The following is a 115343-nucleotide window of genomic DNA, read 5'->3' as shown; positions in this document are numbered from 1 at the left end:
GAAATTCTGAACGGTCCGCCCGGACCGGCCGTGACAACGACGGACGTCACCAGCGTATGCGTGCTTTCGAAGACGAAGATTGTTTCTCCTACCCAAAGGGCCTGTGCGGGCACAGTGTTTCCTCTTGACAGTCGACACCGAAACCCCAGCCAAGGAACTCGCCGCGAAAGTCCGGCAGGCCGTTACTCCGAACTAACCAGCCTTGGCTATCGGGCAGGCGGCGGCGAGGGTCGCAAATCATCAGAAGCGGCGATCCCGGCGGATCTCCGAAAATACCCTCGCGCTCTCGTTGATGCGACGAAGCCGTAAAGGTCTTCGGTCGAAAAATCTTTGGCGGTTCGGATCACGAACATGGTGTGGTACCGGGGCGACATTGCTTCGCTCCTGGAACAAGTGCTCGCATAGTGCGTAGAACTCTTTCCATGCCCCGTGAAGCGCAGCATGCGGCCCGCGTCGGATTGGCTGTCTACACTGTAGTGGCGACCGTTCTACGCTGTAGTAGCTACCGTTCGGCAACTACACCATCACCATGGACACGACCGAGATCATGACAAAAGTAAATTACTACGAATGGACAATGTCGGCATCGTGGTGGAATCCCTCGATGACGCGGTCTCTTTCTTCACCGAACTTGGCCTGACGCTTGAGGGGCGAGGCATGGTTGAAGGAGAATGGGCCGGACGCATTACTGGCCTGGGTAATCAGCGCGTCGAGATCGCCATGATGGCCACTCCCGACGGCCATAGCCGCCTTGAGCTCTCGCGTTTTCTCGCCCCGTCTGTAGCCGCTGATCACCGGAACGCCCCGGTGAACGCCTTCGGCTATCTCCGCGCCATGTTTACAGTGAGCGACATCGACGAAACACTCACCAGACTTCGCAAGCAAGGTGCGCAGCTCGTCGGCGAAGTCGTTCAGTACGAGGACTCGTATCGGCTCTGCTACATCCGTGGCCCCGAAGGACTTCTCATCGGACTGGCAGAACCACTCGGTGGTATTCGGTAACGGCTAGCCATGCCATATCCGGACCAGTTCACCGAATGGCATCTGGGGTCATTTTGAAGGGAGAACAAGACTGATTTCTCCGTCGGAAATGTATGCGCTGCCCCTATTTAAATGACCTCGATCTGTAACAGACCGCTAACGGCCAGCATTACCCAACGCCCTGGCCTGCCTGCTGCAGCGTTATGGCAGGACGGACATCAACCTGCCGAAATCCGTCAAAAATGACCGAAAGCGGTCGCCGAGCCGCTGTCCCTGTTCAGACCGCTCGAACTTCGGCAAGTCGCTTGATTGAGTACTCGTCGTCCCAGCAGACGGCGGCTTCCCATGCGGCGGACGCTTGCGCGGCGATGTCATACGCACCTTCGTCGAGGCCGGCAGCGTTATGCGGTAGCGCCAGATCGAGGTCAGGCACGTCGACGTGCGCCTCGTCCCAGTCGATCATCGCAACTCGATCTGCGGTCATGCGGATGTTGCGCGGGTTCGGGTCGCCGTGGACGACGCAGGTCTGACCTCCGACGAGCCGCGCCCACGCGGCGCGGCATCGAGTAACTCCCTCCGGCGGCATCGCACTGAGATCGATCTTTGTCCCGATCTCGGCGCGCAGGAGGTCGGTCGACGATCGCCAACCTGGGCGCTGCGGCCAGCCTTCGGTCAACCGATGCAGGCGGCGGAGCATCTCGGCCACGCGACGCCAGTCGGCCTCCGTCTCGGGCGGTCCGCCTTCCACGTAAGTCATCACCACAAGACCGTGCGCAAACAACCGTCCGTCCGTCGTCGGGATCGGTACCGGCACTGTCAGACCGTCGCGATCAAGGTGTTGCAAGAGCCTAGTTTCCCACGCGAGATCAGCGTCGCTCCTAGCGCCAAGACGCGCCACCGCGAGGCGCCCTCGGACCCGTACGCTCCATACGTCGTTGGCCACACCGCCAGCGAGTGGTTCGACGCGACTGACCTCTTCACCCCATAGCCCGAGTGTCTCCCATCCCACTGATAACTCCGCGCAAAATCCCGGCGTCGCTCGTGCAAATCGCGAGCGATCGGCCGAAGCATATACGTCAACACGTTGGCCGCCAACTTATGACGTGGTCGCCGAGCACAGTGGTAGAGACGGATACCGGCAGCGGCAAATCGGTTGGCCGAGAGCCGGGAAGGAAATGCGAAACTCATGGCGGGATACAAGGGCAACGTCAGCGCGCTTGAGCGCACGGCTCCGGCCAAACCACGCGTGCAGCGACCGGCGAATTGCCTCAAACGGAACGGAGGCTGTCGCCGGCCTACGAAATTAGGGGCGCTAGTTATTGAGCGACGGCACAAGTAGCTCAGCTGGATTGAAGCGCGGTCCTCCGAAGGGTTGAGTCCGCACGTTTGATCATGCCACGTGCACCACCGCTCGAGCTACCGCGCCGCCCGCAGACCGGTCTGGAGGCCGGAACCCTTCTTGCGATCCACGTCTGGATAATATTGCGGCGCCTCCCGCCGTTCAAACATCCCATAGTCTCGAATGACGCGGACCCGTCGGTGCCGCAGGCTCCGAACAGCATGGGGTTGGTCCGGCTGCCAGGTTTTGGCCGCGTCTGCAGTCTTCCAGGACGCCAGCAAGACGAGCTTGCCAGGGTTGTAGATGCTCTCGAATACATCGTGAGACAACAATCCAGGCGCAGTCGGATCGAGTTCAAGATGAGAGACAAGCAGGTCGGACCGGCTCGCTAGCGTCGCTCCTTCCGATGGCAAGATCTCGGTAAGAGTCACTGCCTTGGCAGCGCCAACTTCGGTCTCATCGAGCCGAGTCTGCGCGAGAGGATGTCCCGCCGGCGGCTGAGTATCGGTTATCACCTCGCCAACGCGCAAGTGATAGTCCTGAAACACTTCAAACCGGCCCTTCTCTTGGACACCGTGATGTCCTTCATGGGTTCGCCAGCGCACCACCGCCTTCTCGTCCCGCCAAGTCGAGAGAGACAAGACACGCCCCTCGTCCTGCTTGCTTTTAAATCTCTCGTTGTCAATAAATCCATCGGTCGCTTCGAGCTTCGGCTTTAGCTGCTTGGCCAGGTCCAGGTAATCGTCCCAGCGCCCTGCTTTCGGCTGCACTTCAAAAATTACGACAAACATGCCTTCTCCTTTCTCATGCTGGGGTTGGCGCTTCCTGATCATCCGCGCAGAGAAACGAAATGCTTTCGCGATAAAGCGCGAACCGCATTGCCTCCAGGTGCATCAAATGGGTGGCACGGCTGATCTTCACATCGCGCTTCTCCGGCGACGCGCTGAAAGCGTCGAAGAGCCAGCGCGCATCACTGTCGGGAATCAACCCGTCCCATTCTCCACGAATAATTGCTATAGGGGCCTTCACCAGTGACGGTTCGTACGCGAGACGCCCATGCCAAGTGTGGAGAATATCCGTAAACGGACCTGTTGGAATCTTCACGCCGACCGGATTGTGACCGCGGCTCTCCGGGTCCGAGTCCAGATAGCGCTCGCCCCATTCATCGAAGTGCTCTCGCGAGAGAACCGGTGGCACGTTGGCAGGCACATCCTCGACAAATCGATCCCATTGATCCTGGAGCGTGACGATGCGCCACGCCGGTGGCGCGGGCGGGGTTTCATAGCGCCGTGGTGGACGCCGCGCGATCGGGCCAAAAAGCACAAGCCGGGCGACCAAAGCCTGGTGCGAACCGGCGAAGTGGGATGCTGGCATCGATCCCCAGGAATGCGCGATGATCGAAAGCCGGGAGACCGCATGATGCTCAAGGATGAACTTGGCGGCACATGATACCTGTTTCGCGGCATCCGGCGCACGACAGAGTGATGGATGTTGATCCGACGGTTCATGCATCTCAGGGTATCGGTCGGAAAATCCGAACCCACAAAAATCGAAACCCCAGACATCAAATCCTGCCGCGCATAAGGCATCACGCCAGGAGTACCCGTCGAACCGATGCGCGATCGACAGTCCTGACGGAAAGGTCCCGCCATGTACGTAAAGGACAGGACGTGGTTGTTCCACGCGGACGCGGGGCGGCAGGTGTCGCAAAAAGAGCTTCAGTCCCGGACGCGGTCCGGGGATCCAGAAGTGCTGTTCACGGGCATCCAGTTTCGGAACGTTCTGCTGCAACATGCGAGGCTCATCCGGTTTAACCGGGAACGTGTTTCACAGCAGCGCGGTTCCTGCTGACACTTCGAGCATGATCGAAGTGTCGGTCGTTCACACATGGCTTGTCGGCGTCTATCTATCTGGCATGACAACTGCAAATGAACTCGCCGAAATCGGCGCGCTGATCGGCAATCCGGCTAGGGCCAAGATGCTTCTTGTCCTGATGGATGGCGGAACTCGGTCAGCGGGAGGCCTTGCCAACGATGCCGGGCTGACAGCGCAGACGGTGAGCTGGCATCTCGCCCAGCTGACGGATGCGGAGATCGTGGCTCGGGTGAAAGAGGGACGGCATGTATACTACCGTCTCGCATCGTCGCGTGTCGCATCCATATTGGAGTCAGCCCTGGTACTCACGGCCGCAAACTCACGGCGGCGACGACCTGCATCCGTGCGCGATGAAACTCTTCGCAAAGCCCGCACCTGCTACGACCATCTGGCCGGACACCTTGGGGTCGCATTGACAAGCGCTCTTGTGCGATCCGACTCCCTGCTTTTATCGGAGGATGGTGGCGAGATCACTCCCCGCGGGGTCCGGGTGCTCCAAGAATTCGGCATCAACGTTCCTGCCCTCGCCCGCCTCAGGCGGGTCTTCTGCCGTCCGTGCCTTGATTGGACGGAACAAAGGCCACATCTTGCCGGCGCGATCGGCGCTGCGTTCGCCGATCGCTGCTTTGAGCTCGAATGGATCGCCCGGATCCCTGGCACGCGCGCCGTCTCGATCACGCCTCACGGTCATAACGGCTTCAAGGACATTTTTGGAATTGCGATTTAGAGGATGCGTGCTCGCCTCGCCGTACGCTTGGGAGTCGGTGATTGACTGACCTCAGATTAGTTGGACGATGACGTGCATTGATCGGGTAACTCTACACGGCGACCAACACAATGCAGCCTTTCACGCGAAGCCGTCGCTACGGAGCAAAGTTCAATGGGCAACGTCGGCCTCGGAATCATCAACACGGCCGCGGACACGCGCGGGCGCCGGGATTGCGTCGTTCAACAATTTTCTGGTGCCGCTGTTCGGCGTCGCGCGTGGGGCATGCTGCTGCTGAGCGAGCAACCCTCCCCGATGCCCTGCTGAGCCTGGTTCTGATTTTTGCCGGCCTCGCGGCGATCAGGCGATTGCCGAGCCGGAGCGCGCCAAGACTCTCCGACGCTTCCAGGTGTTTGAGTGATTGCCGACGAGGCGCTTAGAGCGGAATGACTTTACTTCCACGAGAGTCGTCGAGTGACGAGGTTCATCAGGATCGGATGGACGCGCCGCCGCCACTCGCAAAACCACCGCCGAGCTAGGTCTGGATCAGGCGTGAGGCGCCATTTGACCGGCAGATGGCAGTTAACTTTCGTGCTTAGCTGGCCAAACACTTCTCATCAGCCGGCCCTGTTCCAGCCGCGTCCCCCGTCGCCAAGCGCTTCATAGCCGTCGTCCGTCACCAGCACCGTGTCTTCCAGCTTGATGAAGCCGCGTTTGGGATGGGACATGGTCGTCTCGATCGAGATCACCATGCCACTTTCGAGCGGTCGGTCCATGTCATAGCCCGTGTAGGACATGCGTGGATTGTTCATGAGCCGCGGCGCTTCATGGGTGACCAGACCCATGCCATGCGCCATGTAATGTGTGTACTTGCGATGCGGCGACCCATCCAGCATCGCCTCGGCAACGTCGATGACGTCACCTCCCCGACCGCCGCGTCTAACCGGCTTGCGCGCAGCCTGTTGCACCTCTTCGATGAAGCCGAGCAGATCGACAAGCTCAGCATCGGGAGCCGTCCCGAGGATGCCCATCCGACAAAGGTCGCCGATATAGCCCTTATAGTTGCCGCCGGAGTCGAGCGACATGATATCGCCAGGAGCGAGGCGCTGCTCGGATGGCGCGCGATTAAGACTGGTCCCAGCGGTCAGCAAACAGTAGTCGAACACGAGACCACGATTGACCTCTTCGCGGCGCAGCGTCTCGTTGACCTCCTGCTTCGTCATGCCCGGCTTGCATTGTGCGAAGGTCGCCAGCATCGAGGCGACGACGCGCTCCGACGCCTCACGCAGATAGCCGATTTCCTCGGGTGTCTTGCACGCGCGAAGCCGTTCCAGCGGAAATACCGCATCGACAATGTCGCAGTTCGACAATCCCTGTCGCAGCACCGCTTCACCGTCAGCCGGCATAAAGCCCGATTCCACCCCCACCCGTCGCACGCCGGTGAGTTTCTTGATGTGATCCAAGGCCTGCTGCATCGTTTCCTTGCTGCCCAGCACCGACAAATCAAGATTGGCGGGCCAGAATTTGCCAAGTTCCTGCTCGTAGGACTCCATGCCGCAACCGATATAGGCAGCCTGCTCGGGCTTGCCCTTGCGATAGACCAGCGCCGGCAAATACCGGGTCACACCAACCGCATCCATGCTGTCGAAAAAGAAGAAGCGATAGCCGCCAAGCAGATACTGAATGTTGTGCTTCGATGTAGCGACGAGCACGTCAATTCCGGCCTCATCCAACAGCCGGTCGAGGTGCTCGACATTGAACGGAATGGGTTTGCGGGTCTCCGTCTCTGCAAGAGCCATCTGCGGTTCCCTCCGATTTGGCACGACGCTGCGGCGCGTCTTGCGGAGATACTATCATTGGGTCAGAAGGCGCGCTCCTCAAATCTCGTGGAACGCGCACGTGCGAATACGCACTTTCGTTGTTGAAGCGCGATCCCAGCAACAGGCCTTTAATCCTATCTCGCCCCCGCCCGTTGGTCGCTAGCCCAATGCTTGACCGCCGTCGACCGTCAGCGTCTGACCGGTAATCCAGGATGCGTGCTTGCTGCAAAGGAACAGCGCCGCGTTGGCTATCTCCTCCGGCTTACCGAGGCGCCCCCATGGAATGGAATCGAAAATTGCCTTGTAGAGCTGCGGGTTCGATTTCTTGTTCTCTTCCCACAAGCCGCCAGGGAATTCGATCGAGCCAGGCGCGATCGCATTGACGCGAATTTTCTTGCGCGCAAGCGTCAATCCTTGTGACATCGTATAGTTGATGACGGCTGCTTTAACTGCCGCGTATGATGTCGACCTCGCACTCGCGCCAAGCCCGGAGATCGACGAGATATTGAGGATCGCGCCACCGCCACTGCGTTCGAGATACGGGATCGCTGCGTTCGACGCCCGCACTGTCGCCATCACGTCGATGTCGAATCCCTTCTTCCAGCCCTCTTCACTGTCGCCGCCACCAAAGCCGGATGCGTTGTTGACGAGAACGTCGATCCCACCGAGCGCGTCTGCAGCAGCAGCGATGTAAGCCTCGATCGCCTCTTTGTCGGCGAGATCACAAGCGAGCGCATGAACCTTTACACCCAGTGCACTTATTTCTTGCGCGGTCGCATCCAGCCCGGATTGGCCGCGCGCACAAATCGACACGGACGCTCCGGCGCCTGCAAACCCGAGTGCGATGGATCGACCGATTCCCCGGCTGCCGCCGGCGACGACCACCCGTTGTCCGCTGAAGTTGATCTGCATTTGTCGGCCCTCCCTCGCTTGTATGCCTGAGCCATGTCATAGCATGCGATTGGTCGGACCGGACCTCCACGAGCATGCGCTGCGAAGCGTGTGTAACAGGTCTCGCTGCGCGCGACTCTTCGGCGCGTCATGATGACTGCGTGCGCTGCCCCATTTAAGCCGCGGCCATTGGCCAAAGTCGGTTTGGAGCAATTGCGGAGCAAATTTTTGAGTACGCCCGGCGCACGGGCCGGGAAAGGCTCATCGTGGCATCTGTACTTCAGTTGATCTCGTCGCTGACGGTTGGCGGCTCGGAACGACTCCTGATCAACTTCGCGGCAAGTTGTGCCACTGGCGATAGCGTACGACAAGTTGTTTTCGTTGTTATCAACGATAAAGTCAACGAGCAGTTCGCCTCCGAACTGATGGCGAGCGGCCATCCGACGTATTTCCTGAAGCGCACGCCCGGCGAACGCAATCCGCGGATCATCCTGACCTTGCTGCGTATCATGCGCCGGCATGACGTTCGCCTGATCCATGCGCACGACAGCGGCGCCAAGCACTTCGCCATGCTCGGCAAACTCTATCGGTCGATGAGCGTCGGTTACACGATCCATAACACCGGCATCGTCGCCTCATGGGATCGGGTCAGGCTGCGGCTACACCAGCGCTTCGTCGACTGGAACATTGCAATCTCCAGCGCGGTCGAACGCGAGTGCCGCCATGTGAACCTGCAACGCATCTTCAAGGTGCATAACGGTATTCCGCTTGCATCGTTCTGTGCGCCAGATCGTCCACGCCGGCTTGGTACACCGCTTCGTCTGATCAACGTCGCCCGTCTTTACCCGCGCCAGAAAGGTCAGGACATCCTGATCAAGGCGCTGGGAATCTGCCTGAGCCGCAATCTCGACGTTCGTTGCGATTTTGTCGGCAGTCCGCCCGATGGCGACCGGACGACAGTTGAATTTCTTCAGAAGCTCGCTTCCGCCGAGCGCGTGTCGAACCGTATCCGCTTTCTCTACGATCGAACCGACGTTCCGGCCCTGCTTGGTGACGCCGATGTCTTTGTGTTGCCTTCACGCTACGAAGGCTTCGGGCTCGCGTTGCTCGAGGCGATGGCAATGGGCGTACCGGTCATCGCCGCGGACATCGACGGGCCGGCTGAACTTTTGATCGACGGTTCAAACGGAGTGAAGTTCAAGGTGGGCTCGGCAGAAGATCTGGCCGAAAAGATCATCGCTCTCGCGTCACAGCCCGAGATTGCGACGCGCATCGCTGCAACAGCCAAGCGCTTCGTCACCAAACTCGACATCGCTCACATGCGCGACCAGTACCTCAACATCTACACGCAGATGATGAAGGCGATCTAGTCTGCGCCGCTCGAATGCGCTGCTACTACCAATAGCCGCGATCACCGTCACGACACTTCATCGCGCTTGAATCAGCTTGCCACAGCGGGCTCGCGCATGTTCGGACCATCATCGCGGGCGGCTGATCCACCGGCATCGGAAAGTCGTGACCGCAATTCATCTCGCAGGTACTCGAATTGCGAAATGTTGTAAGTTAGGTGGTCTAGCCTAGACTGGGCATTTTTGACTTCGGTATCCAACTCGCTCAGGCGGTCGCTCACCGCCTTCTCGCGCGTCAGGTAGTCGTCGGCGCCGTTCCCGGCAACAATCGCCGCCCGTGACGTGACGTCTGTCAACCGCTGAGCGAGACCATCCCGCTCCACGGTCAGATCGGCAATCGCCTGATCGATTGCTTTCGCGACCCGATCGACTTTCATCAAGTCCGACTCCCGATCCCGCTCCGGGGAGCGGGTACGAAATGTGGTCGCACGCGACCTAAAGAACCCCGTGATCATTGGACCGCAACTCCGTGGCGCCGAATCGCAATTCGGCGATTTTCGCGTTCAATCGTCAGTAGGACAGCGAGAGCGGCCGGCCTACTCCGTTATAGAGAAAGCCGTTTCGAATAACTTCGTCAGGTGCGTAGATGTTCCGCAGATCCACAATCACCGGACACGCCATGACTGCAGCGAGCCTCTTGAGATCCAGGGCGCGGAACTGGTCCCATTCAGTTACAATGACGACCGCATCGGCATCGGCAGCGCACTCATAGGCGTTTGCGCAGAATTCGACGTTTTGCAGAACCTGCTTTGCCCGTTCCATACCGGCCGGATCGTATGCGCGCACGCGTCCGCCAAAATCCTGCAACGCCGTGATCAGCGGGATCGAAGGTGCCTCGCGGATATCGTCCGTGTTCGGCTTGAACGTCAGTCCGAGGACGGCAATGGTCTTGTCGCGAAGGTTGCCGCCAAGCGCAGCCGCGACTTTCTTGGCCATCGCGCGCTTGCGATGGTCATTCACATCGACGACCGTCTCAACGATCCGCAAGGGAGACTCGTGGTCGCGTGCAGTCTTGGCAAGCGCAAGCGCATCTTTCGGAAAGCACGAGCCGCCGAAGCCGGGACCAGGGTGCAGGAACTTCGGACCAATGCGCTTGTCGAGGCCCATTCCCCGGGCGACATCCTGCACATTTGCGCCGATCTTCTCACTAAGGTCCGCGATTTCATTGACGAAGGTGATCTTGGTTGCAAGAAACGCGTTGGAGGCGTACTTGATCAGCTCCGCACTGCGGCGATCAGTGTACATGATCGGCGACGCATTCAGGTGCAGCGGTCGGTAAATTTCGTTCATCACCTCGCGCGCTCGATCATCGTTCGTGCCGATCACGATACGGTCCGGATGCTTGAAATCGTAGACAGCCGCGCCTTCCCGTAGAAATTCAGGATTCGAAACGACCGGCGCCTCGATGTTCTTGCGCTCGGAGCGGATGATGCGCTCGACTTCATCTCCGGTGCCGACAGGAACCGTTGATTTCGTGACGACGACAGTAAAATCAGTCAGCACGCTCGCAACCTCGCGTGCCGCCGCGTAAACGTAGGATAGATCCGCGTGGCCGTCACCGCGCCGTGACGGCGTGCCGACTGCGATGAATACCGCGTCGGCTTTTGAGGCCGATGTCTTCAGGTCAGTCGTGAACCGGAGGCGCTCTTCCGTAACATTATCGGCAATGATCTGTCCCAGCTGCGGCTCATAGATCGGCGTTTCACCGCGATTCAACAGCGCGACCTTCTCCTCGTCGTTGTCGACGCAGGTGACCTCGTGCCCGAAGTCAGCAAGGCAAGCACCGGACACAAGGCCGACATAGCCGGCGCCTATCATTGAGATGCGCATGAACGCTCCTTGGTTGTTCGGTTTCCGCTAAGAGCTGCCGGAAGCGAAGATTAAGGCTGAGGCCGGCGTCAACCAAGCAAGGCGGTCATGCCGTCCATATGATCGGGAAAGAAGAAGAAATTGTTGATGTAGGGCTGCCCCTCCTTTCGCCCGCCATTAGGCAGAAGCGAATCGGTGTCCTGCATCGTACGCGGATCGAATTCGGAGATCGGCTTGACCTCTCCGTCGAGGATAAAGAAACCTCGGTAGCTTTGTGCTTTGAAGAACTCAAACACGGACGCCGTCGCCGAAGAGCTGTGGCGCTCTTCTGCCTCGACCAGGAAAACCGGACGGCTTCGCTCGATCACGCCGGTCGCTCCCTTCAACACATGAAGCTCGTGGCCCTCGACATCAACCTTGACGAAGGCCACGTCGTCCTTGACGGCGCTGTCGAGGCGAGCCGTCCGCACTGTTTCCATGGCGCATGTTTCCGCGTCGGTCCGCTGCTCAATCGATGCGAGGCTGTGCACCGCCTGGTCGCCATCGAGCGGGACGGAAAGCGTCGCTACGCCATCGCGATCCGAAATGGCTATCTCGTGGATTTGAACATTGGAAGCCGATGTGCGGCGCAACAGGTCGGCCATCTGTTTCGTGGGCTCGAAAGCGTGCACATGTTTCGAGCAGCGCGCGAGCTCACGCGTGTAGAGGCCGCGGTTGGCCCCGACATCAACCGTTATCGCGTTGCTCGGAATGACGTTCTTAAGGTAACCCAATTCCACTTCAGCGGACTTGGGGCGGCGCATGAAATGCCACTCCAGCCAAAGGGACGGGAACGCCTCTTTGAGCGCTTTTTTTGCTGATCTCACTGCTCGCATGCGCGGCCCCCTGTCACTGCGTCGGCCGCATAACGCCTTTGTGGCATCAGCGACTCAAACACGGTTGTAGACGTCCTCGATGCGGACGATGTCATCTTCCCCAAGATAGGGACCCGATTGCACCTCAATGAGATTGAGCGGCATCTTGCCGGGATTTTCGAGGCGGTGCGTGCATCCCAGCGGGACAAAGATTGATTCGTTCTCGCGCAGCAGCACCGTTTCATCGTCGCGGGTGACGAGCGCAGTACCGTTGACCACGATCCAATGCTCCGCCCGATGATAGTGCATCTGCAACGACAGCTTCGCGCCAGGATTGACGGTGATCCGCTTGACCTGAAATCGCTCACCGGAATGGACCGACTGATAGTATCCCCATGGCCTGTGAACCGCGGGCGTCTCGGTCGCGGCGCGATGACCATTCGCGCGCAGTCGCGCGACCAGCTTGTTGACGTCCTGGTCGCGATCGCGCCTTGTGACCAGCACGACGTCCGAGGCGGCAATGACGACAAGATCGTCAACCCCGAGCGCGGTCACCAGCGGCCCGTCACTGCGCAGATAACACCCGCGCGCGTCCTCCAGCACGACGTCACCGGACTTGACGTTTCCCTCGTCGTCCTTGTCGCCGAGTTTCCAAAGTGCGGACCAACTGCCGACGTCGCTCCAGCCGATGTCCACCGGCACCACCACAGCCTTGTCCGTCTTCTCAATGACCGCATAGTCGATCGAGATCGACGGCGACGCCGCAAATGCGTCGGCGGCGATGCGGACAAAATCGAAGTCCTCGACCGCTCCGGACAAGGCCGCGCGGCATGCGGTCAGAACGTCCGGCGCAAGCCGCTCGAGCTCCTCAAGATAGGCCTTCGCCGACATCAGGAAGATGCCGCTGTTCCAAAGATGAGACCCTGCCGCAAGAAAGCCCTTGGCCGTCGCGAGATTGGGCTTCTCCACGAAGCCACCCACATGGTGGACGGCAGGCACCGCGGAGGAAGGCTCGCCGATATTGATGTAGCCCATTCCGGTCGCAGGAGAGTCAGGACGGATGCCAAACAGAACGAACTGGCCCGCACGGGCGGCCGGCAGGCCTGCCGCAACGGCCCTGCGGAAGCCCAGAGGATCCCGGATCATATGATCGACCGGCATCGCCAGAATGATCGCCTCGGGATCGTCACGCAATGCGGTCAACGCCGCGATGGCGACGGCCGGTGCCGTGCTTCGGCCGACGGGCTCGAGCATGACCGTCGCCTCCCGGCCGATGGCACGCAGCTGCTCGGCAATCAGGAAGCGATGCTCGGCATTGGCGATGATGATCGGCGCCCCGAACAGGGCTGCATCATCGACCCGCGCGACCGTCTGCTGCAGCAGCGTTCTTTCGTCCGTCAATGACAGCAATTGCTTTGGCCGCGCCTCGCGCGACAGAGGCCAGAGGCGCGACCCCGTCCCCCCCGACAACAAAACGGGAACGATGGAAGCGTCCAACCCGGTCCGTTCCGCCCTCTTAATATTCCGCTGTGCCTGGTTCATCCTTGCCCCCTTCGCCCCTGTCCCCTTCGTCGCACCTACATTCCGCTCCCTGCGAGGAATTCCTTGCGAACGGTGCGAACGATGATCGCCAAATCCAGCTTCAGCGACCGGTGCGCGATGTAATCCAGATCAAAATCGACGCGCGCTATCGCGCTGTCGGCGTCTTCCGTACTGCCACGGTAGCCGCTCACCTGTGCCAGGCCCGTGATCCCAGGCTTCACCGCATGTCGTTGAAAATAATAGGGAACCAAGTCTTCATAGAGCATGCCGGCCGCCAGCATGCCCGGAACGTGCGGACGCGGTCCGACCAGCGACATCTCCCCTCTGATCACGTTGATCAGCTGCGGAAGCTCATCGAGACTGGTGCTGCGCAAGATACGACCCACCCGAGTTATCCGCGCGTCTTTCGCGACCGTCTGCTGCCGGCCGGACTGATCGCCGAGCGCAGAGTACATTGTGCGAAACTTATAGATCTTGAACAACCTGTTTCGATAACCGTATCGATACTGCCGAAAGAACATCGGGCCGCGCGACGTGACTTTGATCGCGACTGCGATCGCGATGAAGAGCGGCAAGAGCAACAACAGCCCCATAGCGGCTGCCGTGACATCGAATATCCGCTTGCTGGCCGAGAGCCGGACGCCCACTCCCGACACCCGCGGCGCATACCGGCCGCGCCGGGCTTCACGCTCGGCGTCCGGGTACGATGGCTTGGGTCGGTAGGTTTTCCAGAAGCGGGAAACGTTGTCCTGTGCGCCGGGTAGAGAGACGAGAGTCGTCATCGACTGATTCCATCCACAACGCGAGTCAGCGCAGACACGCAGCCCCAAAAGACGAAAGCTTTCCGACGTCCACGGCGAGTCGCACGGTACGAACATCGGACAGTGGGCAGCTTCTCCAAAATTCTTGGACGAAGTGAGACGGAAAAAGGAAAATTTCGCGGGCGCAGCATGGGCAACGCCCCGGCGCAAATTGCAGTGCAGCAAAATTGAACCGCACGGCGAAGGACTTAACTGGCATTGCTCAACTGTTAAGCTGCGCAGTGGTTGAACCTGCCATGCAAATAATTGTCTTCAATACGTTCAGATACCCGCAAGAGGATTTGTGGCAGGGTGGAACCAGGGAACGATTTTGCGCAGGAAGCGATGATCATCAGACTTGAAAAACTTGAGAGAGGCGTGCCCAGGGGTGGCCGCTCTCCTGATGTTTCATCGATCGAGTCAGGAATGATTGCTGGCGATGCGCACAGCCTGGACCCTCAGTCGACGGTGACACCAGATCGCCGCTTGAGAAACTGGATACTGCTTGCAAACGTCCTGGCATGGGTCGCAATCATTGTGGCCGTGCGCTGGCTCTTCTTTTGACGCGCATTCCGGACACAATGCGTCTTTAAGTCTGAGCGATTCGAGTTCTCCATCCCTCTATACGCTCTATATATCTCATGCACTCTATATATAGTGTGCGTGCTATCGTGAGAGGTACAAGGTGGGATCAGCGAGCTTCGGCTATCGCGCCTGCCATTGCTCGCCGCCCGCTACCAAAACATCGCGAAACATGGCAGCAGTCTCCCCTCACGAACCTCGCATGGGAAGATCCGGTGCTCCGGGTACAACGGCCTGGCGCTCCCGCGTGCCGCCGGCAACGCGCGTCTATGCGGTCGGCGATATTCACGGCCGGGCCGACCTGCTGTTCGATGTCGTACAACGTATCGACGACGACCTTCGTAGACGTCCTGTTAAGTATGCAATCGAAATCTATCTCGGCGATTACATCGATCGCGGGAGCGATTCGAAGACGGTTATCGACATCCTTTGTCGACGCCTCGTGTATCGGAATGCAGTTTGCCTGCGGGGAAATCACGAGGCGTTGCTGGAAGACTTCCTCCATGACCCGGACGTCATCTACGATTGGAGACGGTTGGGCGGGCTGAACACGATCAACTCGTACGGCGTCGCCCTTCCGGCGATGGCACAACTTGTGCCTTCAGAACTGCATCGTGACTTCTGCAGTGTGCTCCCGCGGACACATCTTCTGTTTCTTCAGTGCCTGCAAAATATCTATTGGTGCGGCGACTACCTGTTCGTCCATGCAGGCATCAGACCCGGCGTGCCGATCGAATACCAGGTGGAAAACGACCTCTTCTGGATCCGCCAGGAATTCCTTCAATCAAAGGCGGATCATGGATGGACAGTCGTGCACGGCCATACGCCCGTGATTCATCCATACGTCAGCAGCAACCGCATCAACATCGACACAGGCGCCGTCCACACTGGAAAACTTACATGCCTTGTCCTGGAAGCTGCAGCAGTTTCATTTTTATGACGTGCCGATGTGCCATCGACTGGACAGCATTGAGATCCCGCGCGTGCATTGTTTCGCCCGATTGTTGACCCATAAGCACGCCGGGTCTCGTGTTGAAGGGGGTGAGTATGATCCAGCGATTGTCGTTGAGCATGGTTATTATGCTTGCAGCGGCGGTTCCCGGCCAAGCCGTGGAGCCTGAAGTCGGCGCTCAATCGCGCGGCAGCTACTACGCCTCCCGTCCTGAGCCGGGCTCGCCATCCTATCGGCTTGGACCGACCGATCGCATTCGCTTGAAGGTCTACGGCGAAGGCGACATCACCGGCGATTATGAGGTGGATAGCGCCGGCTACGTTTCGGTTCCGCTCGCCGGACGCGTAAAGGCTGCCGGCTTGACGACGCGGCAGCTCGAAAATGCAATCGCTGCAGCCTTATCGCAGGGCATGTTGAAGGACCCGCGCGTCAATGTGGAGGTCGCGAACTACCGACCATTCTTCATTCTCGGCGAGGTCAAACGTGCGGGCGAATATCCCTACAAGGCCGGTCTGACCGTGCTCGACGCAGTCGCGAGCGCAGGTGGTTACACCTACCGCGCCAACGAGGGCAAGGTCGTCATTCGGCGCGCCGGCTCGGTGGTGGAAGAAATCTATCCCTTGGACGCTCCGGTCATGGTCTTTCCCGGCGACAACATCCGCGTTCCGGAACGCTGGTTCTGATCTGTGGATCGAAACGTGTCTGCGAATTCTCCGCCGAGATAATTCGCAGTCTGCACTCAACATGGGCGGCCCGACCAAATCATCGCCATACTACCGTCTCTTTGCAATGCAACACGTTGCTGCAGAGCAAGAGAGACAGTTGCATCATGGGTTGAATGCGCGATGCCGTTTCTTCTGCACGCGAGGAGAGCGTCCGATGAGTAACTAGGCCTTGCGCTTCTCTTCGGGTCCGCATCACATCCATGGCCCGGCATCCCCCTGTCTGCATCACCTTCAGGGGCAATGCGCATGTCGTTTTTCCTGGGGCAGTTTTGCAAAAAGCACGAACGCATCGTTGGTCGTGCGGGGATTTGTTTTGTTCTGGAAGAGGCGAATGGCGATTGGCGCGACCAGGCAATCGAGGCGTTCAGGGTTGCGCTCGTTCCGGCGGCCGACAGCGCTCGCCATCATCATCGGCTCGATCTCGCCCGCGCATGCCCAAGTCATTCCCCTGTTCGGCGAACAGGTTGCGCCACCATGGAGCTCACAGCGCGTCTTTGAACGAACGCCGCTGCCCAAACTTGAAGATCCGGACACGGTCGAGCAGCCTGAGCCGGAAGACACCCCGGTCAAGACGCGTCAGCATCCAGGATACGAGCCTGTCGGCATCCGATCTGGCCCGTGGATGTTTAATCCGTCGCTGACTGCCGGCGTCCTCTACGACAGCAACGTCTTCTCGTCGAACACGCTGCGGCGAAGCGACATCGCAGCGATGGTGGAGCCGGCCTTGCGCCTGCGCTCGATGTGGGAACGGCACGGGCTCGACCTGAAGCTCAGTGCGCAATCCATCAACTACAGAGAAAACTCAAGCCTGGACGAGACGAACTATGGCGTTCGCGGCAGCGGTTGGTTCGATGTCGCGCGCGACTTGATGGTCCTGACCAGCTTCCAGGCCTCTCACCTCAATGAGGGGGTTGGCTCACTCGCCTCCCCGGCCAACGCCGTCGAGCCGACGCCCTACGATCTCTTCAGCGGCGACGTGACGGTGCGCAAGGAGTTCAACCGATGGGCGCTGGCCGTCGGCGTCGGCGTCGAGTCCTATAATTTCGGATCGACGCGCGCGCAGGACGGCACGATCATTTCGCAAAGCGCCCGCGACGGTCAGATCTACGCCCTGCATGGGCGGGCCGACTACGCTTTCTCGTCGAACGTCGGCTGGTTTTCGTCACTCGAATACAACCAGCGCGAATTGCGAGGGACGGCCACGCAGAGCATCGATTCACACGGCTATCGCGTACTCACTGGCCTCAATATTGCATTGACAAGACTCATCACCGGCGAATTTGGCGTCGGTTATGTGCAGCAGCGCTTCGACGATCCGACGATCGGCACGATCGAAGGACCCGCTTATCGCGCGATGCTCAATTGGAGCCCGACGCGCATGATGGATGTCAAACTCAAGGCGGAGCAGCTTGTCACACAAACTTCGGATACAAGTGCCACCGGTGTAATCGCCGACAGTCTTCAACTCGGAGTCGACTATGAGCTTCGCCGAAATGTCGTGGTGTCTGTGGCCGGCGGAATGGAGTGGGATCGGTTCCACGGCCAATCCCGCAGCGATCAGGTCAACACCGTCGACTCCCGAATAAAATATTTGCCGAACCGGTTTGGAACAATCTCGCTGTTCCACAGGTACACCGACCGCAACAGCAACGTTCCGGCCTTCCGCTACGAAAAGCATCTGGTGGGGTTCAATGCTACGGCACAATTCTGAATATCTGCCCGTACCGGACATCGAAGCTTCGCCCACCCACGATGAGCGGGCTAAAACGGTCGACCTGCGGGAGATCGCAAGAATTCTGCTGCGCCGCTGGCACATCATCGGCACGATCGCCGGAGCGCTCACGCTCGCGGCGCTGATCTTCGTGATCAGCGCCACGACCCAGTACACCGCTACATCCACGATCCTGGTCGATCCGAGACGGGCAAACGTCGTGGATACGACCCAAGCCGTGCTGACGAACTTTGGCACGGACGATGCTACGATCGAAAGCCAGGTCCTTCTGATCAAGTCGGTCGCGATCCTGCGACGCGTGGTCGAGCGAATGAAGCTCGCCGAGGACGAGGAGTTCGTCCCGCCGCCGACCATGCTCGGTACGATCAAGCGACTGCTTCGCCCGTCTTCGCCGTCGTCCGGCCTCAGTGCCGAAGAGATCTCCACGAACCGCGCGGTCGACGCGCTTCAGCAGCGGCTGAAAGTGGTTCGGCAGGGCACCACATTTCTTGTGGACGTCAATGTCAATTCGGAAAGCCCTGCAAAAGCGGCCGATATCGCCAACAAGCTTGCCGAAGCCTACTTCGAGGAGCAGGTTCGCGCCAAATATGAAGCGACCCGAATTGCGGCCGGCTGGCTCAGCGGCCAGATCGAGAATCTGAAGAAGCGGGTCACGTTGTCGGAGAAGGCGGTCGAGGATTTCCGCTCCGCCAACAATCTGACAGTCTCCCAAGGTGTCACCGTCAACGACCAGCAGATCACGGATCTCAACAACAGGCTGATCGATGCGCGCGTGCAGACCGCCGAAGCGCGTGCCAAATTCGACCAGATTCAGCAGATGGCGAAGGCCGGAGGTGATCCCGGCGCCATGAACGCCGCGATTTCGTCCGATATCATCACGAAGCTACGCACCCAGTACGCCGATATTGCAAAGAGCCGCGCCGACCTGTCGGCGAGATATGGCGAGCGTCATCCGCTGGTCGCCAACGTTCGCGCGCAGCTTCAGGACACGCAGCGCCTGATCAACGACGAAATCCGCCGCATCGTCGAAAGCACGCGTCACGACTATGATGTCGCTCTCTCGCGGGAGACATCGCTGCAAAAGAGTTTCGAGGAGCTTCAAGGCGTCTCGAACACATCCAACCAGGCGCTCATTCAATTGCACGAACTGCGTCGGGAGGCCGAGGCCAATCGCACGCAATACGAGTCGTATCTTGCACGCTACAAGGAAACGAGTGCGCAGGAGACGCTGGAAATGCCTGACTCCCGTGTAGTGACGAAGGCCAGCATTCCCATCAACCCGTCGTTCCCGAAATCGACCTTGATCGTGGGACTGGCGCTCGCGCTCGGGCTCGGGATCGGCAGCGCCGCGGCATTTCTTGTTGATTACCTCGATCGCCGCGTCAAAACCCTGGACGACGCAGCCGCCCTCCTCGGCGTTCCAGCCCTTGCCGCCGTCCCGCTGGTCGATGCCCGCGATCTCGCGGGCCGAGCGAAGCGTGGACGTGAAATGTTGGGACGGCACGATCCGACTGCAACCGGCCTGCTGCCTCCGCCGCTGCAACCGCCTCTGATGCGGTACGCGATCGAGGAACCGGCGTCGTTCTTTGCCGAGTCCATTCGCGCCATTCGGCTTGCCATTCAACGCGCGCTCCGAATCAAGCCGGTTCAGATCATCCTTGTGACCTCCGCCATCGACAATGAGGGTAAGACCACGGTAGCGGTCAATCTTGCGCTGTCGCTCGCGACGCTGGGCATCCGCACGCTCCTCGTCGACTGCGATATGCGCAACCCCGAAACGACCCGCTCGCTCTGCCCCCGAGCAAGAACCGGCCTGCTGCACGTGGCCCTTGGCAACGAGCCGATCGAACGCGCGATCCTGGTCGACCGCAGTTCCGGATTGTCGGTGCTTCCGGCGCCCGTGAACGCCTATAGCCACGCAACGTCGGAATTGATGTTCTCTGACAAGATCAGCGCCGTCTTCGAGCACCTGCGGCAACGCTACGAGCTGATTATCCTTGACTGCCCCCCACTGCTGCCGCTGGTCGACGGACGCGCGCTAGCGGAACAGGCCGATCAAATCGTGCTGGCGCTCGCCTGGGACAAGACCCCGCGCGACGCTGCGCTCGACGCGGTCGATATGCTTGCTCCCGTTCACGACCGGATCCTTGGAACGGTACTGACCAGAGTCGACCTGCATCGGCTGCGCCACTACGACTATTACAGCAGCTCTGCGTACATCAAACCCTATACCGACTTCAGTCTCAGGCGCGGGGCGGCGCTTTGAACCGCGGCCGCCACATCGTCGGCAATAAACCTATGCCCGCGAGCCTTGCCGCTTCCGCGGGCCGGCACGGATCTGCCCGACCTCGAAGCCATTCTGGCAATTCGGAAGCCGCGCTGCTCGATCTCGGTATTCTTGCATTCATCGGCCTTGCCATACTGGCAACGATGACAGTCTCGCCACCCCTGCTGACACACTGGAAGATCCAGTATGTGAGCGCCGGCGGCGGCTTCTACGAAAAACTGCATCCCGCAACCTATCTCGTGGTTCTCGCGCTCTGTCTTGCCATGTTGCGCGGCGTAAATCCGATTCAGGAGCTGGTTCGCATCGGCTTGGAATCGAAAGCGATCCTGCTTTATCTCGTCTGCTGGGGGTTTCTGCTCGTCCAGACGTTCGTGCTCGACCGTCCGTTCACGGCGGTCATCGACACCCTGCTGCTGCCTGTCTTGATGGCGGTTGCGATCTGGCAGCTGCCAGTGGCGGCACGTCGGCCTCTCGTCCGCCTCCTCCATCTGCTGATTCTGGTGAACGTCACGATCGGCTACTATGAGTACTTTGCCGGGCATCGGATCATTCCTCTGACCGTCGGCAGCATCCTCGTTCTCGGCGAGTGGCGGTCGACTGCCCTGCTGGGCCACCCGCTCACCGCTTCCGGCCTGGTCGGCGGCTACGTGCTCGCAATCATCCTGAAACCGCAGCTTTGCCCGCAACCGCTGTTGCGCTTGCCACTGGTTGCATTCTGCCTTGGGTCGCTGATGGTCTTCGGCGGGCGTACGGCGCTCGTAACGACGCTGGTCATCATTGCCGGCGTCATTGCGTTCGAGCTGTTTCGGGTGCTCCGCGGCGGTCGAATTCCGTTGACGACCGTCATTGCCGCAATCTGCGTCATTTTCGTCGGCGCGGCCGCCGTTTTCTGGGTCCTGGATCAGGGCGTGTTCGACAAGATGCTGCTGCGCTTTTCGTCCGACAAGGGCAGCGCGCTGGCGCGCTTGGCCACCTTGGACATGCTCAACCACCTGGATTGGAACGAGATCATCCTTGGTCCCACTGCAACACGCGCCAATGCGCTGCAGAGCCAACTCGGTCTCGCCTACGGCGTGGAGAATTTCTGGATCGCCTGCATCGTCCAGTTTGGTCTCGTACACACCGTGCTGATGACCTTGGCGCTTGCGGCGTTCTTCGCCGTGCTGCTTCAGCGGTCAACTCCCGCTGCCTATGCGTTGCTCGCTCTCATCATCGTCATCGCCGCCAGCTCGGTGAGCTTTTCGTCGAAGAACATCCAGCTCACCCAATTCGTGGTGCTGATCACACTTCTCTTGTCGCGCAGCGAACCTTCAACGGCCCGTTCGTCGGTTCGCGCGCAGCCGATCCGTTCGGTCCGCGCACCGCCTCTGCAAGCCGGGAGCCCACCGTGACGATCTATGTCGATCATACCCATCTCGGCCGCCGCCGCGTGACCGGTATCGAGCGGATCACGAGCGAGCTGTTTTCGCCGCACGCCCTCGCCCCGGTCGAACTCACACCCGTGACCGCGAGCGGGACCGCAGGCATGATGCTGACTCAGACGTTCGGCCTGCCGCTTCGGCTGAGCGATCCGTCGGCCGTCCTCGTATGCCCAGGCTTCCCGCCGAGCCCCCTGCTGCTGCCGTTCGCCAGCCGGGTGATCCCCTACATCCACGACCTTTTTCTCGTCACACGCCCCGGCGATCTCAACGCCCGGGCGAAGCTGTACATGGCGAGGCCGTTCCGGCTCGCGGTCACGAACTATCCGCGCTTTCTCGTCAATTCCCTTGATACGGCGCGAAAGCTCAAAGCGTTTTGTCGCAGCAATGCCGAAATCGTCGTCTACCGGCCCAAGGTCCAGAACGTCTTCGGCGTGGAGCAGGCCGTTCGCGATCGGCCGACCAGCAATCATACGACCCTGCGGCTACTAAGCATCGGCACTGTAGAGCCGCGCAAGAATTATACGTATGCCGCGCGGATCATCCGCGAACTGCGGCAGAACGGTTTTGCCGATGCGACCCTCGAGATCGTCGGGCGCAACGGTTGGGGCAGTGACTGGCAGCTGCTCGAGCGCGAGCCTGGTGTCATTCTAAGCGGCTATCGATCCGCAGATGAGGTTAGACAACGGCTGCAGGAGGCGGACGCCCTGCTCTGCACCTCACACGAAGAAGGGCTTGGCCTTCCGCTGCTCGAGGCGCAGTATGCTGGAATTCCGATCATCGCCCCCGAGGGCGCGGTGTTCCGGGAGGTCCTGGGCGAGTCGGGGGTGTTCATCGATCCGACCGATTGTGTCGCGGCCGCCAAGACCATTGCCCGCATTCCGCTGGAGGACGGGTGGCGTACGCGCTTTCGCGAGTTGGACATGCACAATCTTGCGCGTTGGAACGCGCTTGCCGACAATGACCGCACGCAGGTCAGTCAGATGATCGCGTCGATCGAACAGAACGTCGCCGGGCCATCGCCAGATCGGTCGCGACGGGTAACCGAGCCGCGCGGCAATACCAACTGAGCCCGGTCGATGCAGTCTTTCATGGAAGGCAAAGCGTTCGATCGACGCGGCGAAGCGAAGCTTCCGCTGCCTGCGGCCGCTCCAGGGGGCGAAAGCCGATGAGCGCCTCGACGACAGAAATTGGCTTGTCGACCGTTGCAACCGATCGCAGTCCCGCGAATGTCGCTCAGCGCGACCTCTCGTTCGACAGCCTGCGCGGCATCGCCATCCTGATGGTGATCGGTATCCACTCATTGCATCAGCCGCTTGATGCAGCTTGGGCAACGGCTGTCGACGCAATGTTGCGGCCTGCGGTGCCGCTCTTTCTATTCGCCTCGGGTTATCTTTCCGCCCGCACGCGCCGTATCCCCATTCTGAAACGCCTCAGGGCGGTTTTGATCCCGTACGCAATCGCCTTCGTCGCGGCCTATCTCTACATGGCCATCAATAACCCGGAGATGGATCATCGTCCCTGGGTCGCCTTGGCGCGCTTTTGTCTCGGTTACGTCCTTGTCTACTATTATGTGCCCGTCTACATCGGCTGCACCCTCGTGCTCTGGCTGATTTTTCGACTTTGCGAGCGAACCTCGCAGGAGGCGGAGCGCAAGCTCGCGATCGTGCTTGCGCTTGCGATTCTGCCCGGGCTGCTGGCCGGGAGCTACCTCGATCCACTGCTGTCCCGGCTTGGAGCATCGAACTCCCTGATCGAGGAGGCACGGCTGCGCGACCTTCCGTTCTGGTTCGCGTTCATGTCGCTCGGTGTGCTGACAGGTTTGTTACATGCGGAGCGCCCTCTCACTGCCATGGTCCCGCTCCTCGCTGCGTGCACACTGACCGCATACGCAATCTATGCAGCTGTCAGGATCGCCTCGCTCGGCGATGCGGCCGCCTATGATTCGATCGCACTGTTTGTCTATGCGGCCCTGCTTTGCCTGATGTTTTTGGCTGCACCGCTTCGCAACACCCTGCTCGGCTTCGTCGGCTCTGGGAGCTACTTCATCTATCTCTGGCATATCCTCGCGATCATGTGGCTGCGGGATCAGGCCGTCTGGCAACACACAAACGGCGCCCTGGCCTCGGTCGCGACTTTCGCGGCGGCAGCCGTCACGACCATCGCCGCCCTCGCCGTCATCCGCTCGGCTCTACCGGCGCGCGCGGCACAATGGCTCGGAGCCTGAAGAACGATGATGCTCAGGCACTCGCTGCTCTATCTTCCGGCCCAGGTCATCGGTCCGTTGATGCAACTGGTCGCGATGGTGGTCTGGACGCATCTCGTCGACGACCACACGCTTGGCGTCATCACTCTCGTGATCGCGACCCATGAGCTCTTGCAGGTCGCCTTTCTCGCCTGGTGGTCACAGTTCGCGTTGCGCTTTTTCGGCAGGTTTCTGAAGGCAGACGACACCGAGCGCTTCTTCCGGACTGAAAACGCGGTGCTCTGTGCGTCCATCGTGCTGCAGAGTATTTTCGCTACGGTAATCCTGCTATCGGTCGTGGCGCCGGGTTCGAAAACCGCCTTGATCAGCGCGACGATCGCCTACGTCATGACCCGCACCCTGACGCTCTATGTCAGCGAACGGGCGCGCGTATCGCATCAGATCGGCATCTATTCGGTTCAACAAATCCTCGGACCAACACTGGGATTTGCCGCCGGATGGGTCCTGGTCGAGTTGATCGGACCAGCGCCGGAATGGGTGCTGGCCGGGTTCGCCATCGCCCAGTTCGCCGCCGTGGCGCTCGTTCTTCCGTTCCTGAATTTCAGCTTCCGTTTGCGGCCGGTCGATCGCGACGTCCTCAAGCACGCCCTGCACTATGGTGCTCCGCTCATCATCGGGGGGGCGCTGAGCTGGTTCGGGCTCAACGCGCCGCGCTTCATCGTCAACGACCTGCTTGGGGTCGCCGCAGCCGGCCTGTTTGCGGTCGGCTACGGATTAGGCCAGCGGGCCGCCGCGGTGGCGGCAATGCTAGTGACCGCGGCCGCCTATCCGCTCGCCGTGAGGAAAATGGAAGAGAAGGGCAGCGCGGCGGCGATGCGCCAGCTGGCCGACAACGGTGCGTTGCTGATCGCAATTATCGTTCCGACTGTCGTTGGCATTTTCATGCTGCGTCAGGACATCGTCGCATTGCTGATCGCCGAGCCGTTCCGCGCAACCACGCTCGCGATCCTGCCGCTCTCGGTTCTGTCCGGCGGCATTCGCAGCGCCCGCGCACACTTTTGCGATCAGGTCTTCCTCCTTCACAACCGGACGCGGCTGGCGGTGCTGGTCACCGGCGTCGATGCCGTCGCAGCTTTGGGATTCGGCATCGCCGGCACCCTGATCTGGGGACTCATGGGCGCAGCGATGGCGAGCGTGGCGGCGGCCGCGATTGCCGCCCTTGTCAGCCTGCTTCTCGGGGCGACCCGCTTCCATTTGCAGGTGCCATGGAGTCACCTTGTGCGCATTGCGCTCGCATCGACTGCCATGGGCGCGGGCATGATGATGTTGCCACACGCTCGCAGCATCGCATTCCTGATCGTTTATGTCGGGCTCGGCGCTGCGATCTACCTCTTGAGCATAGGGCTTCTCTACCTGCCCTGGCTGCTGCGCAGGGTCGGCGGCCGCGTCAAACTCTCGGCCGCCGAGTGACTCACGCGCGCCGCGCCTGCTTGAACGAATCTGCGATGGCGAACCAGAGCGGCTTGCGTTGCATCCCCTCGTCGAATGGCAGCGGCCGCGGCCACCGGGCGGCCTGAGGGTTCTTCTGCCGGGCTGCGCCGTAATAGAATGAATACTTGTCTGCGAGCTGCCACGCGATCAGCATCTTCACCGCGGGAACGGAAAAGACATTCGTCAGGAAGCGCTTTGCCGTGTCGGCAACCATCGCATCCCGCGCGCGGATATCGTCCGGAAACGTATCGTCCCGGACGTCGAACTCCGTGATGTAGATATCGACCCCGCGTGCAGCGAGCGCGTGGACGAACTCAAGAAATCGCCCCGGATCGTGGGGATATCGCGGCTGCAGATGGCCCTGCAGTCCGACCGCATGCAGCGGCGCGCCAGCCTGCTTGAGCTCATCGACGAGTCGCAGCAGCCCTGCGCGAATCCCGCGGCCAACATCGTCGTCTCGCTCGGCATGCGCTTCATTGAGCACAAATTTTGTGCGCTTGTCGATGGAACCAGCACGCAGGAATGTGCGTTTGGCATAGCTCGGTCCGAAGGTTTCGTACCAGGGGCCCAGTCTGTAGCCACCAGGCGCCCTATGACCCGGCCAGAATGGTTCGTTGACGATGTCCCATGACTGAAATTGTCCCGCATATCGGCCAATGACCTCGTCGACATATCTGTCAAAGAACTTCTCGCGTTCCGAGTTGCTCATCGACTTGATCCAATCCGGTACCCATTCATTCCAAATCAGGCAATGGCCGCGCATGGAAATTGCGTGGCGTACGCAGAACTGATGCAGCCGATCCGCCGCTTCGAATTGCAACGGGCCGGGACGAGGCGCCACGCGACTCATCTTGAGGGCAATATCGCTGGTGATAACTTTTGTATGATCGAGGTAGAGCTGACGATACGCTGCGTCCTTGTCGATCACCGGTCCCGCAGCAGCGCCAAAAACAAACCCATTCTCCGCCGCAATGGAACTGAGTGAGCCTTCTGCTGCAAGAACCGGTGCAGCCGTACTCGCTATCGCAGCGCCTGCAATGACGGACATTGCTTGTCTGCGCGAGAGCGTCACATCCATTACGTGTCTCCTTTGCCAAAAGAATCTCGCTGAACGCATTTTTTTCAACTGCGAGCGCATCGCCATTGTTGCGTCGCAATAGTCCGATTTGATGACGGTGCTCGCATTCTGATCCTCGCGAGTACACATCTTTACAATCGGCGATGTGAAAATTGATGTCGCGTTTGCCTATTGGAACGCCTGTCAGGGGACTAGACATGACGCTCTTAAGCGCACGCACGGCGCGCAAGTTCACGGTCGACGGAATCACAATCAACGTTCCGACGATGGATGAAGCGATTTCGTCGATCGTATCAGCCGTACAGCAAGGGCAAACCTTCTCCGTCTGCACCCTGAACCTCGACCACGTCGTGCACCTGAGTTCGCGCGACGACTTTCGCCACGCCTATCGTCGGGCACGCTTCGTCACCGCGGACGGATTTCCGATCGTCGTGCTCGGCCGGCTGGCCAAGGTGCCGATTCGACGGACAACCGGAGCGGACCTGGTCGAGCCGATCTGCGAGGAGGCGAGCCGGCGGGGGCTGTCAATCTTCCTGTTGGGTTCGGACGATGCGACGCTGGCGGAAAGCAGCAACCGGCTCTGTGAGCGCTTTCCCGGACTGCAGATCGCCGGCACTTACTCCCCACCCCGGGGCTTCGATCCATATGCGCCGGAGGCCGACGAGGCGATCGAGCGAGTTCGCGCGTCGAAGGCGAGAATTTGTTTTCTCGCGCTCGGCTCGCCCAAGCAGGAAATTTTTGCAACGCGCTGCCTCGATCGCATTCCCGGCACGGGACTGCTGTGCATCGGAGCCTCACTTGATTTCATCGCCGGCACACAGGTGCGCGCGCCACGATTCGCGCAGCAATTCGGCCTCGAATGGCTCTGGCGCGCGATGCTCAATCCAAAGCGCCTCACGCCGCGCTATGCGCGCTGTGTGGCGGCCCTGCCCCGGCTCCTCGCCAACACAATTCCGCAGATCATCGACGCTCGCATGGGGACTCTAAGATGGCGACAGTAACGACGGCCCTGAATCTCGCAGAAGGGCGCGCGCAACGCTATCGGATCTGCCTCATTCACCCGTTCGATCCACGCGGACAGAAAGTCGGCGGGCTTGAAACCTACATCCGCGACTTCATCACGTTTCATCCGTCGGATACCGATGTGCTTTTCATCGGCGTCGATTCGATCGGTGACCTGGAGCTTGGCAAGGTTCATCGCGTCACATTTCGCGGACGGCAGTTCGATTTCATGCCGATCCTTCGCTATTCCGACCAGGACGCACGCGAGGCCGCGCTAACCATCCGTCAGTCTCTGACCGGCCAGTTCTTTGCCGCCCTGCTGCGGAATTTCCGACCGGTGGCGTCCGAACTCCGCAAGCGCCCCGGTTCGATCGATCTGCGCCGTGTCGAATTCTCCTGGCTTCCGGTGATCCTCAGGCTGCCGTTCGTGCAGATGCTGCATGGCGAAGGCGTGCCGAAGCTGCGGATGGATTCGCTCCTGAAGAAGTATTCCTTCGTTCATCACACGGGCGAACGGTTCGCGGTCGCGATGAGCGAAAAGTTTCTGTGCGTTAATCCCCACATCACCGAACGAATACGCTCGACCTATCCGAGCAAGAGCGACAAGATCGACACGCTCTGGACCTGGGTGAACACAGATATCTTCAAGGTGCTGCCCTTCCCTGCCGCCGCCACGCCATTCAAGATCGCCTTTGCGGGCCGCCTGGATGAATTCAAAGTCCCGCCGTTGATGTTCAAGACAATCGAGAGGCTGAAGGCGAAGATGCCCGGCCGCGTCGAATTTCACTATATCGGCACGAGCAACCCGAAGCGCTTCCCCGAATTCGAACGGATCGAGGACGTCGCGATCTGCCACGGCTTCAAGGACGCGGCAGGAATGGCCGCCACGCTCGGCAGCGTGCATGCCGGCATCCTGACGTCCGAGTTCGAGGGCATGCCGCGTTGCGTGCTGGAAACTCTCGCAGTCGGCCGACCCGTGGTCGCCATGCACCTGCCACAGCTTGAAGCGGTTATTCGCGATGGCCGCAGCGGCTTTCTCGTACAACGCAGCGGCTCGATGGACGAAGACGCCGACAATCTGGCGCAGCAACTGATCGCCACCCATGAACTGGTTGCTACCGGGCGAATGGTCGCCGCCGAGGTCGCCTCACACATTGACAACTTCACGCCGCGCACCCAGCTTGCGCGGGTGTTCCAGCTTCATCACGACATTCAAGATTCAAGGCGAATGACTGGCGTCCCGCTGACGCCAGAACCTCAGGCATGAACATTTTAATGCTCACGAGCGAGTTCTCTCCGGCTACCGGTGGCATCGGCACGTACGCGCGCGAGATGGCAGCGGCTGCGAGCGCGCTCGGAGCACGCGTGACCGTGATCGCGCCGGACTATGACCGCGGCGATGAACTCGACGATAAGGCGTTTTCCTTTCGCACCCGCCGCTTCCATGGCGGCCTGCATTCCATGCGCGACATGCCGAAGAAAATTTTTCTGGCACGCGACGTGGTCAACGCCGAGAACTATGACATTCTGCATGCTGCCGACTGGCCTTTCTTCATCCCGGTCGCGCTGTCGCGCGGGCGCACTTCGGCGCGGGTGATCATGACGCTGCATGGCAGCGAGATCAACGAAACGCAGACCTTCCTCAAGCGCCTTGCAATTGGCGCCTGCAACGTCTTTGGTGGCCGCACCGAAATCGCCGCGAACAGCGCCTACACGCGCGATCTCTTCCGCCAGCGCTTCGATGTGAAGCCTCACAAGATCAACGCCATTCCGCTCGGTGTTTCTGAGTTCTGGTTCGGCGAGCGGAAATCCCGCTCGGCGACGCGCGCGCAATACGACATTCCTGACGACAACGTCGTCCTGATAACCGTTTCACGACTGACCCGGCGCAAGGGACACAGCATCACCGCAGCAGCGATCGGCACCCTGGAGCCGGCAATCCGCAAGCGGCTCACATGGCTCATCGTCGGCCCGGACGGCGAGGCCGAATATATCGAGGCGCTGGAGGGCGATCTGAAGTCGGCGGATTGCGACATCCGCCGACTCGGCGTGCTGGCCGACACCGAGATACGCAATTTGTATGGCGCGTGCGACTTCTTCTGCCTGACCGGTGTGCCGGATCCCTCGGGTCGCGTCGAAGGATTCGGGCTCGTCTATCTCGAGGCAGCAGCGGCAAGCCTGCCGAGCGTCGCGACGCGGGTCGGTGGCGTCGCCGATGCCGTGCTCGCCGATTTGACGGGCCTGCTGGTGGAGCCGACCGTTCCGGAGGTCGCCGGTGCCCTTCGGACCATGATCGAAATGCCGGAGCTCAGAGCGCAGCTCGCTCCGGCCGCGCTCGATCGAGCGCGACAGCTGTCCTGGAAGCGTTGCGCAGCGCAAACCTACTCGTTGCCTTTGGATTGATCATGAGCACCGGTCTTCGCCACTGCCAGATGATCGTCATCGCCGCCGCAGTCCTCTCCAGCCTTGCGGCAACGAACGCTTCTGCCGACAGCTGCGAGCGAAGCCGGGACTACCTTCTGGGTGGTCTCGCCGGCGAGTTGCCGCAAGCACCCCAGTCCTACAAATCACTCTTCGATATCTGCATCGCGACGGCGACATTGGCCAACGTGCAGGACGCCTACATTCTGAAGGACGGCGGCATTGCCGCGGTTGCCAAGAACAACAGCGTCGGCGCGACGGCATCGACTCTTTCCGAGTTCTGCCAGCGCTTTCCACGCGCCACTCTCCGGTTCATTTCTCCTGCCGAGCTCGCCCGCTCCAAGACGATCGGCCAGACTCTCCGGTTGTCGTCGGGCGGCATCACATCGTGCCGCAAGATCCGGGGACTGGCGGCCTATTGAGACGCGGCAGCGCGATCGGCTGCCCCGTCATTCTGCTGGAAGCGGATGGTGGTCTGCTGGAGCCGCCGCAACTTCCTGTGGTTTCACCGAACGATCGCGGGCCAGCAGCGTATAGACGGTCGGCACCACAAACAGCGTGAGAACGGTCCCCAGGACCAAGCCACCGACAATGACGAGCCCGATCTGGTTGCGGCTTTCCGCTCCTGCGCCCACCGCCATGGCCAGCGGAACGGCGCCGAGAACCATCGCCGACGTCGTCATCAGGATCGGACGAAGCCGCAATGCGGACGCTTCCACCACTGCGTCCAGTCGCGAGCGTCCCTCGTCCTGAAGCTGGTTGGCGAACTCGACGATCAGAATTCCGTTCTTGGTGATCAGGCCGACAAGCGTCACCAGGCCGACCTGGCTGTAGATGTTCATGGTGCCTCCGCCGAGCTTGAGCGCCAGCAGAGCACCGGTCATCGACAGCGGCACGGTCAACATGATGATGAACGGATCGATGAAGCTCTCGAACTGCGCAGCCAGAACGAGATAGATGAACATCAGTGCGAGCAGGAACGTGAAATAGATATCGCCTGACGCCTGCTTGAACTCACGCGATTGGCCGATGTAATCGATCTGCACCGAGCTCGGCACGACCTGTCGCACGGCGTTCTCCAGCGCTGCGATCGCCTCGCCTTGCGAGTAACCGGACGCGATATTGGCGGTGATATCGGCCGAGCGAACCTGATTCTGCCGGCTCAGTTCGCGCGGCGCGACGGATTCGCGCAATTCGACGAGATTGGAGAGTTGGATCATCTGGCCGCCGGCATTGCGCACATAGATCTTCGCGAGGTCGTCCGGATTGGTGCGCTCGACGTCGGCGACCTGCACGATCACATCGTACTGCTTGCCGTTCTGCTTGAAACGTGTGACTTGCCGCCCGCCGAGCATCGTCTCCAGCGTACGGCCGATCGTTTCGACCTCGGCGCCGACATTTGCGGCGCGTTCGCGATTGACGCTGACCTTCAGCTCGGGCTTGTTCAGCTTCAGCCGGGTTTCGACGTTGGCAAGCTCTGGCCGTTTCTCGGCTTCCGCGAGCACGAGCTCGACCAGGCCGTTAAGTTCGGAGTACTCGACCTGTGATTGGATCGTGATCCAGACCGGACGTGAGCTCGCGTTCTGCCCCAGCGATGGAGGATTGTTGGCATAGGCCAGCACGCCGGGCAGTTGTTTCAGATCGTTGCCGACCGAATTGACGATAACCTGCTGCTTGCGCTCGCGCTCGCCCCACGGCAGCAGGCGCGAAAAGGCGATGCCCTGCGAGACGATGGGATTGCCCGATACCACAAAGCGCCCCTCGACCTCCGGCACCTTGGAGACGATCGTATCGATACGGCCCGCGTACTCGTTCATATAGCCGGTCGTCGCGCCTTCCGGCCCGATGAAGAAGCTGATGATCGTTCCGCGATCCTCCACCGGCGACAACTCCGGCTTCAGGGCATTGAAGATGAAATAGCTGCATCCGGCGAAAGTGGCGCCGCCGAGCAGCACGAGGAACCGGTAGTTGAGCACGAAGCGAAGCGCTGAGCGATAACCGCTCGTCATGCCGACAAGCGCTCTTTCGACAAGATTGAACAGAAACCCATGCTTCGGCTCGTGCTTCAGCATGCGCGCGCACATCATCGGGCTGAGGGTGAGCGCGACAAAGCCGGAAATGATGACCGCGCCTGCGAGCGCCCAGGCGAATTCGGTGAACAGCCGCCCCGTGGTGCCAGACATGAAACCGATCGGCGCGTACACCGCCGCGAGCGTCAGCGTCATCGCGATCACCGCGAAGCCGATCTCCTTGCTGCCCTTGAACGCGGCAGCCATCGGCGACATGCCTTCCTCGATGTGGCGATAGATGTTCTCGAGCACGACGATGGCATCGTCGACGACCAGGCCGATCGCCAGCACCATCGCCAGCAGCGTCAGTGTGTTCACAGTGAAGCCGAGCGCATACATGATCGCGAAGGCGCCGAGCAGCGACGCAGGGATCGTCACGACCGGGATCAGTGTCGCACGGAAGTTCCGCAAGAACAGGAACACGACCAGGATGACGAGGAGGATGGCCTCGCCGATGGTTCTGAACACCGAGTCGATCGAGGCCTGAATGAAAACGGAAGTGTCGTGCGCCACCTCAGCGCTCATTCCCTCCGGCAAAATCTCGAGAATGCCGGGCAGCTCCGCACGAACGCCTTTGGAAATATCCAGCGGGTTCGCCACCGCCTGCTTGACGACGCCGATCGACACCGCCGGTTTGCCATTGAAGCGCACGGAAACGCGCTCCTCGAGCGGACCGCGTTCGACCCGGGCCACGTCGCGCACCCGGACCGGGAAGCCCGAAGCCTGTTTGACAATGATGGCGCCGAACTGGTCCGGCACGCGCAGGTCCGTCTCCGCGAGCACCGTAAATTCCGTGTCCCGGCCCTCGATCCGTCCGGCCGGCACCTCGACGTTCTGCGCCCGCAGGGCGTTTTCGACGTCCTGCGGCGTGAGCGCGTACGCGGCAAGCCGTGCCGCATCAAGCCAGATGCGCATCGCATAGCGCCGCTCGCCGAAAATCCGCGCCTCGGCGACCCCCGTCACCGACTGAATCCGGTCCTTCACGAAGCGGTCGGCGAAGTCGGTGATTTCGAGTGGAGAGTGGCGGTCGGAGGAGAATGCCAGATAGAGGACAGGCTGCGCGTCCGCCTCGACCTTGGAGATGACCGGCTCGTCGATTTCGGTCGGAAGCCTGCGTCGCACGCGGCTCACGCGATCGCGCACGTCGTTGGCGGCCGCCTCGACGTCGCGACCAAGCTTGAACCGGATCGAGATCTGGCTGCGCTCCTGACGCGTGGTCGAGCGGAGATAGTCGATGCCCTCGATGCCGGCGATCGATTCCTCAAGCACACGCGTGACGGTGCTCTCGATCACTTCGGCACTCGCGCCGCGGTAGTCGGTCTGAACGAGAACGACCGGAGGGTCGATGTTGGGATACTCGCGGACCGCCAGACGGCTGAACGCCACGAGGCCGACCAGCACAACGACGAGGCTCAGAACAGTCGCGAAGACCGGCCGGCGTATACAGAGGTCTGAGATGCGCACGGATCAATCCGCCGTGCGAGCGCGGATCAGCGAGCCGTCGCGCAGCTTGAGGGCACCTTCCGAGACGACGATCGCGTCACGGGACAGGCCTTCCGCAACCTCGACTTCGCCGGCGCGTCGCTGACCGATCTTGATCTTCGTCAGGCTCGCGCGTCCGCCGACGACCTGAAAGACGAAATGCTCCTGCCCCACAGGCACGAGCGCCGATTCCGGAACGAGAACACTTTGCGTCGTGTCGTCCAGCAACAGAACGACACGTGCGAACATGCCGGATCGCAGAAGGCTGTCGATGTTGGCCATGCGCGCGCGCAGGATGACAGCGCGCCCGTTCGGATCGAGCGCCGGGTCGATCGCGTAGACGCTTCCCTCGAATGTCTTGCCGGGAATGGCGTCGAAGGAAACCCGAATCGTCTGGCTCACCTTCAACTGCAGGGCGAACACCTCCGGAATGCGGAAATCGACCTTCATCGCCTCCAGGTTCTCGATGTTCACGATATCCTGGCCGGGATTGACGTAATCGCCGACGCTTATCCTGCGCAGCCCGAGCACACCGTCGAACGGTGCGAGCAAGGTCGACTTTTCCAGCGTCGCCTGCGCCAGCGCCAACGCCGCCTCATCGGCGCGCATCTTGGCCAGAGCCTCGTCGTGGGTGCGCGGCGATCCTGCCCCCTTGGCCATCAGATCCGCTGCGCGCTCCTGATTGGCGCGACTGAGAGTCACGCTCGCGGCCTGCTGCGCGACCTGCGCCTTCGCGACCGATGCATCCAGTCGGACCAGCGGTTCGCCGCGCGAAATCTTGGCGCCCTCCTTGAAGAGGATTTCGGCGACGCGGCCGGAGATCTCAGGACGGATCATCACGGACTCGTCGGAGCGCAGGCTTCCGACCGCCTCGATCTGGCGTCGAATGGCACCAATCTTAACGCGCTGGGCTTCAACGGCGATTTCGTTAACAACGGGCGCCGCAGCCGTCGCAGCGGACGTCCGTTCCAGGCGCAGGTACGGCTCGATGTGCGGCCAGCCGTAGCCAAGCGCCGCCAGCGCAGCGATCAGAAAGATGCCGATAAACCAACGCATGGAAAATGTCTCGTGACCTGCCCAGGACGGCCGCAGAATAGGGGCAAGCGAATGAATTTCCAACATTTTCCGCGGCGAATCGAAGTCACATTCGCCGTAAATGGCGGCAACCGCTGCCTTTCGGACCGGCAAACGGCATAAAAACGGGAGCTCCGCGACAAGAGCTCCCGTTTAAGTCCCCAGAACTCTCAGACCTGGCGGAGCCGAGGTCGTCAGGTTCGGTTTAGCCTTCAGGCGGCCCGGTGCGTTTCTTCCTTTTCCTTCATGGCTGGCACTAAGGCCGTCTCGGTTGCAACGTCGTGCCGCGGGAAAGGCCTGTTGCCCGAAAGCGCACGCAACAGCACATAAAAGGCCGGTGTCAGGAAGATGCCGAACGCCGTCACGCCGATCATGCCGGCGAAGACCGCAATGCCCATCGCATGGCGCATTTCCGCGCCCGCGCCGGTGGACGTAACCAGCGGAACGACACCCATGATGAACGCCATCGACGTCATCAGGATCGGCCGCAGCCGCAGCCGACTGGCTTCGATCGCAGCCTGGATCGGACTTCGACCTTCGAACTCCAGCTCGCGCGCAAATTCGACGATCAGAATCGCGTTCTTGGCTGATAGTCCGACCAAGACGATCAGGCCGATCTGCGTGAAGACGTTGTTGTCTCCAGCCGTCACCCACACGCCGAACATTGCCGCCAGCAGTCCCATCGGCACGATCATGATGATCGACAGCGGCAGGGTCAGGCTTTCGTACTGGGCCGCGAGCACGAGAAATACCAGGAACAACGCGACCGGAAACACGATCAGCGACGAGTTGCCGGCGATGATCTCCTGGTAGGTCAGATCCGTCCATTCGAACGAAATACCCTTCGGCAGCGTCTCGGCGGCGATGCGCTTCACCGCATCCTGCGCCTGCCCGGAGGAGTATCCTTGCGCGGCGCCGCCGTTGATATCGGCGGTGAGAAAGCCGTTATAGCGCATTGCGCGCTCTGGTCCTGCGCTCTCCTTCACGCGCAGCACGGCCGAAAGCGGAATCATCTCGCCGGAGTCGGACCGCACGCGCAGCGAACCGATGTCGCCGACACGCGCGCGGAACGGCGCATCAGCTTGCACGCGCACTGAATAGGTGCGGCCGAACTTGTTGAAGTCGTTCACATACAGCGAGCCGAGATAGATCTGCATCGTCTCGAGCACGCTCGTGACCGGCACGCCGAGCTGGCGCGCCCGTGTGCGGTCGATGTCCGCATAGAGCTGCGGCACGTTCACCTGATAACTGGAGAACAGGCCGGTGAGCTCGGGCGTCTGCATCGCCTTGGCCATGAATGCCTTGGTGGCGGTGTCGAGCGCTTCGTAGCCGAGCCCGGCCCGATCTTCGATCTGCAGCTTGAAGCCGCCTGTGGTGCCGAGACCGTTGACCGGCGGCGGCGGCAGCATCGCGATGAACGCATCCTGGATGGCGGCGTACTTCTTGTTCAGCTCCTGCGCAATCGCAACCGCATTCAGCGAAGGATCCTTGCGCTCTTCAAACGGTTTCAAGACCGAGAAGACGATCCCGGCGTTCGATGAATTGGTGAAGCCGTTGATCGACAACCCCGGAAACGCCACCGCGCTCTCGACGCCCGGCTGCTTCAACGTAATCTCCGTCATGCGGCGGATCACGTCCTCGGTGCGGTCCAGCGTTGCACCGTCAGGCAGCTGGGCAAAGCCGATCAGGTACTGCTTGTCCTGGCCCGGCACGAAGCCGCCGGGCACAGCCTTGAAGAGACCATAAGTGACAGCGATCAACGCGATATACACGCCCATGACCACCACCTTGCGGGATATCACCCGCCTGACGCCGCCGCCATAGGCCTCAGAACTGCGGCGGAAGACCGCGTTGAACCGCCTGAAGAACCAGCCGAGGCCCTTGTCCATCGCGCGGCTCAGCCAGTCCTTCGGCGCGTCGTGCGCCTTGAGAAGGTTGGCCGCGAGCGCAGGCGACAACGTCAGCGAATTGATCGCCGAGATCACCGTGGAAATGGCGATGGTCAGCGCGAACTGCCGATAGAACTGTCCCGTGAGCCCACTGATAAAGGCGAGCGGCACGAACACCGCGACCAGCACCAGTGCGATTGCGATGATCGGCCCCGACACTTCGCGCATCGCTCGATACGCCGCATCACGCGGCGACAGGCCCTCTTCGATGTTGCGCTCCACGTTCTCGACCACAACGATCGCATCGTCGACGACGATGCCGATCGCCAGCACCAGGCCGAACAGGCTGAGCGCATTGATCGAGAACCCGAAGATGTACATCACCGCAAACGTGCCGATGATCGATACCGGGACGGCAATCAGCGGAATGATCGAGGCACGCCAGGTCTGCAGGAACAGGATGACGACGAGCACCACCAGCGCGACCGCCTCGAGCAGCGTGTGAACGACGGCTTCGATCGAGGCGCGGACAAACCGCGTCGGATCATAGACGATGCGGTACTCCACGCCTTCCGGCATGTTCTCCTTGATCTCCTCCATCACCGCGCGAACGTTGTTGGCGATCTCGAGAGCGTTCGAACCGGGCGCCTGAAATACGCCCATGCCGATGGCCGGCTTGTTGTCGAGCAGCGAGCGCAATGCATATTCCGAGGCGCCGAGCTCAATGCGCGCGACGTCGCGCAGCCGCGTGACCTCGCCATTCTGGCCGCTCTTAACGACGATGTCGCCGAACTGCTCCTCGCTGTCGAGCCGGCCTTGCGCGTTGATCGGCAGCTGCAGGTCGATTTCCGGCACGTTCGGCGATGCGCCGATCATTCCCGCTGCAGCTTCGACGTTCTGCGCCCTGATCTCGCGCACGACGTCGGCCGGTGACAAGCCGCGCTCGGCGACCTTCTGTGGATCGAGCCAGATCCGCATCGCATAGTCGCCGGCGCCCCAGATTACGACCTGGCCGACACCAGGGATGCGGGCGAGCCGATCCTTGACGTTCAGCACGCCGTAATTGCGCAAATACGTCATGTCGTACCGGTCATTCGGCGAGAGCAGGTGGACGACCAGCGTCATGTCGGGCGAACTCTTCACCGTCGTGATGCCGAGCTGCCGCGTGACTTCGGGCAACCGCGGTTCGGCCTGGGCCACGCGGTTCTGTACGAGTTGCTGCGCCTTGTCGGGATCGGTGCCCAGACGGAAAGTCACGTTGAGCGTCATCAGGCCGTCCGTCGTGGCCTGACTGCTCATATACAGCATCCCCTCGACGCCGTTGATCTGTTCCTCGATCGGCGTCGCAACCGACTCGGCGATCACCTTCGGATTGGCGCCGGGATACTGGGCACGCACGACGATGATCGGCGGGGTGACCTCCGGATATTCCGAGATCGGAAGCGCCGGCAACGACAGAAGGCCGGCCAGGAAGATCAGCGCCGAAAGGACGCCTGCGAAGATCGGCCGGTCGATGAAGAATTTGGAAAAGTTCATGACGTTATCTCTGCAAACGCTTGAGAACTACACGCAACAGTCCTGACGCAGCCTTCAGGGGCTCCGGGACTCCGGCGTTTGATGGAAAAAGCCGCCCGCGCACGGGCGGCTTGAGGTGCTTAGTTGCTTCGCGCCTCCGCGCTTTGCGTCTTCGCGAAGGTCATCTTGACCAGCTCGGGCTTGATGAGAGCGCCCGGTCTCACACGCTGCAGGCCGTTGACGACGATGCGCTCGCCGGCCTTCAAGCCGTTGGTGACGACGCGAAGCCCATCGACGGACGCACCGAGACTGATTTCGCGATACTCAGCCTTGTTCGAATCGTCGACGACCATCACGAACTTCTTGTTCTGGTCCGTGCCGATTGCGCGCTCACTGATGAGCAAGGTCTTCTCGGTCCTCGGCTGTCCCATGGAAAGTCGAGCGAATTGACCATGCATCAACCGGCCATCCGTGTTGTCGAAGATGGCGCGTACACGCACGGTACCGCTGCGCGCATCGACTTGGTTGTCGATGAATTGCACGCGACCTTTATGCGTCGCCGGGCTTGCGCTGGTGTTCATCTCGACAGGAATGCTACCGATGTCTCTTGCTGCCGATTGATCGTCGAGCGCAGCCAGCGCGCGCGTCACCACTTCTTCGTCAGCATTGAAGCTCGCGTAGATCGGATTGACTGAAACGAGCGTCGTCAGCACTGGTGCTCCGGGGCCGGCAACGATGAGATTGCCGACCGTGTATTCGACCTTGCCGACCCGCCCCGCAACTGGCGCCCGAACCTCGGTGTAGTCGAGATTGAGACGCGCCGTCCGCAAGGCCGCTTCCGCCGCCTTCACATTGGCCTCCGCTTCGCGAAAGGCGTTGATGCGGTTGTCGAGTTCACGCTGCGAAATCGTACGCGAATCCGATAGTTGCTGGCCACGCTCGAGATCACCCTTGGTCAGCACCAGCCGAGCCTGCGCCGCGGCGACTTGTCCCTCGGCGCGTGCAACATCCGCAGCATAGAGCGAGGGATCGATACGGATCAGCAGATCGCCCTTGTGGACAAGGGCGCCTTCACGGAAATGGATTTCCTGGATCGCCCCGGAGACACGCGAGCGGATCTCCACCCGCTCAACTGCTTCAAGTCGGCCGGAAAACTCCTCCGTCGGCGAAACCTCGCGCGCCGAAACCACGGCGACGGACGCTACCACCGCGGCGGGCGCTTCCGCGGCGCTTTCAGCCTTTGCGCGATCGGCCGGACCGTTCAGAAAAGCGACACCTCCCGCGACCCCGAGCAACGTGATGGCGACGCCGGCAGTGAATAACTTATTGATACCAAGAAGGATTTTCATCATCGGCCCCATCGGATTCACTGTGCGGTGCAAACGCTGCAATGCACACATTCGTAACGTTCGGTATAAATGGGGGATCGACAGGACCTGTCAAGAGACTTATCTAACGAAAGGTATAGAACGTATAGAACCTTGGAGGACCCAGAAATGTCAGTAATGGGCCGCCCGCGCGAGTTCGATATCGACAGGGCGCTGGACCAGGCGCTGCACCTGTTTTGGCGACAGGGTTACGAAGGCACGTCGATCGCTGATCTGACCGAGGCCATCGGCATTACCAAGCCGAGCCTTTATGCAGCTTTCGGCAACAAGGAAGAACTGTTCCGCAAGGCGCTCGACCGCTACGTCGATGGGCCCGGTGGCTATTTTCAAGCGGCATTGGCCATGCCGACGGCGCACGAAGTCGTCGAGCACCTCCTCTATGAGGCAGCCGACGCTGTTACCGATCCCGAGAATCCACCGGGATGCCTTGCCGTGCAGGGCGCTCTCTGCTGCGGCGACGCAGCCGAAACCATCAAGCAGGAACTGATGACGCGGCGCGCGAAGGGCGAAGAGGATCTGCGCCTGCGTTTCGCACGCGCCGTGGCTGAAGACGACCTGCCCCGCCACGCCGATCCAGCCGACCTCGCCCGATACATTTGCGCAATTGTGCAGGGTATGGCCGTGCAGGCCGCAGGCGGCGCCAGTCGAGACGATCTGCGCAAGATCGCGCAAATCACCTTGAAGGCCTGGCCGCCGGTTTGACCCGCGGGTTGCCTGCGGCCTACTCGCTGTATTTCAGCAGCGGACGCCGATTAGCCTCGAGCCGCAGGTCGGCGCTTGCGCGACGCTCGGCGCCGCGAAAATCACTCACGACGGCGCATTTCACGTTGAACGTCATCGTTGCGCGCGTTGTCGTGTCGTACGGCTTCCATTCAGGCAGATGCGGATTGTTTGGATTTCCGTTCCGCGCGAACGCGACAAATGCTGACATCACGTTGCGCGCGACTTCAGCCGGCTCGGCCCCACTGCCAGTGAGCGCCACCGACTTATCGGTGTTGCCAAAGACGAACGGAATGTCGATCGTATGCGGCGCACGGTAGACGCCGCCATCGGCCGGCGCGTACCAGGTGAAATTATAAAGATAGACCGGCGCCTTCTGGTCGTTTGCCTTGGCTTCCGCACCGCGAATGATGGCATTGCGAAACTGCACATCTGTTGCGAGCGCGATCAAAATGTCGGCGCCCGTCCGCTTTGGTTCAGCCTTGGCGTAGGTATCCATGATCGTAAGCGCTTTGGTGTCATCGATCTTGAACTGATCCTTGATCCGCGCCTTCACCTGCTCTGCGGTGACGGTGAAGTTCCGCATGTCGGCTGCCAGGTAATAGGTCGACTCCGTGTCGACCGTGCCTATCATCAGCGGCACGTTCGCATGAATTGCCAGACCTTCGACACTCGTCGGCGCAGCCGGCAGATGGCGACCATCGACCACCGGGCGCGAGCCGTCGGATTTCAGCGCGGTGATCGCAGCAGCTCGTGCTTTCAATAACGCGTCGATCGGGAGTTCCTGCAGCTTGCGAAGATTGGTCCTGTCGATACCAAGCGTCTTTAGAATTTCATTCGTGAACGGCTCGGTGGCCGACACCTTGCTCGGACTGAAACCGGTCGCGCCGCTCATGTCGACGGCGCGATGGAACAGCCCTTTGGCAGCCGGCATGGCCATCAGCAACACGATCTTCGAGCCACCGCCGGATTGACCGAAGAGCGTGACGTTGCCGGGGTCGCCGCCGAACGCAGAAATGTTCTTCTTCACCCACTGCAGTGCTGCGACGATGTCGAGCAGCCCCGCATTGACCGCGTCGCCGAAAAGTTCAGCATCGAGATGGCCGAGATTGGTATGGCCGAAAACGTTGAGGCGGTGGTTGATCGTGACGACGATCACGTCGCCGAATTTCGCGAGGTTGCTGCCCTCGAGCGCGGGACCCGAGCCGGCGCCAGTGATATAGCCGCCACCGTGGATGTAGAACATGACGGGCCGCCGCGCACCGGAATCGAGGCGCGGCGTGAAGATATTCAAGACACAGCAGTTTTCGCTAAAAGGTTCGCTTGGTGCGAGCCAGCCAAATGCGCCGGTGCGATATTCGCGAACCTGCGGACAGCGATCGCCGTAGCCGAGTGCGTCGCGTGTGCCACTCCAATTCGCAACCGGACGCGGCGCCATGAACCGGTTGGCTCCGCTTGTGTCGGCGGCATACGGGACACCCTTGAAGTTGATAGCTCCATTCTCCCGTGTTCCTCGCAGCTTGCCGCTTTCGATTTCAACGGTCACGCTCTCCGTCGCCGCCGCCGCGCGGTCCGCTCCCGCAGGAAGAACCATGGTCAGTCCCAGTGCCGCAGTTGCGCCGGAGACGATCTCGCGCCGGCTTGGATGACGATCAGCCCCGCCCATCTTGCGCCTCCATGTTTTCGTCGGGCCACCTTCTTCAACGTCCCTGAAATTGCGGCGGACGCTTTTCCATGAAGGCGGTCCGCCCTTCCTTGAAATCAGCGCTGTCCATGCAGATGCGTCCAATTTCGCGAACGGCGCCCATATCGCGATCCTGCGCATCCTTCAGGATCTGACTGATCGTGATCTTGGCGGCGGCGATCGCCAGCGGCGCATTGCGGGCGATCTGGCGCGCGATCTCTAGGGTCTCGGACCACAGTCGGTCCGGCGGCAGCAACCGATCGATCAGGCCGAAAGCAAGAGCCTCCTCGGCATTGAAACGCGCACCGGTGTAGAGGATGAGCCGCGCACGGGATGGACCGACCAGCGCAACGAGCCGATTCAACCCCTCAAAGCCGTAGGCAATGCCCAGACGCGCGGCGGGAATACCGAACTTCGCATCGGTCGATGCAAACCGGATGTCGGCGTTGAGCGCCGTTCCGAGTCCACCGCCGAGACAGTAGCCGCGAATGGCCGCAATCGTCGGTTTTGGAAAATCGGCGAGCGCCGCCTGGCGTTGGCGAAAGCGCTCCGCCGAACGGCTCGCGACTTCCGCATTCGGCCGCGTCTTCTCGAACTGGCTGATATCCCCGCCGGAAATAAATGCCTTGTCTCCTGCCCCGGTCAGGATCACGACCTTCACTTCGGGATCGTCGCGCATGTCATTCAACGCGGCGGCCAACCCTTCGGCCATCTCGGCGGAAATGGCATTCAGCTTGGTCGGGTTGTTGAAGGTGATGACGCCGATGCCCTCGGAAATCGATACCGGCAACTGGCCATCCGCGTAGGTCTTCGTTCGCGTTGCGGGTTGGCCGGTCATGGGAGCTTCATCCTTCTGCAGTTGCGTCTCATAGGCCTGTGCGAGCCGGTTCGGCGCTACACGCCGAACGTGTCGCGCCAGCGCTCAATCAGTTCAGGCAGCTTCTCATTCAACTCGGTGGGATTCTTGGTTATCCCCTTGAGCGTGCCAAGCGGATGAATGCCCGGAGCCGGCGTGATGTCGGTTCGCACCGGAACGGTGAATTCGCTTGCCGTGATCGCGGCCGACTCCTTGCTCAGCAGGAACTCGACAAACAGCTTCGCCGCATTCGGATGAACCGTCGTCGCGACAATCCCGGTGGGACTAAAGCTCACGATCGCGCCGTCCTCCGGATACACGCCCTTCAGCGACGTCGCGCGAGCCGCATAACCGAACACGCTCGCGCCCGACCCAATTCCGATCTTGCGCTCGCCGGATGCGACCGTCGTCGGCGGGTCGGTCAGGGAGCGGCCCACCTGCGGCCGGTTCGCCTTGAGCTTCTCGAAGAACTCCCAGCCGTAGAGGTTGTTCATGGACAGCACCCAGCCACCCATGGCTCCGCTGAAGCCGGGATGAGCGACCGCCACCTGCCCCTTCCATTTCGGGTCGATCAGATCGAGCCACTTTCCCGGCGCCTCGGCCGCAGCGACCAGATCGCCGTTGTAACACATCACCGTCGTGTTGCCGTCGGTGATCGTGTAGGCATCGTCGGGATCGTAGTTTCTTATCAACGGCGAGCAGTCGGCGAGATTCTTCGGCGCGAACGGCATCAGATGTTTCGCTGCCTTGAGCGAAACGTATTGGCCGAGATCTGTCGACGAGAATACGTCGCAGTTTGCGACTTTCGCTTTCAGATCCTGACTAAGACGCTGATAGATGACCTGCCCGGTCGCGCGGACGACGTTGCATTTCACCTCCGGATAGACTTCAGCGAACCTCCTGGCAACGCGCTCGGCGATTTCGACTCGCCAGTGTGCAATGTACCAGGTGAGCTCGCCTTCGCGCTTTGCCTGTTCGTAAAGCGCGGCAAAATAGTCTGCATTGCCTTGGGCGAACCCGTTGCCCGGCAGCGAGGCCGCCGCGCCGGCAGCAAGCGATGACCTCAAAAACGCCCTGCGATCAAAGACCATGTTTGCCCCCTTGCCTTTGCGCGGCCCTCAGGGGCAGCAGCAGAAAGGCATTCCGCCTGCTAGACACCGAAGGTATCGCGCCATTTTTCGATCAATTCCGGCAGCTCCCGGTGCAATTGATCCGCATCGCGCGTGAGGCCCTTGCGTTCGCTGATCCGCGATACGCCAGGCTGCGGCTGTACGTCGAGCCGCGTTGGTGTCGTGAACTCCTTGGTCGCGGCGGTCTGCGCCTCCCTGCTCAGCAGGAACTCAACGAACAGTTTGGCAGCGTTCGGACGCACCGAGGAGGTGAGAATGCTGGTCGGGCTGAAGCCGATGATGGTTCCGTCGTCAGGATAGACGGTCTGCAGCGGCGTGCCCTTCGCCGCCAGGTTCAACGTAAGATTTCCTGGACCAATGCCAACCTTGCGTTCGCCCGAGCCGATCGATGTCGGCGGGTCTACGAGCGATCTTCCGACAAAAGGCTTGTTTGCTTTCAGCTTCTCGAAGTACTCCCAACCATACAGATTGGTCATAGTGAGGACCCAGCCTCCCATCGCGCCACTGAAGCCGGGATGCGCCACGGCAACCTGATTCATCCATTTCGGATCGAGAAGATCGGTCCAGCGCTTCGGCGCGTCCTCGGCCTTCACCAGGTTGGTGTTGTAGCACATGACCGTCGTGTTCGCGTCGGTAATGGTGATCTGATGCGTGGGATCGAAATCGCGCGCGAGAGGCTCGCACTCTACCAGCCGCCGCGGCTTGAACGGCAGCAGCAGTTTCTGTTCCCGCAGGCTCACATATTGGCCAAGATCCGTTGAACTGAAGACATCGCAGTTTGCGACCTTAGCGCGCATGTCCTGCGTGAGGCGCTGATAAAGCACCTGTCCGGTGGCGCGCACCACATTGCACCTCACGCCTGGATACAGTTCCGAGAACATGCCGCCGATGCGTTCAGCAGTCTCCGTGCGCCAATGTCCGATATACCAGGTGAGTTCGCCTTCACCTTTCGCCTTGTTGTAGAGCTCGGCAAAATAAGCTTTCTCGGCCGGGTCTTCCGCCGATGCCGCCGACCCCACCAACGGGATAGCCGCAACAGCGCCGAGCCCGCCGAGCAGCTCCCTGCGATTCATGTTCATGGAACGCCCTTTCAAGACCTTGCAAAAGACATCAGATGACGCGTTGCTCCCTCAGGCTTCCAATCTCCTGCGAGTCGAAGCCGAGGCCGGTCAGAATTTCATCGTTATGCTGGCCGAGCGACGGAGTGGCCGTTCTCAAACCGCGATCATAACCGGTGATCTCGAAAGGCTGCGCTACGAGCTCGATATCGCCGAGCCGTGGGTGACGTACTGGCCGCGCAATGCGCAGCTCTTTGACCTGCGGATCGCTGAAGACATCGTTGATGTGATAGACTGGTCCACACGGTATGTTTTCGGCGATCATCGCCTCGAACCACTCACGACTTGTCTTCGACTTGAGAACCTCGCCGATCAACCTGTTCAGTTCAGCCCGGTTTCTTGCGCGCGCCTCGCTGCTGTTGAACCGCGGATCGGTCGCGAGTTGCGGCTGGCCGATCACCCCGGCAAACTTGCGGAAGATGCGATTGCCGGAAGCCGAGAGATTCAGGTAGCCGTCTGATGTGGCGTAGAGGCCGGTCGGCGTAACTGTCGGATGGAAATTCCCTTCCTGGGTTGCAACATCCTTCTTCATCAGCCATCGCGTGGCCTGAAAATCGAGTAGCGCGATTCCAGCTTCGATCAGCGACGTCTGTACCCATCGCCCCTTTCCCGTCACCTCGCGATCAAGCAGCGCGACCAGAAGACCTTGTGCCAGAAAGGCTCCAGCCACCAGATCAGTGACAGCAATGCCAACCCGCACCGGCCCGTCGCCCGGCAAACCGGTGATCGACATGATGCCCGACATGCCTTGCGCGACCTGGTCGAGCGACGGACGCTCGGCGTAAGGCCCGTACTGGCCGAACCCGGAAATCGAGCCGTATACGATCCGCGGGTTGATCGCTTGGACAGCCTCGAAATCGACACCCAGGCGTTTCGCTACTCCGGGCCGCATGTTTTCGACGATGACATCCGCGCCGGCGGCCAGCTTGTAGAAGATACGTTTGCCAGCGTCCGATTTCAGATTCAACGTCAATGCACGCTTGTTGCGATGCAGATTCTGGAAATCGGAGCCGTCGCGCTTGCCCACGACCTCATCGAGCTCTTCGGCCGCAGGCGGCTGCTCGATCCGGATAACGTCGGCGCCCCAATCCGCCAGTGTCCGGACACACGATGGGCCCGACCGCGCATGAGTGAGGTCGAGAACCTTGAAACGGGACAACGGTCCGGAGGATGCAAGGCCGGCCTCCCGGCCTGGCTCTGTCTGCTCAAGCATGCTTATCCTCCTGGATAGGGACGATATTTGCGGGGTCGATCTCGATGAAGACGTTCTGGCCGACGTCAAAGATGCTTGTGGGTGGCGAGGTCACACGCAGCTTGAGACTGCCGTCTGCAAGCTGCAGGGCATAATCCCAGGTCTCGCCCAGGAACGAACGGTCAACGATGCTGCCGGGCAGAACAATACTGTCGCCATTTGCAGGTCGCGCCGCATGCAGACCGATGTTTTGCGAACGCAGCGAAAAGATCTCCGTCGCGATCGGGCCCGCCGCCTTCAACCGCGCCGACGGCACGTCAAAGCCGCAAAACGAGACGCCCTCGCCCTTCACTTTGCCGTCGAGAATATTCGACCGGCCGATGAACTCGGCGACATAGCGAGTCTTGGGTTTGTTGTAGAGGGTGAGCGGGTCGTCGATCTGCTCGATCCTGCCTTCGCTCATGATGGCGATCCGGTCCGACGTCGTCATGGCTTCCGCCTGATCGTGCGTCACATAGATCGAGGTGATGCCGAACTCGTTGTGCAACCGTCGTATCTCGCCACGCATTTCCTCGCGCAGGTTGGCGTCGAGATTCGACAGCGGCTCATCGAGCAGCAGGACTTCGGGCTTTACGACCAGCGCGCGTGCCAGCGACACACGCTGCTGCTGCCCGCCGGACAGCTCGTTCGGATAGCGTGAGGCGAGTTGACCGAGCCGAACGACGTCGAGAATTTCCGCGGTCCGTTTGCGCATTTCCTCTTTCGGTACTTTTCGCATTTTGAGGCCGAACGCGACGTTCTGCTCGACCGTCATGTTCGGCCACAATGCATAGCTCTGAAAGATCATCGACATTCGCCGCTTTTCGGGCGGCAGGAACTCGTATGAGGAGGACAACCGTCTGCCATCGAGTTCGACCGTACCCGCGGTCGGCGCGATAAAGCCCGCGATCATTCGCAGTGTCGTCGTCTTGCCGCAGCCCGAGGGGCCAAGCAGCGAAACGAACTCCCCGGCCCGCATCGTCAGATTGAGCTGGTCGACGACGGTCACGTCGCCGAATCGCTTAGAGATGCCACTCAGTCGCAGCTTTTCCATCACGTTCGCCTCAGCATAAAGTCGCGTCCGACGATCTTGGTGCCGATCGCCACGACAATTCCGGTCACAAGCAGAAGCAGTACGGCGATTGCCGAAAGGATCTCGTATTGCCCCTGTTCGCTCATTTCGATCGTCAGGACCGATACAACCCGCGTTTGCGGCCCTGACAGGAACATCGCCGTCGAAAGTTCGCGCGTGCCGATCACGAAAATCAGGAGCCAGCTCCCGAGCAGGGACATCTTCAGGACGGGCAGCACGACATTCCATACGGCCCGGCCCTGCGATCCGCCCGCGATCCGCACCGCCTCTTCGAGTTCGGGGTGAAGTCCCTGGATGGCCGAGTTCGAATTGACGAACGCAATGGGAAGAAACCGCGTCACGAAGGCGATGACGATCAGCGCACCGAACCCGTAGAGCGAGAACGGCGGCGGCGCGTAGGCCGCATAGAAGCAGATCGCGAGCACGATTCCGGGCACCGCGAAGGGTGCGAGAGTGATGCTCGACAACGCCGATGCGAACGGCAGCAGCCTTCGCCGCGCGATGTAAGCGACCGCAAATCCCAGCACGGTACAAATGGTCGCCGCCCAGAACGCATAGTGGAACGTGTTGAACAGCGACTGCCGAATCGACGGCTGGCCGACGAGCGCCTGGTAGAAGTTGGCGAGCGTCAGATTGTCAGGCGTCAAACCCTTGACCCACGCCCTGGTGAAGGCGCTTTGCAGGATGATATACATCGGCGCGACCACCGACAGCAGACCAATCAGAGCCGCATAGGCGAGCATGATCCAGCGGAAAGCACCGAGCCGCATCAGCGACCGGTGGCCGCCCTTGCCGCTGACGGTGACATAGCCCTTGCGTGCCAGCAGCAGTCGCTGCGCTCCGAGCAGTACGATCGTGATCACAATCAGCGGCATCGAAAAGGCAGCCGCGACCTCGACCCGGACCGGATTCTCAAAGAATGCGGCGAGCTGCGTCGTCACAACATTGAAACCGGCTGGAATTGCGATGAGCGCCGCAGTGCCGAACAGGCCAAGCACTTCGAGGAAGACGATAAAGAGACTGCCGAGGATGGACGGCAGCACCAGCGGAAGCGTAATGCGTAACGTCGTGCTCGCAGGGCCCGAGCCGAGAATGGCGGCCGCCTCCTCCATTTCCGTCGAGACGAGATCGAGCGCCGACTTGGTAAACACGTACACCAGCGGAAAGACGTAAAGCGAGATAACGAGAACGAGACCGCCGAAGCTGAAGATGTTGAATGGACCGGACGACGCACCGGTGACCGCCATGTAGATGCGGTTGATCCAGCCCGCGTTCGGACCGCCCAGAAGAATCCAGCCAATAGCACCGACGAAGGGCGGGATCAGAAACGAACCGATCACCATGCCATGCACGATATTGCGCCATGGCATGTCGGTACGCGACACCGCCCAGGCCAGGGGCACGCCGATAGCGCCCGCGGCAACCGCAACACAGACGCCAAGCTGCAGCGAATTGATGAACGCCTGCACATAACGCGGCCGTGCAAACGCCGCGAGGTAGTTGGCGAAGGTGAGTTCGCCAGTCTTGGCATTGGTCAAGCTTTCCCGCACGAGCTGGAACAACGGATTCGCGACAAGGAAAACCAGCAGCAATGCAAGCAGGAGCGACACGATAGCCGTTGGCGTCGCGAACTGCCGGACGCGCGCCGTCAGGATGGCGAAACGCCCTGGCGTCTCGTGTTCAATAGGAGCGGTAATTTCCGCCATCGCGTTCGATCTCTCTTGCTAGCGGGAGGCGGGAGCGGCGCGGCGAGCGGCCGCTTCGGGCGCGTAAAGCGGATAGTTGTCGAGCGCGATACGGTCTGCTTTCCGGGGATCGCTCTCCATCCTGCATTCATCATCGAGGATCATGGTCGGCCGGGTGTTGGCGTTGTAGGCCTCCCATTGCGGCAGCCCTTGTGCACGCGGCACGCCCGCTTCGGCGAAGCTGGCCCACGCTCCCATCATCTTCTGTGAAAGCGCCACACGGTTCGAACCGGTACCTATCATCAGTGCGGCGGCATCATAGGTCCCGAAGACAAACGGGATGCACAACGTGTGCGGTGACTTGAGCCGGCCATCGAGCACCGGCGACCGCCAGGTGATGAGATAGGAATAGACGGCCGCGCCACCCTGCCCCGCCTTTCGATCGGCGGCTAGCGTGTCATTGCGGCGATACATCTGGTCGCTCAGAACGTAGATCAGTATGTCGCTGGGCGAAGCCCCTTTGCGGGAAACGGCATAGCTATCGTAAAGCTTGCCGGCATCGCTCTCGGAAATACCGATGAAACGGGCGATACGGGCAATCGACTGCGGCCGGCCGAGCTGGAAGTTTTCCGCATCCGGCCCGAGAAAAAACGTCTGCTCGGTATCGGTCACGCCGATCAGGAGCGGGATATTTTGCGCCAGGCCCGGCGCCGCGGGATCGAAGGGATGGCTTGGCAGTGACCTTCCGTCGACAACGGGGCGGAAGTTATCCATTCCGCCCGCTTTTGCGATCGAACGCTGCCGCGCCGCCAGAAGATCGGCGGCGGAGGCCTCGCCTAGTCTGTCCAAGGACCGCTCGCCGCCGAGTTCGTCGAGCAGTCCTCTGGCGGCGGCCGTCGCCTGCTCCGGCGTCGCCATGCGGATCAGCGATGATGCGCTCTGAATGATCGCCTTGTGAAACAAGCCTTGCGCCTGCGGCATCGCCAGCAGCACTGCGACTTTGGACGCCCCGCCCGATTGTCCGAAAATCGTGACGTTATCAGGATCTCCACCGAACGCCGCGATGTTCTGCTTGACCCATCGCAGGGCAGCGACCGCATCGAGCATGCCCGCATTGCCGCTTTCCGCGTATCGCTCGCCGAAACTCGCAAGATAGAGGAATCCGAACACATTGAGACGGTGATTGATGGTGACCACGACGACGTCGCCACGTCGTGCGAGATGCGTCCCGTCAGTTCCTGCGGTCGAAGCGGATCCGGTATTGAAACCGCCGCCATGGAGATACACCATCACAGGCCGCTTGCGCGTCGCAGAGGGCTCCGGCGCATAGACATTCAGAACTAGGCAGTCCTCCCCCTGCGGCTGGTCGTCCGTAATCCAGGCCCACCAGTCGACGTTTCGCGATCGCCCGGGTTGTGGAGAACTGCGGCCGACCTCGAACGCGTTTCGGATGCCACGCCAAGGCCTCGGCGGCCGAGGCGGCAAGAAGCGTCCGTCGCCCGAAGTCACGTCGGCATAGGGGATGCCTTTGAAACGATTGAGTCCGTTGACGACTGTGCCGCGAACTTTGCCGGCCGCGGTCTCCACGACCGGTTCCTGAGCGGCTCCTGCCTCAATCACGGAACCGCTCATTGCAACCCCTGCCCACGCGGCTCCGGCCCGCAAAACGGATCGGCGATCTAACGCTTGTGTCGGCGGCACCCCGAACACGGCTCCTCCAGATTATTGTTCTTTTGCCGTCGAGAAACGACCGAAGTACCCGTTGTCGGTACCTTGGGGGAGCGGTGAGTACCAGCTAGTTTTCCTCACACACCTGTGAGATTTGCTGACAGGTTGGCTGAACCTACTCCGACCTCGATATCGCCGCGGAGTAACGTTCCTCGCGCCGGCTCAACGAAGGTCCCATATCGTCCAACGAGCGTGTGCGAGCGATCTCGTCGGTGAAACAGGCTGCTTCATCCAGCAACCAGTTGACGAACGCCTTCACGCGCTGCTTGTTGGGACCATCAGTTCGGTAGAGAAGATAGAACGACTTGAAGCGCGTTCGGGGTCGGTCGAGTGCAACGACGAGGCGCCCCGCGCGTACGTCTTCTTCAACAAGGACCGCAGGCCCGAGTGTCACACCAAGACCTTCGAGCGCGGCCTGAATAAGCACATGGTAGTGTTCGAAGCGGAGCTTCTTTTTCGGCATCGGCAATCCGGTCACCGACAACCAGTCTTCCCATGAACCTGCATGTGTATCTGAAACAAGAATCGTGTGCTTCAGCAGATCGGCAGGCTGCTTGAGCGGCTTCTCCTTCAGCAACTGCGGGGCGCAGACCGGTGTGCCGAAATCTTCAAGTAAGCGCACACATTGATAGCCTTCTCGCGTCATGGGACGCCGGCGGACGATGACGTCATACGTCGATCCCAGTTCCTTCAACGATTGCGTCGACGCCGACAGACGTGCCTCGGTGCTCGGATGCAACCGCTGGAATGCACCCAGGCGGGGAAACAGCCAGTGCAGCGTGAAAGTCGGCAGAGCATTGATGCGAATAAGTCGGGCTGCTGACGGCTCGATCAATCGCTCTGTCGCAGACGCAATGCGATCGAGCGCTGCTCCAACTTCGCCGGAGAATCGCTGCCCGACTTCGGTCGGCTCAAGCCCGCGCCCGGAAGGAGCGAACAAGGGCGCGCCGAGGAACTGTTCCAATATCCGGACCTGACGGCTGATGGCGCCGTGCGTAACTCCGAGTTCTCTCGCAGCCGAGCTGAAGCTGCGCAAGCGCGCTGCGGCTTCGAACGCGCGCAAGGAATTCAATGGTGGTAAACGGCGCATGCCCTGAGACGTCCCTCTGCATTGTTCTTGTTGTGTTGTCGAGCATCCTATATGACACCGCTCCAGCCTTCAGGATTGCAAATCAACCTGCAGATTGTCGCAGTCGTTCCAAACTTTGTAACGGCGCCACCGCTGTCGCGCTCTCGTGCCTGCTGTCGACGAATGTATCCACGTGCAAATGCGAGATCATGCACCGTCGGCACGCTCTCTCATAGCCTGTAAGAATCTCTCACAAGTCTGAGAGAAAAATTCGCTGGCACCAATCGCCTTGCCCTTATACGCACGACCGATGGTGGATGATGGGATGAGTCTATCTCCACCGATAGCGACAATATCGGAGGGGGCGTAGTGCCAGCGAATCTGACTAGAGTATTCGGAAGCTGTTTTGTGGGCTCGGCGGCGGGACTGATCGCACTGACGGGAGCGCAGGCTGCAGATCTGCCTGTGAAGGCGAAGCCTGTGGAGTATGTAAAGATCTGCTCTCTGTATGGAGCAGGGTTCTATTACATCCCGGGCACAGATACCTGCATACGCATTGGCGGCCACATTCGCGCCGAACTCGGCTTCAACAGCCGCGGCACCGGGAATCAATCCTGGTTCGTTGGCAACGGCAGCGCAACGAACACCCGCGATCACGATCATTTCTTCACCCGCTCGCGCGTCTACGTGAACACGGATACCCGCACGCAGACAAGCTTCGGCACGCTACGAACCTACTCCGTGATCCGCGTCCAGGTTGATACGCCGGTCGGCACTGCTGGCTCGGCAGGCGCGCTCGCCGTCAACGCCGGCATGATCCAATGGGCTGGATTCACCATTGGCCGCGCCAGCACGTCGTACTTCGACAACCCGTGGGCTTACGCGACCAAATGGGGCATCAACGGCTGGCTGGGTAATCCCGATACCGCTGGCGGTCGCTTCGTCGCCGCCTACACGCACCAGTTCGGCAACGGCGTCTCCGCTACGCTTGCCTTGGAAGACGGCAAGGAGCGCAAGCGCGGCAACTACAATGGCGCTAACTCGCTTTCGCAGTGGGGCATCAACACGCCGACCGTCGACACGCGCGGCGGCAACACCTGGCCGGATATCGTTGGCCAGCTTCGCATCGACCAGGCTTGGGGTGGCTTCCACCTGTCGGGCAACCTCGTGAACAATCACGTGGCCTACAACTGCGGCGGCACGTCAGGCACCACGACGGTAGCACTTGGCGGATGCTCCGAACTCGCCGGGAATCCCTCCGATAAGATTGGCGGCGGCGTCAACGTCGCATTCAAATTCAATCTTCCGACTGGCGTAAGAGACGCGCTTTACGTCGCCGGCACCTACTCGATCGGCGCCACGACGGACGTCTTCAATAACATCGCTCCAGGATCCGCGTTCGGCATCTTTGGCAGCAGCAATCTTGCCTACCAAAGCATCGTCGGCGGCTATGTGTGGGACACGGTCTATTCCAGCACACCTCGGCGTGGCGCCGGTCTTGTCGTCGGGCCGAGCGGCCAGCAGCTGACCACTGCCTACGGCGGATCGATCGCCTTTGAACACGGCTGGAATGCGGAGTGGCGTACGTCGGTGTTCGGCGGCGCGCAGGTGCTCGACTACAACGACACCGCGAACGCGATCCTCTGCTCGCGCCATGTGCCAGGCGGAGGCGCAGGAATCTTGTCGAACGCTCTTACGACCTGCAACATGGATTACCGCGTGGTCGGCGCAGGCTCGCGCACCTACTGGAGTCCGGTTCGCGACCTGACGATCGGCGCGGAGGTGATGTGGACCAATCATCACTCGGGCAACAAGGGCGCGATCTACACCTCGCCAACGATCGCAGGCTTCAAGCCCAATGCAGCCTATGAAGTCAAGGACCAGAACGTGTTCTCGGGCATGTTCTCCGTCCGCCGCTTCTTCTAACCGACGAACGGCAAAGCCGCAGTCACAACGTCCCTGGCGGCTCCAAAGGCCCGGCGCTCCTCCGCCGGGCCTTTTTTCTATTGTTTTGCGCAATGCGTAAGCAATTCGGCGACGTCGCGTTGTCACGCGCCAGGCGATATGATGTGCAGACGACACTCCTTGCCGGGCCAGCCGTGGCCAGCAAGGATCTGTCAGCACGGCTTGGGACGAGCTGGGCTCTGATCATGGCGGAACAGTGCAAAGCGCCGCCGCGTTATCTGCTCGTTCTCAAGCTACGTGCATGCTGGGTCATTCATCTCAGAGGGCGAAATCCATGTCACCCGGTACCTTGTCTGCACTTCGATTGCTGGTTCCTTTGATGGCGCTGGTCATGTTGAATTCAATTCATATTCCTCAACTTCACGCTCAACAGTCCGGATCGCCTCAAGCGCCGGAAGGCCAGAGTACGGGGAATGGTGCTCCGAAAGCGCCACCGGCGTCCGAAGCTCAGCCCGGCAATGGCACTCAGCCTCAAAAGGACGCCCAGCCTCAAAAAGACGCCCAGCCGCAGAAGGACGCACAGCCCCAAAAGGACGCTCAGCCTGCGAAGGAGCCCGACCCAAAGGGCGCGGGAATACCTGCGCTCGTGGTTGACGGCGATCAGATGCAAGGCGTGCTCGGCAAGCAGGTTCGCAGCAGCACCGGGGAGGACATGGGCCGCATCGTCGACGTCATCATCGACAAGGCCGCACGTGTGCGCGGTGCGGTGATCGATTTCGGCGGATTTCTCGGGGTCGGTAATCGTCAGATTGCCGTTGCGTGGAATGCGTTCCGGCCCCCGCCGCAAAACAGGCCGGGAACGCTGGTCGTCGATTTCACGCGCGACCAGCTGCGCGTTGCTCCGGCCTACAAGGCGGGCGAACAGGTCGTGCTGCTGGGGCCGACTGAAGCCTCAACGCCGCCGGCACCGCCTGCCGCGCCGCCAACGCCTGCCGCACCCGCCGCGGCCGGCGCATCAGAAAAGGACTCGCCGGCCAAAGAGCCGCCGGCCAAGGAGCCGCCTTCGAAATAGGCGAGATTGGCTGGTGCAATGCACGATATTCGTCGGCGCTCGAAAACCCGCGAGGGAGCTCTCAAGCCAGATCCATCCATGCCGCAGCGAAGCGGGCGCGGGCTTGACTGGTTTGTCTTTTTCGTTGCCGACGTCCAGACCGGATTTGGTCCTTTCATAGCCGTCTACCTGACGTCGCAGAAATGGACCCAGGTCGATATCGGCTTCATCCTCACCGTCGGCGGCCTGATTTCGCTATTCGGTCAGATCCCCGGCGGCGCATTGCTCGACAGGATGCAATCGCCACGGCGCGCCGCAGCCATCGCCGTCAGCCTTATCTGCCTCAGCGCACTCATCCTCGCGCTGTGGCCGACCTACCCCGGCGTTCTGCTGTCTCGCATACTGCAAGCTGGCGCGAGCTGCGTTCTCGGGCCGGCGATTGCAGCCCTGAGCCTCGGGCTCGTGCCCCGACATAGAATCGGCGATCGATTTGGCCGAAACGCTGCATTCGCCTCCGTCGGGACCGGCCTCGCCGCAGCGGTGATGGGCTTCGTCGGATACTACGTTTCAAACCAGGCGGTGTTCTTCGTTACCGCCTTGCTCGGCGTACCGGCTCTACTCGCCCTGTTCCAGATCAAGCGAGAGCACATCGACGTCACGCGATCACATGGCGGCGTGGCGGCGAAGCTTTCGAGCTTCGCTGATGCGATCAAGATTGCCACCAGTCACAGGATCATTTTCATCTTTGCGGGCTGCGTTTTTTTGTTTCACCTCGCGAACGCCGCGGTGTTGCCGCTGATCGCCAGCGGTTTCACCCTTCGCTCGAGCTCGATCGCAACCCCGCTGACCGCGGCGGCAATGGTCATCCCTCAGTTCATTGTCGCCCTCACCTCGCCCGTTGTCGGCCGGCTGACGAGTTCGATCGGCCGCCGTCCCTTGCTGCTGACCGGCTTCGGCGCTCTCGTTATCCGAATTATGCTGACGGCACAGATCACCGATCCGGCAATGATTGTCGCCGTTCAGATATTCGACGGCATTGCGGCCGCCGTACTCGGCGTGCTCGTGCCGGTCACGGTCGCTGACATCACGCGCAACATGGGTCACTTCAATCTCGTTCAGGGAATCGTTGCATGCGCGATGGGAATCGGCGCGGCCATCAGCACGACGATGGCCGGCTATCTGGCCGACCGCTTCAGCACGTATACCGCCTTCCTCGCACTCGACGTCATCGCCCTGGTCGGACTGCTTGCGATCTGGGTAGGGATGCCTGAAACCCGTCCCGACGACGATCAATCGTGATTGAGGATCATCCGGCCGCGATGTGCGGCCGGAACGCCGGCCGGTCAGCCTGCCGGAAGATAAGCTGCCGGTAGATCGACAGATAGTCCTCGGCCATTCGACGCGACGTGAATCTTTCCTCGAAGCGTCGCCTCACGGTTTCGCGTGACAATGACGGAAGATGGTTGATCGCACCGACCGCGCTGATTTCGTCCTCGACGACAAAGCCGGTCACACCATCCTCGATGATCTCGGAGACCGAGCCTCTGTTGTACGCGATCACCGGCGTTCCGCACGCCATCGCCTCGATCATCACCAGGCCGAACGGTTCTGGCCAATCGATCGGAACAAGCAGCGCAACCGCGCCGGCGAGAAATTCGGATTTTCCGGCGTCGGAGATTTCGCCAATGTATTCGACATGCGGCAGGTCAAAGAGCGGGCGAATCTCGTCCTCGAAATAATCGCGGTCCACCGCATCGACCTTGGCCGCGACTTTGAGCGGCAAGCCGCACCGCTCAGCGATACGTACCGCCCGATCGACACGCTTCTCTGGCGATATTCGCCCGAGGAACGCAAGGTAGGAGGGTTGGACCGGCCGCGGTGACAGCAGGTCCACAGGCAGGCCGTGATGGACAGTCCCCGCCCAGCTCGCTCTGTGAATAGGTCGCCGCTGCGAATTCGAAATCGACACCACGGGTATCGACGAGAAAGTTTCGAACATCGGTTGATGTTCGGGCAGATCGAGACGCCCGTGCAGCGTCGTTACGAACGGCACGCTTTGTCGCGACATCACCGAGAACGGATAATAGTCGAGATGCAGGTGAATTATGTCGAAGTCATTCGCCCGCCGGCATATTCGCTCGATCATTGCCATGTGGAGCGCATTGGGGTCGCGCACTGATCCGTCAAGCCGCAGCGCCTTCGGCCACATCGCCTCCAGCGTTGCTTCGGTCCTGGAATCTCCGCTTGCGAACAGAGTCACGTCGTGCCCCAAGCCGACGAGTTCCTCGGTTAACCATGAAATTACCCGCTCGGTCCCGCCGTACAGCTTCGGTGGCACGGCTTCGGTAAGTGGCGAAACCTGGGCAATACGCATCGACTGCACCCTCCTTACTAAATGACTACGCAATCGACGCGATTTGCATTCCCGTCCCGCGCCATAGCGATAGGAACAATTTTCAACGTTCGGAGTCGTTCCCGCATGGCAACAAAATTTGCCACTCAGGCGTTGAACCGCCGAAGGGGACCAGATTGATGCGGGACATCACCGAGTGGCGGCAGCGGCCTTTGGCCTATCTTTTTCACTACGTCGCGCAGCGTCCGGTTTCGCATGCCGTGATTTTTTGTGCGGTCGTTGTAGCAGTTGCCTGTTCTGTAAGCACGCAATACGGCATCAAGCTTCTCGTCGACACATTGACGACACAACTAAGTTCGCCTTGGGGAGCATTTGCCATACTTGTGTCGCTGATCGCCGCGGACAATCTTTCGTGGCGGCTAGCGAGCCTGGTGGCCAGCTACACGTTCGTGCAGGTAACAGGTGACGTCCGTCGCGACCTGTTTCGCCATCTCACCATGCATTCGCCCAGTTTTTTCTCGGACCGTCTGCCCGCCGTGCTGACGAGCCGCATCACGGCCACGTCCAACGCGGCATTCACCATCGAGAACATGTTCGTATGGAACGTGCTGCCGCCTTGCCTGGCTTCAGTCGGCGCGATTCTGTTTCTTGCAAGTGTGAATTTGGCGATGGCGGCCACCCTCCTCGTCATCGCCGGTATCGTGGTGGTCGTTCTTTTCCACTTCGCGTCGCGTGGGAAGCCCCTGCATCATGACTTTGCGAGCAAAGCTGCGCTCGTCGACGGCGAAATGGTCGACGTCGTCGGCAACATGGCGCTGGTCAAGGCGTTTTGCGGACTGGGCCGCGAGCACATGCGGTTCGATCAGACTGTGCAGCATGAGTTGCATGCGCGGCGAATGAGCTTGCTCTATCTGGAGCGCATGCGCTTCGGGCATGCGCTCGTGACGGTGATCCTCACCCTGTGCTTGCTCGCCTGGGCACTGATCTTGTGGCAGCAGGGCAAGGCGAGCGCCGGCGATGTGGTCATGGTCTGCACGCTAGGCATTTCGGTTCTGAGCGCGACACGCGATCTCGCCGTCGCCCTGGTCGACGTCACGCAGCATCTGGCGCGACTGTCGGAAGCAATCTATACGCTGCTTGTACCACACGACCTGCTCGACCATCCGGACGCAGTGCCGCTCGTTCATGATGGCGCTGATATCACCTTCAGCAAAGTCTCGTTCGGCTATCCTTCGGGCAAGAACGTGTTCGAGAACTTCGACCTGCACATCCGGTCCGGCGAACGGGTCGGCTTGGTTGGACCTTCCGGCGCGGGCAAGTCGACGCTGTTTACACTGCTCCACCGCTTCTATGACGTCGATGGCGGCGAGATCCTGATCGACGGTCAGCGCATCTCCCGCATCACGCAGGAAAGTCTCTGGAACGCTATCGCGACCGTGCCGCAGGATACCGCGCTGTTCAACCGGTCGCTCCTTGAGAACATCCGCTATGGACATCCGGACGCCACCGATGACGAGGTGTGGCGCGCAGCCATGGACGCGCGTTGCAACTCGTTCATCGAAGGGCTGCCCGATGGCCTCAACACGATCGTCGGCGATCGCGGGCTGCGGCTTTCCGGCGGGCAGCGCCAGCGAATTTCGATCGCGCGCGCTTTCCTGAAGAACGCGCCTATCTTGCTTCTGGATGAAGCAACATCTGCGCTGGATACCGAGTCCGAGGAGGCAATTCGCGAGGCGCTTGGCAGGTTGATGGCCGGCCGCACGGTCATCGCCATCGCCCACCGGCTTTCCACGCTGCGCCAGTTCGATCGCATCGTGGTGATCAATGACGGAAAGGTCATCGAAGACGGCCCGCCGACAACGTTGATCGAGAACGGCGGACATTTCAGCCGTCTGGTCAAGAAGGAAGCGCGATTGCTTTCCGTCCGCGCAGCGTAGGCCTGCTTCTGGTCCGTTCAGATGGTCAAAGCGTTTCGGTAACTTTGCTGAGATTGGGCGGACGGTCGGGATCGTACCCCATCCGTCGCGCCGTCTGCTCGATTGCGAGGTACGCCGGCAGCAGCATCGCGATCGGATCGCAGATCGGATGATCGTCGCCGATCCACGGCAGCGTTCCGGCAGGTCCACCCACCGCAAAAATGGATCGCTTGTTGCTCTCGAGTTCGCGCACCAGCCCATCCACCAGACTGGATGCCGCATCATCGGCGCGAAGCGCGAGCACAGGCGTGGTCGATGTCACGGCCGCGAACGGACCGTGCCTGAGTTCGGCCGCACTATAACCGAGAGCTGGCAAGCGAAGGGTCTCCGTGAGCTTCAGTGCAATCTCGCGCGCCGCTCCAAGCCCATATCCGCGGCCGATCACGAATGCCGCCTGCGCCTGCTCAAGACTGTTGCCCCACGCGCTCCAGTCGCAGCCAAGTGCGCGCGCGAACCTGTCCGGCAGGCTGTTGATCCGCTCGACGAGCCGATCGTCCGCCGTGAGATACGCGACGAGCTGCGCGCCGCGGACCATCGACAGCGCGACCGTTTTCGTCGCCGCTACCGCGCGCTCCGGCCCCGCTTCGATCGGCAGCACCAGCTCGGCCGCTTGCGCCGCCGGAGACGTTGCGTCGTTGACCAGCGCCACCGTAAGCGCACCGGAATCCCGGGCCTGTTGAGTTGCGGCGACGAGATCGGGGCTGCGGCCGGATTGCGATATCACGACGAACACGATCTGCCGCATGTCATGAGTCCGTCGGTAGGCGGTTACGACCGACGGGGCGGACGCGGAAACGAGCAAGCCTGCGCGGATCTCGAACAGGTAACGAAGAAACACACCGACATGACCGGAGCTGCCGCGCCCGCATATGACGACAAAGCGAGGATCGAATTCTCGAATGCGGTCGGCGACGGCCCGAGCTGCTGATTGCCGTGACAACAGTCTCTCGGTCGCCACCGGAATTTCAGCGATCTCATGCGCCATCGCAGTCGAGGTTGGTTCAGGCAGGGTCATGCATCAACTCGCCGATTGCAGAGCGGAGGTTTCCATGGTGTTGCTGCAGGACGGTCTCGGCATGGTCGAGCTCGAGACCCAGACCGAGCAGGATCGCGAGCTTCACATCGCCATCGGCCCGCTCGACGAAGCGGGTAGCGTCCTTTGCGCCGCAGCCGACGATCTGATCGACGATGACTTCAGCGCGGCGCCGCAGCTTCGCATTGCGTGCCCGCATGTTGACCATCAGTCCGCGATAGACCCGACCAAGTCGAACCATCACCGCCGTCGAAAACAGATTGAGAACGATCTTCTGGGCGGTGCCTGCTTGCATCCGCGTGGAGCCGGCGACAACTTCCGTTCCCGTCTCGACCAATATCGGGTGACGCGCGGCATCGAACAGCGGAGCGCCGCGGTTATTGGCGATGGCAATCGTCACTGCACCTCTTTCGCGCGCGGCTTTCAGGGCACCGACCGTGAAAGGCGTCGTTCCGCTCGCGGCGACACCGATGACGACGTCGTTCTGACCGATCCCGGCCTCAGCGATCGCCCGCGCCCCCTCCTCGCTGCGATCCTCCGCACCTTCAGAACTCTGCACCAGCGCGTTCATTCCGCCCGCCATGACGAACACGAGCCGGTCAGTTGGCCAATTGTAGGTGGGCGGCAGTTCGGTCCCGTCCTGTACCGCTATTCGGCCTGACGTACCCGCGCCGACATACACCAGCCGGCCTCCTCGCTCGAGGGCGGGTGTTGCATCGTCGACCGCGGCGCTGATGCTGGCGAGCGCGCCTCGCACCGCTGCCGAAGCGGCGAGCTGTCCCTCGTACATGGCGTTGACCATGTCGCTCGTCGACCAGGAATCGAGGTCAACAAAACGCGGACTGATTTGTTCGGTCGCCATTGCCTTTCCTCACGCGGTCTCGAAGATAGCAGACCATTCCTCGGGTGACTGAGGAAAAGCCGCCCTGCGCCGGGCCAACAACAGCGCGCCTGCAACGGCGTCTTGTTCGGGCGGAGAGAGGTGGGCCCCGATGTCCGATTCGAGCCAGGCGCTCAGCGGCTCTGCAAGCCCGCCAAGCAGGGAGACCCGAGGCGCACCGAACTCCAGCAATCGGCGAACGAGAACACCAATCTGCTGCGCAGCGCTTGCGACGATCCGGCGCGCCGATTCATCACCTGCGTCTGCATGCCGTAAGACCAGAGGGGCAAAGCTCGCAAAATCGGTCGCCGTTGCACGCTCCGACCAGGCGACGACCGCGAACGCATCATCGTTGAATCTGGCCATGAGCTCACGCGCCAGCGGCGTCGGTCCGATCCGGCCGTCATGCGCGCGCAAGGCCGTGCGAATGGCGCGCAAGCCGATCGCGGCGCCGCTGCCTTCATCTGAAATCGGAAAGCCGTAGCCGCCGACGCGCAGCACGCCACCATTCGCAACGGCAAGACCCACACTGCCCGTCCCGGCAATCACGATACCGCCGTCCCGCCCGCCATGAGCGCCGAGGCAGGCGATCACCGCATCGTTGGCGTAAACGACGGTACGAAACGGATGCGGCCGGCGCATCAATTCCTCGAGCGCGCCCTTTCGACCAATTCCGGCAAGCCCGACGCCGGCATGCATCTCCGCGAGAGCCTCCGCAGGAAGTCCCGCGTCCTCGGCGGCCGCGAGGCTCGCCCGCGTCAAAGCAGCGATCGAGCTGTCAATGCCAAGTCGCGTCGCTGCGGCTCCTGCCATTCCCGCACCAAGATATCGTCCCTCATCGTCTTCAATACGAGCGCGGCAGCTCGTTCCGCCACCGTCGATGCCGATGAACAAGCGAGTACCCTTTGGGATATTGCCACTCATGCGACGGCTCGCCGAACACCATCTCCAGGACTTCGATCCCCAGGACTTCCGTTTCCAAGACTTCCGTTTCCAAGACTTCCGTTTCCAAGACTTCCATTTCCAGGATTTCGGCAGGCAGCTTTCGTCGCCTGAGCCGACGTCCGCTGATAAAACACCTGCCGCGTGGCACCGGTGATTTCCTGGCTTTGGAAAGCGTTGCGTTTTCCTCCGAGCGCGACTGATCCAGTCCCACGGAACGTTTGCCGGCATTCGGCGGTTCCATTCTCACGAGGAAGTGGCGATGATCCGCGATGTTTGGCGAACCTTGCCGGCTTGTTACCTACATCGTGAAACTTGGATGAAAATCTGGCCTTGAAAGAAGCGGATCATATGGAACCAGCCTCCGGGTCCGGAGCAAAGAACGCCGCGTTTGCGCTGACGGCGGATCGGATCTTCGACGGACATCGCTGGCACGAACGCGCGGCGGTGCTGATCGAGCGCGGCCTGGTCCGCGGCATTGCCGCTGCCGGCGATGTGCCGGCAGCTCTACCGCGTCACGACCTGCCGGTAGGAACGCTGCTGGCGCCGGGATTCATCGATCTCCAGGTCAATGGCGGTGGTGGCATACTTCTCAATGACGATCCGACGCCGGCGGCAATGGCGGCGATTGCTCGCGCGCACCGCCGTTACGGGACGACCGCGTGCCTCCCGACGTTCATCACCGACACCTTCGCCAAGGCGAAGGCTGCGATCGCCGCTGCCAGGGTTACTGCCGGCAAGGACGGCATTCTTGGCCTGCACCTCGAAGGTCCCTTCATCAGCCCGGCGCGCCCGGGCATTCATCCACCCGACCGCATCGCCTCCGCGACTCTCGCCGATCTCGAATGGCTTACCGGTCTGGCGTCTGCCGGCCGTTCGCTTATTACTCTGGCGCCGGAATGCGTTCCGGCTGGCTTCGTACGCACCTTGGTGGGCGCCGGTGTACGAGTGTCAGCCGGCCACAGTGAAGCAAGCGCCGCCGTCATGATGGCCGCCATCGCCGACGGGCTCAGCGGCGTCACGCATCTTCACAACGCGATGCCCGCGATGATGGCGCGCGAGCCGGGCATCGTCGGTACGGCGCTGTGCGAACCGCGCCTGACCGCCGGCATCATCGCTGATGCTATTCATGTCGATCCGCTGGTCGTGCGCGCGAGCTTTGCCGCAAAGGGAGCGGACGGCATCGCCCTGGTCACCGACGCGATGCCAACTGTCGGCTCGACCGAGGATGGATTTGAGCTGTTGGGACGGTCCATCAAACTGCACGATCAAAAGCTCACGGATCAGAGCGGCACGCTTGCCGGCGCGCATCTCGACATGGCGTCCGCCGTTCGGATCGCAGTGACGCTCGCCGGTGTTCCAACCGGCGATGCACTTCGTGCGGCCTCACTGACGCCTGCACGATATCTTCGGATCGATCGCGAACGCGGCAGCCTGCAGGCGGGATCGCGAGCCGATCTCGTCGCTTTGACCCCAACATTCCATGCCTTGGCTACCTGGATCGGCGGCGAGCGCTTTGACGCGCACGAATGACCGTCGATCGGGATCGATCGCGGCCCGGCTGCGCGTCAGTTCCGCGACGCAATCAATCCGCGACCGACCACCTGGGCCTGGATTTCGCCCGCACCTTCGAAAATATTCAGAATGCGCGCGTCACAAAGCACGCGGCTGATCTCGTATTCGAGCGCATATCCGTTGCCCCCGTGAATCTGCAGGCTGTTGTCGGCGTTGCTCCAGGCGGCGCGCGCGGCGAGGAGCTTCGCCATGCCCGCCGGAACGTCACAGCGGCGTCCCTTGTCCTTTTCGCGCGCTGCGAAATAGGTCAGCTCACGCGCCAGCACGATGTCCGCCAGCATCAAGGCCAGTTTGTCGGAGACGCGCGGAAACGCGATGATGGCGCGGCCGAACTGCTTGCGATTGCGCGCGTATTCGAAGCCCAACTCGAACGCCCGGCGCGCGACGCCGACGGCTCGCGCTGCGGTCTGAATGCGCGCGCTTTCGAATGTGCGCATCAGTTGCTTGAAGCCGTCGCCTTCCCTGTTGCCCAGCAGACCGTCGGCAGGAACGGTAAAGCCGTCGAACGAAAGCACATACTCGCGCATGCCACGATAGCCGAGCACGTGGATCTCGCTTCCCTCCATGCCGGACGCAGGAAAGGGATCGGCTTCGGTGCCGCGCGGTTTCGGCGCGAGCAGCATGCTCAGGCCGCCGTGTCCCTTGTCGTCGGGATTGGTCCGCACCAGCATGGTCATGAGATCGCTGCGGCTGGCGTGCGTGATCCACGTCTTGCTGCCGGACACGGCCCAGTCGCCCGCGCTCGTGCGTACTGCCCGCGTGGCGAGGTGGCCCAGGTCGGAGCCGATATCCGGCTCCGTGAACACCGCCGTCGGAAGGACTTCGCCGCTCGCGATCCGCGGCAACCATTGCTGCTTCTGGGCGTCGGTGCCAGCAAGTCCGATGAGTTCGCCTGCGATCTCCGACCGCGTGCCGAGCGAGCCCGCGGCGATCCAGCCGCGGCTCAACTCCTCGGTGACGATGCACATCGCCACCTTGCCAAGTCCCAGGCCGCCAAAGGTCGTATCGATCGAAAGACCGAACACGCCGAGTTCGGCCATTTCGCCGACGATATCGTCAGGGATCAACGCGTTGTCCAGATGCCATTGATGGGCGCCGGGCACGATCCGGTCGGTGGTGAACCGGCGGAACTGGCCGCGGATCATGTCGAGTGTTTCGTCGTCGACGCCTTCATCGATGGTGTCGCCGGCAAGAATACGCTCCATCAACGCCGCACGCGTTGCGGCCATATTGCCGGTGCGCAGCAGTCTGTCGACCGCACGATCCTGCCTGAGCCGGCCGGCAGCGTCCTCAAGTCCGAGCTCGACCGGACGCACGATCTCGCTTTGGCTCATTGGCAGGCCGAATGCGAGCTGGGCGAGGTACTCGCCGAAGCCGATCTGCAGCACCAGCGCTTCGGCCTCGCCAAGCCGCTTCTGCGCCTGCAGCCTGCCGGCCCAGGCCGCAGCCTGTGTCAGCGCTTCGGAGACGGTTGCGATCCAGGCGAGGCCATGCACGGCGCGCTGTTCGCGATCGAGCACCTCGGGAGGAACTTTCCCGTCTTTATCAACTTTTGCGACGACCGCGCGGCGCGCGTCGTCGAGAAAGCGGGCGGCGGCGGCGGCAGCCTGCGCGAACGCATCGGCCAGTTCTTGCGGACGAAGACTCATACCAGACTCTGAATTCAAGACGATCGGACCGGCCCCGCAACGAGCTTGTCATCGTGGAGCTTGGCGATCTGTCCTTCCGACAATCCGAGGCAGCTGGCAAGCACCTCGTCCGTGTGCTCGCCGAGATGCGGCGCGCGCACCGGCAGGTTGCGTTCCAGTCCGCTGAACGATGCGACCGCTCCCGGCGTCAGGTAACGATGACCGCTCGGATGATCAATGTCCGAAAACAGAGGATTGTTCGCGGAGAAATCGCGGTCGGCCGCAAGGGCCTGGCTCAGCGTGCGGTAAGGTCCCCAGCAGACCCCGGCGCGATCGAAAGCCGGAGCAAGATCGGAGAGATCGCGGGACGCCAGGGCCGTCGCGATCATGGGGTTGAGCCGATCGCGGTGCTGAAACCGGACGCCTTCGTCGCGTGCAAACGAGACACCGAGCTCCTTCTCCAGCGCGGCAACCGCTGTGCCGAGCTGCAGGACCTCGATCAGTCCCGACCATTGCCGTGGCGTAATCGCAGCGATCATCAGCCGATGCTTGTCGCGCGTGAGAAAATCGCGGCCGAAGGCGCCGAACAGATCATTGCCGTAGCGCGGGCGGTCAGCACCGAGCACGCTGACTTCTGCGACCTGCCCAAGATTGGCGACCGTCGCCATCGCAACGTCGCTGAGCGGAATGCGCACCTCTTGGCCCTGCCCGGTCTCGCGACGATGCCAGTCTGCCGCCAGCAGGGCGAACGCGGCATACGCACCTGTCGTCACGTCCCACGCGGGCAGCACGTGATTGACGGGCTCGTCGCCGAGTGACACCGGACCAGTCATTTGCGGGATGCCGACCGCCGCATTCACCGTGTAGTCGAACGCGGGCTCGCCGTTGGCGCGCCCCATCACGCGGACGGTGATGAGGTCAGAGCGATGCTCGACCAGCCGTTCGTGGGCGAGAAAGCCTTCGGCCGGAAAGTTTGTGAGGAAGATGCCGCGTCCGGCTCCCGAAGCGGCGATCAACCGCACCGCCAGCTGCCTGCCCTCAGGACGGGTGAGATCGATGGCGATGGACTTTTTGCCTTTGTTCAGGCCCTCCCAGTAAAGGCTCGGCCCGCCGGGCACGCGCGGCCATCGGTGAAAATCCGGCCCGCCGCCAATCGTATCGAATCGGATCACCTCCGCGCCTAGTTGCGCAAGATACAGCCCGCAGGAGGGGCCAGCGATAAACGACGCGCCCTCGACGACACTGAGACCCTTAAGCAGTTGATACATTCGTCCGCTTCTTTTGCCTGTTCTGTTTCGATCGCAGCCACGACGGCACGCGTGCAGCTGCGTGAGGCAGCAACCACGCCGATTGCCCCCTTACCTCGCGCGATCCGCTCTAGCATCTCGACGCAATAGCCGGGCCTAGGTTCCGTACCGGAATGCGGCATCGTCAAGGTCGATCGTCGGGAATTCATCCTTCTCGACCCAGTAATCCTGCGTGTGCTGCCATTCGCGCTTGTCGCCGCGCTTTGGCAAGCGATGCATGTCGCGCATCAGATAGCCGGGATTGAAGTTCTCCGGATCGATCCATGACAGAATGGGCATGTCCTTGTCTTCGGACCGCAGCGTCACCGACACCGACTTGGCCTGCTTGTCCTTCATGTGCGGCAGCAGGCGGCAGACGAACTCGGCGACGAGATCAGTGCGCAGCGTCCAGCTGGCGCGGAAATAGCCGAACACCCAGGCGAGATTCGGCACGCCGGTGAACATCATGCCACGGTAGGTGACCGTCTCGGCCCAGTCGACCGGCTGGTTATCGACTGTGAAGGCGATATCGCCCATCACACTGAGGTGGAAGCCGGTCGCCGTGACGACAATGTCGGCGTTCAATTCCTTGCCTGACTTCAGAAGAATTCCGGTTTCCGTGAAGCGCTCGATCTCGTCGGTGACGACCGACGCCTTGCCGCTCTTGATCGCCTTGAACAGGTCGGCGTCGGGCACGAAAGCGATGCGCTGACGCCAGGGCCTGTACTTCGGGGTGAAGTGGGTGTCGACGTCATAGTCCGGGCCGAGCAGGTTGCGGATGTTGTCGAGCAGATCCTTCCTCACCTTCTCCGGCTTCTCGAACGACGCGCGGGTGAACGCGTCCTGTTCGTAGAGGATCTTCCGCCGCACGATCTCGTGGACCCATTCCTCACTGACCTGCAGCTTGCGAAGTTCCTCGGCGAGCTCGATCGCATTGCGGCCTGTACGGAAGTAGGTCGGGGAGCGCTGCAGCATCGTGACGTGGCCGCACTTGTCGGCGATTGCCGGCAGCAGTGTCGCGGCGGTCGCGCCGGACCCGATCACGACGACGTTCTTGCCTTCCGTCTCGAGGTCCTCAGGCCAGGTCTGCGGGTGGACGATGCGGCCCTTGTACTTGTCCATCTCCGCCCATTCGGGCGTGTAGCCTTCATCGTGACGATAGTAGCCCTGGCACATCCAGAGGAAGCTGCAGGTAAACAGCAGCGTCTCTCCGGTATCGGTGCGTACCGCCTCGACGGTCCACAGATTCTGGGCGCTCGACCAGCTCGCCGAGAGGATCTTGTGCTTGTAGCGGATGTGCCGATCGAGGCCATTCTCGTTGATCACCTCGCCCATGTAGGACTTGATCTCGGTTGCGGTCGCAATCGGCGCCCCGACCCAGGGCTTGAAGCTGTAGCCGAAGGTATGCAGGTCGCTGTCGGAGCGGATGCCGGGATAGCGGTGAGTCAGCCAGGTGCCACCGAAGCTCTCCTGGGTTTCAAGCACGACGTAGCTCGCGTCCGGCAGCTTCTTGGACAGCTGATAGGCGCTGCCGATGCCGGAGATGCCGGCGCCGACAATCAGGACCTCGAAGTGCTCGATCGTCCGGGCCTTGGACGCGCTGAAGGGTGCGGCTTGGTTCATGCTTGATTATCCCTTAAAATTACGCTGCATCCTTGCAAAGCGAGTACGCGCCAGGGGCGCGAACCTGGCGAGCCGCTACTTTTGCCGCAAGACTCGCAAGAGTGTAAAGCCAAAGAACGCGACAGCAGCCATCTGCCCGGCAGATGGCTGCGCAAAGTCAGCCTGAACCGCTGAACTATTGTGGCCGACGAGGCATTGCCTCCGCGCCGTTCCGCCATGGCAGCACATGAACGTTCGATGCTGAGCGGACGAATGGTTTCGGCTAGACTGCTCGGCGAGAAGGCGCAGGCCACGATGCTGCGAGACCACAACGAGGGAACAGATGCCCAAACGCACGAGCGCAAGCATCGCCAAAAAGGCCCGCGCAAAGGCTGAAGCGGACTTTGCGACCTGGCTGATGATGGCCAAGCTCGGCAGCTTTGACGATCTGCCGGCGGACGCGCAAGCGTGGCTGATGAGCTATCGGACTCACCTTGAGAAAATGCCCGAATCTGAAGCAACGCAGACCGCCATTCGAGAGGTCTACCGCGCCTACTACGCGCAGATGGGCGGCGCAGGAGAGGCGCCGGAACCTGCACGCGAACCCCGCCCTGCTGAAGGAGCCGTCGTCGACTTGAAGAACGTACGGACGGCCAAACTCGCCGCGAGCGCGCCCTCACCGGGCGGCCGCTCCAAGCGCCCGGTATCGCCGTTCCTGATTTTTGTCGGCATGGTCGCAGCGCTGGTCGCCCTCAAATTTGCCTTCGGTTTCTAGTCTCGTCGCGGCGGGCGGCCGGCCGGCTGCAACCGGCTCCGCCTGATCTTGCGTTGTCCGTGCGACGCCATTTCAGCCGGCAATGTGGACTGGAAGCGTCTCGTAGCCCTTCACAAAGCTCGAATAGACGCGCTGCGGCTCGTCCATCACTTCAATCGTGTCGTAGCGCTTCAGGATCTCTTCCCAGATGATTTTCAATTGCAGCTCCGCCAGCCGCAGGCCGACGCAGCGGTGGATGCCAAAGCCAAATGAAAGGTGCGTGCGCGGCCGCTTGCGGTCGATGATGAAGTCGTATGGCCTTTCAATCACCTCGTCGTCGCGGTTACCCGAGACGTACCACATCACCACCTTGTCGCCCTTCTTGATCTGCTTGCCCTTGAACTCGATGTCTTGCAATGCCGTGCGGCGCATGTGCGCGAGCGGCGTCTGCCAGCGGATCACTTCCGGAACGAAACTTTCGATCAGCTCCGGATTCTCCCGCAGCTTCTTATACTGGTCGGGGAACTTGCTCAGCACATAGATGCTGCCGGACAGAGTGTTGCGTGTGGTGTCGTTGCCGCCGACGATCAGCAGGATCAGGTTGCCAAGGAACGTGGCGAAATCCATGTTTCGCGTCGCCTCCGCGTGCGCCATCATCGAGATGAGATCGCTCTTCGGCGCCTCTTTGATGCGCTCATCCCACAGCTTCTTGAAATACTGTGCGCACTCGATCAGTTCGGCCTGCCGCTCCTCTTCCGTCGCGACCACGCCGTCGGGTCCGGGGATCGTCGTTGCGACGTCCGACCAGCGCGTCAGCTTGCGCCGGTCCTCCCAGGGGAAGTCGAACAGGACTGCCAGCATCTGCGTCGTCAGCTCGATCGAGACTTTGTCCACCCAGTTGAACGTCTCGTTGCGCGGCAGGCTGTCGAGACACGAGGCCGATCGCTTGCGGATGTTGAGCGCAAGCTCGTCCAGGTGTGTCGGCGTGAACATCGGCGCCACCGTCCGGCGCTGCGCGCTGTGCTGCGGTTCGTCCATTGCGATGAACATCGGCCGCCGCAACTCCGCCGGCGCGTCGCGAATGGTGATGCCGCCGAGCTTCGAATCGGAGGAGAAAACCTGATGGTTCGTCTCGACCTCCATGATGTCGTTGTATTTGGTGATTGACCAGAACGGGCCGTAGGTCTCGCTGTCGCAGTGATGCACCGGGTCTTCCTTGCGAAGCCGGTCGAAATACGGCCAGAACGTATCGGAACGGAACAGCTCGGGAGGACTCGGATCGAGTTGCTTGAGCGGCACTGAATAGGCGTGTTCGCGCGCCTGATCGAGCAGATTGATCGTGCCGTGCATCGGATAATCCTCCACGCGTTGCAATCATCCGAAAGCCGGATGACATTGGCTCCAGCCGGTTCGCTAGTCGAGCGTGACGCCCGCCTTTTCGACCACCTTTTTGAACTTCTCGGTTTCGCTGATGTAGAACTCCCTCAGCTTCTCAGGCCCGAGGTGACCGAGATTGCCGAAGTCGTTTTCGTCATTGTACTTGATAATGACCGGATCGCGGGTCGTCTCGGCGAAGGCCGCCGACATCTTGTTCACGATCTCCGGCGGCGTGCCGGCCGGCATCGCGATTGACGCCCAGGCGGTCAGCACGATGTCGAGGCCGCGCTCCCTGAATGTCGGCACGTTCGGAAAACTCTTAAGTCGATCCTCCCGCGCGATCGCCAGCGGACGCAGCTTGCCGGCCTCGATGTGCGGACGCATCACGACGGTGAAATCGAAGATCACGTCGATCGTTCCGGACAGCAGGTCGGCGTAGAGATTTGACGGTGTCTTGTAGGGCACGTGCACCATGCTGGTGCCGGTCGCCATCTGGAACATCTCCCCAAGCAGGTGCGTCGATGTCCCGGTGCCGGAGGAACCAAAGTTCATCTTGCCGGGATTTTTCTTCAGATGGGCGATGAGCTCCTCGACGGTCGTGTAGGGCGCCGCGGCATTGACGACCATGAGCAGCGATGAGTCAGCCATGCCGTTAACGGGGACAAGCGACTTCAGCGGGCTATAGGACAGTTTCTTGTAGAGGGATGGAAAGGTCGCCATCGTGCTCTGCGAGGCGTAGAGCATCGTGTACCCGTCCGGTTTGGCCTGCGCGACCGCTTCAGTGCCGACGATGCCGCCCGCACCTGGCTTGTTGTCGACCACGATCGGCTGGCCGAGCTTTTCCGACAGGACCTTGGCGAGGAACCGCGCAGAATTGTCGGTGACACCGCCGGCTCCGGAGGGCACCACCCAGGTGATCGGCCTGTTCGGGTACGGCACCTGTTGCGCGACAGCTGCCGTCGGCACGACCATTGAAAGCAGCGCGCTTGCAATCCCTGTTGCAGCCCTCATCCCTCACCTAATCATTGTTCTTTGGGCTTCGAGCCGCAGAGCATGCGGCCCAGCACTCGCCCCAAGCGCGAACCGGCATCGGGCGCACGCTGTTCATTTTTGTTGATGCCGAATAACCCGTCCCGGGTTATGCTGTTTTGCATTATGGGGCAACCATTTTGCATTTTGGGGCATCGTCCGGGAGCCGGCTTTGGCTAAACCCCTGAGCTTTGTGCGCGCCGGAACGCTGGCCGGCTATGTCGACCTCGCCCGTACGCTTCAGCTCGACGCATTTGCGCTGCTGAAGAGCGTCGGCCTTCACCGCTTCGATCTGTCCGACGTCGATACGCTCATCCCGGCATCCGCGGTCAGTGAACTGCTCGAGCGCTCGGCCGATGCCGCCGATATCGAAGACTTCGGACTACGCCTCGCGGTGATACGCAGCCTGGCGCATATCGGGCCGGTCGGCCTGCTGGTACGCGAAGAGCCGACGGTCGGTGACGCCATCCGCGCGGCGGAGCGCTACCTTCATCGCTACAGCGACGCCATGGAGTTTCGCCTCGAGGAGCACGCTGATCTCGCGATGCTACGTGTCCAGTTCCTTGCGACCACGCGGGGCGATACGCGACAGGCGACGGAGTTGCTGGTCGGCACCGTCCACCGTGTCATCAATGCGTTGGCCGGCAGCGCCTGGGCTGCGGAAAGCATCAGCTTCTCCCACCCCGCCCCCTCATCGCGAACGATACACAATACCTTCTTCCGGACCCGAACGCTGTTCGACAACGTCTTCAATGGATTCATCATGCGGCGAGCCGATCTGATCGTGCCGATCCGCACCGCAGAGATGGCAATGCCACGTTACATGAAGCAGTTCGTCGAGGAAGTCGTCGCGCATCCGACAGTCACGATCGACGCGACGGTGCGACAGCTGATTTTCTCGCTGCTGCCGTCGGGACGCTGCACCAGCGAGGCTGTCGCGAGCCACCTCGGCGTCGATCGCAAAACCGTCAACCGGCGATTGGCCGTCCGCGGGGTGACGTTTTCGGAGATCCTCAACGACGTTCGCATCGAGCTTGCACGACGGCACATCCGCACCGGGCACCGGTCGCTGACGGAAACTGCGCAGCTGCTCGGCTTCTCGGGCCTCGCGACGTTCTCGCGCTGGTTTCGCACCGAGTTCGGTACGAGCGCCACCTGCTGGCGCCGCAGCGAAATCGGTCGCGACGACGGCATCAAGCCGCAACGATCGAAGCCGGCCGGCCTGCCCCGTCGGGTTGCTGACAGCCGGCGGCGGCCACGCGCGGCGCGTTAAGTCACCATACAGCGTTAGCGAAGGGAAGGATCATGGTTCAGTATTCCGGGCTGCGCTTCTGGAAGGACGCCGGAGCGAGGGACCGTACGATCGACCGGCTGCTGGCGCTGCGCGCCGGCCTCGTCAAGACCATCACGCCCAACAACAAGCGGGACTCCTTCCATCTGGCGACATGGAATATTCGCGATTTCGGCGGGCATCGACTGAACCCGTCGCCCCGCCTGCCGGAGTCACTGCTCTATATCGCGGAGGTGATTTCGGCGTTCGATCTGATCGCGGTGCAGGAAGTCAATGAAGACATGGCCGATTTCCAGAAGGTCATGCGCCTGCTCGGCCGACACTGGGACTATATTGTCACCGACCAAAGCGGGAATATGGAGCGGCTCGCTTTCGTGTTCGACACGCGCAAGATCCAGTTCCGCCACGTTGCGGGCGAGATCGTGCTACCGCCGAAAAAGGGCAAGGAGGTCATTCAGTTCAACCGCACGCCTTTCCTCGTCGCCTTCCAGGCCGGGTGGTTCAAGTTCAACATCTGCACGGTGCACATCTACTACGGCACCGCCCAGGACACTGCACAGCGCAAGCGCGAGATCGCGGACATCGCCGCTTTCTTCACAGCGCGGCAGAAGAAGGATGGCGAGACCTACATTTTGCTCGGTGATTTCAATATTCTGAATCCGGACGATCCAACCATGGATGCGCTTCTGGGCAGCGGCTTCGAAGTGCCGGCTGCGTTACGCAAGCCGACAGCGCTCGCGAGCGCCAACTACTATGACCAGATTGCCTTGCGGACCCAAAACAAACTGGCGGAGATCCGAAGCGCCGGCTGCTTCCGCTGGCAAGACTATGTGTTCCGCGACGACGCCGACTACGAGGTGTACAAGCCCTTGATGCCGACGAAGACCAAAACAGGCAAGATCGCCAAGACCGACGGCAAGGCCTACAAAGCCTGGCGCACATGGCAGATGTCGGACCATCTGCCGTTGTGGGTCGAGATCAAGATGGACTTCACCGAATCCTACCTCGCCAGTCTCAGGACGGGCGCAACGCCGCTCGCCACGTTTGATCCAGCGACAGGCCCGCGCCCCGACTCCGGCCCTCCGACCGAAAGCTGAAGCCGCAGCGGACTCCAACTGGCCGAACGGTTCAGGTGAAGAATCCGGCCGGCCGGATACCGCGCCGGCCGGATGGCGCCTACTTCTTCAGCAGCGGACAGGTGCTCTTTTCGAGCGGCATGAAGGCCTGCTCGGCTGGAATCGTCGCAACCAATTTATAGTAATCCCACGGCTGCTTTGACTCTTCAGGCTTCTTCACCTCGAACAGGTAAGCTGGGTGAATCTTGCGGCCATTCGGCTGGATCGAGCCCTTGCCGAACAAAGGATCGTCGGTCGGCATTTCCTTCATCTTGGCGACCACAGTCCTGCCGTCATGCGGGTTGCCGCCCAGCGCCTCGAGCGCCTTGAGGTAATGCAGGACGGCAGCATAGTTGCCCGCATGGACCATCGTCGGCGGTGATTTCTTATGGCGCTCCATGAAGCGCTTGCTGAAGGCGCGGGTCTGGTCGTTCATGTCCCAGTAGAAAGTCTCGGTGAAATTGAGCCCATGCGCGGTCTTCAGACCGAGTGCGTGGACGTCGGTGATAAAGAGCAAGAGCCCAGCCAGTTTCTGGCCACCGGAAACGATGCCGAATTCCGCCGCCTGCTTGATCGAGTTGGTGGTATCGCCACCGGCATTGGCCAATCCGATCACTTTCGCTTTCGACGCCTGCGCCTGCAGCAGGAAGGAGGAGAAGTCAGAGCTGTTGAGCGGGTGGCGCACTGAACCCAACACCTTTCCGCCAGCCGCCTTGACCACCTCGCCAGTATCGCGTTCGAGCGCATGGCCGAAAGCATAATCGGCGGTCATAAAGAACCAGCTGTCTCCACCGGACTTCACCAACGCTGTTCCGGTGCCGTTCGCCAGCATATAGGTATCGTAGACCCAATGAACGGTGTTCGGCGAACATTGCGCGTTCGTGAGATCCGATGTCGCGGACGCGGTGTTGAGGTTCACGACGTTCTTCTCCCGGGCGATGCCGGATGCAGCCAGGCCGACGCTTGAAGCCGCCATGTCGATGAAGGCGTCGACCTTCTCGAGATCGGTCCATTGCCGTGCGATGTTGCTCGCGACATCCGGCTTGTTCTGATGGTCGGCTGCGATCACTTCGATCTTCCAGCCCTTCTGCAAAAGTCCGGAATCCTCAACGGCCATTTGCGCCGCGATCACCGAGCCCGGGCCACCGATGTCGGAATAAAGACTGGATTGGTCACCCAGGCTTCCAATCTTGACATTCTTGTCCATTGTCTGCGCGAACGCACCGCCCGCAGCGACCAGTGTGCCGGTCAGCAGCAGAACTGGAATTGTCGGCGACTTTCTCATGTTCCATCCCTTCGAGATTTTGGTTGTTCGATCGTTCGAGGTCGCAAATATTTTCATCAACCCCAAGGAGATATTCAGGCCAGCCTACAACCAGTCGAGCCGCAAGCTACGGCCGGTTTCCATGCTGGAACCACGATTCATCTTGTGAATTTGCGCAGCAGTTGTTTTGATCAATCTCATTAAACGTCGCTTTACTTATGATTAAAATTGCACAAAGTCTTTCACCAGTGGCGTTCTCCTTGAACAACGAGCGGTGAACTGATTCAGCCTCCGGGGGAATGTCTTGCCGCTGATCTTAGTGATCGATGGACACAGCGTCTACCGCCAGGGCCTTCGGCTTCTGATTGAAGCGCGAGTGGATCACTCTCGCGTCGAGGAAGCGACGATCCTCGAACTCGCGGTGACCAGGGGTCGCTTCGACCTGATGCTGATTGATGCGGCGAGCCTCAGTGACGGTTCGCCGAATGTTTTGCGCGAAGTGCGGGCGCTTAATCCGGAAACACGGTTCGCCGTGATGTCGAACTCACAGACACGGGCGGATGTATTTGGCTGCCTAGCCGCGGGTTTCCACGGCTTCGTCTGCAAGATGCAGTCGGAAGACGAACTGCTCGTTGCCATCGGTGACTTGCTGTCTGGCAGAATCTATGTGCCGCGCTGGCTTGTTGATGAAGCGCCAAGTCCAGGCCACGAGGTGGGCCAGGACTCGGACATCGCCAAGCTGACACACCGGCAGAAAGAGGTTCTACCGCTGCTTGCTGCCGGAATGTCGACCAAGGAAATTGCAAGGCACCTGAGAATCGCGCCTGGGACCGCGAAGATTCATACTGCAGCCCTCTTGCGCGCGCTGCACGCGCGCAACCGCACCGAAGCGGCATTCATCGCAGCCAAGCTGATGAGATCCCGTCTCGGCCGCGAGAGCCGCTCGAACAGTCTGCTTCCAGCGACGCCTCCATCATCATTCAAGAGCTGGACCGCGGATTGATTGCCGGTTGATCTTTTCGCCGGTGCGGAATCCGCGGAACAGCAAGCCCAGAACCGACACTGCACAGCAGGATCGGCGACAAAGCGACACATTCCGGATTTTGAACAACATCTGCCGCGGGGACCATGGACATTTCCTTCTTCCGCGGACATTTTCTTTTTATGAGCAGCGCTCCGGCGAAATCCGCAACAATGCCTCGCGCTTACGGTGAACGCGATGGCGCGTGATACGACCTCGACAAAGCGGGCGGTGGACGGGATCCTTGATCTTGTCCGCGCAGCCACCGACGAGATCGAACGTGGCCGGCGCCTGTCTGACACTGTTGTCGCCGCCCTGCGCGACACGGGGATCAACCGACTGCTGATTCCCGCAGCCCTCGGCGGCATCGAGGCGCCGATTGTCGACGTGATGGATATGATGGAGCGCATTGCCGCGGTCGACGGCAGCGCTGGCTGGTGCGCAGCGATCGGTTCGGGAAGCAACATCTTCGCCGGCTATCTGCCCGAAGCCGGCGCCCGCGCCGTCTTCGCCGATCCGGACCAGGGCAACGCTACCATGTTCGCTCCTGTCGGCCGGGTGGTTATCGACCACGGCCACGCGAAGCTGACCGGGCGCTGGCCGTTCACCAGTAACTGTCTTCACAGCGCCTGGGCCGGCCTCGGTGCACTGTTCGAGGAGGCTGACGGACTCGATCCCGTCCCGCGCGTGGTGTTCGTGCCCATGGCCGACCTCAAGATCGAAGACACCTGGGACGTCGCGGGCCTGCGCGGCACCGGCAGCCACCACGTTTCTGCGGCGGAAGTCGCCGTTCATTCCGACCGGTGCGCCCGTTTCACGGATCGGCCCTGGCCTGACGGCACATTGTGGCGGCTGCCCATCTACACTGTGCTGTTGCCTGTTCTCGTTGCCGTCCCGATCGGCATCGCTCGGGGCGCCGTTGACGAGATCGCCCGGCAGGCGCGCGAAGGCCGCACCGCCAGGCGCGGTCAACTGGCCGACACGCCGATCTCCATGGCCGAGTTCGCCGGCGCCGATGCCCGCCTCCGGGCAGCCCGGGCCGCCCTTAGGGAAGTCGTCGTTGAGGCGCACGCACTCGCCGAGCGCGGCGAGCCTGTTGGCCGCCAACTCCAGGCTCGTATCTACCTGGCGTGTCTGCACGCCTGCGACACCAGCGTGGAGGTGACGTCCGTTACCCACCAGCTCGGCGGCGGCGCCGCCGCTTACCGCAACAGCCGCCTGCTGCGCGCGCTCTGCGACGTGCAGGCCGCGCGCCAGCACCAGCTGTTCTCGCATCACCACCTGCCCGAGCTGGGCAGGCTCGTTGCGGGCCTGGACGTCGCTTATCCTCCCTACATCAGGTGATGAGGTGACGCGGCCGACGCCCGGCGTTTTCGCTTCATTCGATCACCATCGACGAGCCATCGTGCGGGCATCGGATGCGTCACTGCGCTGCCGGGAGTCCCTTTCGACCATGCATCTGCGAGGACCATGAAGGTCGTCAGCACTGCCGCATTAGGCTATGCGAGTGATCGAGCGCATTAGTTGCGCCATGCTGAAGGTTCGCTTAGCGGGGGGAACGTGTTCGAATGCTCAATCGATTTTTCTATGTGATTGCGATTGCAGGCTGGTTTCTGGCCGGGATCTGCAATCCCTCCGCCGCCCTGTCAGCCTCTCCGATAGAGCTGATTTCCAACTTTCGTGTCTCGCAGGGGCTCGGCCGAGTGACGAAGGACTCGACGCTCGACCGAATTGCTCAGGAGCAGGCCACGGCAATGGCGGCAAGGGATGTGCTCGACCACGACCTAATCGGTTCGTTCAGTTCGCGCGTTGCGTCGTCACGTTCCGGAGGAGCTGCGGAAAATATCGCTTATGGGCATGACAGCTTCACCAAGACTCTCGATCAATGGATTAATTCGAGCGGTCATCGAAAGAACCTACTTATGCCAGGAGCATCGCGCGTTGGCGTCGCGAGCGCGAAAAGTGCGAAGTCTGGACGCACCTATTGGGCGATGGTGATCGCCGGAGGTTATGATCAACCCAGGCGCGCCGCAGCAAAGGCCGCGGCGAAGGCCAAGAGCCGTGATCGGGTCCATCCGTGTCGGATGAGTATCATGGGCCTTTGCCTGCAGCGACATTAGTTTTGCCAGGATGCAACGTCGCGAAGCGAAGTTCCCCCAGCTCCCATCCGCGGCCTCACAGCTTGGCGTGATAGACAGGACGTCTGGCGTGGCGTTCCAAAAACAATAGCCGACGAAAATCGCACCTATGCGCGGCCACCAACACCGCGACCCGAGTCCTTTCGTTTCTTATGCGCTTTTCTCGTGCCGATCGTCGCGAGAATCGGCGAGCCTCGCAAAAGCAGCCTTTGCCTACACAATAATTGTCCTGCTGCTGTCGATCACCTTATGTTTCATTTGGGCGTACTGCGTTGCGAACCGGTATTCGGCCCGTCGCTAACCAGCTGGGACGCGACCACGGCCCATGCGTTCCCCGCTACTTCCGTGAAACTCACGCTCGCGTGAGCACCGCGGCTCCTTTGCCGCGGCTATGAAAAAGCATCGCTGATCATCTCGATTTCAAACGCGACCACGATCACCTTAAACACCATCAGGTCGTCGAAAAGAGAGAGTCTCATGGACGAAGCACGTTGTCTTTCATGGAAGGATCGCCGGGCCGACCATCGGATAGAAGACGAGTTGCCTCTCGAGTCGTGTCGCACCAAATCGACGGCTGAGCTGTTCAGCCGTCCCGACTCGAGCAGCGTCGACGCGAACGGCGAGCCGTTCGCCCAGGCGATCATCACCGCCGCCAATCGCGTCGAGCTCGACATCGCCCATTCCGGCAATCGGTACACTGCACGCATCGCGACGGGGCGGCGCGGCCTCTCGCGATTAGTACGCACTTTCAAGCGGATCGTGCGGACCCTGATCAAGTTGATACTGAGGCCGTTGCGACCGGCACTCGGCGTGCTGGCCGAATACCGCATCCATCAGGCTGCACTTCGCCAGACTAGCCGGCACTGATAGCAACTTTGGCACGCGAATTTCCCAAACAAGCCATTGAACCGGAGACTTGCTATGCGCAAGGAGAACCCTTCCCTTCGGGCAGCCTGTTCGTCAGCCGCACCGCGGGAATCGCAATGTACGAAATCGGATATCGGCCAGAGGCGATCGCCCCTCTCAGTCACGTCATCGAATTGGATTTCGGCGCGAGCGCTCCGTGCCCCATCAAGACCGCCGCTCTCTAGAGCGGCCTGATACCTCCCGAGGAGGCCCACAATGACAGTCCTACGATCCGATACCGAACAGCTCACAGCAACGTTGCTTGCACTGACGCGCCTTGCCGACGGCCAGCGCACAATTGTTGCCGGATCTTTCTCCGACGACATACATGCGGAGCTGCTGCGGCGCGGGGTTTTTCGCGCGGCGACGATGTCGAGCTGTCGGGTCGCGTGGGGTCAGTATGACGCGGCCTTTGTTGTCGGCCGTGAAGCTTCACACGGGTTCGAATCGCTGATGTTCAATGTCTTGCCATTTCTGAAAGTTCGTTCCGCATTCGCCGTATGGATCGATCCCGACCAGCACGGACGCGCCAGCATCGTTCAGACGCGGCTGCGGCAGGCCGGCTTTTGCATAGAGGCTGGGTCGCGTTGCGGCCGAGGCTTCGTAGTCTCGGCGCGTCGTCTGGAATGGAAATCGGTCGCGAAGATCGCCTGAGAGAGGCAGCGCCGTCCGCCTTTGCAGCGGGGGCAATTTCAAGCAGGATCGAACAACATGCCAGTAACGAGTTCATCGCTTCGGCACCTCTCCAGCTTCATGCCGACATTACCCAACCCTTCACCGTCATCTCGAACGGCGACCGGTCTCGAGGATTCAACGATCGCATGCTGACAGCGCATCCCCGAAACAACGGCTTGAAGAATGCGACAGGAGAGATCCCCCATTGCGGTCGCTCGTCGGTGACGGCCTTCGCCTCTTCTGCGTTGCTGATGCCGCAATACCTGCCTTTATTGTGCCGGCGACGCGAACGGCCGCCAATCTCGTCTGGCCGTCTTTGTTTTCGCACTTATGCGGCGGCATCGCTCGTTTCCTCGTTTCTTTATGCGACTTGATGCAATCTGCGTGAACGTGTCTATCAGGAGCAACTGGAATGTCGATCGCCCGCCACCATCATGTTCAGCGTGCGAACCACTCCTGGCCTACTAGCCCCGCACAGAACACTGCCGCCCTGTATAACAAAGCCGGCACGGATTACATCGCCTATGCGGATGGTAATCCCGAGAAGCTCTTTGCATTCGAAGGGCTCCATGGCTACGCTGACCGGCAGATCTGGCTGGTCCTGCTCAGCAAGCTGATCGAGCTGCGAGCCTCGCGCGCGGCGTCCCTTGTTCTCCTCGATGCCGGCTGCGGCCCCGGCACTTGGCTGCGGCGGATAATCCTGTGTGCCCATGACCTGGGCTTCGAAAGGATCGTGGCGCGCGGTTTTGATATCGCTGAATCTCAGGTGGCGCAGGCGCGGCTTCTGGCAAGCGATGCCGCCGCGCTCCCGGGCGTGCATCTCACTTTTGAAGTTGCGGATCTCACGCGGCCTTTGCCCGAGATGGATGGATCGGTGGATATCACACTCTGTCTCTACAGTGTTCTCAGCCATATTCCGCCTGAGGGAATCCCGCAGGTACTGCGCGAGATCGCACGCGTCACATACGGGCACTTCGTGACGGCAGTCCGGTCGGTCGGCAGCACGCCGTCGGCGTTCACTCATTCGGTCGAGAGTATCCGCTACCTACGGCAGGATCACGAGCGCAACGTGTGCGAGATCGAGTTGCATGATGGCACACGCAGCATGTTCCCCTTCCATCTCTTCACAGAGTCCGAGTTGCGGGGCCTCTTCGCACCGCATTTCGGAATCGAGGAAGTACGCGGCCTCGATCTGTTCCACACGCGGTTTGCAAATGACCCGCGGTGGAGTCCGCCGGGCCTCCAGGGAGATGACAGCCTTGCTAACGAGCTCGCCCAGCTCGAAGCGATCTATGCGGCGAAATCCGGATTCGTCGATCGCGCAGCCCATATCATGCTTGTGGCGCAAGGCCCGGCCTGCCGCGACGTCGGCGGCCGTCAAGCTTCGACCGCAATCTGATCTGCAATCGTTGCGATGGCCGTCCCCACGGGATCAAATCAAGTCGTTGTCGATACAGTATTCAAGGGCGAGCTTGCTGTCAGCGGACCTTGCACACGCCCGATCACAGCGATCATGCTGCGGCCTCTGCTCTTTGCTCGGCGTCGATGGCGCGAACGCTGCCCCCGCTATCGGCGATGCTCTTGGAACCGCCGGGGCCATTTTCACTCCGTTGATCGGCAATCGAAAAGCCACGAACCCGATCAGGAGGATGTACTCGTCAGGCATAGGAATTCGAGCGAGACCGGCAAGCGACCTCATAAAAGTCTCATAGGCATCCAGATGATGCCGCTCCAGCGGTCGCGCGATCACCTGCGGCCGACCTATGCTACGCTTATGCCGAGAGATCGCGACCCATCTCGATTTCCTACGCGTGATGAAGCATCTATTCGATCAAGCAGTGCGCGATCAGTGCCAAATTTGCCCGGCGCACAAATCGCGGGAGATCGAAGATGAGCCACCTGATTCATGACGAGAGCAACTATCACGCGTTAAACCGCGAGAATGACTATCGTCCATATCTAATCGGCGGAGGCGCTTCGGCTGAATATCGCTTCGGCAGATTCAATCGAGGGCGCATCCGCGCGAGTGCGCGCAGCGCCATTCGCAGCATCATCCACATATTCAAGGTCACGCACGAAACCCTGCTGGCATCCAGAATGCGTTGCGCTGAGCGCGAGCTCCAGCTCAGGCCTCATAGCGCACGCAACTTGGCAATCCGTCGCAGCATCGGCAGATAGCGCGAGCGCGCCCGAGGCAGCCTATGACTATTCGAATCCTTGCCGCCGTCCCTGCCCTCACCTCCGTGCTGGCGAAGCCCGGTACCGGCGTCTTGACGCTCTGGGATCAGGAATGGCGTCGGTGGACAAACCGGTACCGGCCCGAGCGGCACTATATGCGGGGACCCGGTCCGAAATGCCGAGAGAAGAGATCGGGCAATTCCGCGGGCTTGCTGGATGCGGCAATCCGTCACGTTTGAACGGTCGGCTGCCGTCCGTTGAACTGCAAGACGAGCATCGCACTAGTACGTCTCGATGGTCAGACGAAGCGTCTTGCCGGCGCGCGGCCGTCATTTGCCCGGTGATCCATCTCGACCTGTCGCCGAGTTGATAGCGGCGAAAGACTAATCGGAAGCATTCGCATCCTGATCGGAGGATTGGTACGACAGACTTAATGGTCTCTTAAGCTGAAACGTCTTTAGCGACAGCGATCAAGTGCACTGGCTGAGCGAGAACGATCGAGAATGCGAACGTGACAACGACCCCGGCGGTCTCATTCGACGAGGCGTTTCGTCGGCAACTTCATGAGCTGTTCGTGTGGCGCCGTGATGTGCGGCGATTTCGTCGCGATCCACTCCCGGACGGCACAATGGAACGGCTGATCGAGATCGCCTGCCTTTCCCCTTCGGTCGGACTGAGCCAGCCTTGGCGGTTCGTGGTCGTTGAGAACGTAGCCAGACGTCAAGCCGTGATCGACGACTTCAAGGGCTGCAACGCCGCCGCGTTGCATTCCTATTCCGGCGAGCGCGCGGCGCGGTACGCAGCCCTGAAGCTCGCCGGCCTCGAGGAGGCGCCGGTTCACCTGGCGGTATTCGCAGAGAGCGAGAGCGAAACCGGCTACGGGCTCGGACGGGCAACGATGCCGGAAACGATCGAATATTCCGTCGCGGCCGCCATCTGCTCGATGTGGCTCGCCGCACGAGCGGAAGGGATCGGACTCGGCTGGGTGTCGATCCTGAACCCGACCCGCATCCGCACAATTCTCGACGTGCCGGAGTCTTGGAAATTCATAGGCTATCTCTGCATCGGCTACCCCGAGGAAGTGTCCGATCGGCCCGAGCTTGAGCGCACCAACTGGGAATTTCGGCGCGCGCCCGCGGAATTTACGATTCGGCGCTAACGCCCAGATGACGACCATCTGGCTGATGGCCCCCGGCGTTTGACCTGAAGGTTGACCTGCTCATCGACCGCGGATAGCGTTCGATCGATGGTTTCTCCCCGCCAAGGGAGATGAAAAGGGAAGCCGGTTCGGATTCATCCAATTCCGGCGCTGCCCCCGCAACTGTATGCGGCGAGCCCGGCCTATGCCACTGGGATTTCCCCGGGAAGGCGGCAATCGGGCGACGACTCGCGAGCCAGGAGACCTGCCATCACAAGAAGGGGTGCTTTGTAAGTGTCTGGGCGGGGTGCACCGGACGGAGGCGCATCTTCGGCTTCGAGCCGAGGGTACACGCTTGCTGACAGAGCTCTTCGTCCTGCCCGGACTTGCGAGAGCCTGCCATGGATCACCAAGCGACAGCTGCAACCGTTTCCATACGAGATGAGGGCCGTCCACCGCGAAATAATGAAGAGGTGGTCGTAAGCGTCTGCACGACCTGCAAAGCCGCCGAGACGGAAGGGGGTCAGAGTCTTCTGGAGGCAACAAGGGCAGCGGTCGGTACCGGCGCGACGGTTCGCGCCGTGCAGTGTCTGGGGGTGTGCAAGCGTCCCGGAACGGTCGCCGTCAGCGCGCCTGATCGTTACACATTCGTCTTTGGCGACCTCGAAGGCGAGGCCGGCGCTTCTGCCATAGCAACCTTCGTCAGGTCATTTGCTCAAACAGCTTACGGACTTGTTCCCTGGCGCGATAGACCCGAACTCATTCGTCGGGCCTTGGTCGCACGCATTCCGCCAGCCATCTGGTCACCTGCAGACGGAAGTCCTCCCAAATGAGTCATGCCGGAAGCACGCTCGTGCTTGGTGGCGCACGTTCAGGCAAATCCACATTCGCAGAGCAAGTCACCTGCCGGAATGGTCACCCCAAGATCTACATTGCCACTGCAACAGCCGGTGACGACGAGATGCGCGCCCGCATCGCGCATCATCGCAGGCGGCGCGGCGAAGGCTGGCGCACGATCGAGGAGCCGTTGCAGATCTGCGAGGTCATCGCGCGCGAAGCTTTGGCCGACCGCGTCGTGTTGCTCGACTGCCTGACACTGTGGCTGTCGAACGTCATGCATGCAGGCCTCTTGGTCGATGCCGAGACGCGCCGTCTTGCCGATCAGTTGCAGCGGACCGCCTGCCCGATCGTCCTCGTGTCCAACGAAGTGGGTTTGGGACTCGTCCCCGAAACGCCGCTCGGCCGCAGCTTCCGCGATGCGCAGGGCCAGCTCAACCAGCTCATCGCAGCTTCGGTCCCCAACGTCGTCTTTGTCGCAGCCGGTCTTCCGCTGTGGCTGAAACACCACCCCGCACAAGGAACCAGCCAATGACTCGCGTGCCCGTGACGGTGCTGACCGGATTTCTCGGCGCCGGCAAGACGACGCTTTTACGATCGCTGCTGACGCAGGCCGACGGCAGGCGCATCGCCGTGGTTGTCAATGAGTTCGGTGATGCCGGCTTCGACGGCGGCCTGATCGAGGAGTGTGCGGCCAAGGCATGCGCCGAAGGCGATATCGTCGAGCTTACCAACGGCTGCATCTGCTGCACGGTGGCCGACGATTTCATTCCGACGATGGACAAGCTGCTCTCGCGCGATCGCCCGCTTGATGCAATCGTGATCGAAACGTCCGGCCTTGCGCTGCCGCAGCCCCTGCTCCAGGCATTCGCGTGGCCCGCCGTGCGCAATCGCGCCACGGTCGATGGCGTCGTCACCGTCGTCGATGCGCTCGCACTGTCGGAAGGGCGCATTGTTCTGGACGAAGCCGCAGTCGCGACCCAACGCGAGGTCGACCCCTCGCTCGACCATGACGATCCGATCGAGGAAGTCTTCGAGGACCAGCTCGCCTGCGCGGATCTGGTCGTGCTGTCAAAGACCGACCTGGTGTCCGCCGACGTGCTGGCCGACATCGAGACCCGGATCGCCCGGGCCTTGAGGCAGGACGTCCGGATCGTCCGCTCAAGGGGCGCGCTGGCACCGCAGGTGCTCATCGGGTTGGCTTCCGCGGCCGAGAACGACCTCGCCGCGCGGCAGGGGCATCATGGCGACGAAGAGGACCACGATCACGACGATTTCGAGAGCATCGTCGTGCAATGCCCGCCAGCAGCTTCTGTCGAATCCCTAAACGCACGGATCACAGCAGCCCTCGGCCGGCAGGGCGTGCTGCGCGTGAAGGGTTATGCCCGCGTCGACGGCAAGCCTTCGCCGGCGGTCGTCCAGGCTGTTGGCGGCCGTGTGGAGCTGTCGTTTGCGCGGCCTGATATTGCAATCCAGGATGGTCTGGTCGTCATCGGCCTGAAGGGCTTCGACGGCGACGCCATACGCCGCGCGCTGAGCGGATAGCGGACGATCCTCAGTATGCACCTCAAGCTCGATATCGAAGGCGCGATCGACGATGGCGACGTCGCCCGAGACCTCGGTCAGGCACCGGCAGACATCGTCATCCTTTCCGCCGCTGACAGCGATCTCGCATCGTTCGCTGCTGCGCTCGGTATCCTGCCTGACGGCTTCCCGTCGGTTCGACTGACGAACCTGCTGGCCCTCGGTCATCCGGCGTCGGTCGACGCCTATGTCGCGCGCACTCTGAAACGGGCGAAAATTGTCATCCTGCGGATGCTGGGCGGCGAGGGTTACTGGCCCTATGGCGTCGAGAGCCTCCGCAGCGAAGCGTTGCGACGCGGCAGCCTGTTTGCGTGCCTGCCAGGAGAGCTGACATGGAATGTGCCGCTTGCAGCACGCGGCACCTTGAACCTCGAACACACCGAGACGCTATGGCGCTATTGCGTCGAAGGTGGAATCGACAACTCCGCCTCCGCGTTGCAGTTCGCCGCCCATTTGATCGGACAATCTTCGATCATGCCGCCACCGCCACGGCCGATGCCTGCCGCCGGGTTCTGGACCGAACCGGACCAGAGCGGGCGCGCCAACGTCGCCGTCATATTCTACCGCGCAATCGCCATGAGCGGCGACACGGCGCCGATCGAGGCGATTTGCGAGGCGCTCCGCGCGCGCGGCCTGAACCCAGTGCCAATCTACGTCACCAGCCTGAAGGATGAGCGCTCGATCGCGTTCCTCGATACGGCCCTCGCCGCCTTCCCACCGGCGGCGGTGATCAATGCGACCGCATTTGCGACCGGGACGGCTGGCGACGAGCGAGCCGTGCTGGGACGATACGACTGTCCCGTCTTGCAGATCGCGTTGGCCGGCTCGAGCCGGTCGGCCTGGGAATCTTCAAGCCGAGGGTTAAGCCCCCGCGATCTGGCGATGCATGTCGTGCTGCCGGAGGTCGACGGCCGGATCTTCGCGCATGCGGTGGCATTCAAGGAAAAAGGGACGGAGGACGTACCCCGATTTGCGCCGACGGTCTTGAGACCTGTCCCAGACCGCGTCGAGGCAAGCGCCGATCTCGCCGCGGCATGGATCAGGCTGCGAACGACTCCGCCGCAACGGCGCAAGGTCGCGCTCGTGCTTGCAAACTACCCCAACCGCGACGGCCGCCTGGCCAACGGTGTCGGCCTCGATACACCGCAGAGTGTGGTCGATACCTTGAAGACGATGCGGGAAGCTGGCTACGACATCGGCGACACGCCGCGCGATGACGCGGGGCTCATGCGCCTGCTGCAACGCGGCCCCACGAACGCACTGGTCAATCGTGCGACGCGGACCGGCGGGATCGCGTGGCCGATACCAGAATATCAAGCCGTGCTCGATCGCTTGCCGACCGGCGTCCGCACAGGCGTTGCCGCGCGATGGGGCGAGGCTCACGAAGATCCGTATGTCACCGACGGTTGCTTCAGACTGGCGCTACACCGCTTCGGCAACCTCCTCGTCGGGATCCAGCCGTCACGCGGCTACAACATCGACCCGAAGTCCACCTATCACGATCCCGATCTGGTGCCTCCGCACCACTATGTGGCGTTCTATCTGTGGCTCCGGCAGATATTCGGCGCCCATGCGGTGATCCACTTCGGGAAGCACGGCAACCTTGAATGGCTCCCAGGCAAGAGCACGGGCCTGTCCCGGACTTGCTATCCTGATGCGATCCTCGGTCCGATCCCGCATCTCTATCCATTCATCGTGAACGATCCGGGCGAAGGAATTCAGGCCAAGCGGCGTAGTGCCGCCGCGATCGTCGATCACCTGACGCCGCCTCTCAGCCGCGCCGAATTGCACGATGAATTGGCGCACCTCGAGTCGATGGTCGATGAATACGCGCTTGCAGCCGATCTTGATCCCAAGCGCGCCGCCGCGATTGCCGATGAAATCCTCTCCATGGCACGGGCGAAGCAGCTTGATGCGGATCTTGCGCTGACACGGGAGGCTTCCGTTGGCGAGACACTGCGCGCGCTGGACGCACACCTCTGCGACCTCAAGGAAATGCAAATCCGCGACGGACTGCATGTTTTCGGCACGTCGCCGCAAGCTACCCAACGCATCGACCTGCTGGTGTCGATTGCGCGGATGCCGCGCTCGGATTTGCGGGCGGAAGACGCTTCGCTGCACAGGGCTATTGCCCTTGACCTCGGTCTTGCCGATTTCGATCCGCTGACACGGGATCTTGGCGCGGCGTACGGCGGACCAAAACCCGTTGTGCTCCGGCAGCTTCTGGATCGCGCCTGGCGCACGAACGGCGACGCGGTCGAACGGATCGAACTGCTGGCGGCAGCGCTTGTCTCAGGCGGCAGGGCCTGCGATCCGGCATGGACGCGCACCGCTGCCGTGCTGCGATGGATCGACAACGTTCTGGCGCCCGCGATCGACGATTGCGGCCGGCATGAGACAAGCGCGCTGATGCGCGGCCTGGACGGGCGCTTCATCAAACCGGGACCGGCAGGTGCTCCGACGCGCGGGCGGCCGGATGTGCTGCCGACGGGTCGAAACTTCTTCGCGGTCGACGTCCGCGCCGTCCCGACGCCGTCAGCGTGGCGCATCGGCCGGCTCGCGGCCGAGCGGCTCGTTGAAAATCACTGGCGCGAGCAAGGCGAATGGCCACGGTCGATCGCCCTGTCTGCATGGGGCACAGCCAACATGCGTACCGGCGGCGACGATGTCGCCCAGGCACTTGCGCTGATTGGCGCGCAGCCGGTCTGGGAGGCGGGCACCGGGCGCGTAACCGGCTTCTCGATCAGTCCCCTCTCCGACCTGGGGCGACCGCGCATCGATGTCACCTTCCGGGTCTCCGGTCTGTTCCGCGACGCATTCCCGCTGCAGATGGATCTGATCGACAGCGCCGTACGGGCCGTCGCCGCACTCGATGAACCGGCCGATGCGAATCCCCTCGCCGCCGCCGTCAGATCGACGGCGGCCCGGCTCCAAGAATCCGGCGTCCGCGAAGACGAAGCGCTCCGGCGAGCGACCTATCGGGTCTTTGGCTCGAAACCGGGCGCGTATGGTGCCGGGCTGCAGGCGCTGATTGACGAACGACAGTGGGAACATCGAAGCGAAATCGCCGACGTCTATCTCGCGTTTGGCGGATATGCCTATGGCGCAGGCTCCGAGGGAGTGGCCGAGGCCGCAACCTTCAGCGATCGCCTCGCCACAGTCGACCTCGTCGCACAGGCGCAAGACAACCGCGAGCACGACATACTCGACGCCGACGACTATTACCAGTTCATGGGCGGCTTGGCCGCCACGGTCGAACATCTGCGCAGGCGGGCACCGCGTGTCGCGCATGTCGATACCTCGCGACCGGAAGCGCCGGTCGCCCGCAATCTCGCGCATGAAATATCCCGCGTGGTACGCGGCCGGGCCGCCAACCCCAAGTGGATCGCAGGCGTCATGCGCCATGGCTACAAGGGCGCCTTCGAGATCGCGGCTACCGTCGACTACCTGTTCGGTTTTGCCGCCAGTACGCGCACCGTCAGCGACCATCATTTCGATCAGCTGTTCTCCGCCTATCTTGAAAACGACCGTGTCCGCGGCTTCATGGCAGAGGCGAATCCTGCGGCACTCAGGGAAACTGTCGCCCGCTTCCAGGAAGCAATCCGTCGCGGCTTCTGGCGACCACGTTCCAACAGCGCTGCGGACATCCTGGCGGCGCTGGCAATCGACAACGTCAATCCGAAAGAGGCAGCCACATGACTCATCCCCCGCCCGATGACGAGATGAACGTCCGCCACCATGAAAAGATGCGCAAGCACAAGGCCGCACGCGACAAGATCATGGCGACCAAGACCGGGAAGAAGGGCCTGATCATCGTCAACACCGGTACGGGAAAGGGCAAGACCTCGGCGGCTCTCGGCATGGTCTTTCGCCACATCGGCCATGGCTGGCCGGTCGCGGTCGTTCAGTTCATCAAGTCGGCAACGTGGGACACTGGCGAAGCGAAGCTGCTCAGAAAACTTCCCGAGCTCGCGACCCTGCATATCATGGGCGAAGGTTTCACCTGGGAGACGCAGGACCGCACCCGCGACATCGCCGCCGCAGAAGCCGCCTGGCTCCGCGCCAAGGAGCTGATCCTCGACGATCGGCACCGGCTCGTGCTGCTCGACGAGCTCAACATCGTCCTGCGCTATGACTACCTGCCGCTCGCCGACGTCGTCGCCTTCCTGCGCGACGAGAAGCCAGCCGACAAGCACGTGATCGTCACCGGACGAAACGCACATGGCGACCTGATAGAGATCGCAGATCTCGTGACCGACATGACGCTGGTCAAGCACCCTTTCCGCCAGGGAATCAAGGCGCAGAAAGGCATCGAGTTCTGATGCACACGACGACGCCCGCCGTGATGGTGCAAGCGACCGGCTCGAATGCCGGAAAGTCGACCATTGTCGCCGGGCTGGCGCGTCTCTTCACCCGGCGCGGCTTGCGTGTTGCCCCGTTCAAGCCGCAGAATATGTCGAACAATGCCGCCATCGCAGTGGAAGGCGGCGAGATCGGCCGTGCCCAGGCCGTACAGGCGCGCGCGGCGCGCAGCGCGCCGAGCATTCACATGAATCCCGTGCTGCTGAAGCCGGAGAGCGATACCGGAGCGCAGATCGTCGTCCATGGCAAACGTTTCGGCAAGCTCAAGGCAAGCGATTACGCCGCCGGCCGCACTCAGCTGCTATCTGCAGTCATCGAGAGCTTCGCGCACCTTTCCCGCGATGCGGATCTCGTCCTGGTGGAAGGCGCAGGCAGCCCGGCGGAAATCAACCTGCGCCGCGGAGATATCGCCAATATGGGTTTTGCGGGCGCCGCCGACGTTCCGGTCGTGCTTCTCGGCGACATCGATCGCGGTGGTGTGATCGCCAGTATCGTCGGCACACATCTTGTGCTCGCCCCCGATGAACGCGCGCGCATTCGCGGCTTTATCGTCAACAAGTTCCGCGGCGATCCGCGGTTGTTCGACGACGGTATAGGCGCAATTGCGCGGATGACCGGCTGGCCGGCGCTTGGGCTCGTGCCATGGCTGCCGCAAGCGGCATGGCTACCGGCAGAAGATGCCGTCGATCTCGACCGTAAGACAGCAGCGCCAGGCGCTGCGCTGACCGTTGCCGTCCCGATGCTTTCACGCATCGCCAACTTCGACGATCTCGATCCACTCGGCATGGAAGCGGGCGTTGATCTGATGTTCGTTCGCCCGGGCGAGCCGATTCCTGCGCAAACCGACGTCGTCATCCTGCCCGGCACGAAGTCCACCATCGGAGATCTTGCCTTTCTGCGGTCGCAAGGATGGGACGTGGACATCAAGGCGCATGTCCGCCGCGGCGGGCACGTGCTTGGCCTTTGCGGCGGCTATCAGCTGCTTGGCCGAACCATCGCCGATCCCGACGGTGCGGACGGCCACGCCGGGACGGTCGAGGCGCTAGGGCTGCTTGAAATCGAAACCGTGATGTCGCCAGACAAATCGACACGGACGGTTCACGGCATCCATCGCGCGACCGGCGAAGCGGTTCAGGGCTATGAGATCCATCTCGGCCGCAGCGAAGGCGCGGACTGCGAACGGCCGGTCGTGCTGATCGACGGCCGGCCGGACGGTGCCAGTTCGCCGGACGCGCGCGTCCAGGGGACCTACCTGCACGGCCTGTTCGCGAATGACGGGTTTCGCAGAAAGTGGCTCGAAGGCTTCGGGGTTGCCTCGACCTTGGTGTACGAAAGACAGATCGAACGCGCACTCGATGCGCTTGCCGATCACCTCGAACAACATTTGAACGTCGGCGCCATCCTTGATATCGCGCGTAGCCGTCAGAACAAAGCGGCCAACAGTGCGTAGGCGGCAGCCTGGAGGGCGCATGCGCCCACAAACACGTGTAGCGCTCTGCGGATATCATCAGCGTCCGCGTTCCTGCGACCACCTTCGTGGAGAAAAGGATCGTCGAGGCGGCGTTCGGCGTATTGCCGAGGCCCTGCGAGAGCGATGCCCAGTGCGCCCGCCATCGCACTCTCCGGCCAACCGGCGTTCGGCGAACGGTGTTTTCGTGCATCCCGCCAAATGACCGCAAGAGAGGTCGTGACCGTTCCGCCTGCGATCGGGGCGGACAGCGCCAGCAGCATGCTGGACAGGCGAGCAGGGATGAGATTCAAGCCATCGTCCAGTCGCGCGGCCGCCCATCCATAGGCTTCATGGCGCGCGGTACGATGACCGACCATCGAGTCCGCGGTGTTGATGATCTTGTAGATCAGCAGTCCGGGCAGCCCGAACAGCGCAAACCAGAACGCAGGGGCGACCACACCGTCGGAAAAATTCTCAGCGCACGATTCGATCGCGGCGCGGCAGACGCCGCTCTCGTCCAGCGTCGAAGGCTCGCGGCCGACGATCATCGCGACCGCATTGCGCGCCGCTGCAAGCCCGCCTTCGCCGAATGCCGCATGCACCCGCGCCACGTGGTCGTAAAGACTTCGCTGGGCGATAAAGATGGCAGCGACACCGGCGAGGAGAAACTCCCCACCCGGGATACGCCGTAATCCTGCCTCGGCAAGATACCCTGCTCCGCCCGCACCAACGATGAGCGCCACGGTCGAGACAACGCCAGCCAGTCGCCGCCTGTGCGAGGAGTGGCACTCGTGGTTCAGCAGGCGGTCCAGTGTATCGATGACTGCCCCCATCAGGACGATGGGATGTGGCAGTCTGCGCCAGAGCCACGGCGGATCGCCGAACAGCGCATCGATTGCAAGCGCGCCGACGAGCAGCAGGAGCGCATCGGATGCGAACAGCACCGTCAATGCCCCAACCGCGCAAGTTCGGCAGCCAGGCGATCGAGCGCTTCCACCAGCATCGGGCCGCCGCACACCGTCAGTCGCTCGGAAACGACGATCCGCTTTTCCAGGGGGTACAGCCTTTCCAGCGCAGGATGCAGAAGAAAGGCCTTGCCTTGATCTTCGGCGACGTCGTCATCATCCGACAGCAGGAGCAGGTCTGGCCTCAGACTGACGATGGTTTCGAGCCGCGCAAAGCCGCCGAGTTTCAGGCCGAACGCTGATGCGGCATTCGACAGGCCGACCTCCGCAAGCATCGCGCTGATCAGACTGTCGCTTCCCGAAACCCACCCGCGCCGCGACACGGCAAGCACCGTGTAAGGCTTCCCTTTGACCTGCGTGCGGATGCGTGCGACCGCGGCGTCCAGGCGGGCGATCTCCGCTGTCGCACGATCGGGATGGCCGACGATCTCGCCCATCCGCCTGATCTGGGATCTCACATCGTCGAACGATCGCGCAGCATCGAACTCGACGATCCGAAGGCCCTTCTGCTTCAGCAACTCCCGTGTCGCGCGCTTGGTGAAGCGCCCGGCGACGACGACATCCGGTTTGAGCACCAGCACGTCCTCAGCCTCACCCGACAGCTTTGGAAACTTCGCGGCGGCGTTGGCGGACCACGATCGCGTGGCATCTCGCGAATAGGGGCTCAGGCCCAGAATTTGCTGCGGATCGGCAAGCGCCACCAGAAGCTGATCGGTGCAGACGTTGATCGAGGCGATGCGCGGCTGCTGCGCCGATGCGGACGCCGCCATCGCCAGCAGAGTTCCGGCCGCCAGCGCCGCTCGAATGAGCCACTCGCGCGCTCGAAAAAATAATGGCAAGAGATGACCATGCAACATGGCGGCGACTTGAGCGAGGCGATAGCACGTTACGGCGGACCACCTGGCGCGTGGCTCGATCTTTCCACCGGCATAAATCCCGTGCCATGGCCCGTGCCGACCGGGCTTCTGCAAGCGCGGTTGCACAGACTTCCGTCCAGGGACGACGAAATCGCGCTGATCGAAGCAGCGCGCGCAGCCTACCGCGTGCCGCACGGCGCCGAAATCGCCATCGCGCCCGGCACGCAGGCGCTGATCCAATGGCTGCCGCGCCTGGCCGCAGATGGCGCCGTGGCGATCGTCGGTCCGACCTACAGCGAGCATGGGCTTGCCTGGTCCTATGGCGGGCGTGACGTCGCCTCGTGCGATGACATTGACAAAGCGCCGCCGTGGGTCCGTCACGCCGTGCTCGTGAACCCGAACAACCCTGACGGACGCGAGGTCCCGATGGATGCGATCGCCCGTGCTGCGGGAATCATGCAGCAACGGAGCGGATGGCTGGTCATCGACGAAGCTTTTGCCGATGTTGCACCGGACCTCTCGGCGACAGCGCTGTGCGTCGACCTTCCTATTGTCATTTTGCGGTCGTTCGGAAAGTTTTATGGCCTGCCCGGCCTCCGCCTGGGATTTGCTATCGCTGCCCCCACAATCATCCGCTCCATCCGCAACGCGCTCGGCCCCTGGGCGGTGTCCAGCTCCGCGCTCAGCGTCGGCGCGGCGGCCTTGCGTGATGAGCCTTGGGCAATCGCCACCCGCGCAGCCCTGCAGCGCAAGGCCGCGGGACTTGACGCAGTGCTTCAATCCGCAGGCTGCGACATCGTCGGTGGGACGCCGCTCTTCCGTCTTGTCAGGCACGGCGGCGCGGGAGGATTGCACGAGGCGCTGGCGCGCCAGCAGATCTGGTGCCGCAAATTCGACTGGGCCGACGATCTGCTGCGCTTCGGTCTGCCGACCGAGGACGAGGTCGATCGCCTCCGCAAAGCGCTCGCGTGACGTCGCTGCGGCCATGCGTCAGACCTCGGCCCAAGGCACTACGACGTCTTCGCCAAGATGCCGGGTGCGAAACGCGCTAACCCGGAAGGTACGCGCCAGGACGGATTCGGCCAGCGCGTCGTGGGGCGTGCCCTGGATGACCAACCGACCGTCGGCTAGCACCAGCACATTATCGGCGAAGCGGGCCGCGAGCCCCAGTTCGTGACTGACCACGACCACCAGCGCGCCGTCGTCGGCAATACGGCGAAGCAGCCGCATGGCATCGATCTGGTACCGCGGATCAAGCGATGCGGTCGGCTCGTCCGCAAGGACGACCGGCGCTCCGACCGCGATCACGCGTGCGAGCGCGACGCGACTTCGTTCGCCGCCTGACAGCTCGTTCACATTGCGGTCGGAAAGCAAATCAAGGTCCGACAGCGCCATCGCCCGCGAGACCGCCGCTTGGTCGGCATCGTTCAGGCGCGCAGGATCGTTCGCGCCGTGAGGATAGCGTCCGAGCGCTACCACGTCACGTACGGACAGAGGCCAATGCACGACGTGGCCTTGCGGCAGATAGGCAATTTTTCGCGCACGCTCGCGGATCGACAGCCCGGATACATCGTCCTCGGCGACACGAACGATGCCCTGGAAGGGCAGCAGGCCGGCAATGGCCTTGAGCAGCGTGGTCTTGCCTGCGCCATTCGGGCCGACCAGTGCGACGACGGATCGCCGCGGTAGTGCGAGCGACACGTCGTGAAGCACGCCACGGCCTGACCGGCTTACACTCACATCCTGCATGACAAGAAAAGACTCGCTCACGAGAGCCCTCCACCGAGCGTTCGTCGTTCACGAACGATGAGATACAGGAAGAACGGCACGCCAATGATCGAGGTCAGCACGCCGACTTTGATATCGGTGGTCGAGGGGATGATCCGCACCGCGATGTCCGCAGCCAGCAGCAGCGCTGCGCCCGCAAGCGCCGATGGTAACAGCAATCGAGTGGGGTCATGACCGACCAGCGGCCGCAGCAGGTGCGGGGCGATCAACCCGATGAAACCGATCGTTCCGGAAACCGCAACGGAGCCGCCGACCCCAAGCGCGACGCCGGCGATCACCGCCAGCCGCAACGCACCGACATTGACGCCTAGACTCTGGGCGGCCTCCTCGCCAAGGCTCAGGACACGAAAGGCGTGCCGCCGGCTCAACAGGATCACCGCGCCCGCGACGATGAACGGCAACGCCAGCACGACATGGCGGAAGCTGCGGTCCTCGAGTGAGCCCAAGAGCCAGAACGCAATTTCCAGCGCCGCAAACGGGTTCGGTGACAGGTTCATCGCCAATGCCGTCATGGCACCGGCAAGGCTGGATATCGCAAGCCCGGCCAGGATCAGCAGCAACAGGCTGGCGTTCCGTCCGGCGACGGCCAGCAGCAGGAACACCGACGCAAACGCAAAGCTGATTCCTGCAAGCGGCAGAACGAAAGACCGAACATCCGCAAGACCGAGCGCGATGACCAGCACCGCACCGAATGCAGCCGACTGCGGCGCGCCGAACAACGAGGGCGAGGCCAGCGGGTTGCGCAGCAAGCCCTGCAGCGCGGCGCCCGAGAGACCGAGAATAGCGCCGATCGCGACACCAAGGATCGCCCGCGGCAGGCGAATTTCCTGAACGATGATGCGCTGCTCCTCAGTGGCGCCGCCGAACAACGCCTGCGCGACGACCAGCGGCGACAGCCTGACGGGCCCGATCGCCAACGACACGATCGCCAGAAGAAGAACCAGCGCCGAGAAGGTCAGGAGCAGGCCGCGCGACGACCTTGAAGCAGCACTCACCATGAGCCACTTAGCCCAGCATAGATTGCCGGTCCCGTTGTGCCAAAGTTCAGCACTTCCTGATATCGCTGGTTCAGAATGTTCTCCCCGCGCGCAAACACCTTCCAGGTGCCATTGAAGCGGTAGTCCGTGTAGAGATCAACGCGGGTATACGCGGACAGCGGCCCGGTCTCGTTTGCACCACTGAAGCGCTCGGAGACGGTGACGACCCGTGGCTCGATCAGCCACTCGGGTACCGGCGTAATGCTGACAGCTACGCGCGCCACATGCTCCGGCCGACGGGCGAGAGTGAGGTTGGTCCGTCCATCCTTGGCTCGCAAATTCGTGTACGCCGCACTCAGGCGCACGTAGGCTGGTATGATCTCCATATCGATCGATACTTCGAGGCCCGATGTCTCGGCGCGCGAGACATTAAAGTAGCGCATTGCGCTGGTGTCGAACTCGATCAAGTCGCGGAAGCTGTTGGCGAACCCTGTCAGTGAGAGGTTCACACGTCCTCCGAAGAGCCCTTGATCGATGCCGGCGTCGTAGCCGAAGCTCTCCTCCGGATTGAGGTTCGGATTGCCGAACGTCGGCGCATAGAGCTGAAACAGTGTCGGCGCCTTGGCGCCAGTCCCCGCGCTCGCCCGCAGCTTCGTTCCCGTTTCGAAGATCGAATAGGCGGCCGTGGCCCGCCATGTTTCGAAGCGTGCCACGTCTGCAACGTCGTCGATGCGGCCGCCTAGCGTCACATTAAGGCGCTCGCCAACCGGCAATTGCCACAGCGCAAAGCCCGACCGGGTGTCCTGCGTGGCGCCCAGCGTCGGCACCTTGGAGCGCGGCACTGGCAGCAGCGCGGTCGAGAAGGTCGACGCCGTTTCGTGCTCGACCTTCGCACCGTAGACCAGCGACCCAAACGCGCCCATGCGGAAAGTACCTTGATACTCCGCCCCTACCCTGTCGCCGATGAAGTCGGAGACGATGCGCGTCGTGCTGGCCGGCAGCATGTTGTTGCGGAAGGTCGTCTCGTCAAATCTCCGGTCGTTGCGATTGGCAAAGACATTGAGGCTGTGGGTGAGACGGCCTTCGAGCGTATCGACGCTGGCGCGCGCGTTGACCTGACTGAACCATCGGTCCGCCACCGCGGGCGTGTCAGGAAACGCCCCGGTCGCCGCATCGAAATCCGATCGTGTGAAGGACGACAGCGCAGCGGCGTCGAACCGATAGCCTTCACCGGAATCGAATCCAACGCGCGCCGACCCGGCAAGACGGGCAAAGCCGTCAGACTCCAGGTTCGGGAAACGCGCCTCGATCGCGGGAATGCGGTAGCCGTAACGGGAGAAGCCGTCGCTCCGCTGTAACGCTGCGGTCGCTATGTATGACCACGGACCTCTGGACCCGGAGACGGCACCCGTTCCTGCCACGGTACCGTAGCTACCACCCTCGATCCTGGCGTCGGTGCGCAATGGCCCGCCACCCTTCCGGGTGATGATGTTGATGACACCGCCGATGGCGTCCGAACCGTAGACCGCGCTCTGCGGGCCGCGCAGCACCTCGATGCGATCGATCGCCCCCGGTGGAAACATCGCGAAGTCGAAGTCTCCGCTGGCGTTCGCGGCATCGTTGGCGCGGACGCCATCGATCAGCACCAGCGTCTGCCCGGTGTTGGCGCCGCGCAGACGCACGGTTGTCGTCGCCCCTGGCCCGCCCGATTCGCTGACGTCGAGTCCCGGGACCGTCCGCAGCGCATCGACAAGCGACGTGGGATTGGTGGCCGCGATCGTTGCGCCATTGATGACGCTGATTGCGCTTCCGGTGCGGTCGAGAGAGACGGGCACTCGGTCGGCCGTGACCACCAGTTCCGGCAATGTTTCCGAGGCCGACTGCGCAAGCGAGGTTTGGGCCGAAGCCATGAACACGAGGCAGCACAACGCTGTTTGGGCAAATGGCCGCATCGCGTTCAATGACCCAGAGCCTGTCGATCGTCGTCAGGCTGCTCATTCGCGCCGAGCGAATCCGCGCAGCAAAGACCGTTCGGGAACCGGCGCAGCGCCTCGATACGGTCGACGTCACCTGCAAGCAGATCGCCGAGATGAAACGAGCGGTTCGGGTTACCTGGATCACTGACGTCAATGCCATCGGCTGCGAACGTGGCGGTAAGCGACGCAGAGTGCAGCAACGGCTGAAGGTGCAGCCTGGATATGAATAGAGTCGGACTCATCGCGAGGGCCTCGGGCGACAGCATTGTGGCACGTCACCGCGAATGAATCCCTCACCGCTGCGCTGCGCAGCCGTTCAGGCACCTACCGACACACCCCGATCGATATCTCGCGTGTGACCACGGCTGACGGCAGGTCTCCTGGCTCGCGGATCACCGCCTGCCGTCGCCTTCCCGGGGGCCGAGGACCCAGTGGCACGTGACAACAGACTCACCGCTCACAGTTGCGGGGGCAGCCGCAGCTTGATTGACCGGCAGGACCGGTCAACGCTCTGCGTTCCCATTTTAATCCGCTAAGAAGTTACAGACCTCTCGCGAAACCGTCGCTCGCAAGTAGGGAAGTGGCGCGGAGGATGTCAATCAGATGGCGCCACTCGGGCTCAAGGCGGCAGTCAGCTGTGGCAGATTGGAGACACTCTCAGGTGCCTCAGATGGCGAACCGCTTCGCTCCTCTTTAGTACTCTACCGAAGGAAGATCTCTAACGACGGCGATCGCCGGGCGGCTTCCGCGACGCGGAGCGAAATCTTCAAGCTAGGATTGTCCGTCTGGCTTCATATAGCGTGCGAATCCTGAGTGCAGCACAGAATTAGTGTGTCGCATCCATTTCCAAACGCGTCCCACAAGCTTGCTGGGAGCGAGGTTTGTGCGTGCTCGATCGTTGTATCATGCAGGCTGACTGCCACAGCTTTGCTCTGCGGTCGCTTCCTGGGCATGAGGATCGCCTGGTGACGTCGCCCACCCCAGCTCTACTATCGTCACGATCCGCCGGCCCACACCGTCAAGCTGGCAGACGATAAGACCTCGTTCCTCGATGTATGTCAGCAGGTGCCGTGCACGCCGCAACGAATGCGTGCCATAGGCGCGGGCAATCGCCGCATCACTCGGGCAAGGCAAGCCTTCCTTCGCTGCACCGGCGATCATCATGAAAACGCCCTGCATATCCTCGGGCAGAATGGAGGCGCGAATCGAGATATCCTGCCATGCAGCATCCTGTGTCATATCAGAGCCGAGCCCGGCGCGAGCGCGCGTCAACATGCGCCGGAAGTCACCCAGGTCCGGTACGGCCGAGCCGAGGCCCTCGATTCGGCAGCGGACAACGAACTCCTGATAAAGGACGCTGACTGCACGGAATCCCGCATCGGGCTCTGCCAGGAGGGCCTGCAGAATCCGGTCCACTCGCTCACGCCGCTTTGTCAGTTCTTCAGCGCTGAGCGGCTGTTCGGCTGATTGTGAACGAGTCTCTGGTGCTGCAGACCCTGCCGCCATGAGCTGGCCAAGAAGGTCCGGCGCCGATCGGCGTTGGGGCCGGATCCCCTCGGCTGGTGGCGCCGCCAGGATTACAGCGCGTGCGTCCTCCAGTGTCGCTTCTGGCAGCGGCATGAGTCGCGGAGTCGCATTGCGCGGTCGTGTGTCCGTTGGACCGATGCGTAGTGCCAGGGGTCGGCGGGAGAGGGCTGGACCCAACGCCATGAACTGTCCACGCTCCAGGTCACGAAACGAATCCGCCTGTCGTCGCTCCATGCCCAGAAGGTCGGTGGCGCGCGCCATGTCGATATCCAGGAACGTGCGCCCCATAAGAAAATTGGAAGCTTCCGCAGCGACGTTCTTGGCGAGCTTCGCCAAGCGCTGGGTTGCGATAATCCCCGCAAGTCCGCGTTTGCGGCCGCGGCACATCAGGTTCGTCATGGCGCCGAGAGAGAGCTTGCGCGCCTCATCTGACACCTCCCCAGCGACTGCCGGTGCGAAAAGCTGTGCCTCATCAACCACAACCAGCATCGGATACCAGTGATCGCGCGGGACCTCGAAAAGCCCGCCGAGGAAAGCGGCGGCGCGCCGCATTTGGTTCTCCGCATTGAGGCCCTCGAGATTGAGCACGGCGGAGACGCGATGAATGCGCGCTCGCTCGCCAGCGACCTGCAGGGCCCGCTCAGTATGCTCCTCGGCGTCGATCACGAGGTGGCCGAAACGGTCGGCTAATTCAACAAAGTCACCTTCGGGGTCGATGATGGTTTGCTGCACCCAGGGAGCGCTCTGTTCCAACAGTCTGCGCAGCAGATGGGATTTGCCGGAGCCTGAATTGCCCTGCACCAAGAGTCGGGTTGCCAGCAGTTCCTCAAGGTCCAGAGCCACCGTGGCGCCAGCGGTGGTGTGTCCCATCTCAATCGCAACGGTCATATTTCGACTCAAAGTCTCCTTGCAGCGTGGGCTTATCAACCCGATCGTAGTCAGTCGAGCGCACTCGAAGCCTTGATACCGGGCGCATGAGCGAAAGAGGGCAAAATCCGAAGGCGGGTCGGTAATTTCCGGAGGTGCCAAGAACGCCTAACCGCCGAGCGCGAGGCGCGCATCAATAAGATGAATCAGAGAATACTGCATCTGCATCACAAGATGCGCTCCCACATCCGAAGCCAACCTCGTCCAGTTCTGGAAAGGCGCGTCCGCCGAGTTCAAGGCGGTTCAGGATGGCCTCGGCTATCTGAGTCGGCGGCGCTTCTCATCGCCCGACTTGACCCAGCTATAGACGAAACGATCAGGCTCCCTACTACAACGGGAGCTCGACGGTCATACTGCCCTCCGCGTGATTGCCGAGGCTGTTGACACCGATCGCATCAACCGTCACGGTTCCTCGCCCTTCGACAAGCTCCGCGCTTCGCACAGAACCCGTGAGTCGCATGGTGTCTCCGGCGTAGTTCGGCCGACCGAGGCGCAGCTCGTGCGCGCGAATGAGTGCATCCGGACCGGTCCAGTCGGTTAGATAGCGGCCAAGAATCCCCGACGTCGTCATCATGTTCATGAAGATGTCCGGATGCCCGCGCCGACGGATCATCTGATAGTCGTGGTGCACATCCTGAAAGTCCTGGCTTGCAAGGGCGCCCGCGATGATCAGCGTCGGTGAGATCTTGACGGTCAGCGTCGGAAGCGTGTCCCCCGCCTTGACCTCACCGAACCGCAACGTGCGCGTCGCAAAGGCCGGCCTCGGTGCAAAGCGCAGGTCAGGAGGAGTTGCCGGCCGAGACCCGGCGTCATTCTTGGCAGCCGGCGGCTGCGGCGCGCTCTTCCGTTCAGGCGCGCTCTTCCGTTCAAAAGGCTTTGAACGCAGATAGCGTTGCCGGATGGTCGCGACCGGCTCCTCACCGACGAACACGTCGATCCGCATGGTCGCGAAATAACCTTCGCCGATTTTTGTGTGCTTCGGTCCGACGATTTCCTCGATAATCCACGATGAAAAGCGCGGCGTCTCGCCGGGCCGGAGATAGCGCGCGAACGTGTACGACATGTTCGTGACTGCGGGCGACGCATAGCCGTGCCCCTCCAACAGTTCGTTCAGTTCATCGCGAAGGGTGCGCTGCGCGGGCGTGCGCCGTTGTCCGCCCGGCGCCACGTAGTGATAGGGCGTTCCATCCGGGAGGAACGCCTGATCGGCCTCGCACGCGAGACCCGGCATCATCCAGCTGTAGAGCCAGAGCGGAGGCGCGACGAGCCCCTTGTGGATCGAGTTTCGCGCGAAGGCCTCGTCGGTGTAGATGGGATTGCGATCGCCGACGGCGTCGGTCATCTGCTTGATGACGGCAACACTCACCGGTGCCGGTGCGTCAAAGCCGCGGCGATCGGCACCGGCTCCCGCAAACGCCGCAATCCGCTTCGCGAACCCAGGATCGATCGAAGTGGTTTTCTGTTCAGATGCGGTTGCCGACATTGCTCTTATCCTGGTGATTGAAACCTCTTCGCCCGGCCCCGACATCATACATTGTCATTGCACATACCGATTGGAATGCTACCCGTCAGCGTCTTGCGACAAGCTGCGCAGGCGCGCCTCCGCGTCGTCGCGCAACTTCGTCTTCTGGACCTTGCTGCCGTTGGCACTGGGTGTGGTCGGGAACTCATCGACGACAAAGACCTTTGCAGGCACCTTGTATTTGGCAAGGCGCCCAGCGGTGTAAGAGATGATGTCCTGTTCGTTCACGGTCGCGCCCGACCGGGCAATGACAAAGGCAATGGGGCGCGCGGCGCCACCAAACTGAACACCGACGATCTGGCAGCTCTCCACCGTCGGATGCTGCTGGACCAGATCCTCGATCTCGGCCGGACTGACGAGGAAGCCGCCGAGCCGCAGCGTATCGCCCATGCGCGCGAGATAGGCAAAGGAACCGTCCGCCTCGACATAACCGAGGTCGCCGCTGCGGAAATAGCCGTCCTCCGTGGTTGCAGCCGACGTCGCCTCCGCGTCGTTCAGGTAGCCGACGAAACGGCTCTCCGGAGCAAAGAACTCAAGCTCTCCGGTCTCGCCCGGCGGGCAGATCTTTCCGGTTTCGGGATCGCGCGCCCTCACTTTGGCGCGGGCGCTTGCGAAAATCCCGCCCGGGCGGCCGCGGATTTCGGCCGACGCAGTGCGGTCGCTTAACGACAGCAGGGCCTGCATCTCGGACGAGCCGTAGAGGTTGACGACCTCCACCTTTCGCTTCTGCCCGCGCTCGACGATATCAGCGTAGGCCGGATTGAGATTGGCGCAGACGACGAACTCGATGCTCGACAGGACTTTGTCGTCAGGACACGCATCCAGCAGCTGCGCGGCGGCCTCGTTCGAGGCCGTGAGATGCGTCGCGCGGTGAGTCCGTAGCAGTTGCGCGTACAGCACTGGATTCCACGTCGGCGTAAGAATGAGCGGAGCGCCTGCGACCAGCGCAACCATCGCGCTGCAAAGGCCGTAGACGCCGCAGAACGGCGGCACCAGCAAGAAGCGGTTCGCCGGGGACATGCCGTACTGCTGCCCGACGTTGAAGCCATGAGCGAGCACGTTGCGCTGGCTGTGAAGGACCAGCTTCGGAGCCTTGGTCGTGCCGGACGTGGTGAAGATGACGCAAGGGTCGTCCGGCGCACCATGGTTGACCGACATTGGCGGAGAGTTCAGCAGGCGCGCAAACGGTACGGCAGGTTTTCCCGCGACAGACGGCGGCTGCGGCCTCTCCTCTTCTTCATAAAGAATCAGCGTCTCGAGCTTGCCGACGGCTTCTGTGCTGCAACTTGCAAGAATTCCGGCAAAGTCGATGTCCTTGTAGGTCGGCCAATAGATCAAGATCTTGGCGCCTGACCGAGAGAGAAGATCGCCGACTTCGGCGCTGCGAAAGCGCGTATTGATCGACACTGCGATCGCGCCAAGCTGCGCACAAGCAAAAAACGACACCAGCCAGGCCGATCGATTGGGCAGCCATATTGCGACGCGATCGCCCCTGCCGACGCCAAGCCCCGCAAGGCCCGCGGCCATCGCACGGCTTCGCTGAGCGAACGTCGCCCACGAAAGGGACTCGTCCTCTTCGATCATGCAGGTTGTTGGCGAAGCACTCCTTGCCGACGCCAGGTCGAACAGCGTCTGTGCGCGTTCGCCCGCATCCGCGTCTGCTCCGTCTTCCAGCTTGGTAGCCACCATGGCCAACGCCCTCCCGCTGCGAGCTCCCCTTCCGTCAACGACCGCGCATGTGCTGTGTCGCCTCCTCGTCGGTCCGCAGCCACAGTTCACGCGCCATCGGCTTGCGTGATTCCTCGAGGATATGACCGACGAGGCCGACGGCACGCGCCATGACACCCAGCCCGCGGCAGATCTGCCAGTCAAAGCCCATCTCGCAGCAGAGCGCTCCCAGAATTCCGGTCGCGTTGCAGGGCAGCGGCCGTCCCTTGTTGCGCTCGGCTTCCTGCGCGATCGTCTGAATGAGTTTGACGTACGGCCCTTCGAAGCCGGTTTCCTTGGCGATCTCGATCAGCCTTGGCGTGCGCGGATCGATCGGCTTGTGGAACGGATGTCCGATGCCCGGAAGGATGGCCCGTTCCTGATTGAATTTCGCGACGACCTGCTTTGCGATTGCAGCATGCTCGGATGCGGGCAACGGCTTTGGCATTGCGTCGTAAAGCATCTTTGCAGAGCCCTCGATGCTGCCGACAAAAACCGTGCCGAGGCCGCATAGGCCTGCGGCGACCGCCGCCTGGATGGATTCCGGCGCGCCGATATAGGTGAGACGCGCCGCGATTGCACTCGGCGTCAGCCCATGCTCGACCAGCGTCACCAGCATGGCGTTGAACATTCTGGACTCGTTCTCGTTGGGCGTCCGCGCCGTCAATTCGAGGAACGCCATGTCCCCGAAGCTGAGGCGACCGAGAATCTCGCTCGGAAAATCGCGGCCGAACAGCGTGATCGAATCCGGCGCGCTCCAGCCGATGTCGCTGCGAAGTGGTTCTTTGGCCATTCTTGTTTCCTTCCCGCTTTGGCGCCCGGCGCCTGTCTCAACCGGCTTTCATCGCCGCCTGTTTGCCCGCCTCACTGCAGATCAATGACCGCTCGCGCTTCATGCCTTCAATCTCGTCGGTGCCAAAGCCGAGTTCGGCGAGTATCTCGACGCTATGTTCACCGAGGTTGGGCGGCAACCGCCGAAGCGAAGTCAGCGGCTCGGACGAGTTGATCGGGAAGCCGATCAGCCGCAGCGAACCCTCCGTCGGGTGTTCGACCTGTGGAAACATACCGCGCGCCTCGAGATGGGGATCCTCGAGCAGATCCGCCGGCGAATTGACCTTGCCGAACAGGATGTCGTTCTCAAGCAACGCATCGACCCATTGCTGCGTCGTTCGATCCGGCATGACCTTGTCGATAATCGCATAGAGCTCCTGGAAGCGGCGACTGCGTTCGACCGGATCGGCCAGGCTTTTGTCGTCGGCAAGGTCGTTCCGTCCGATGAGACGGAAGAAGCGCAGCCATTGCGCCGTGGTGTAAGGCAGCACGCAAAGAAACCCGTCGCGCGTGCGGTAGGGCCGTCGCTCGGGGTTGATGACGCGCGAATAGCCGGCTTCGCCCAGCGGAGGCTCAAAGGTCCGCCCCGCCATGTGCTCGGGCATGACGAAAGCCACCATGGTTTCGAACATGGGCACCTCGATGGACTGGCCACGCCCGGTCTTCATGCGATGGATCACCGCGGCGAGCACGGCATTGACCAGCGACAGGCCTACAGCCTTGTCGGCTACCACCGAGGCAACAAGCTGCAGGCTGCCGGATGCGGATCGCTGCAGGTCGGCGAGGCCCGACATCGCCTGGATCGTGTCGTCGGCCGCAGGCCGCCCCGCGTAAGGACCGTGGTCGGAATAACCATAGGCCGCGCAGAAGATGATGTCCGGTTTGATCGCGCGGATCGACTCGTAGTCGAGGCCGAGCCCCTTCATCGCGCTCGACCGCAAGTTCGACAGAATGATATCGGCGCTCATGATCAGTCGCCGCGCCGCTTCCCGGCCAGCCGCAGACTTGACGTCGAGCGCAAGGCTTCGCTTGTTGCGATTGAACTGAATAAATGTATGGCTCATCGACGGCGAGCGTTGCGGCAGCACGTGCCGGAACACGTCCCCGGTCGGCGGCTCGAGCTTGATCACGTCCGCGCCAAAATCGCCGAGAATCTGGCCGGCGAGCGGTCCCATTCCAAGCGACGTCATGTCGATAACGCGAAGACCTGCGAGCGGACCGCTCTCCGAGACTGGCTGCGACATTCTTGCGTTTATCCTTGGTTCGATAACGGCTGTGGACGTATCCGCGCGTCAGGCACCATTTGCAAACTCCAGAATTTCCTTGGCTGTCTTGGCGTGAGCCGCATCGATGTGCTCGCCTTCGTACATCACCGACGCTCGCCCCTCCCGGGCCGCTCGCTCGAATGCTTCGACCATTCCGCGATAGTAGCGAAGCTGTTGGTCGCTGGGCGTGAAGATGGCATTTACGACAGCGGCGTTGCTGGGGTGAAGGATAGTTTCCCCGCTCATGCCAAGCCTGCGATTGAGCGTCGCATAGGCCTTCAGCCCTTCCAAATCGTGGACCTGCTGCCAGATGCCGCCGATCGGCAGCTTGCCGGCCGCGCGCGCCGCCATGACGGTGCGGGACTTCAGGTAGTGCGACTCAAACGAATCCTCCGACCACTCGAAACCCATGGCGCGCGCGAGATCGGCATTCTTCGCGCTGGCGCCGATCAATGCCGTAACCCGTTCGGCCTTGGCGCACTCATAGGCAAGTTGCAGGGAGCGCGGCGTCTCGAGCGCCGGCACGATACCCACCGTCCCGCGCGTCACGCTGTTTCGCCGCTCGGCCTCGCCGATCAGTGCGGCAGCGAGCGCAATGTCCTCCGGACCGTTCGGCATCGGCAGCACGATGCCTTCGAGGCCGCTCTGCACGACAGCCATGACGTCCTCAAAACTGAACAGGTCGGGCGAGCGATTGACCCGGACGTAGGTGCGTTGTCCAGCGTTGACGAGGCCGACGATCTTTCGCGCAACGAGTGCCCGCGCGCCTTCCTTCTCATGCGCCGGCACACTGTCCTCGAGATCGAGGATCACGGCATCGGCACCTGACGCGGGACACTTGTCGATCCAGCCTTCGCGGTTACCCGGAACGAACAGAAACGAGCGAATGGGCTTCATGACAGGCGTCCGTCAGTAGGATTTCGGCAGCTCCAGGACCCGCTCGGCGATGTAGCACAGGACCAGGTTCGGGCTGACCGGAACGATCCGCGTCAAGAGCGACTCTCGCAGGAAACGTTCGACGTGGAATTCCTTGGCATAACCATAGCCGCCATAGGTCATCACCGCACGCGAACACGCCTCGTAGGCAGCCTCACCGCAGAGATACTTTGCGGCATTGGCCTCAGCGCCGCACGGCTCGCCCGCGTCGTAAAGGGTTGCAGCCTTCTGCATCATCAGGTTTGCCGATTCGAGTTTCATCCAGCTGTCCGCGAGCGGATGCTGGACGCCCTGGTTCATGCCGATCGAGCGATTGAAAACGACGCGTTCCCTCGCGTAATTCGTTGCATAGCGAAGCGCCGCGCGCGACAGGCCGATGGCCTCGGCGGCGACCATGATCCGCTCGGGATTGAGGCCGTCGAAAAGATAATACAGCCCTTTGCCCTCCTCGCCGATGCGATCCTCTTCCGGGATTGGCATGCCGTCGAAGTGAAGCTGGCACGACTCCATGGCGTTTCGGCCGAGTTTTGCAATCTTGCGGGTCTCGACATATTTGCGGTCGAGCTTTGTGTAGAACAGGCTCAATCCGTCGATCGGGCGCTTGCAATCCTCGATCGACGTCGTCCGCGCGATCAGGAGAACGCGGTCGGCCACGCTGCCCATCGTCGGCCAGACCTTTTCGCCAGTGAACACATACTTGCGGCCCGACTTGACCGCACGATAGCGCAATCGGGTTGTGTCGATTCCGGCGTCAGGCTCGGTGATCGCGAGACAGGCACGCTCCTTGCCGCTGATCAGAGGCGGCAACATCCGCTCGCGCTGCTCGACCGTCCCGTGCACCGCAATCGCCTTGGGGATGAAGACATAAGAGTGAACGGTCGATGCGCCGTTCATGCCGGCTCCGGACTCGGCGATGGTCTGCATCACCATCGCCGCCGTCGCGATGCTTTGCCCGGACCCGCCCTGCTCCTCCGGCAGAGTCAATGCGGTGAACCCGCCCTTCACCATCTGCTGGAAGAACTCTTCGGGGAAAAGCTCTTCGCTGTCGCATTTGCGCCAGTAGTCGAGATCGAACTTCGAGCAGATGCTCTCGACGGTTCGCTTTATCTCCAGCTGTTCCGGATTGTACGAGAAGTCCATCGCTCTCCCTCGCCCGCATCCTCGCGACGACCGATGCACGAAGCTGCCGCGTTTCTTTCCCTGAGCACGCTGTTTGTCGACGTTGAACCGCCGTAAACCTCTTGACAGCGCCCTCCAATCACACATACCGATCGGTATGTCATATGTCAACCGAACCAGCGACGTGCAAGCACGTGCATTCGTTCCGCCTGTTCAGCGGCCGGCAATGATCGGCCGCTCGGGGACGAGCGTCAATTGCACGCGATGCAATGCAGCCAGCCGCGCGATTTGCCGCACGAGAGACGCATGAAGAACAGCAACGACACGTGGTACGACGCGGTCATCATCGGCGCAGGCCTCACCGGCATGTACCAGCTTTACTTGCTCAGGAAGGCCGGTCTTTCCGTGCGGGGTTTCGATGCCGCAGGCGACGTCGGCGGGACCTGGTACTGGAACCGATATCCGGGCTGCCGCGTGGACACCGAGAGCTATGTCTACTGCTACGGCTTTTCCGACGAGCTGTTGAATGAATGGAGCTGGAGCGAGCGCTTCGCGTCCCAGCCCGAGGTCCTGCGGTACCTGAATTTCGCTGCCGACAAGATGGACGTCCGGCGTGACTTCCAGTTCAACACGCGCGTGACGGGCGCCCGCTACGACGAGATGCGCAATGCATGGACTGTCGAGCTCGAAGACGGAGATCGCGTCACGACTCGTTACCTGATCTCGGCGACAGGCCCTTTGTCGGCGGCGCAAATGCCTGCCTACGACGGCGCCGCATCATTTCGCGGCGAGTCGTTCCACTCCTACTACTGGCCGCGCGATCCATCCGGCAGCACCGCAGGTGAGACGGCCGATTTCACCGGCAAGCGGGTCGCCGTGATCGGCACCGGCGCGACCGGCGTGCAGATCATCACCGAGGTCGCAAAAAGCGCCGGCGAGCTGTTCGTCTTCCAGCGCACGCCCAACTGGTGCATTCCGCTCGGCAACGGACCGCTGGTTGCTGCAGAAATGGACGAGATCAAGAGCCGCTACGGCGACATCCTCGACTTCTGCAAGACCACGCCCACGTCGTTTCCCTACATGCCCATCAACATGTCCGCGCTCGATGTCAGCAAGATGGAACGCGACGCCCTGTTCGAGAGGCTCTACAACACGCCCGGCTACGGTATCTGGCTCGGAAACTACAAGGATACCTGGAGCAGCAAGGCTGCCAACGGTGTGGTCAGCGAGTTCGTGGCCAGCAAGATCCGCGAACGGGTCAAGGATCAGATCGTCGCGGAAAAGCTGATCCCGAAGAACCACGGCTTCGGCACGCGGCGTGTACCGATGGAATCCGGCTACTACGAAGTCTATAATCAGAGCAACGTCCACCTTGTCGACATCAAGGAAACGCCGATCGAGCGCATCACACAGGAAGGGATCGCAACGAGCGCGCATCGCTACGAGCTCGACGTTATCATCTACGCCACCGGGTTCGACGCCTTGACCGGAGCACTCGACCGCATGGAGATACGCGGCAGAAGCGGACTGACCTTGAAGGAGGCATGGGCGGCAGATCCGCAGACCTACCTCGGCCTGCAGATTGCAGGCTTTCCCAATTTCTTCACGCTTGTCGCAGCCCAGAACGGCGCCAGCTTCTGCAATATCGCCATGTGCAGCCAGATGCAGGTCGAGTGGGTCACCGACATGATCCGGCATATGCAACAGAATGGATTCAACCATTCCGAGCTGAGCGCTGCCGCACAGGATGGCTGGACCGCCGAGATCAAGCGGCTGTTGGCAAAGACATTGCTGGGCGAGGTCGATTCATGGTTCGTCGGCGTCAACACGAATGTCGCGGGCAAGAGCGAACGTCGTGCGCTCGTCTATACCGGAGGCGGCCCCGCCTACCGCGCGATCTGTGCGGAGGTCGCGGCCGGTGGCTACGAAGGTTTTCAATTGAAGCGGACAGCCCAATCGAAGGCTGCGGCCAAGGATTAGCGCTTCGCCACGCTCGACATGATGAAGTCCACGATTCCCGAGATAATCTTGTCTCGATCCTGTGCCTTCTCACGCTGAGGCTGGAACCAGACGGTAAACCAGTTCAGCACTCCGAGCAGCGACTTGTTGGCGATGTCGGAGTCGACACTGCGGAATTCGCCGGATCGCATGCCGTCCTCGATGACGCTGCGAAACAGCTGCTCGAATTCGCGCCGTCGTACGATGAGCCTGCGCAGGATCAGCCGCTCCGCCGGGGTCGTGCTGCCGAGCAGATACAATTCCACGCCCTGGCGCGCGGCGCACATATATGGAAAGTGAAGAATGATCAGCCGAAGCTGCTCCTCGGTCATCGCCTTCAGACGTTCGCTTGCCGACTGACCGGAGCGCGCGATTGGCACCATGCCGCCGAGGTTGATATCCATCGCTCGCTGATGCACCGCGAAGAACAGCTCGGCCTTGCTGTCGAAGTGATGATAGATCATGCCCTTCGTCGCCTTCAGCTGAAGGCAGATATCGTTGATCGAGGTCGCGCCGTAGCCGTTCTTCATGAAGGCTTCGGCCGCCGCCTGCACGATCCGCCTTCGCGCTTCCTCGACGGCTTCCGGTAGCATCTGGCCCTGTGACGGCTTCTCGGACAGCGAGGCCTTCAGCGTCTTGCCTCGTCTGGTCGCAGTTGCCATGCGCGTGCTCTCTCCGGTTGTGCAGAAATGCCCTTGTAGGCGGTCCGCCGCAATAGCGGAAGTGCGATCAAATCGTCCACCCATCCCGTCCCCAAGGCGTCTTCGATGACTGAAGCGCTGCTCCGCGTCGGAGTTGACATATCACATACCGATCGGTATGTAAGGAGAAAACGTTGTCGGGTCGGACAATCTCGATCCTGCACGACAACAATAATAAATAGGAGGGGCAATGGGCCGCCGTGCATCTGGACTGCATCAGACCGTCGCGGCGTTGACGCTTATCACGCTGCTTTCTGCCCCCACAGTGCGCGCTCAGGAGGATTTTCCGAGCAAACGCTTCGAGCTCATTATTCCCTACGGCGCAGGCGCGGCAACTGACGCTTTCGCCCGCATCGTCGCGGAAGGCCTGGGCCGGCAGACCGGGCAGCCCATCATTGCAATCAACCGCCCCGGTGCAAATCAAATGATCGCCGTACGTGCTGCGCTGGCCGCTCCTGCCGACGGCTACACGGTATTGATGCTCGCAAGTGGCGTCGTCATCGAGCAGGTCTTGAAGAAGGACGTCAATTTCGACGTTCGGAAGGACGTTGTCCCGATCGCGCGAGCCGCGCAGGCGCCGCTCGGCCTGTTCGTCAGCAACAGCCTTCCGGTGTCTTCAGTGAAGGAGCTGATCGACTACGTCAAGAAGAACCCGGGCAAGATCAACTACGCCAGCGCTGGCGTTGGCTCCATCGCGCATCTGACGACCGAGCGCTTCAAGCTCGCGACCGGCACCGACCTGGTGCACGTGCCCTATCCAGGCGGCACCGGACCGATCAGCATCGCTATGATCACCGGCGATGTCGGCGTCTTCATCAACGAAATGGGAAGCATGCGCGCGCTGGCCGCCGACGGAAAGATCAAGGCGCTGGCGGCCCTTGCCAACACGCGCTCGCTGGCGTTTCCCGACGTGCCCGCAATCTCCGAGGTCGGCATTCCCGAACTGCAGGACATCTTCTTCCCATTCTTCTTCGGGTTCTTTGTCGCGCCCGGGACGGATCCGACCAAGGTTGAGAAGCTTGCGACCGCCGTCAATGCAGCGCTTGCCGATCCAGCGACACGCGAACGACTGGTGACGCTCGGTTACGACCCCGCCCTGCTTGGTGGAACAAAACCGTCGGATTTTCGCAAGATCGTCAACGAGGAGCTCGCCCGGGTCGAAACGGTCGTCCGCGACGCGCGCATTCCCGCGCAATAGGGACACCCAAACTCTCGCGGGAGGTCTTCGTGACTCGCCTCGTTCTGACTGTTGCTGCTGTTCTGTCGATCTCGGTGCCGGCGGCAGCGCGGGCGCAGGAGTTTCCGAGCCGTCCCGTCACCCGGGTGGTTCCGTTCACGCCGGGTGGCGTCACCGACGCCAGCGCGCGCGTGATGTCGAAGGCGTTCTCGGAAACGCTCGGCGCGCCCGTGATCATCGAGAACAAGCCGGGCGCGGGCGGCATCGTCGGCACCGAGTTCGTGGCACAGTCGAAGCCGGATGGCTACACGATCCTGTTCGCGTCGTCCGGGCCGCTCGCGACGAACCCGTATCTCTACAAGAAGCTCACCTACGACCCGATCAAGTCATTCACGCCATTGCATACGATGTGGGAGGCCGCCTCGATCCTGGTCGTGAATTCCGACAAGCCCTACAAGACACTCGGCGAACTCATCGAATTCGCTCGCAAGAACCCGGGCAAGATCAACTTCAGCTCGGCCGGCCAGGGAACCAATCCGCATCTGATTGGCGAAATGCTGCAACAGGAGGCCGGCATTCAGCTCACACACGTTCCCTACAAGGGATCTGCGCCGGCGATGCTGGATCTCGTGGCCGGCGTCGTCGATGTGAGCTTCGATTTCCATACAGTCGTGAAGCCGCACCTTCTGTCCGGCAAGCTGAGGGCGATCGCGGTGACCGGCGCCGAACGCCTCAAAGACCTGCCCGACGTGCCGACCTTGCGGGAGTCGGACTATCCCAACGCCGTATTGACGGGCTGGACGACCATCGTGGCAGCCGCCGGAACTCCGAAACCGATCGCCGACAAGCTGTCCGAAGCCTTCGCGGAGGCGCTGAAGAAGCAAGAGGTGATCGACTTCTTTCGCGATAACAACCTGGCGATGATGGCACCGCGAGCCGGCGACGAACTCAAGGCGTTCATCGTCTCCGAGAACGTCAAGTTCAAAGGGTTGGTCGAGAAGTCGGGCGCGCGGATCGATTAATGCCTGCCGGCACGTGTCAATTGATCGTCGCGCTTACGTCGTCGCGCAACGTGAACGTTTTGTCTTTACGCTGCAGCTAACCGCAGGTGTGCTCAGCGCGCTATGTCGCCAGCTGGATCAACCGCGGCGCAAAAGACCCGGCCGCCCTCAAGGCAGCCGGGCAAGTCATGGTAGGAACGCCCTACTGGGCATACCACGGCAAGGACTCTCGCCGGGCCTTGGACGGCATCGAGGGCCGAATTGAAGAAACTTAGAGTCGGTTGGCGCGGAGGAAATTGACGATGCCGGAAAAGTCCTTGGCGCCGAAGCCGTCGCCAACAAATCGGTTGAACAACATTGCCGCTTCGGCGCCGAGCGGCGTTGAAGCAGTCGCGTGGAGTGCCGCATCCTGCGCAAGCTTCAGGTCCTTCAGCATCATCGCCGCGGTGAAGCCCGCCTGATAATCGCGATTAGCGGGCGATGTCGGTACCGGGCCCGGAACCGGACAATACGTCGTCAGCGACCAGCATTGGCCGGACGACTTCGAGGTGACATCGAATAGCTTCTGATGGTCGAGCCCCAGCTTCTCGGCGAGCACAAACGCTTCGGCGATCGCGATCATCGAAACGCCGAGCACCATGTTGTTGCAGATTTTCGCCGCCTGGCCGTTTCCTGCGCCTCCGGCGTGAACGACGGTCTTGCCCATCGCCTCAAGATAGGGCTTTGCCATTGCGAAGGCATCCTCGGCACCGCCAACCATGAACGTCAGCGTCGCGCCTTGCGCGCCGCCAACGCCGCCGGAGACGGGCGCATCGAGCATCGGCAGCCCACGGTCCGCGGCAACCGATGCGATCTCGCGCGCAGTCGCGACATCGATGGTCGAGCAATCGATCAGCAACGTGCCAGCTCTGGCTTTCGCGATCAGGCCTTCGCCGCCGAGGTAGATCGCGCGCGCCTCCTTGCCTGATGGCAGCATCGTCACGACGACGGTCGCGTTCCGCGCCACGCCGCTGACATCCGCCGCGGCCTTGCCGCCGGCAGCAGTCAGCTTTTCGACCGACGCGGTGACGACGTCGAAGCCCGTTACATCATGACCCTCCTTGATGAGGTTCTGCGCCATCGGCAGCCCCATGTTGCCGAGCCCGATAAATCCGATGTGAGTCATGCCCCTCTCCTTTGCATCAATCCGCGAGTATGCTGCGGCTGACGATGAGCCGCATGACCTCATTGGTGCCCTCGAGAATCTGGTGCACGCGCACGTCGCGCAACACCCGTTCGATCGGATGATCCTGCAGGTAGCCATAGCCGCCGTGTAGCTGCAGGCAGCCATTGACGACCTCGAACCCGACGTCGGTCGCGAAGCGTTTTGCCATCGCGGCGAGCTTCGTCGCGGTAGGATCGCGCTCGCCGACCGCGCAAGCGGCGCGGCGCAGCATCAGCCGCGCAACCTCGAGCTCTGTCGCGTAGTCAGCGACACGGAATTGCAGCGCTTGAAAGTCGGCAAGCCGCGTGCCGAACTGCTTGCGTTCGCGCATGTAGTCAACGGTTCGGTCGAGGCATAACTGGGCGCCACCAAGCGAACATGCAGCGATATTCAAGCGGCCACCGTCGAGGCCCGCCATCGCGATCTTGAAGCCTTCACCTTCCTGACCGACCAGGTTTTCAGCCGGCACGCGACAGTTCTCGAAGGTCACCGCCGCCGTCGGCTGCGACTTCCAGCCAAGCTTTTTCTCCTGCGCGCCAAAATTAAGACCCGGCGTGCCGCTTTCGATCACGAGGCAGGAGATGCCTTTCGGTCCCGCGCCGCCGGTCCGCACCATCACGACATAGACTCCAGAGCGCCCGCCGCCGGAAACAAAAGCTTTTGCGCCGTTGACCACGTAGTGGTCGCCGTCGCGCTCCGCCCTCGTGGTGAGGCTCGCCGCGTCCGAGCCCGCGCCGGGCTCCGTCAGGCAGTAGCTCGCGAAGTGCTCCATCTGGCAGAGCTTTGGCAAAAGCCTCTGCCGCAACGCCTCGCCACCGAACGTGTCGATCATCCACGCGGCCATGTTGTGGATGGAGATGTAAGCCGCCGTCGACGTGCAGCCCTGCGCCAGCTCCTCGAAGATGAGCGTCGCGTCGAGCCGCGTCAGCGCCGAACCGCCAACGTCGTCGCGGACATAAATACCGCCGAAGCCAAGCGCGGCCGCCCGCCTCAGCGTGTCGATCGGAAATATCGACGCCTCGTCCCATTCGGCGGCATGCGGCATCATTTCGGCTTGCGCAAACGCGCGGGCGCTGTCCTGAAAGGCGCGCTGCTCGTCGGTGAGACGGAAGTCCATGGCCTCGCGGTCACTTCATCGTCGGGATCGTGAACTCGGCACCGTCCTTAGTGCCGGACGGCCAGCGCGAGGTGACGGTCTTGGTCTTGGTGTAGAAGCGGATCGAATCCGGCCCGTGCTGGTTGAGGTCGCCGAAGCCGGACGCCTTCCAGCCACCGAAGGTGTGGTACGCGAGCGGCACGGGAATCGCGAAGTTCACGCCCACCATGCCGACCTGAACGCGGCTGGTGAAGTCGCGCGCGGTGTCGCCGTCGCGGGTGAAGATCGATACGCCGTTGCCGTATTCATGCTCGGACGGCAGCCGCACCGCCTCCTCGTAATTCTTCGCCCGCACGACGCTCAGCACCGGGCCGAAGATCTCCTCCTTGTAGATGCGCATGTCCGACGTCACGTCGTCGAACAGGCTACCGCCAATGAAGAAGCCTTTTTCGTAGCCCTGCATCTTGAAGCCGCGGCCATCGACCCTGAGTTTGGCCCCTTCCTTGATGCCGATATCGATGTAGCTTTTCACCCGCTCGACCGCATCGCGCGTCACCATCGGTCCGTAGTCGGCGCCCGCGTCGGAGGAAAGACCGACTTTCAGTCCCTCCACGCGCGGAATAAGCTTCTCCACCAGCTTGTCGGCCGTGGCCTTGCCGACCGGCACCGCAACCGAAATCGCCATGCAGCGTTCGCCGGCCGAGCCGTAGCCGGCGCCAATCAGCGCATCCACCGCCTGGTCCATGTCGGCATCCGGCATGACGATCA

At 61.7% G+C, this 115343-nt stretch carries 95 protein-coding genes and 2 riboswitches; of the genes, 45 read left to right on the top strand and 50 right to left on the bottom strand.

Annotation, left to right across the window (positions count from 1 at the left end; genetic code table 11):
• Positions 1 to 570: 570 nt before the first annotated feature.
• Positions 571 to 1002, top strand: a complete 432-nt coding sequence (locus RCO31_RS18865) for a VOC family protein (protein ID WP_308969986.1) — start codon at positions 571 to 573, stop codon at positions 1000 to 1002.
• A gap of 256 nt (positions 1003 to 1258) precedes the next feature.
• Here RCO31_RS18865 and RCO31_RS18860 read toward each other — a convergent pair whose 3' ends face one another.
• From RCO31_RS18860 to RCO31_RS18850, 3 genes are all read right to left on the bottom strand, one after another.
• On the bottom strand, positions 1259 to 1990 hold the full coding sequence (locus tag RCO31_RS18860) for a phosphotransferase (protein ID WP_308969985.1): 732 nt from the start codon (positions 1988 to 1990) through the stop codon (positions 1259 to 1261).
• 407 nt (positions 1991 to 2397) lie between these two features.
• The gene (locus tag RCO31_RS18855) at positions 2398 to 3111 is read right to left on the bottom strand and encodes an antibiotic biosynthesis monooxygenase (RefSeq protein WP_308969984.1); all 714 of its coding nucleotides are present in this window, start codon (positions 3109 to 3111) and stop codon (positions 2398 to 2400) included.
• Between the two features lie 13 nt (positions 3112 to 3124).
• Positions 3125 to 4114 (bottom strand): alpha/beta fold hydrolase, encoded by a 990-nt coding sequence (locus RCO31_RS18850; protein ID WP_308969983.1) that lies wholly within the window; start codon positions 4112 to 4114, stop codon positions 3125 to 3127.
• A gap of 67 nt (positions 4115 to 4181) precedes the next feature.
• Here RCO31_RS18850 and RCO31_RS18845 point away from each other — a divergent pair, with 67 nt between their 5' ends.
• The gene (locus tag RCO31_RS18845; protein WP_308969982.1) at positions 4182 to 4922 is read left to right on the top strand and encodes a metalloregulator ArsR/SmtB family transcription factor; all 741 of its coding nucleotides are present in this window, start codon (positions 4182 to 4184) and stop codon (positions 4920 to 4922) included.
• A 596-nt stretch (positions 4923 to 5518) separates the two neighbouring features.
• Here RCO31_RS18845 and RCO31_RS18840 read toward each other — a convergent pair.
• Both RCO31_RS18840 and RCO31_RS18835 read right to left on the bottom strand, forming a co-directional pair.
• Positions 5519 to 6700, bottom strand: a complete 1182-nt coding sequence (locus RCO31_RS18840; protein WP_308969981.1) for a Xaa-Pro peptidase family protein — start codon at positions 6698 to 6700, stop codon at positions 5519 to 5521.
• A gap of 180 nt (positions 6701 to 6880) precedes the next feature.
• Entirely contained in the window at positions 6881 to 7633 is a 753-nt protein-coding gene (locus RCO31_RS18835) for an SDR family NAD(P)-dependent oxidoreductase (RefSeq protein ID WP_308969980.1), read from the bottom strand.
• Positions 7634 to 7878: 245 nt separating this feature from the next.
• Between RCO31_RS18835 and RCO31_RS18830 the strand changes: the two genes are divergently transcribed.
• Positions 7879 to 8982 (top strand): glycosyltransferase family 4 protein, encoded by a 1104-nt coding sequence (locus RCO31_RS18830; protein WP_308969979.1) that lies wholly within the window; start codon positions 7879 to 7881, stop codon positions 8980 to 8982.
• Positions 8983 to 9053: 71 nt separating this feature from the next.
• Here RCO31_RS18830 and RCO31_RS18825 read toward each other — a convergent pair whose 3' ends face one another.
• The 5 genes from RCO31_RS18825 to RCO31_RS18805 all read right to left on the bottom strand — a co-directional run bounded on the left by RCO31_RS18825 (position 9054) and on the right by RCO31_RS18805 (position 14008).
• A complete protein-coding gene (locus RCO31_RS18825; protein WP_308969978.1) occupies positions 9054 to 9401 on the bottom strand; it encodes a hypothetical protein in 348 nt (115 codons plus the stop codon).
• Between the two features lie 130 nt (positions 9402 to 9531).
• On the bottom strand, positions 9532 to 10851 hold the full coding sequence (locus RCO31_RS18820; protein WP_308969977.1) for a UDP-glucose/GDP-mannose dehydrogenase family protein: 1320 nt from the start codon (positions 10849 to 10851) through the stop codon (positions 9532 to 9534).
• 68 nt (positions 10852 to 10919) lie between these two features.
• Positions 10920 to 11705, bottom strand: a complete 786-nt coding sequence (locus tag RCO31_RS18815; protein ID WP_308969976.1) for an FkbM family methyltransferase — start codon at positions 11703 to 11705, stop codon at positions 10920 to 10922.
• A 54-nt stretch (positions 11706 to 11759) separates the two neighbouring features.
• Positions 11760 to 13226 carry a mannose-1-phosphate guanylyltransferase/mannose-6-phosphate isomerase gene (locus RCO31_RS18810; protein ID WP_308969975.1) on the bottom strand — a complete coding sequence of 489 codons (1467 nt, stop codon included), beginning with the start codon at positions 13224 to 13226 and terminating at the stop codon, positions 11760 to 11762.
• Between the two features lie 35 nt (positions 13227 to 13261).
• Positions 13262 to 14008, bottom strand: coding sequence for a sugar transferase (locus RCO31_RS18805; protein ID WP_308969974.1), 747 nt, complete (start codon positions 14006 to 14008; stop codon positions 13262 to 13264).
• A gap of 363 nt (positions 14009 to 14371) precedes the next feature.
• Here RCO31_RS18805 and RCO31_RS18800 point away from each other — a divergent pair, with 363 nt between their 5' ends.
• The 9 genes from RCO31_RS18800 (at position 14372) to RCO31_RS18760 (ending at position 25398) form a co-directional block, all read left to right on the top strand.
• A complete protein-coding gene (locus tag RCO31_RS18800; protein WP_308969973.1) occupies positions 14372 to 14590 on the top strand; it encodes a hypothetical protein in 219 nt (72 codons plus the stop codon).
• Positions 14591 to 14810: 220 nt separating this feature from the next.
• The gene (locus tag RCO31_RS18795) at positions 14811 to 15548 is read left to right on the top strand and encodes a metallophosphoesterase family protein (protein WP_308969972.1); all 738 of its coding nucleotides are present in this window, start codon (positions 14811 to 14813) and stop codon (positions 15546 to 15548) included.
• 107 nt (positions 15549 to 15655) lie between these two features.
• A complete protein-coding gene (locus tag RCO31_RS18790) occupies positions 15656 to 16243 on the top strand; it encodes a polysaccharide biosynthesis/export family protein (protein ID WP_308969971.1) in 588 nt (195 codons plus the stop codon).
• Positions 16244 to 16616: 373 nt separating this feature from the next.
• Entirely contained in the window at positions 16617 to 17996 is a 1380-nt protein-coding gene (locus tag RCO31_RS18785; RefSeq protein ID WP_308969970.1) for an outer membrane beta-barrel protein, read from the top strand.
• Positions 17977 to 20283, top strand: coding sequence for an AAA family ATPase (locus RCO31_RS18780; protein ID WP_308969969.1), 2307 nt, complete (start codon positions 17977 to 17979; stop codon positions 20281 to 20283). Before RCO31_RS18785 ends, RCO31_RS18780 begins: the two co-directional genes overlap by 20 nt.
• Before the next feature lie 32 nt (positions 20284 to 20315).
• A complete protein-coding gene (locus RCO31_RS18775; protein ID WP_308969968.1) occupies positions 20316 to 21695 on the top strand; it encodes a VpsF family polysaccharide biosynthesis protein in 1380 nt (459 codons plus the stop codon).
• Positions 21692 to 22792 (top strand): glycosyltransferase, encoded by a 1101-nt coding sequence (locus RCO31_RS18770; RefSeq protein ID WP_308969967.1) that lies wholly within the window; start codon positions 21692 to 21694, stop codon positions 22790 to 22792. Before RCO31_RS18775 ends, RCO31_RS18770 begins: the two co-directional genes overlap by 4 nt.
• Positions 22793 to 22890: 98 nt before the next feature.
• Positions 22891 to 23949, top strand: coding sequence for an acyltransferase (locus tag RCO31_RS18765; RefSeq protein WP_308969966.1), 1059 nt, complete (start codon positions 22891 to 22893; stop codon positions 23947 to 23949).
• 6 nt (positions 23950 to 23955) lie between these two features.
• Positions 23956 to 25398, top strand: coding sequence for a lipopolysaccharide biosynthesis protein (locus RCO31_RS18760; RefSeq protein WP_308969965.1), 1443 nt, complete (start codon positions 23956 to 23958; stop codon positions 25396 to 25398).
• 1 nt (position 25399) lies between these two features.
• Here the strand turns inward: RCO31_RS18760 and RCO31_RS18755 are convergent, their stop codons facing one another.
• A complete protein-coding gene (locus RCO31_RS18755) occupies positions 25400 to 26497 on the bottom strand; it encodes an endo-1,4-beta-xylanase (protein WP_308969964.1) in 1098 nt (365 codons plus the stop codon).
• Positions 26498 to 26694: 197 nt separating this feature from the next.
• On the opposite strand from RCO31_RS18755, the gene RCO31_RS18750 reads away from it, so the two are divergent.
• Genes RCO31_RS18750 through RCO31_RS18735 form a run of 4 tightly spaced genes read left to right on the top strand, consistent with a single transcriptional unit; the run spans position 26695 to position 30342 of the window.
• Entirely contained in the window at positions 26695 to 27498 is an 804-nt protein-coding gene (locus RCO31_RS18750) for a WecB/TagA/CpsF family glycosyltransferase (protein ID WP_308969963.1), read from the top strand.
• Positions 27486 to 28766 carry a glycosyltransferase gene (locus tag RCO31_RS18745; protein WP_308969962.1) on the top strand — a complete coding sequence of 427 codons (1281 nt, stop codon included), beginning with the start codon at positions 27486 to 27488 and terminating at the stop codon, positions 28764 to 28766. Before RCO31_RS18750 ends, RCO31_RS18745 begins: the two co-directional genes overlap by 13 nt.
• On the top strand, positions 28763 to 29902 hold the full coding sequence (locus tag RCO31_RS18740) for a glycosyltransferase family 4 protein (protein ID WP_308969961.1): 1140 nt from the start codon (positions 28763 to 28765) through the stop codon (positions 29900 to 29902). Before RCO31_RS18745 ends, RCO31_RS18740 begins: the two co-directional genes overlap by 4 nt.
• A gap of 2 nt (positions 29903 to 29904) precedes the next feature.
• On the top strand, positions 29905 to 30342 hold the full coding sequence (locus tag RCO31_RS18735; RefSeq protein WP_308969960.1) for a hypothetical protein: 438 nt from the start codon (positions 29905 to 29907) through the stop codon (positions 30340 to 30342).
• Positions 30343 to 30369: 27 nt separating this feature from the next.
• Here the strand turns inward: RCO31_RS18735 and RCO31_RS18730 are convergent, their stop codons facing one another.
• The 4 genes from RCO31_RS18730 to RCO31_RS18715 form a co-directional block, all read right to left on the bottom strand.
• Positions 30370 to 33453: an efflux RND transporter permease subunit gene (locus RCO31_RS18730; RefSeq protein ID WP_308969959.1), complete on the bottom strand. Its 3084-nt coding sequence runs from the start codon at positions 33451 to 33453 to the stop codon at positions 30370 to 30372.
• A gap of 3 nt (positions 33454 to 33456) precedes the next feature.
• Positions 33457 to 34527, bottom strand: a complete 1071-nt coding sequence (locus RCO31_RS18725; protein WP_308969958.1) for an efflux RND transporter periplasmic adaptor subunit — start codon at positions 34525 to 34527, stop codon at positions 33457 to 33459.
• Between the two features lie 230 nt (positions 34528 to 34757).
• A complete protein-coding gene (locus RCO31_RS18720; RefSeq protein WP_308969957.1) occupies positions 34758 to 37970 on the bottom strand; it encodes an efflux RND transporter permease subunit in 3213 nt (1070 codons plus the stop codon).
• 119 nt (positions 37971 to 38089) lie between these two features.
• Positions 38090 to 39298, bottom strand: a complete 1209-nt coding sequence (locus RCO31_RS18715; protein ID WP_308969956.1) for an efflux RND transporter periplasmic adaptor subunit — start codon at positions 39296 to 39298, stop codon at positions 38090 to 38092.
• Positions 39299 to 39454: 156 nt separating this feature from the next.
• Here RCO31_RS18715 and RCO31_RS18710 point away from each other — a divergent pair, with 156 nt between their 5' ends.
• Positions 39455 to 40039, top strand: coding sequence for a TetR/AcrR family transcriptional regulator (locus RCO31_RS18710; RefSeq protein WP_308970028.1), 585 nt, complete (start codon positions 39455 to 39457; stop codon positions 40037 to 40039).
• 19 nt (positions 40040 to 40058) lie between these two features.
• Here RCO31_RS18710 and RCO31_RS18705 read toward each other — a convergent pair whose 3' ends face one another.
• From RCO31_RS18705 to gcvA, 9 genes are all read right to left on the bottom strand, one after another.
• Entirely contained in the window at positions 40059 to 41723 is a 1665-nt protein-coding gene (locus RCO31_RS18705) for a carboxylesterase family protein (RefSeq protein ID WP_308969955.1), read from the bottom strand.
• 34 nt (positions 41724 to 41757) lie between these two features.
• Positions 41758 to 42579, bottom strand: a complete 822-nt coding sequence (locus tag RCO31_RS18700) for an enoyl-CoA hydratase (protein WP_308969954.1) — start codon at positions 42577 to 42579, stop codon at positions 41758 to 41760.
• Between the two features lie 56 nt (positions 42580 to 42635).
• A complete protein-coding gene (locus RCO31_RS18695; protein ID WP_308969953.1) occupies positions 42636 to 43688 on the bottom strand; it encodes an extracellular solute-binding protein in 1053 nt (350 codons plus the stop codon).
• A 59-nt stretch (positions 43689 to 43747) separates the two neighbouring features.
• The gene (locus RCO31_RS18690) at positions 43748 to 44806 is read right to left on the bottom strand and encodes an extracellular solute-binding protein (RefSeq protein ID WP_308969952.1); all 1059 of its coding nucleotides are present in this window, start codon (positions 44804 to 44806) and stop codon (positions 43748 to 43750) included.
• 31 nt (positions 44807 to 44837) lie between these two features.
• Positions 44838 to 46058: a CaiB/BaiF CoA-transferase family protein gene (locus RCO31_RS18685; protein ID WP_308969951.1), complete on the bottom strand. Its 1221-nt coding sequence runs from the start codon at positions 46056 to 46058 to the stop codon at positions 44838 to 44840.
• Positions 46051 to 47130: an ABC transporter ATP-binding protein gene (locus RCO31_RS18680; RefSeq protein WP_308969950.1), complete on the bottom strand. Its 1080-nt coding sequence runs from the start codon at positions 47128 to 47130 to the stop codon at positions 46051 to 46053. The genes RCO31_RS18685 and RCO31_RS18680 overlap by 8 nt, the downstream gene beginning before the upstream one ends.
• Positions 47130 to 48875 (bottom strand): iron ABC transporter permease, encoded by a 1746-nt coding sequence (locus tag RCO31_RS18675; protein WP_308969949.1) that lies wholly within the window; start codon positions 48873 to 48875, stop codon positions 47130 to 47132. Before RCO31_RS18675 ends, RCO31_RS18680 begins: the two co-directional genes overlap by 1 nt.
• A gap of 18 nt (positions 48876 to 48893) precedes the next feature.
• Positions 48894 to 50474, bottom strand: a complete 1581-nt coding sequence (locus tag RCO31_RS18670; protein WP_308969948.1) for a carboxylesterase/lipase family protein — start codon at positions 50472 to 50474, stop codon at positions 48894 to 48896.
• Between the two features lie 223 nt (positions 50475 to 50697).
• On the bottom strand, positions 50698 to 51672 hold the full coding sequence (gcvA, locus tag RCO31_RS18665; protein WP_308969947.1) for a transcriptional regulator GcvA: 975 nt from the start codon (positions 51670 to 51672) through the stop codon (positions 50698 to 50700).
• Between the two features lie 348 nt (positions 51673 to 52020).
• On the opposite strand from gcvA, the gene RCO31_RS18660 reads away from it, so the two are divergent.
• The 3 genes from RCO31_RS18660 to RCO31_RS18650 all read left to right on the top strand — a co-directional run bounded on the left by RCO31_RS18660 (position 52021) and on the right by RCO31_RS18650 (position 55906).
• Positions 52021 to 53577, top strand: a complete 1557-nt coding sequence (locus tag RCO31_RS18660; RefSeq protein WP_308969946.1) for a porin — start codon at positions 52021 to 52023, stop codon at positions 53575 to 53577.
• A gap of 625 nt (positions 53578 to 54202) precedes the next feature.
• Complete coding sequence (locus RCO31_RS18655; protein WP_308969945.1) at positions 54203 to 54628, top strand: PRC-barrel domain-containing protein; 426 nt, start codon at positions 54203 to 54205, stop codon at positions 54626 to 54628.
• Positions 54629 to 54706: 78 nt separating this feature from the next.
• Complete coding sequence (locus tag RCO31_RS18650) at positions 54707 to 55906, top strand: MFS transporter (RefSeq protein WP_308969944.1); 1200 nt, start codon at positions 54707 to 54709, stop codon at positions 55904 to 55906.
• A gap of 7 nt (positions 55907 to 55913) precedes the next feature.
• On the opposite strand, the gene RCO31_RS18645 is transcribed toward RCO31_RS18650, so the two are convergent.
• Positions 55914 to 56981 carry a glycosyltransferase family 4 protein gene (locus tag RCO31_RS18645; RefSeq protein ID WP_308969943.1) on the bottom strand — a complete coding sequence of 356 codons (1068 nt, stop codon included), beginning with the start codon at positions 56979 to 56981 and terminating at the stop codon, positions 55914 to 55916.
• A 158-nt stretch (positions 56982 to 57139) separates the two neighbouring features.
• On the opposite strand from RCO31_RS18645, the gene RCO31_RS18640 reads away from it, so the two are divergent.
• On the top strand, positions 57140 to 58897 hold the full coding sequence (locus RCO31_RS18640) for an ABC transporter ATP-binding protein (protein ID WP_308969942.1): 1758 nt from the start codon (positions 57140 to 57142) through the stop codon (positions 58895 to 58897).
• Positions 58898 to 58922: 25 nt separating this feature from the next.
• On the opposite strand, the gene RCO31_RS18635 is transcribed toward RCO31_RS18640, so the two are convergent.
• Genes RCO31_RS18635 through RCO31_RS18625 form a run of 3 tightly spaced genes read right to left on the bottom strand, consistent with a single transcriptional unit; the run spans position 58923 to position 61773 of the window.
• Positions 58923 to 59951, bottom strand: a complete 1029-nt coding sequence (locus RCO31_RS18635; protein WP_308969941.1) for an SIS domain-containing protein — start codon at positions 59949 to 59951, stop codon at positions 58923 to 58925.
• Complete coding sequence (locus tag RCO31_RS18630; RefSeq protein ID WP_308969940.1) at positions 59938 to 60831, bottom strand: N-acetylmuramic acid 6-phosphate etherase; 894 nt, start codon at positions 60829 to 60831, stop codon at positions 59938 to 59940. The genes RCO31_RS18635 and RCO31_RS18630 overlap by 14 nt, the downstream gene beginning before the upstream one ends.
• Positions 60832 to 60840: 9 nt before the next feature.
• On the bottom strand, positions 60841 to 61773 hold the full coding sequence (locus RCO31_RS18625; protein WP_308969939.1) for a BadF/BadG/BcrA/BcrD ATPase family protein: 933 nt from the start codon (positions 61771 to 61773) through the stop codon (positions 60841 to 60843).
• A 369-nt stretch (positions 61774 to 62142) separates the two neighbouring features.
• Here RCO31_RS18625 and nagA point away from each other — a divergent pair, with 369 nt between their 5' ends.
• Positions 62143 to 63324: an N-acetylglucosamine-6-phosphate deacetylase gene (nagA, locus tag RCO31_RS18620; protein ID WP_308969938.1), complete on the top strand. Its 1182-nt coding sequence runs from the start codon at positions 62143 to 62145 to the stop codon at positions 63322 to 63324.
• A 35-nt stretch (positions 63325 to 63359) separates the two neighbouring features.
• On the opposite strand, the gene RCO31_RS18615 is transcribed toward nagA, so the two are convergent.
• The 3 genes from RCO31_RS18615 to RCO31_RS18605 form a co-directional block, all read right to left on the bottom strand.
• The gene (locus tag RCO31_RS18615; RefSeq protein WP_308969937.1) at positions 63360 to 65015 is read right to left on the bottom strand and encodes an acyl-CoA dehydrogenase family protein; all 1656 of its coding nucleotides are present in this window, start codon (positions 65013 to 65015) and stop codon (positions 63360 to 63362) included.
• Between the two features lie 14 nt (positions 65016 to 65029).
• The gene (locus RCO31_RS18610) at positions 65030 to 66262 is read right to left on the bottom strand and encodes a CoA transferase (protein WP_308969936.1); all 1233 of its coding nucleotides are present in this window, start codon (positions 66260 to 66262) and stop codon (positions 65030 to 65032) included.
• A 135-nt stretch (positions 66263 to 66397) separates the two neighbouring features.
• Positions 66398 to 67903, bottom strand: coding sequence for an NAD(P)/FAD-dependent oxidoreductase (locus tag RCO31_RS18605; RefSeq protein ID WP_308969935.1), 1506 nt, complete (start codon positions 67901 to 67903; stop codon positions 66398 to 66400).
• 322 nt (positions 67904 to 68225) lie between these two features.
• On the opposite strand from RCO31_RS18605, the gene RCO31_RS18600 reads away from it, so the two are divergent.
• Positions 68226 to 68657 carry a hypothetical protein gene (locus tag RCO31_RS18600; protein WP_308969934.1) on the top strand — a complete coding sequence of 144 codons (432 nt, stop codon included), beginning with the start codon at positions 68226 to 68228 and terminating at the stop codon, positions 68655 to 68657.
• Between the two features lie 72 nt (positions 68658 to 68729).
• Here the strand turns inward: RCO31_RS18600 and RCO31_RS18595 are convergent, their stop codons facing one another.
• Together RCO31_RS18595 and RCO31_RS18590 are read right to left on the bottom strand one after the other, a co-directional pair.
• Positions 68730 to 69986, bottom strand: coding sequence for a cytochrome P450 (locus RCO31_RS18595; protein ID WP_308969933.1), 1257 nt, complete (start codon positions 69984 to 69986; stop codon positions 68730 to 68732).
• A gap of 63 nt (positions 69987 to 70049) precedes the next feature.
• Positions 70050 to 71024 (bottom strand): tripartite tricarboxylate transporter substrate binding protein, encoded by a 975-nt coding sequence (locus RCO31_RS18590; protein WP_308969932.1) that lies wholly within the window; start codon positions 71022 to 71024, stop codon positions 70050 to 70052.
• A 190-nt stretch (positions 71025 to 71214) separates the two neighbouring features.
• On the opposite strand from RCO31_RS18590, the gene RCO31_RS18585 reads away from it, so the two are divergent.
• Together RCO31_RS18585 and RCO31_RS18580 are read left to right on the top strand one after the other, a co-directional pair.
• The gene (locus RCO31_RS18585) at positions 71215 to 72315 is read left to right on the top strand and encodes an AraC family transcriptional regulator (protein WP_308969931.1); all 1101 of its coding nucleotides are present in this window, start codon (positions 71215 to 71217) and stop codon (positions 72313 to 72315) included.
• Positions 72316 to 72347: 32 nt separating this feature from the next.
• Entirely contained in the window at positions 72348 to 73430 is a 1083-nt protein-coding gene (locus tag RCO31_RS18580) for an endonuclease/exonuclease/phosphatase family protein (protein ID WP_308969930.1), read from the top strand.
• A gap of 79 nt (positions 73431 to 73509) precedes the next feature.
• On the opposite strand, the gene RCO31_RS18575 is transcribed toward RCO31_RS18580, so the two are convergent.
• A complete protein-coding gene (locus RCO31_RS18575; RefSeq protein ID WP_308969929.1) occupies positions 73510 to 74733 on the bottom strand; it encodes an ABC transporter substrate-binding protein in 1224 nt (407 codons plus the stop codon).
• A 283-nt stretch (positions 74734 to 75016) separates the two neighbouring features.
• On the opposite strand from RCO31_RS18575, the gene RCO31_RS18570 reads away from it, so the two are divergent.
• From RCO31_RS18570 to RCO31_RS18500, 15 genes are all read left to right on the top strand, one after another.
• The gene (locus RCO31_RS18570) at positions 75017 to 75715 is read left to right on the top strand and encodes a response regulator transcription factor (RefSeq protein ID WP_308969928.1); all 699 of its coding nucleotides are present in this window, start codon (positions 75017 to 75019) and stop codon (positions 75713 to 75715) included.
• 216 nt (positions 75716 to 75931) lie between these two features.
• Positions 75932 to 77077 carry an acyl-CoA dehydrogenase family protein gene (locus RCO31_RS18565; RefSeq protein ID WP_308969927.1) on the top strand — a complete coding sequence of 382 codons (1146 nt, stop codon included), beginning with the start codon at positions 75932 to 75934 and terminating at the stop codon, positions 77075 to 77077.
• A 224-nt stretch (positions 77078 to 77301) separates the two neighbouring features.
• On the top strand, positions 77302 to 77853 hold the full coding sequence (locus RCO31_RS18560) for a CAP domain-containing protein (protein ID WP_308969926.1): 552 nt from the start codon (positions 77302 to 77304) through the stop codon (positions 77851 to 77853).
• 495 nt (positions 77854 to 78348) lie between these two features.
• Complete coding sequence (locus tag RCO31_RS18555) at positions 78349 to 78738, top strand: hypothetical protein (protein ID WP_308969925.1); 390 nt, start codon at positions 78349 to 78351, stop codon at positions 78736 to 78738.
• A 255-nt stretch (positions 78739 to 78993) separates the two neighbouring features.
• Complete coding sequence (locus tag RCO31_RS18550) at positions 78994 to 79431, top strand: hypothetical protein (protein ID WP_308969924.1); 438 nt, start codon at positions 78994 to 78996, stop codon at positions 79429 to 79431.
• Complete coding sequence (locus tag RCO31_RS18545) at positions 79404 to 79826, top strand: hypothetical protein (RefSeq protein WP_308969923.1); 423 nt, start codon at positions 79404 to 79406, stop codon at positions 79824 to 79826. Before RCO31_RS18550 ends, RCO31_RS18545 begins: the two co-directional genes overlap by 28 nt.
• Positions 79827 to 79864: 38 nt before the next feature.
• The gene (locus RCO31_RS18540) at positions 79865 to 80851 is read left to right on the top strand and encodes a class I SAM-dependent methyltransferase (RefSeq protein ID WP_308969922.1); all 987 of its coding nucleotides are present in this window, start codon (positions 79865 to 79867) and stop codon (positions 80849 to 80851) included.
• 491 nt (positions 80852 to 81342) lie between these two features.
• On the top strand, positions 81343 to 81630 hold the full coding sequence (locus RCO31_RS18535) for a hypothetical protein (RefSeq protein WP_308969921.1): 288 nt from the start codon (positions 81343 to 81345) through the stop codon (positions 81628 to 81630).
• Between the two features lie 511 nt (positions 81631 to 82141).
• Positions 82142 to 82789: a 5,6-dimethylbenzimidazole synthase gene (gene bluB, locus RCO31_RS18530; protein WP_308969920.1), complete on the top strand. Its 648-nt coding sequence runs from the start codon at positions 82142 to 82144 to the stop codon at positions 82787 to 82789.
• A 71-nt stretch (positions 82790 to 82860) separates the two neighbouring features.
• Positions 82861 to 83056, top strand: a riboswitch (cobalamin riboswitch).
• A 113-nt stretch (positions 83057 to 83169) separates the two neighbouring features.
• Positions 83170 to 83601, top strand: a complete 432-nt coding sequence (locus tag RCO31_RS18525; protein ID WP_308969919.1) for a DUF1636 domain-containing protein — start codon at positions 83170 to 83172, stop codon at positions 83599 to 83601.
• Complete coding sequence (gene cobU / locus RCO31_RS18520; RefSeq protein WP_308969918.1) at positions 83598 to 84140, top strand: bifunctional adenosylcobinamide kinase/adenosylcobinamide-phosphate guanylyltransferase; 543 nt, start codon at positions 83598 to 83600, stop codon at positions 84138 to 84140. Before RCO31_RS18525 ends, cobU begins: the two co-directional genes overlap by 4 nt.
• Complete coding sequence (gene cobW, locus RCO31_RS18515; protein ID WP_308969917.1) at positions 84137 to 85150, top strand: cobalamin biosynthesis protein CobW; 1014 nt, start codon at positions 84137 to 84139, stop codon at positions 85148 to 85150. Before cobU ends, cobW begins: the two co-directional genes overlap by 4 nt.
• 15 nt (positions 85151 to 85165) lie before the next feature.
• Positions 85166 to 88888 (top strand): cobaltochelatase subunit CobN, encoded by a 3723-nt coding sequence (cobN, locus tag RCO31_RS18510; RefSeq protein WP_308969916.1) that lies wholly within the window; start codon positions 85166 to 85168, stop codon positions 88886 to 88888.
• Positions 88885 to 89511, top strand: coding sequence for a cob(I)yrinic acid a,c-diamide adenosyltransferase (gene cobO, locus RCO31_RS18505; protein WP_308969915.1), 627 nt, complete (start codon positions 88885 to 88887; stop codon positions 89509 to 89511). Before cobN ends, cobO begins: the two co-directional genes overlap by 4 nt.
• Positions 89511 to 91001, top strand: a complete 1491-nt coding sequence (locus RCO31_RS18500) for a cobyric acid synthase (RefSeq protein ID WP_308969914.1) — start codon at positions 89511 to 89513, stop codon at positions 90999 to 91001. Before cobO ends, RCO31_RS18500 begins: the two co-directional genes overlap by 1 nt.
• On the opposite strand, the gene cbiB is transcribed toward RCO31_RS18500, so the two are convergent.
• Positions 90974 to 91945 (bottom strand): adenosylcobinamide-phosphate synthase CbiB, encoded by a 972-nt coding sequence (gene cbiB / locus RCO31_RS18495; RefSeq protein WP_308969913.1) that lies wholly within the window; start codon positions 91943 to 91945, stop codon positions 90974 to 90976. The genes RCO31_RS18500 and cbiB overlap by 28 nt on opposite strands.
• Before the next feature lie 2 nt (positions 91946 to 91947).
• The gene (locus RCO31_RS18490; protein ID WP_308969912.1) at positions 91948 to 92736 is read right to left on the bottom strand and encodes an ABC transporter substrate-binding protein; all 789 of its coding nucleotides are present in this window, start codon (positions 92734 to 92736) and stop codon (positions 91948 to 91950) included.
• A 72-nt stretch (positions 92737 to 92808) separates the two neighbouring features.
• Between RCO31_RS18490 and cobD the strand changes: the two genes are divergently transcribed.
• Positions 92809 to 93795 carry a threonine-phosphate decarboxylase CobD gene (cobD, locus tag RCO31_RS18485; protein WP_308969911.1) on the top strand — a complete coding sequence of 329 codons (987 nt, stop codon included), beginning with the start codon at positions 92809 to 92811 and terminating at the stop codon, positions 93793 to 93795.
• An 18-nt stretch (positions 93796 to 93813) separates the two neighbouring features.
• Here the strand turns inward: cobD and RCO31_RS18480 are convergent, their stop codons facing one another.
• The 3 genes from RCO31_RS18480 to RCO31_RS18470 are packed head-to-tail and all read right to left on the bottom strand — an operon-like array spanning position 93814 to position 97498.
• Positions 93814 to 94593 (bottom strand): ABC transporter ATP-binding protein, encoded by a 780-nt coding sequence (locus RCO31_RS18480; protein WP_308969910.1) that lies wholly within the window; start codon positions 94591 to 94593, stop codon positions 93814 to 93816.
• On the bottom strand, positions 94590 to 95609 hold the full coding sequence (locus tag RCO31_RS18475) for an iron ABC transporter permease (RefSeq protein ID WP_308969909.1): 1020 nt from the start codon (positions 95607 to 95609) through the stop codon (positions 94590 to 94592). Before RCO31_RS18475 ends, RCO31_RS18480 begins: the two co-directional genes overlap by 4 nt.
• Positions 95603 to 97498: a TonB-dependent receptor domain-containing protein gene (locus tag RCO31_RS18470; protein WP_308969908.1), complete on the bottom strand. Its 1896-nt coding sequence runs from the start codon at positions 97496 to 97498 to the stop codon at positions 95603 to 95605. The genes RCO31_RS18475 and RCO31_RS18470 overlap by 7 nt, the downstream gene beginning before the upstream one ends.
• A gap of 50 nt (positions 97499 to 97548) precedes the next feature.
• Here RCO31_RS18470 and RCO31_RS18465 point away from each other — a divergent pair, with 50 nt between their 5' ends.
• The gene (locus tag RCO31_RS18465; RefSeq protein WP_308969907.1) at positions 97549 to 97794 is read left to right on the top strand and encodes a hypothetical protein; all 246 of its coding nucleotides are present in this window, start codon (positions 97549 to 97551) and stop codon (positions 97792 to 97794) included.
• A gap of 122 nt (positions 97795 to 97916) precedes the next feature.
• A riboswitch (cobalamin riboswitch) is annotated at positions 97917 to 98143 on the bottom strand.
• Positions 98144 to 98467: 324 nt separating this feature from the next.
• On the opposite strand, the gene RCO31_RS18460 is transcribed toward RCO31_RS18465, so the two are convergent.
• The 7 genes from RCO31_RS18460 to RCO31_RS18430 form a co-directional block, all read right to left on the bottom strand.
• Positions 98468 to 99979, bottom strand: coding sequence for an ATP-binding protein (locus RCO31_RS18460; protein WP_308969906.1), 1512 nt, complete (start codon positions 99977 to 99979; stop codon positions 98468 to 98470).
• Between the two features lie 367 nt (positions 99980 to 100346).
• Entirely contained in the window at positions 100347 to 101501 is a 1155-nt protein-coding gene (locus RCO31_RS18455) for a MaoC family dehydratase N-terminal domain-containing protein (protein ID WP_308969905.1), read from the bottom strand.
• A gap of 78 nt (positions 101502 to 101579) precedes the next feature.
• Complete coding sequence (locus RCO31_RS18450; RefSeq protein ID WP_308969904.1) at positions 101580 to 103229, bottom strand: AMP-binding protein; 1650 nt, start codon at positions 103227 to 103229, stop codon at positions 101580 to 101582.
• A gap of 34 nt (positions 103230 to 103263) precedes the next feature.
• The gene (locus RCO31_RS18445; protein ID WP_308969903.1) at positions 103264 to 104040 is read right to left on the bottom strand and encodes a citryl-CoA lyase; all 777 of its coding nucleotides are present in this window, start codon (positions 104038 to 104040) and stop codon (positions 103264 to 103266) included.
• Positions 104041 to 104077: 37 nt separating this feature from the next.
• The gene (locus tag RCO31_RS18440; RefSeq protein ID WP_308969902.1) at positions 104078 to 105322 is read right to left on the bottom strand and encodes a CoA transferase; all 1245 of its coding nucleotides are present in this window, start codon (positions 105320 to 105322) and stop codon (positions 104078 to 104080) included.
• Between the two features lie 48 nt (positions 105323 to 105370).
• Complete coding sequence (locus tag RCO31_RS18435) at positions 105371 to 106240, bottom strand: CoA ester lyase (protein WP_308969901.1); 870 nt, start codon at positions 106238 to 106240, stop codon at positions 105371 to 105373.
• A gap of 12 nt (positions 106241 to 106252) precedes the next feature.
• Positions 106253 to 107419, bottom strand: coding sequence for an acyl-CoA dehydrogenase family protein (locus RCO31_RS18430; RefSeq protein ID WP_308969900.1), 1167 nt, complete (start codon positions 107417 to 107419; stop codon positions 106253 to 106255).
• 285 nt (positions 107420 to 107704) lie between these two features.
• Here RCO31_RS18430 and RCO31_RS18425 point away from each other — a divergent pair, with 285 nt between their 5' ends.
• Positions 107705 to 109378 carry an NAD(P)/FAD-dependent oxidoreductase gene (locus tag RCO31_RS18425; RefSeq protein WP_308969899.1) on the top strand — a complete coding sequence of 558 codons (1674 nt, stop codon included), beginning with the start codon at positions 107705 to 107707 and terminating at the stop codon, positions 109376 to 109378.
• Here RCO31_RS18425 and RCO31_RS18420 read toward each other — a convergent pair.
• Complete coding sequence (locus RCO31_RS18420) at positions 109375 to 110058, bottom strand: TetR/AcrR family transcriptional regulator (RefSeq protein WP_308969898.1); 684 nt, start codon at positions 110056 to 110058, stop codon at positions 109375 to 109377. The genes RCO31_RS18425 and RCO31_RS18420 overlap by 4 nt on opposite strands.
• Positions 110059 to 110287: 229 nt before the next feature.
• Between RCO31_RS18420 and RCO31_RS18415 the strand changes: the two genes are divergently transcribed.
• Positions 110288 to 111295 (top strand): tripartite tricarboxylate transporter substrate binding protein, encoded by a 1008-nt coding sequence (locus RCO31_RS18415; protein WP_308969897.1) that lies wholly within the window; start codon positions 110288 to 110290, stop codon positions 111293 to 111295.
• 29 nt (positions 111296 to 111324) lie between these two features.
• A complete protein-coding gene (locus tag RCO31_RS18410) occupies positions 111325 to 112296 on the top strand; it encodes a tripartite tricarboxylate transporter substrate binding protein (protein ID WP_308969896.1) in 972 nt (323 codons plus the stop codon).
• Positions 112297 to 112546: 250 nt separating this feature from the next.
• On the opposite strand, the gene mmsB is transcribed toward RCO31_RS18410, so the two are convergent.
• The 3 genes from mmsB to RCO31_RS18395 form a co-directional block, all read right to left on the bottom strand.
• A complete protein-coding gene (gene mmsB, locus RCO31_RS18405) occupies positions 112547 to 113440 on the bottom strand; it encodes a 3-hydroxyisobutyrate dehydrogenase (RefSeq protein WP_308969895.1) in 894 nt (297 codons plus the stop codon).
• 16 nt (positions 113441 to 113456) lie between these two features.
• Complete coding sequence (locus RCO31_RS18400) at positions 113457 to 114596, bottom strand: acyl-CoA dehydrogenase family protein (RefSeq protein WP_308969894.1); 1140 nt, start codon at positions 114594 to 114596, stop codon at positions 113457 to 113459.
• Positions 114597 to 114606: 10 nt separating this feature from the next.
• A partial coding sequence (locus RCO31_RS18395) for an aldehyde dehydrogenase family protein (protein ID WP_308969893.1) occupies positions 114607 to 115343 on the bottom strand: 737 nt, incomplete at its 5' end.

The organism is Bradyrhizobium sp. LHD-71 (genome assembly GCF_031157255.1).
In the GTDB taxonomy this organism is placed as follows: domain Bacteria; phylum Pseudomonadota; class Alphaproteobacteria; order Rhizobiales; family Xanthobacteraceae; genus P52-10.
This window is presented reverse-complemented; position numbering and strand designations above follow the sequence as displayed.

What these genes read in the sequence shown, in the direction of transcription:
- nagA (WP_308969938.1), top strand. Translation starts at nt 62,143, where the DNA reads ATGGAACCAGCCTCCGGGTCCGGAGCAAAGAACGCCGCGTTTGCGCTG.
- RCO31_RS18625 (WP_308969939.1), bottom strand. Translation starts at nt 61,773, where the DNA reads ATGAGTGGCAATATCCCAAAGGGTACTCGCTTGTTCATCGGCATCGAC.
- RCO31_RS18550 (WP_308969924.1), top strand. Translation starts at nt 78,994, where the DNA reads ATGACAGTCCTACGATCCGATACCGAACAGCTCACAGCAACGTTGCTT.
- RCO31_RS18400 (WP_308969894.1), bottom strand. Translation starts at nt 114,596, where the DNA reads ATGGACTTCCGTCTCACCGACGAGCAGCGCGCCTTTCAGGACAGCGCC.
- RCO31_RS18865 (WP_308969986.1), top strand. Translation starts at nt 571, where the DNA reads ATGGACAATGTCGGCATCGTGGTGGAATCCCTCGATGACGCGGTCTCT.
- RCO31_RS18720 (WP_308969957.1), bottom strand. Translation starts at nt 37,970, where the DNA reads ATGAACTTTTCCAAATTCTTCATCGACCGGCCGATCTTCGCAGGCGTC.
- RCO31_RS18740 (WP_308969961.1), top strand. Translation starts at nt 28,763, where the DNA reads ATGAACATTTTAATGCTCACGAGCGAGTTCTCTCCGGCTACCGGTGGC.
- RCO31_RS18805 (WP_308969974.1), bottom strand. Translation starts at nt 14,008, where the DNA reads ATGACGACTCTCGTCTCTCTACCCGGCGCACAGGACAACGTTTCCCGC.
- cobU (WP_308969918.1), top strand. Translation starts at nt 83,598, where the DNA reads ATGAGTCATGCCGGAAGCACGCTCGTGCTTGGTGGCGCACGTTCAGGC.
- RCO31_RS18455 (WP_308969905.1), bottom strand. Translation starts at nt 101,501, where the DNA reads ATGTCGGCAACCGCATCTGAACAGAAAACCACTTCGATCGATCCTGGG.
- RCO31_RS18780 (WP_308969969.1), top strand. Translation starts at nt 17,977, where the DNA reads ATGCTACGGCACAATTCTGAATATCTGCCCGTACCGGACATCGAAGCT.
- RCO31_RS18445 (WP_308969903.1), bottom strand. Translation starts at nt 104,040, where the DNA reads ATGGCCAAAGAACCACTTCGCAGCGACATCGGCTGGAGCGCGCCGGAT.
- RCO31_RS18835 (WP_308969980.1), bottom strand. Translation starts at nt 7,633, where the DNA reads ATGCAGATCAACTTCAGCGGACAACGGGTGGTCGTCGCCGGCGGCAGC.
- RCO31_RS18595 (WP_308969933.1), bottom strand. Translation starts at nt 69,986, where the DNA reads ATGCACGGCACGATCAATCTGCTCGATCAGGCGCGCGAACACGCCTAT.
- RCO31_RS18840 (WP_308969981.1), bottom strand. Translation starts at nt 6,700, where the DNA reads ATGGCTCTTGCAGAGACGGAGACCCGCAAACCCATTCCGTTCAATGTC.
- RCO31_RS18575 (WP_308969929.1), bottom strand. Translation starts at nt 74,733, where the DNA reads ATGAGAAAGTCGCCGACAATTCCAGTTCTGCTGCTGACCGGCACACTG.
- RCO31_RS18420 (WP_308969898.1), bottom strand. Translation starts at nt 110,058, where the DNA reads ATGGCAACTGCGACCAGACGAGGCAAGACGCTGAAGGCCTCGCTGTCC.
- RCO31_RS18460 (WP_308969906.1), bottom strand. Translation starts at nt 99,979, where the DNA reads ATGACCGTTGCGATTGAGATGGGACACACCACCGCTGGCGCCACGGTG.
- RCO31_RS18640 (WP_308969942.1), top strand. Translation starts at nt 57,140, where the DNA reads ATGCGGGACATCACCGAGTGGCGGCAGCGGCCTTTGGCCTATCTTTTT.
- RCO31_RS18855 (WP_308969984.1), bottom strand. Translation starts at nt 3,111, where the DNA reads ATGTTTGTCGTAATTTTTGAAGTGCAGCCGAAAGCAGGGCGCTGGGAC.
- RCO31_RS18435 (WP_308969901.1), bottom strand. Translation starts at nt 106,240, where the DNA reads ATGAAGCCCATTCGCTCGTTTCTGTTCGTTCCGGGTAACCGCGAAGGC.
- RCO31_RS18695 (WP_308969953.1), bottom strand. Translation starts at nt 43,688, where the DNA reads ATGGTCTTTGATCGCAGGGCGTTTTTGAGGTCATCGCTTGCTGCCGGC.
- RCO31_RS18760 (WP_308969965.1), top strand. Translation starts at nt 23,956, where the DNA reads ATGATGCTCAGGCACTCGCTGCTCTATCTTCCGGCCCAGGTCATCGGT.
- gcvA (WP_308969947.1), bottom strand. Translation starts at nt 51,672, where the DNA reads ATGCGCCGTTTACCACCATTGAATTCCTTGCGCGCGTTCGAAGCCGCA.
- RCO31_RS18590 (WP_308969932.1), bottom strand. Translation starts at nt 71,024, where the DNA reads ATGAGGGCTGCAACAGGGATTGCAAGCGCGCTGCTTTCAATGGTCGTG.
- RCO31_RS18700 (WP_308969954.1), bottom strand. Translation starts at nt 42,579, where the DNA reads ATGACCGGCCAACCCGCAACGCGAACGAAGACCTACGCGGATGGCCAG.
- RCO31_RS18735 (WP_308969960.1), top strand. Translation starts at nt 29,905, where the DNA reads ATGAGCACCGGTCTTCGCCACTGCCAGATGATCGTCATCGCCGCCGCA.
- RCO31_RS18680 (WP_308969950.1), bottom strand. Translation starts at nt 47,130, where the DNA reads ATGGAAAAGCTGCGACTGAGTGGCATCTCTAAGCGATTCGGCGACGTG.
- RCO31_RS18415 (WP_308969897.1), top strand. Translation starts at nt 110,288, where the DNA reads ATGGGCCGCCGTGCATCTGGACTGCATCAGACCGTCGCGGCGTTGACG.
- RCO31_RS18535 (WP_308969921.1), top strand. Translation starts at nt 81,343, where the DNA reads ATGAGCCACCTGATTCATGACGAGAGCAACTATCACGCGTTAAACCGC.
- RCO31_RS18450 (WP_308969904.1), bottom strand. Translation starts at nt 103,229, where the DNA reads ATGGTGGCTACCAAGCTGGAAGACGGAGCAGACGCGGATGCGGGCGAA.
- RCO31_RS18750 (WP_308969963.1), top strand. Translation starts at nt 26,695, where the DNA reads ATGACGCTCTTAAGCGCACGCACGGCGCGCAAGTTCACGGTCGACGGA.
- RCO31_RS18440 (WP_308969902.1), bottom strand. Translation starts at nt 105,322, where the DNA reads ATGTCGCAGCCAGTCTCGGAGAGCGGTCCGCTCGCAGGTCTTCGCGTT.
- cobO (WP_308969915.1), top strand. Translation starts at nt 88,885, where the DNA reads ATGACTCATCCCCCGCCCGATGACGAGATGAACGTCCGCCACCATGAA.
- RCO31_RS18470 (WP_308969908.1), bottom strand. Translation starts at nt 97,498, where the DNA reads ATGGCTTCGGCCCAAACCTCGCTTGCGCAGTCGGCCTCGGAAACATTG.
- RCO31_RS18810 (WP_308969975.1), bottom strand. Translation starts at nt 13,226, where the DNA reads ATGAACCAGGCACAGCGGAATATTAAGAGGGCGGAACGGACCGGGTTG.
- RCO31_RS18565 (WP_308969927.1), top strand. Translation starts at nt 75,932, where the DNA reads ATGGCGCGTGATACGACCTCGACAAAGCGGGCGGTGGACGGGATCCTT.
- RCO31_RS18705 (WP_308969955.1), bottom strand. Translation starts at nt 41,723, where the DNA reads ATGGGCGGGGCTGATCGTCATCCAAGCCGGCGCGAGATCGTCTCCGGC.
- RCO31_RS18540 (WP_308969922.1), top strand. Translation starts at nt 79,865, where the DNA reads ATGTCGATCGCCCGCCACCATCATGTTCAGCGTGCGAACCACTCCTGG.
- RCO31_RS18710 (WP_308970028.1), top strand. Translation starts at nt 39,455, where the DNA reads ATGGGCCGCCCGCGCGAGTTCGATATCGACAGGGCGCTGGACCAGGCG.
- RCO31_RS18645 (WP_308969943.1), bottom strand. Translation starts at nt 56,981, where the DNA reads ATGCGTATTGCCCAGGTTTCGCCACTTACCGAAGCCGTGCCACCGAAG.
- RCO31_RS18685 (WP_308969951.1), bottom strand. Translation starts at nt 46,058, where the DNA reads ATGCTTGAGCAGACAGAGCCAGGCCGGGAGGCCGGCCTTGCATCCTCC.
- RCO31_RS18745 (WP_308969962.1), top strand. Translation starts at nt 27,486, where the DNA reads ATGGCGACAGTAACGACGGCCCTGAATCTCGCAGAAGGGCGCGCGCAA.
- RCO31_RS18715 (WP_308969956.1), bottom strand. Translation starts at nt 39,298, where the DNA reads ATGAAAATCCTTCTTGGTATCAATAAGTTATTCACTGCCGGCGTCGCC.
- RCO31_RS18765 (WP_308969966.1), top strand. Translation starts at nt 22,891, where the DNA reads ATGAGCGCCTCGACGACAGAAATTGGCTTGTCGACCGTTGCAACCGAT.
- RCO31_RS18610 (WP_308969936.1), bottom strand. Translation starts at nt 66,262, where the DNA reads ATGTATCAACTGCTTAAGGGTCTCAGTGTCGTCGAGGGCGCGTCGTTT.
- RCO31_RS18790 (WP_308969971.1), top strand. Translation starts at nt 15,656, where the DNA reads ATGATCCAGCGATTGTCGTTGAGCATGGTTATTATGCTTGCAGCGGCG.
- RCO31_RS18755 (WP_308969964.1), bottom strand. Translation starts at nt 26,497, where the DNA reads ATGGATGTGACGCTCTCGCGCAGACAAGCAATGTCCGTCATTGCAGGC.
- RCO31_RS18795 (WP_308969972.1), top strand. Translation starts at nt 14,811, where the DNA reads ATGGGAAGATCCGGTGCTCCGGGTACAACGGCCTGGCGCTCCCGCGTG.
- RCO31_RS18545 (WP_308969923.1), top strand. Translation starts at nt 79,404, where the DNA reads ATGGAAATCGGTCGCGAAGATCGCCTGAGAGAGGCAGCGCCGTCCGCC.
- RCO31_RS18815 (WP_308969976.1), bottom strand. Translation starts at nt 11,705, where the DNA reads ATGCGAGCAGTGAGATCAGCAAAAAAAGCGCTCAAAGAGGCGTTCCCG.
- RCO31_RS18615 (WP_308969937.1), bottom strand. Translation starts at nt 65,015, where the DNA reads ATGAGTCTTCGTCCGCAAGAACTGGCCGATGCGTTCGCGCAGGCTGCC.
- cobD (WP_308969911.1), top strand. Translation starts at nt 92,809, where the DNA reads ATGACCATGCAACATGGCGGCGACTTGAGCGAGGCGATAGCACGTTAC.
- RCO31_RS18525 (WP_308969919.1), top strand. Translation starts at nt 83,170, where the DNA reads ATGGATCACCAAGCGACAGCTGCAACCGTTTCCATACGAGATGAGGGC.
- RCO31_RS18555 (WP_308969925.1), top strand. Translation starts at nt 78,349, where the DNA reads ATGGACGAAGCACGTTGTCTTTCATGGAAGGATCGCCGGGCCGACCAT.
- RCO31_RS18850 (WP_308969983.1), bottom strand. Translation starts at nt 4,114, where the DNA reads ATGTTGCAGCAGAACGTTCCGAAACTGGATGCCCGTGAACAGCACTTC.
- RCO31_RS18690 (WP_308969952.1), bottom strand. Translation starts at nt 44,806, where the DNA reads ATGAACATGAATCGCAGGGAGCTGCTCGGCGGGCTCGGCGCTGTTGCG.
- RCO31_RS18425 (WP_308969899.1), top strand. Translation starts at nt 107,705, where the DNA reads ATGAAGAACAGCAACGACACGTGGTACGACGCGGTCATCATCGGCGCA.
- cobW (WP_308969917.1), top strand. Translation starts at nt 84,137, where the DNA reads ATGACTCGCGTGCCCGTGACGGTGCTGACCGGATTTCTCGGCGCCGGC.
- RCO31_RS18675 (WP_308969949.1), bottom strand. Translation starts at nt 48,875, where the DNA reads ATGGCGGAAATTACCGCTCCTATTGAACACGAGACGCCAGGGCGTTTC.
- mmsB (WP_308969895.1), bottom strand. Translation starts at nt 113,440, where the DNA reads ATGACTCACATCGGATTTATCGGGCTCGGCAACATGGGGCTGCCGATG.
- RCO31_RS18560 (WP_308969926.1), top strand. Translation starts at nt 77,302, where the DNA reads ATGCTCAATCGATTTTTCTATGTGATTGCGATTGCAGGCTGGTTTCTG.
- RCO31_RS18600 (WP_308969934.1), top strand. Translation starts at nt 68,226, where the DNA reads ATGCCCAAACGCACGAGCGCAAGCATCGCCAAAAAGGCCCGCGCAAAG.
- RCO31_RS18725 (WP_308969958.1), bottom strand. Translation starts at nt 34,527, where the DNA reads ATGCGTTGGTTTATCGGCATCTTTCTGATCGCTGCGCTGGCGGCGCTT.
- RCO31_RS18630 (WP_308969940.1), bottom strand. Translation starts at nt 60,831, where the DNA reads ATGGCGACCGAACAAATCAGTCCGCGTTTTGTTGACCTCGATTCCTGG.
- RCO31_RS18580 (WP_308969930.1), top strand. Translation starts at nt 72,348, where the DNA reads ATGGTTCAGTATTCCGGGCTGCGCTTCTGGAAGGACGCCGGAGCGAGG.
- RCO31_RS18605 (WP_308969935.1), bottom strand. Translation starts at nt 67,903, where the DNA reads ATGAACCAAGCCGCACCCTTCAGCGCGTCCAAGGCCCGGACGATCGAG.
- RCO31_RS18845 (WP_308969982.1), top strand. Translation starts at nt 4,182, where the DNA reads ATGATCGAAGTGTCGGTCGTTCACACATGGCTTGTCGGCGTCTATCTA.
- RCO31_RS18650 (WP_308969944.1), top strand. Translation starts at nt 54,707, where the DNA reads ATGCCGCAGCGAAGCGGGCGCGGGCTTGACTGGTTTGTCTTTTTCGTT.
- RCO31_RS18475 (WP_308969909.1), bottom strand. Translation starts at nt 95,609, where the DNA reads ATGGTGAGTGCTGCTTCAAGGTCGTCGCGCGGCCTGCTCCTGACCTTC.
- RCO31_RS18500 (WP_308969914.1), top strand. Translation starts at nt 89,511, where the DNA reads ATGCACACGACGACGCCCGCCGTGATGGTGCAAGCGACCGGCTCGAAT.
- RCO31_RS18635 (WP_308969941.1), bottom strand. Translation starts at nt 59,951, where the DNA reads ATGACCCTGCCTGAACCAACCTCGACTGCGATGGCGCATGAGATCGCT.
- RCO31_RS18785 (WP_308969970.1), top strand. Translation starts at nt 16,617, where the DNA reads ATGGCGATTGGCGCGACCAGGCAATCGAGGCGTTCAGGGTTGCGCTCG.
- RCO31_RS18820 (WP_308969977.1), bottom strand. Translation starts at nt 10,851, where the DNA reads ATGCGCATCTCAATGATAGGCGCCGGCTATGTCGGCCTTGTGTCCGGT.
- cobN (WP_308969916.1), top strand. Translation starts at nt 85,166, where the DNA reads ATGCACCTCAAGCTCGATATCGAAGGCGCGATCGACGATGGCGACGTC.
- RCO31_RS18800 (WP_308969973.1), top strand. Translation starts at nt 14,372, where the DNA reads ATGATCATCAGACTTGAAAAACTTGAGAGAGGCGTGCCCAGGGGTGGC.
- RCO31_RS18465 (WP_308969907.1), top strand. Translation starts at nt 97,549, where the DNA reads ATGACCCAGAGCCTGTCGATCGTCGTCAGGCTGCTCATTCGCGCCGAG.
- RCO31_RS18490 (WP_308969912.1), bottom strand. Translation starts at nt 92,736, where the DNA reads ATGGCGGCGTCCGCATCGGCGCAGCAGCCGCGCATCGCCTCGATCAAC.
- RCO31_RS18430 (WP_308969900.1), bottom strand. Translation starts at nt 107,419, where the DNA reads ATGGACTTCTCGTACAATCCGGAACAGCTGGAGATAAAGCGAACCGTC.
- RCO31_RS18775 (WP_308969968.1), top strand. Translation starts at nt 20,316, where the DNA reads ATGCCCGCGAGCCTTGCCGCTTCCGCGGGCCGGCACGGATCTGCCCGA.